We start from the raw sequence: 115,343 nt of genomic DNA, 5'->3' as shown, positions 1-115,343 counted from the left end.
TCGCCTGCAAAAAGCGATCGGTATAGGAGCCGTTGTCCTCATCCCACATATCCGTCGCACTCCAGCCCTGAGCCGTCAGGCGACTGGTGATGCTACGCAGGGTGGTAGCAGCGACCTTGACCTGTTGTGGAAATGTTTTCAGCTGATCGCGTCCCAGTTGGTGAGCTGGGGAGATGCCCAAGCCGACCTCACCATCCTCCAGCAAAGGAGACTGATGAACGGCGTAGAGCGCCACCAGAAGCGGGAGGTGAATGCCAGCCCGTGTCGCCTCCTGGATGTAGTAGTGATGCCGATGTGCAGCTGTCAAAAATCCCATAGCAGCCCCAAAAACAAACCTGAACGCAAGCCACGTCAATCAGTGGAATTGTAGAATCGCCCTCTAAAAACGGGCTAGCCTTATCTACAGTTTCGCCTTCAACGTTACCAGTCCTGCACAAAGTTCCACCATGAAATTGGATAGACTCACGTCCTGCACCTTTCTAAAAGCACAACTCAGAACTATTGTTTTTTGGTCACAAAGCGACGAAAAAACAATGGTTCTGAGTTTTGGGACAAGACCATGCTGGCATACTCCCGTAATACGGTTCTATAGGCTTAAGGAGGTTTCTGCATAAGAATTTACCCAGAATGTTGGTGCTTTGCCCGCTTCGCGGGCAAAGCACCAACATTCTGGGGGTAATTTCATTACTGGAAATCTCCTAAGCCGTATAAGGTCACTCAATAATGTTTCATATTTTCCACTGACCTGCAGCAACTTCCAGCCCAACTGGCGGTTTAATTGAGGGTGGTTGACAGCCGATCCCACACTTCGAAGCCATAGAGATCATTTCTCTTGGCTTCGAAGTTTCAGCTGATCACTGTTGGTTCATGGCGCTGCTTCAGCAGCAAAAACCAGAGGCACTGGGATTAGGCAACATCCAAAAATTTTGAGGAGTAGGGGTGTTTCATTGAAACCATTGCAGACCTGGGATCAAACACAAGCGGGGGCGATCGCCCTGATTGCCACTGATATGGATGGCACCCTCACCCATCGAAGCAAGTACACCTCAACGCTTCTGCACACCCTGGAAGAACTCGCAAAAGCGAATCTCCCCGTCCTGATTGTGACAGGCCGCTCCGGTGGCTGGGTGGAGGCCGTAGCCCATTACATGCCAGTAGTGGGGGCGATCGCTGAAAATGGGGGCTTGTTCTTCCACCAACCCGATACTCCCCCCGATCTTCTGGTACCCATCACTCACCTCAACGACCATCGGCTGCGTCTAGCGGAAATGTTTGGCCTGCTTCAGGAGCGCTTCCCCCACTTGCAGGAGGCTAGCGACAATCGCTTCCGTCTGACAGATTGGACATTTGATGTGCATGGATTGAGCGACGAAGATTTGAGCTGGATGAGCGATCGCTGCCAATCTGAAGGTTGGGGCTTCACTTACAGCACAGTGCAATGCCACATCAAACTACCGCAACAGGAAAAAGCGGCGGCCCTCCGCTGTGTTCTGGACACTCATTTCCCTCATCTCATGCCGGAACACGTCGTTACGGTTGGAGACAGCCCTAACGATGAGAGCTTGTTTAATGGTGAGTTCTTCCCCTATTCAGTGGGGGTGGCAAATGTGGGGCATTATGGCGATCGCCTCACCCATTACCCCCGCTTCATCACTCCCCATGCAGAGGTTGAGGGCTTTGCTGAACTGGCCGAGTATTTACTGAAAAGCCGTAAAAATTTTATGGAAGGGGAAGTGGGCGATCGTTCAGCGGCGGTCGCCAAACCCTAACTCCAGGATTCTTAGTTTTCGCGGTACTAAGGATCATGGGCTCAATAGCCTGTAATTCAAGAATTACAGGTTGTCTTATTTGTGTCAGGGCTTACGCAAGGCGGCTATCCATATTGTATTTGTGTTGTGGGTGGGGTGCTTCGCACCCCACCCACAACACAAATGCGTAAGTCCTGTGTGTTCCTAAGCAATTCAACAAGTTTACGAGGCTAAAGTGCCCGTAAAATCAACACATTCAGAAGCCTTGGCTAAACGTATCTGCCAAAGAGGTCAAATTTTTCCGAAATGGCAGGACAAACCGGTGAAGTTTTCTTTGTCACCTGTAAGAAACACGGACGTCACCCAAGACGCCCACGGTAAAACCAAAAGCCGACCATGGTCCGCAACAAGCACCCCCTGCATCCTGCAAAGCCATGCTCAAACCCGGCGGTTCTGTCTAACCCTACTCTTTTAGACCGAAACTTACCCCGCTGGCCCCGGTAAAAAACAAGTCTGTAGGAGAGGCGTTAAGCCCTTGTGCTCTAGCGATTGCCCCCTCCCCTACAGCAAATCTCTCCCTCTACAGGTTTTGATCACTCCAATGGAGCGTTTGAGTTAATCGACTCAGATTTCCCAAACCTCTGATGTCTCATTCCCCACCGCAACTGGCAATTCTGTTCTCTACAGAATGGACATGTCAACCGCGGGAGACGTTTTGTGCCTTTATCAACGCTGTGAAGAGTCACAATTCTGACCGTTCCTGAAAAATATTCAAGCGTTCTGGAGAATTACACCAATGGTTGCTATTAACGAGCGTAAAGATTTAATTGATGCCCTGCGTGCACCAAACCGCACTATCGCTGTCTATCGTGACACCGATCTGAGCGTTACAGTTATGAGCTTGGCCGCCGACCAACGGCTGAAATTGACCGGAATTGTTGGCGATGGACTGGCTCAAATTAAAGAGCCTACCGTAGGTTGGGTTCAATCTCTGTATTTGAAGCAGATTAGTGATGGCGGCATGACCAAGGGCAAAGCTTACCGCCTGCGGAACACCTCCGAACTGAGCCAGGGTTTGGCCGCTTACTACGAACCCGGTGCCAAAATGAACGATGGCCCTGGCGCCAACAGCATTGTCTATCTGACCAATCCGGAAGACAGCTACGTCGAAAACGGTCGGAAGCTAATTCGGGTCTTCTTTGTTGGTAAATTCGGCAGCGAACGGGCCGGCTATGTGTCCCAGGGCACTGTTGGTAGCGTACTGGGCGAAACTTCCAGCAATTTCGTTGCAGTCTAACTTCTGATCTCTACTCCTTGGATGCACAGCGTGTCCACCCCGGCGGGGTGGACACTTTTTTATATAGCAATATGCAAGTGCGTTAAGTACAGCGCTTATGCATAGGCTCTTGAGAGATGGACCTGTTCCAACCAGAGTGCCTAAGGCTACTATCCAGGACAGAAGCGCTGATATTGCTATTGGAGAACGACGGAATATTTGGGCTCCTGCCTTGAATTACCCTATTCAACCTGCGTTCGGGTTAAGGCCTTTTCGAGGGGCACGCTGCGCATGCTAAAAAGGCACTTAGGCTTATCCCAAATTGAGGTTATTTATTTTGGTTGGGGCAAGAGGGTGAGTATCGATACATTTTTGGGAAATATTGATGGGGCATATACGCAGGCGTGCATCGTTAAAGTCAATACATTTATAAAACGACCTAGAGTTTTCACTATGCACTGGGATCAGGCAGAATTTGACGTGCGATGTGAATGGGGCAAAAACGGTATTGCTCAATTAGCACCCATTAGTAATGTTGTCATCCTGGTGGATGTTCTGTCATTTTCGACCTGTGTTGAGGTGGCGACTAGCCAAGGGGCCGTGATTTATCCCTATGGATGGCAAGATAAAGCAGTTTATGAATTTGCCGAGTCCATCCCGGCCGAGCTCGCAGGTGCTCGAGGTAGCAGTGATTACTCCCTCTCGCCCAGTTCAATGCTGTCCGTGAGCCGGGGTACGCAAATCGTGCTGCCCTCTCCCAATGGCTCGGCGTTAAGTTTAGCGACAGGCAATACTCCAACCCTGACAGGGTGCTTGCGGAATAGCCGAGCGATCGCCCAGGCCGCGATGACTTACGGCCCCCGCATTGCTGTCATCCCAGCCGGAGAACAATGGCCTGATGGCACCATTCGCCCTGCCTTTGAAGATTTCATCGCAGCGGGGGCCATTATTAGTTATCTACAAGGTCGTCTCTCGCCAGAAGCCCAAGCAGCGGCTCTGGCTTATCAGGGTGCCCGCCAGAATCTAGCCTGGTCGATTGAGCACTGTGGCTCTGGCCGAGAATTAATCGAGCGTGGCTTTAAACCAGACGTTGTATTAGCGACACAATTGAATGTAAGTGATTGCGTTCCCACCCTGATTGACGGAACTTACAAGAATCTCCCACGTCATAGCTGGTAAACCATCCAATTGGTGCTATGCCCCTTAAGGCTTTGGCAACCAATGCTTCATCCGGTATTGCTGAAGGCGTTGTGAAATGGGGTGGAGAACCACAGTTTCCCACCCCATTTCACAACGCCTTCAGCAACGGGTTTAATCCAGATTGCGCCCGGTTAGTTCTACAAAGATGTCTTCCAGGTTGGAAGGACGTACCATCATGCCCGCCTTGTTGGGCTGATGGGTAAGATAGGCATCAGCATCCTGTAAGGTCGGGAAAAACTGGTATTCCCAGCGATCGCCCATCTGTTTCATCAGCAGGCCCTTGCCGTATTTCTCCCGCAATTCCTCCAGCGTCCCCAGCTCAATTAGCTTGCCGCTGTCCATCACACCAATGCGATTGGCAGGGCGATCGCCATCGAGGGGAGAGCCACACAGGTACTCAATCTCTTCCATATAATGAGTGGTCAGCAGAATCGTCATCCCCTGCTGATTCAGACCCTTGATAATTTCCCAAAGGCGACGACGGGTCTGAGGGTCGAGCCCCACCGTAGGTTCATCCAGAAAGAGAATGCGGGGTTCATGCAACAGGGCCCGGGCAATCTGCAAGCGACGCTTCATCCCGCCTGACAGGGTTTTAACCAAATCATCCCGCCGATCGGCCAGTTCTACATACTCCAACCAACGATCAATATCCTGCTGCCGCCGAGATTTGGGGATATGATGCATTCGACCGTGGAATTCCATGTTTTCCCACACGGTCAGGTCTACATCTACACTCATCTGCTGGAGCACCACGCCAATCTGCCGCTTTACCAGAAAGGGTTGGCGCACTACATCATAACCGGCGACCTGAATGCTGCCCTCACTGGGACGGGTCAGGGTCGTGATCATACGAATGGTGGTAGATTTTCCGGCACCGTTTGGCCCCAATAGCCCAAAAATTTCGCCAGGTTGGATGCTTAACGACAAACCATTCACAACAGGCGCATCACTATAAAACTTAGAAACGTTTTGAATGGCAACGGCAGCATCGGCCATAGAGCACTCCGGACAACAGAAAACGACAACTCCTTTACTTAAAGTAACATTACTCACATCTCGCACCTTTCTAAACCCAAAAGCCAGAAGGTGATTTTTTTGCTGCGTCGCGAAACCTGCCCCATCTCACCAGCCGAAATGGATGCGGTGCAGTACGAGCATCCTGGGGCTTACGCCCCATCGAAACAGAGTACAGCCAGCAATTCTCAGTATTATAGGCCTCAAAGCCAAGAGTTCACGCCCTACGGGCGTGAACTCTTGGCTTTGAGGCCCGAAAACCGCGCGCCTTTGGCGCGCGGTTTTCGGGCCTGATTTCAAAATGAGAATTGCTGGAGTACAGCACTTTTCAAGCGCTTAAAATCTGGTTGTTTTTGGGAGGGCCGCGCTCCCAAAAACAACCATGGCTAATTCAAGCGCAAAGCGCTGTAAAAGAAATAATAAATACGTACTATCCCTGAAAGCAGACAAGTGGTATAGTACCTGTGTACTAATGGGGACGAACGCCCCAGATAGTCACGAAGGAAGAACTATGACAATTGGTACCAGAACCCGCAGACCTCGGAAAGAGCCCTCAGTTGGCAATGGGACGGGCGATCGCATTCTAGCCCTTGATGCTGGCAATTACGACCTGAAATTTTACGATGGGATTGGCCACCCCAGAGCGATTCGGTCTGTTCGCTTCCAGTTGCCACAGGGGCGCGATTCGGTTAGTTTTTCCAATGCCTCTCCCCTCATTGAGCTACCCGACGGCAGCCGCTATCACTTCGGAGCCCAGGCTTATAAATATCGCCGTCAGCAGCAAACCGTCGTCGAAAACAAAGTCGAACTATCTCGGCTCCATCTCTACGCCTGCCTGGAACCCTGGAACGGCTCTACCGAGTTTGCCGTACAAGTTTTTGCCTCTACTCCCGATCCCGATCGCAACAGTGCTGCTATCCGCGAGCAACTGCTGGGGATGCACGAATTCCGCCGCAATGACCTGGATTATCGGGTGACGGTTACTCAGGTTGAGATCGAACGGGAAGGGATGGGTACGTACTACTATGCTCGTCAACTGGGTTTGGTCCCTGATAGTGGTTACACCATTGTGGTAGACATCGGTGGAGGCACGTGGCTAACCCGTCTGGTAGACGATGAAGGTGAGGTGATTGATGAAAATGTAATGGATCGTGGTGGTGCCTACGAGCTGGCTGTCTCCATCAGCTTCGATAAGCGTTTGACCAGCATTCTGGGCACCACCGCCGATCCAAGCCTTGTGATGGATGGCTTCCGCAACGGCCATAACTACGCGGATACGGGTCTCACCTGGGCACCCTGGCTGGATGAGCATCTGGAACCCTGGTTCAAAGGTATTTTCCAAACAGTACGTGCCCAGTACACGCCTTACATGCCCCGTGTGACACGATTCCTGGTGACGGGCGGCAGTACTCACCTCATTTCCGAACGATTGACTGGACGCAAACTCTTCACGGTGATGGGCGATCCTCAATTCGCCAATGTCCGTGGCTTGTACACGATGTCGAGTAATACGCAGTTATGTATAACGACCAAGTAAAAGACAACAAAGTGCGGCTGAGCCGTGATGTGCTGGATAAAGCGCAAATGATCGCTGATGAATGGGGGCTGAAAAATGCTCGCGCTGCGGTCGAGGCCGTCTTCCGGCGCTATGCAGACGAGTACATGGGGGGCACAGCAGGAACGCCTCATGGAGCGCAACGAGCGAATATGCTCTCACCGTCTCAACCCTCAGCCAACCAGTGGGTTGCGCCACCTAAGCCACAACCAACGGCGATCGCCAACAACTGTGAGGCCCTGGATGTCCTGGATGAACTGCTGGGAGCTTAGTCATTCACGACAGGGGTTTTGACAGGTTGCCGATTTTGCCGCGAAGAAGCGACGTGATGCAAGATGTCACGTCGCTTCTTAACGCTTGGCGATCGCCCTAAAACGTCACCTCTTCCATCACCGTCAGCCCTTCTAAGTAATGACGATCATCACTCAGGTGAGGAAATTTAATCTGGGACTCCAGCACACCGCGATCAATCATCCGTTGGCGAATCTGGTTAAAGCTACCGGGAGCTAAGATCCGTAGCCGAGGATCGGGAATGGGCTCTGGGCGGCGCAGGGCATAGGACGCATGAAGCTCCGCCAGGACTTCATCAAAGCGGTGGATGAATTTAGTCGGGTCTTCTAAGGTTGACCCTGGAGCCAGTTCAATGTTGACCTGATATCGGGGAGGAATTTCAGGGTCAGAGAGGGTGATGCAAAAGTTCTCCAGAGCAATGCCGAATTCTCGCTGGAGGGTTTGCATGGTTTGGATGGCGTGAAACTCAGTCGTCTTCTCTGTGGTGGAAGACAAGAGCCCACCCCGGCGGTGGCGGAACACAAAGATGGGGGCCGTGTTGTAGAAGCCCTCAACCTCCACCACATCGCCAATGTCGTAACGGTAGAACCCGTTAAGATTGCTGATCAAAATACGGTAGCGATCGCCCACCGTCACTTCATGGGGTAACAGTGTCTTCGGTTGTTCAGCTTCCCACTCCGACTCTGGTACAAATTCGTAAAAGCCGCTGTTAACCGCCAGGATGACGCCATCCGTACCAAAATCACGGTGTACCCCATAGGTTGCTTCCGCCGAAGAATAGGTGCCACCAAATACAGGGGTATCCGCAAAGTAATCCTTAAAGCGATTGATATAGAAGTTGGAAGTTCCCCCGCGAGCCGTGACGATAAAGGCCAGGTTGGGCCAGGCTCGATGAGGCACTAACCGCCCTTCCGCGTTAAGAATGTGGCGCAATTCTGCTGCTCGTCGAGGGTGGGGCCTCCACTGTCGCTCCAGCACTTCCCGCAGTTCGGGTTCCAGTTTCAACCAGGGTGCAAAGGTCCCGGTTTCCAAATCTTCGATTAGGCTTTCTGCATGGATTTCCAGGTGTTCGCAGAACGTGAGGGCATACACCGGAAAGGTTGCACTAACAATCCGTAAATTTGGATCGGTGAGTGCAAACAGAAGACAGAGGTAGTTGCGCGTCACGCTGTCGCCCGCCTTCATCACCTCAAAAGGATGAGCGAACACCTGCTGATAGATTGGCCCCATCAGATTGAGGTCGCTAACGCTGATCGGGCCATAGGGAATACCCTGGGGCGATCGCCCAAACGACCGTGCCGAGTTTGTAAACAGCATCTTGCCCAGGGGACGGCGATCGCGACGAGCCGCATGGGTACCAAACCCAACAGCCACCTGATTGGCATAGGATACAGCCCGTCGCGATCGTCGGGTAACCGGAATCAGTTTCTGCTTACCCGTTGACCCACTCGTCATGTTGAAGTAGATCGCCGGGTCTGGGGTCATGACATTCGCTTCACCCTGAAAGGCTCGCTGAATGTAGGATTCATAGTCGCTGTAACGGGAAACGGGCACCGCATCGCGAAAATCCTGCACAGACTGGAGTTTCGCAAAGCTATGGTGTTGCCCCAGTACAGTCTCTTGGTTGGCGTGGAGGAGCGATCGCAAGAATTTCACCTGCACGGCCTCAGTTTGATAGGTTTTGGCGATAAAATCTCGCCGTGCCTGAAGAGCGGCCTCCGCAATCAGACTCAGCAGAAGATTTGCCATGAATGCCTCCTACAAGCTTTCTTAAACAATACGCAACTCCCTACTCTACGGAGACGAGTACGGTGTGCAGCGCTACCGTGCACTTGAGTAGCCTCAACCGTATACATTCTGAGGATGCTCTTCTCCTTATCCTATAAATCTCAACATTTGCCAGTGCCGGTTGTGACACCTCCCATAGTGGAAGCGAGAGGGTGCCTACTTCATAGACGATCCGGTACCAGGCAAGATTATTTTTCTAACGTCAGGTCGGGTGGTGAGTAAAGCTACTGTTAAGAAGCAGAATTTTTGAAATAAAACTCTGCCATAAGGGCTTACTAATAAAGCTTACTCGGCTTAGGCGCACTAAGTCGTGTTTCAAATAGGTGGTTGGTTGTTGTGGAAGAGTTGTTTTATGTCCCTTCCACAACAACCAACCACCTATTCAGAACAGTACCGGCATATGGTCGATTGATGGCAGGGCCGCTTTGATCTGGACATTTAACTCGAATGGGTTTTATGTCTTCGGCTATTCCTGAATCTTTGGCTGTTCTTTAAAGTTTAGCTGATTCAGAACTCTCCCATTTTTCCGTCTTTTATTCAAACTCTGTAAGCAGCAACAACTCCACTCCCTTTAGACCAGCAAGGTCTATCTCCAGAAAACAGCGGAGCCCGTGTAGCTATTGATGCTTTTTCCTTGGGTGTCTTTCAGAATTTTTTAGAAGGGAAGCAAGATGCAGTTAATTGGTGATGAACAAAACAACGTTCTAACGGGTGGTCTTGAAAACGATACCCTGTTTGGACGCTTAGGGGATGATGAGTTGCTAGGCAACGAGGGCGTTGACCAGTTGTTTGGTGAAGAGGGCAACGATACCCTGCGAGGTGGTGCGGGGACTGATAGCCTCGACGGTGGCCTCAACAACGACATGCTATTTGGAGATGCCGGTAATGATACCCTCCGGGGCGGCGCAGGCGACGACACGCTAGAAGGGGGTTCTGACGTCAGTAACCCTTCCGAAGATGCAGGTAACGACCTCATGTCTGGAGACGATGGGAATGATCTGCTACTCGGCAACATTGGGAATGATACCCTCAATGGCGGCAATGGCAATGACATCCTGAAAGGTCGTTTAGGCAGCGATCAGTTGAGCGGTGATGCAGACGCCGATCTACTGGTGGGTGGTGGGGGTACTGACACCCTCAATGGTGGAACTGGCAATGATACTTTGTTTGGCGGTTTTGACCCTACGGATACGGTGGAATCCACAGGAACTGACAGCGCCAATTTCGTTGTAGGCGGGGATGGCGACGATCAGTTATTTGGAAGTACCGGTAATGACACGCTCCAGGCCGGTAACGACAACGATCGCCTGGAAGGGGCATTGGGTAACGACAGTCTCTTTGGGCAGAACGGGAACGACACACTGTTCGGTGGTGCAGGCGATGACACTCTAGAAGGCGGTTCTAACGGCAACGACGCGCTAGAAGCTAGCGGGGACGATTTGCTCTGGGGAGATGCCGGCAATGATGTTCTCTTAGGCAATGCCGGGCTTGATACCCTGCATGGCGGCGACGGCAACGACACGTTGGCATCAGCCGGTGCTAATGACCAACTCTATGGAGATGCGGGGAATGACAGCCTGTCGAGTGGAGTTGGAAACGATACGCTACTGGGAGGCCTGGACAACGATACCCTGGCAGGTGGCGATGGCAGCGATCGCCTAGAAGGCGGTGCAGGCATCGACTTTCTCTTTGGGCAGGCCGGAAATGACGTACTGCGGGGGGGTGTAGGCAACGATGTGCTAGAGGCCGGCTCTGATACCCAAAACATCCTGGAGGCAGCGGGCAATGACCTGCTGCAAGGGGAGGATGGCAATGATCAGCTTTTGGGGGATGCTGGAGCCGACACCCTGCAGGGTGGCATTGGCAACGATACATTGCTGGCTAGCCAGGGCAGCGACGCATTAGATGGCGGCGATGGCAGCGACTACCTTTATGGCGGAACCGGCAATGATGCTTTGAATGGCGGTGTTGGTAATGATTTTCTATTTGGGGAAATGGGCCCAGGGGGCAGCACAAGCGTTACGGGCAGCGACCTGTTACTGGGTGGCGATGGTAATGACCTGATCTATGGAGATGCCGGAGCCGATACCCTTCGGGGCGGCATTGGAATCGACCAAATGCACGGGGGGTTGGGCAATGACCTAATCTATGGAGATGCCGGATTCGACACCATTTTCGGCGATGGTGGTAACGATGTGGCGAGCGGAGATGTCGGGGATGACGCAATCCTCGGGGGAGACGGCTCTGATCGCTTAGATGGTGGCCTGGGCAACGATGGCCTCCAGGGAGATACCGGCAACGATACCCTCTTCGGCCGGGATGGGAATGATTTTCTTCTGGGGGGCGATGGTGCGGATAGCCTGGAGGGTGGGAATGACAGTGACCGCCTGGAGGGTGGAACTAGCTCAGATCGCCTGAATGGTGGCCTAGGCAATGACACCTTCCTGGGAGGAGCAGGCGGCGATGTGCTTGTAGGTGGTGCAGGGAAAGACCTGATCTATGGAGGACAGGGAGCCGATACCCTGACAGGTGGCTCTGGGCAGGATTGGTTTACCCTGGATGCCCCTCGGGCTGGGGTTGATCGCCTGATAGATTTTTCGGTAGCGGATGATGCGATTCAGGTCGTAGGAACATCCTTACAAGGAGGCCTACTATATAACGCTGCAATTAATCCAGACCAGTTTCGAATTGGAGCGAGGGCAGGCGATCGCAGCGATCGTTTCATCTACAACAACCGCACAGGGGCACTGTTCTTCGATGTAGATGGCACAGGAGCAACACAGCAGTTTCAGATTGCTCAGCTCGCAACAGGGTTAGCCATGACCAATCAAGACATCCTAATCGTGCTTGGGTAAGCGCTCAATATTTTGGGAGAAGCGAGCGGCAAAGCCGCTCGCTTCTCCCAAACCCTGGGTTTTAGAAGACGAACCAAGATGCGTGTATTACGCCTGCTGCAACTCGATCACATTGCCGTCAGGATCGCAGGTAAAGAGAGCCGCACGACCAGAAGCACTCATTTGAAACTCGTAGCCATAGTCTATTAGCTGGTTCTTAGCGGCATCCAGATCGGCAACTGCAAAGGCAAGATGGGCATTCCGCCCCAATTTTTCAGGGTTCTGAAGATCGTGGCTCAATCCATCGTGCTGAATCAGGTGCACCTGGCAACCACCAATCTCGTACCAGGCACCAGGAAACTTCAGAACGCGATCGACCTTGGGCAGACCCAGCACCGTCCCATAAAAATGCTCGGCTTTTTCTAAATCTGAGATCAGAATTGCGGCATGGAGGTAGCGTGCGATCTGCATGGTAGACCTGGGGTCATGAGGAGGACAAGATCGGCTGCTCAGCAGACAACCTCTTTTGTCCTATCACAAATAACGACTTACTGTGGGGCTGCACAGCCTTCTCGCAGACAAATCACCATCACAGACTTAATCGTGGCCTCTGGGCGATAATCCTGGGTTTCGTGGAAGCTACTCTCCTGCTCAGGGTAAACTCCTGCCTCGCTACCCGTGCCGGTGTAAAAGGCCAGGTTCGGAGAGGGATGGTTCTCAAAGCGCACGTACTCACGAGATTCGTTTTCGGTGTTGTAGGAGAGAGTGGCGTTGCCGTAGGCTCCCTCCGCATCCGCAATGGAGGAGCCAGGGCCAACTCCTTGATCGGTGCGGAAGCTAGAGTTATCCGTCAGAAGCCCCTGAACGGTATCGGTATCCTCAAAGGTATCCCCAGCTAGGTAGAGAATATAGAACTGAGTAGCATTGTCTTGGGAAACGGCGATCGCATCAAAGTCAACCATAAAGGGCGACTTCACCTCAAACGTAGCTCCCGGTAATGCCCGCTTCAAATCCCCCAGGGTCATCCCCAGTCGGGCCGCACCAATGGCTGTAGCGCTAATTTCTCGGGAAGTAGGGCTGGGTGTTGTGGAAGGAGAGGATGAGGGGGTCACGGTGGGTGAAGGGGTGGTCGTTGAAGCAGGAGGTGCTTCAGCAACAGGAGGCGTCGAGGTAGGGCACCCTCCCAGTAGCAGTAAGCTACCCAGGATCAAGCCACGCGAAAAAACAGGATGAAGCATTTGAAACACAGATAGAGGTGGTCTGGTACGGTGCCAATGGAGACAGGTAGAGCCAAGATCAGCCCTCACGAATTCCAAGTGTAATTCTGTCTCCCGAACTCAGACGAGAAATCCACACAAATGTGCCAGCTTGCTAGAACCCAGCGGTTGGATTAAGCCAACGCAAAATGGATGTTTGCAACCCATAAAAATCGCGGTTTACAGACTGGTTCACAAACTGGCCAAGGGCATCAAAGGGGGTAAATGCCGTGCCTGGTTGCCATTTCACATCTTGCCCCAGAGGCGTCAGGTGGTTTCCCGGCAAAATTTCTACAGCAGTCATTTCGGGGTAGCGCACCCGCAGAATATCGTGTAGGGGGCGAGTCTGATCAATGGTGTCGTTGGTAAACTTCAGCAAAAAATTACGCTGCACCTGATAGGAATCCGCAATCATTTGATTGGTCTCGTCGGGGGAGGGAGTGAACTCCACTTCGAGGTTCGGCATCAGGTCGGGGGCTAACTGCATGAACTGCGAGGCAAATTGGGAGAGCTGGGAGGTGAACTGATAGACCTGCTCCCCCATGGGCACGGCTTTACGAAATGAGTAGTTGTTGAATGAGATCAAGATATTTCCGGCTCGCTCTTGGGCAAATTGGCTGCCAATCAGGAGATGCAGCTTGCTCCCCATGCTGTGCCCCAGGCCATACACCGGTAGATAACGCTGACGGAGGTAGCGCGATCGCACCTCATTCAGCCCCCGATGGAAGGAAGCGAGCACTTGGCGGGCGATCGCCGTATGATCTAGCGTATTCACAAACGGGGTCGCGATGATCACGAAGCCCTGCCCCGCCAGGTACTCCAACAATGAGCGATACGACAGTTGGGGCGCTGTTGCGACAAACGCCCCGCCTAGAAAATGAATCACTGCCCGGGGCCGCGACGGCACCAAAACCCAATTCCCTGCAATCTCAGTCCAATCTGTCACTGCCATAAACCCCGTCTTGCCCAGGCAAGAGCTCAACCTCACACACTGTCCTAGAACCTCTTCATCCTAGATCGGGAAAGGTTAAAGTTGGGGAAACTCCCTTCAAACAATTGCTTCACCAGCATCTACCCCACGCAAGAGGCAAAAGACAGGGGAGCGAGGAAGCCGCCAAAATCTAGATCCTCCCTAAAAGACCGGTTGAGAAGTTAATTTTGCGTGCGCTACGCGCACGCAAAATTAACTTCTCAACAACGAGTAACTCGCCAGTTCACTCATCCACCTTTTTCCTGCCCATCCACCTAGCTATCCATTCACCTCCATGTCTCCTTGGCTCAACATCATTCTCGTCCTCAGCATCCTTCTAGGTTTAATGCTGAGCCTACGAGCATGGCAGCGATCGCAGTCCCCGAACCCAGAATTGGTGCGAAAGCTCGTTCACATTCCCATGGGGTTGATGACGCTAGCCTTCCCCTGGCTCTTTAATTCACCCTGGCCTGTCACCGTTCTGGGAGGGTTGGCGATCGCCTTCCTCCTCAGTCTGCGCTTTGTCCCCCTGCTGTCAAAAAACCTGGGAAGCGTTTTGGGAGGAGTCAAGCGGCGTTCTTGGGGAGAAGTTTATTTCACCTTTTCGATTGTGACGCTGTTCTGGTTGGCCGATGGCAGCCGGTTGCTGTTCACCATTCCCATGTTGATTCTGACGCTGGCTGATGCGATCGCAGCCCTGATCGGGGTTCGCTATGGCAAAACGCGCTACACCACAGCGGAGGGATTCAAGAGCGCAGAGGGTTCGCTGGCCTTTTTTATGGCGACCTTCTTTAGCGTGCATATTCCCCTGTTGCTAGTCACCCCTACCGGGCGAGCGGAGACCTTAGTGATCGCCATCATTATGGGATTGCTGGTGATGGTATTGGAGGCGATTTCCTGGCGGGGCATCGATAACCTATTTATCCCTCTGGGAAGCTTTGTTTTGCTGCGATCGCATCTCACCCTCGATTTGCCGGGGTTGTTGGCTCGGCTCGCTGCAACCGTGTTGCTGGTCATCCTGGTGATCCTGTGGCGGCGACGAACCACCCTGAATGACAGTGCCATCCTGGGGGCTGCCTTCATCGGCTACCTGGCCTGGTCTCTGGGTGGATTTCCCTGGTTACTGCCCCCCCTGATGCTATTTCTCACCTACCCCCTCTTTGTCCCGTGGATTGCTTCTCCTGAGAGCCATCAAGCTCGACGCTGGTTCTTGACGGAGTGGGGGCCGCAACCTGGCACGACCCATACGATGAGCATGGTATTGAGTGTGTGTGCCGGAGGTTTACTATGGTTGCTGCTATTTGGGCTGAGCGATCGCTCCAGCCTGCTTTATCCCTATACCCTTTCCTTTGCCGCCAATCTGGCCGTCGTCGGTGTCGCCGGGATCTTTCCACAGAACTATTGGAGCGTGCAAAATCGGCTGGCCATTATCGGCTATAGCATCAAGGCCTGGTTGCTGATTACCCTACCGATGATGCTGTTTTTTGGGTTTTCTCAAGTATCGGTCATGGGTTTTCTGGTGGCGCTCCCAGCTATTTTCTTGACGGCGATCGCCTTCTACTTTTGCCAACCCTGGCTGCGTCAGCAAAGCAGTGATAACCTTTCGAATTGTGGACGTGCCATGATTACGGTTTCTGGCTCCTGTATAGCCTGGCTTCCATTTCTTCTTAATAACCTGAGTGCGGGATAAGCGGAAACACTCTTAACCCAAACGGACTCACACAAGTTTGCTATACCCAGTGCATTTGCGTTGTGTGGTGTGCGTTGCACACCACACAACGCAAATGCAAAAGCCATGCCGAACTCAGGTTAAGCGGGTAGGCTCTATGTTGAAACGTTTTGAGATGCTGACCACTCTTTTATAGCGGCGTTTTCTTTTGTTTATTCCTCACATAAACAACTTGATTTCTTTGCTGAATCTCAAATGAATCAATTGCTTTAAATAAGCTAACTAGCTTTGCATAACCGTAGTTCTTCCATTTCAACATGCCTTTCTTTGCTATATAGCTACCAACTTCTCCTAGGTGCGACCAACCATCATTATCTATCGTATTAGACAATGCATCTCTCAGTGAATTCATTAATTTAGTATCTTGCTTCAGTTCCTGACCTGTTTTCTTCTTACTCTCAGAAACCTTCTTAACATCCTGTTTCGGTTCCTGGTTCGTTTGATGCTTTTCAGAAACCTTTGAGGAATCTTCGAAATTCACTGTTTGATTGACAGCATTTAAACGTAGAAATGTTGAACATGCCTTGATAAAGGATATAGGAGTTTTCTCTTCACCAAACCCATAGACCTTTAAACCGTTATCCAAAATCCGCATGACTAAAGGAGTGAAATCACAATCACTCGATACAATTGCAAAAGCATCTAACTGTTGTGTATAGAGAAGATCCATCGCATCGATGATCATTGCGGCATCAGTCGCATTTTTGCCCTTTGTGTAGTCAAATTGCTGAATCGGACGAATAGCATATTTCTGTAAACACTCTTCCCAAGGTTTTAAGGTAGGGTTCGTCCAGTTGCCATAGGCTCTACGAATATTAGTAACTCCATATTTAGCAAGTTCAGATAGGATCGTCCCAATTTTGGATGCAGGAGCATTATCTGCATCAATGAGCAGTGCAGTTTTTAGCTCTGACTGCGACATACTTAATTAAGAGTAGCGAGTAGTTAATTTCTAAGTTCCGATGAACGCGGCTATAAGTATGCCCAGGAGGAATAGGCAATCTAATACTTCATACAATTGCATGCTCAAAGATTCCGAAAGAAGTTGGGTACGCGCAAAACGCAACCTCTTTTGCAATTTTTAAGTAGCTCAACCCAATTCATCAAATTGACATATCACCTGCATATCTATTGGTTAGCATGGGGAATACTACCCTCAGAGGGTGAATCTGAGATCATGACCCCTATCGGGTCGCTAGCTTATTTGTACCTGCGATCGCACCGCTCACACTAGGAGTTGAACGACCCAGCGGCCATGAGTGACCTCCGCCGTTATTACGAAACTCTGGGCTTGCAGCCTGGGGCCTCCCTGACCGAGATTAAGACCGCCTATCGAGAGCTGGCGAAAATCTGGCACCCCGATCGCTTTGCGGGTGATGCCCAACGCAAGCAACAGGCTGAGGAAAAGATTAAGGCTATCAACGTTGCCTACGACTATTTAAGAGAACACCATCCTGGCGATACGAGTGGCAATGGCAAGGGTAATTCTCATGGAGATGGCAACGCTGAACATACCTCTCAGGCCGCCTCCACGCGTTCTTCCTCGTCGTCGTATGCTGCCAGTCGGCCACCGGCAAAACCTCATGTGGCCAGTCGAGGCGGCGGGGCTGAAGCAGCCTACCAGCGAGGGGCCGAGTGTGCCAACGTGGGCAATTATCCAGAGGCGATCGAGTACTTCAGTATGGCAATTCGGCTCAACCCAGATTATGCCGAAGCCTATCGCCACCGGGGATTTGTCTATTCCGTGATGGGCCTGGAGTTAGGAGCCGAGTCGGATCTGCGACGGGCCAAAGAACTGGATATGATGCAGGCATCCCAGCCTAAACGCCCTGCTCCGTCTTCCGATCCCTTTGTCACACCGACAACGCCACAGCCTGCGGCGACAAACACAGCACCGCCTCAGAATCTCGAACGGTGGGACTGCATTCAAACCCTGACGGAAACTGCAGCAGGTCTAACCTGTATCGTCCCCAGCCCCGATGGTCGAGTGCTGGCGGTCGGTGGACAAGACCAACTGATTTGGCTCTGGAATCTTAAGCAGAAGAATGTATTTGGTACCTTTGCGGGACACTCCGGCACTCCTTTGGCCCTGGCATACAGCTCCGATGGGCAACTGCTAGCCAGCGGTGGCGAAGACTGCATGGTAAAGCTCTGGCACCCGAAAACGGGAAATCTCATTCGTACGCTGGTCGGCCACGGGGGCTGGGTTACAGCCGTCGCCTTCACCCGCGATCGCCACACCCTCATCAGCGCCAGCCAGGACGGCACTCTACAGCTTTGGAACTTGAGCCAGGGCGAACGTCGCCAGACCCTACGCGATCATCGGGCTTGTATCTGGGCCATGCAACTCAGTTCGGATAGCGCCCTGCTTTATTCCGCTGGGGAAGACGCCACCGTCATGGTCCATCATGGCAAAACGGGAGAACTGCTACGGAGCTTTGGCCAACAGGAGGCGACCATTCGGGCGATCGCCCTCAGCCCTGATGGGCGCACCCTGGCTACAGGCAATACCGATGGGCTGGTTCACCTATGGAAGGTTGCCGATGGTCATCTGACTCAAACCTTTGAGAGCAATGGCCCCGTCCATCATCTCCAGTTCAGCCCTAGTGGTCGCACTATTGCCAGCATCGGCCCCAATCCTGAAATTCTGTTGTGGGATGTGCCTGGAAAGCGGCTGCGTACTCGCTTGAAAGAGCATGAGAAAGTGGTAACGGCGATCGCCTGGGCATCTGATGGCTACACGCTAATCAGTGGCAGCCTCGATAGCACATTAAAATTCTGGCAACCCATTAATTCCTGACGTCTCTGTTACTCAACCCCTTATCGCAATGATTGATTCCGATAACTCCTCAGCCAAGAAGTGGACGTGGAATATTCCATCCCTTTTACAACAAGCCCCTGTAAAACACGGACTACTCTCCGCTGGGATGTTACTCGCGGCACTTATTGCAGGTAATGTGCTCAACGTACAGGCGGAACGGGTGGCCCAGCGTTGGACTCAGGGCTTGAAGTATGCAGATGCATCGTCTTTCACCCCCAATTCTGCATCAAGCACAGACAATGACAAGCCCTCATCCACGACCAACGACAAAGCGAACTTAAACCTTTACTTAAATTCTTTTAAGAACAGCACCCCGGCTGAGCGCGATCGCATTCAAGTGCAACTGGCACAAATTGAACGTCGGGCCAGGGCTTATGCTCGTATTAGCATCTTTTTCTATACCCGATTGTTTGCAGCGATCGCCCTCGCTTCTGCCACCGGAATTGTTACGGCTGTCAGTCTCTTCTACATCAGCAAGGTTGGTTGGGATAAAGCGAATAATTACGTCATTAATATTTTTGTCATTAGCTCGTCAATCACAATTTTTGTGGGCGCGTTTCCCATCATTTTCCAACAGGAAAATAACGTCACAAATAATGCGCGTCTTTATATGAGCTACCTGGATTTAGAAAATCAAATCCTCACCGCTCTCGCCACTCAAAAGAACGACCAGGGACAACTCATCGATCTACGAACCATTATGGTCAGCACAGATCAGAAGATGGCAGAACTCAACGTCGAATCCATCGGCTTTGATCCCGATGCCATTCCTCGCAGTGCTGATATTTTTCAACAACTAGAGTCCGGCCAATGACCGTTTTAGAGCAGTCGTTTCTGCCGCCCCAAAGCTTTAAACCTGGGCAAAGCTCATGCGACTGAGAAAGGCCCGAAGGCGATCGCTCTTCGGGTTCTTCAACACTTCACGGGGAGGGCCTTCTTCTTCGACCTGGCCTTCATTAAGGAAGAACACCCGACGAGCAACCTCCTGGGCAAATTGCATTTCGTGGGTGACGACCACCATCGTCATGCCTTCATCGGCTAGCTGCTTCATCACCATCAGCACCTCACCCACCAACTCAGGATCAAGGGCACTGGTCGGCTCATCGAATAGCATGATGCGGGGTTTCATACAGAGGGAACGGGCGATCGCCACCCGTTGCTTTTGCCCACCAGAAAGCTGATCGGGATATGAATCTGCTTTTTCCGCCAAGCCCACCTTATCGAGATAGAACCGCGCTAAGCGAACACTTTCTACTTTGCTTTCGCCTAAAACCTTTTGGGGGGCCAGGGTGAGGTTTTCTAAAACAGACAGATGAGGAAACAAGTTGAACTGTTGAAATACCATCCCAACCTTTGCCCGTAGCTCCCGCAACTCACTGGGCCCCATCCGCGAATTAGACAGGTCAATGCCATTCACTATCAGGCTACCGCCATTAATGCGCTCCAGCCGGTTAAAGCAGCGTAGCAGCGTACTTTTGCCGCAGCCTGAGGAGCCAATAATAGCGACTACTTCGCCTTGTTGAATCTGCCCACTGACCCCTTTCAGAACCCGCAGATGACCAAAGCTTTTTTCTAGGTTGTCAAAGTTAATCGCAGGCGAGGCATCCATCATAACGGTTATGGACAGACAGGTTGATCGCAATATACACCCTCTGCCCTATAAATCAATGAGCCTGTAATGCTATTTTGCGCTGGCCTATAGTCAGGGGCAATCGATTCTAAAAAGATCCTTAGAATGGCTGGGTTGTTACGAATCTTGAATAGAAAACTCGCTAAAATGATGGGCCTTTGGTCAGACGTAGCCTCAAGCTCTTTTTAGCTATGGTTTTGATAGCACGTCACCGTACCAAATCTTCCCCTTTTATAATCCGTTCAGAGGAAATTCGCAACCCAGTATTTATGCTAAATCTCTTAAAACGATCGACGTTGTTACGCCGCCTCATTCCTGGGCTATTGAGCTTTGCCCTGGTTGTTACGATGGCTGCATGCAATAACAACCAGGAGGCAGCCGAGGGCGGCGCATCCTCCTCCGGTGGCGACGCTGCTGTCTTGAAAGTGGCGACCGAGCCTGCCTTCGCACCGTTTGAAGCGCAAGCATCAGATGGCACTCTAGAAGGCTTTGACATCGATTTGATGAGAGCCATTGGAGAAGCAGCCGGATTTACCGTCGAGTTTTCAAGCCTGCCTTTTGATGGCATTATTCCTGCTCTGCAGGGGGGAACAGTGGATGCCGCCATTAGCAGCATGACCATTACACCCGAACGGGCAAAAACGGTCGATTTTTCACGGCCTTACTTTAAAGCTGGATTGGCGATCGCCGTTCAAGCCAACAATAACGATGTTACCTCTCTTGAAAGCCTGGAAGGAAAGCGCATTGCCGTTCAGATTGGCACGACGGGAGCTAACACAGCTAACCAAATTCCGGGTTCTCAGGTGCGCACCTTTGATTCGGCTCCTCTCGCGTTGCAAGAACTCGCTAACGGGAATGTGGATGCAGTCATTAACGATGCTCCTGTAACGCTCTATGCCATTAAGAGCGGTAATCTGAACTCATTGAAGGTCGTAGGCCAACTGCTGACAGAGGAGTATTACGGCATTCCTATGCCTAAAAACTCCCCTAACCTGGAACGGATCAATCAGGGCTTGAATACCGTTCTGACCAATGGCAAGTACGCCGAAATCTACAAGAAATGGTTTGGGACTGAACCGCCTGAACTACCAGAAACCGCCCCGGCGTTGCAAGGGTAATACGTGTGCTGGTTCATTCAAGTGCAACGTTAGCGGCCATTAACCCAGTTTTGCCTAGTTTATAGCCACAGTGAGCACAGAGCGGTGTGAGGGACTAAAGTGCCTCACACCGTCTTGCTTCATTGCCTGTTATATCTTGTTCAACATGCTCATCATTTTGCTGAAGACCTTGATTTTGCGAGCGTGTCGCGCCTGTACAATCAGAGGCTTGAGAAAAATGGCGAAGGTATTGCTTATTGAATTGGTATTAGAAACTTGTTTGAAACAAACTAACAACAGCTTTGAAACAGCATTCACACAGCGCTATATTGAGAGCAATTTTGATAGGCGTGTCAGGTATCATCCACCACTTCATGTTTATCAAAATGCAATCAGCCCTCGTCCATTGAGCCAAATGCTGTCCTAGGCCCACAGTTTGTGTCCTGGCGATCGCACCTCTGCTCATTATCACCTTTGCATTGGCTGAGCCAACCTGTGAGGTAACTGTGCAAGACTTTTTTCAGACCATTGTTAGGGCACTGCCAAACCTGTTATTGGGGGCTGGAGTCACCCTGGTTTTAACCGCAGTAGCGATCGTTCTGGGCATGACCCTGGGAACGTTCATCGGCATTGCCCGCCTCTCTCCCATTCCAGCCATACGCTGGATTACTCGTGCCTACGTCGATTTCTTTCGAGGAACCCCACTCCTCGTCCAGATTTTCTGGATTTACTTTGGCTTCCCAGCCCTGTCAAATTCCCTGGGGATTAAGTTCACGATGAATCAGTGGACTGCGGCAATTCTGGCATTAACCCTGAACAGTGCCGCTTACCTGGCAGAAATCATTCGTGCCGGAATTCAATCCATTGAGATCGGTCAACGGGAAGCTTCAGAATCCCTGGGTTTGGGAGCAAACCAAACGATGCGCTATGTCATTTTTCCCCAGGCATTTCGGCGCATGATCCCACCCATCGGTAATGAGTTCATTACGCTACTTAAAGACACCAGCCTGGTTGCGGTTATCGGTCTAGAAGAAACGTTTCGTCGGGGACAGTTGATTGTGGCCCAAACCTATCAGGCGTTCGAAGTTTACACAGCCGTCGCCTTGATCTATCTATTGCTAACATCTCTGTCCTCCCAATTCTTCACATTTTTAGAAAAGCGAATGGATCCCGTAGAACGGGCACGCCGCAAAGCCGTGAGTCCTCCCCTCAGAGCGCAAGCCGAGTAATCATGCGTGCTATGGATGAATGGGGTGTGGAGTAAAGGGCATACCTTACTCCACACTCCATTTAAACGTCTGGGGTGCGCTTTAAAGCTCGCTGAAAGGTTGTTTTTTGCGCGTCGTGCACGGAAAAACAACTTATGGAAAAGGCCCTACTTTTACACCCTATCCAAAACGACCTGGTTGGGAATAATGACCGTGAATGTTGTTTCGCCCCAATCAGACTTCGCATCAATACGACCACCCATATGCTCGACAAGCCGTTGAACCAGTGCTAAGCCTAAACCTGTCCCCCCCTGCTTCCAGGGATCCGCGTTCGGAATTCGGTAGAACTTATCAAAGATACGTGGCAACTCATGGGCCGGAATTTCAACCCCCGAATTGCTCAGAGAAAACTGCATTTGCCCTGTATAGGATTGCACCTGAAGCGTCATTGTCTCGCCAGGAGGCGTGTATTTACAGGCATTATTGAGCAGCTCGCTGATGACCCGCTCCAAACTGGCAATATCAGCCACCAATGGGGGTAAGTCTTGTGTAGGCAAATGCAGGTTCAGGGTTTGCTGCCGAACCTGAGCGCGAGCTTGAAACGGTTTAATCAGTTGGTTTAGCCAAACTTCGGGGTGTACAGTCTGCAAATTGAGTACCCTTTCCCCTGAGACCAGGCGTTGTAAGTCGAGCAAGTCGTTGATTAAGTCAATTTCTCGCTGACACTCCCCTTGCAAAATTTGGAGATACCGCTCCACCTTCTGCCGATTCCCATTCAGCGGCTCCCCCTGGGTTAACGCAATGTCTAACATACGAATCGACAACTTCATGTTCGAAACGGGGGTGCGGAGCTCATGGGAAACAGTGCTCAAGAAGTCATCCTTGAGCCAGTTCACCTTTTCTAAAGCTTTGACCTGGGCCTGGGCTGCATCGTAAAGCCGAGCCTGGCGGAGAGCGATCGCACACTGCGTCGCCACCTGCTCCACCAAACGAATCTCCAACGTATTGAAACCGTCATCTGAGGAACGAAATAGCCACAGATCCCCCAAAACACCCCGATCATCAAAAATAGGATAGGCCAGCACTGTAGCAGAACCCCGTTGGGCACCCGAGTTAATCAAACAAACCTGTAGGGGCTGACCTGATAGCAACTGCTGGTATCCTTCCGGAAAATCTGCCATTCGCACCGTCTGATGCAAGATGGAGGGTAATGAGGTTGTGTGCTCAGCACAAATAGTAGAGGTATTTTCATTCAGGTCGTATAAACCTGTATTACAGGTAGCGACCTTTAGTCCATCGGCCAGCTCTTTGACGACTCCTGCCAAGATATGCTGCTCATCCAGGCTGTCACGGACGCGATCGGTAATACGTTTTAGTAGGGCTTCAAATGCAAGGGATTGCTGTAAGGCTTCCTGAGCTTTCTGACGAGCAACGATTTCATCCTGTAAAACACGATTGGACTCAGCTAGTTCAGCAGTGCGTTCGTTAACACGATTTTCAAGCTCATCATGAGCATTTTTGAGCTTTTGCTCTGATTTTCGCAGCTCCGCAGCAGACTGCTCAGCTTCCATTTGAGCTTCCATTTGAGCCTGCGTCACACCAAACAAAATTAGACTAATGATGGTACCGCCGATAGCAACGTAGGGAAGCAAGCTAATGCTGGATGTTGCATCAAAGGTGGGACGAGAGCTATAGGTAATTGTCCATGGGCGACCGGCAATATCAATCGTACTAGTGGCAACAAATCGAGGCCGATAGTTGGATTTATCAGGGGGATGATGGGATTGAGATTGATGCAACAACGCCTCGGGGTTGGGCTCAGTGCCATCGTAAATCTGAAGATCAATTAAGGAATCAGGCTCTGACCCAAAAATTCCTTTCATCAGGTCATCGGCCCGAAACGCGCTATAAACGAACCCTTTCAACTCATAGCGCCGCTCAGCAACAGTGTCAGGGATGGCTCCTCCCTGATAAACCGGCACATAAATTAGGAAACCGGCCTGCTTCTGTTCATCAATTTCCTGAACCAGGGTTACCCTACCGGAGGCTGTTGCAAGCCCCCTATCGCGTGCCTGTTCCATAGCCATGCGCCGTGTTGGCTCGGTAAACATATCGTAGCCAAGGGCTGCCTGATTACGGCGATCAAGAGGTTCAATGTAGATAATCGGAAAGTACTCCGAGCGTTCAAAATTGGGACGAAGGGCAAAGGGTTGCATCCCCTCAATTTGCAGGGATGCAGTAATCTGGCCACGCTCTGCTGAAGAATAGCGTTGGGTATAACCAATTCCCTGAACCCCTGAGTAATGCTTAGTTAATAGAAGCCGATCAACATAGTTTTGAAATTGCTGACGATTAACGCTGTCATTTGCAGAGAATAAACCTGCTCCTCCCCGAAGCATTACGACATAAGTTTCCAAACGACTTTCAATACTATTCTCTGCCCGCTGCATTAAATATTGAAATCGAATTTGGTCTTTATCTTTTGCAGACTCTTCCACGTAGATTGTTGCCAAAGCTGTTAGTGCCAGTGTTCCAGAAAGAACAAAATAGGGAATCCACCGACGATATGGCTGAACAATTTGGAGTAGCCAATTCTTTCTCATAAAGAGTTTTCAATAACCCTTAGAACAAGGGAAAAAACTGAGGTTTATGCCTCGGGCCTCAAGCTCCTATTATGGTTTAACAGGCTGAATAGTAGATGTATAAAAAGATGGAACTCTGGCTCCATAACTCAATAGGCGCAGGTATCTTCGTTTGCATTGGAAGAAGAATGTGCAGCACAAGCTGCACGGAGAGAGTCAACCTGTTAAGTGTTATAAGGTGCATCCCACCTCATATCACTTAACAGGTAAACTCAGTCTCTGAGTCCCAAGTCTCAGCTTTTTCTGGCGGAGAAAAAATAATTATATTTTCTCAAGTTCTTGATTTTGTGTACGCGACACACGCAAAATCAAGAACTTGGAGAAAAATAGCAAGCCCGTTGGTACAGCGCTTTGCGCTTGAATCAGCCACGGTTATTTTTGTGAGAGCCGCGCGGAGTGCGGCTCTCACAAAAATAACCAGATTTTAAGCGCTTGAAAAGCACTGTAATTTAACAATAGAACTTTTAATAGGGTTTCTCGTATTCGTAATTCCTACCAAAAACAGTTAAATAACCTCAGTTCGGGATAAGCTGCAGTGCTCATTTTGGCGTGCGCAAAGCGCACGCCAAAATGAGCGTTTTCGAGTGCCGCGCAACGCGCGGCACTCGAAAACGCCCTTAACCCGAACTCAGGTTAAATAGATACACACAAATCTTACCGTGCAGGGCTCGAAACCACCTTTAGCCCCAACTCAGGTTATTCAATAAAAAAGAATTCTGATTTTGCTATCGCTTCACGGCAGTCAAATCAGAATTCTGTGTTTTAAAGCAAGGAATGAGCACGATGAGAGCTACCCTCTCTAGTTGTTGCCAAACAGCTTGTACTAGAGAGAGAGGTATGGCAAACGCACCCCTCTCTCTAAAACCTAGCGGAAGCGATCGGGATTCAAGCGCTGGCCCCCTGAACCGGCAGGCCCATTCAAATATTCACCTGTGCCACCGTCCGCTGGTGAAAGAAAAGGACGCAGGTTAATTCCATCAGAGCTGCTAGAGCCCCGGCGAGGCGTACCCGGGAAGCCAAGCACTTCGCCGATTTGGCCTAGAATGTCATCGGCATCGTCATTGAAGGTGGTGACAGCATCCGTCCGTTGACCACTATCAGCAACAACCAGGTTTTCAAAGACGCGATCGCGCGTCGCCAACGGATCTTGCCCTGGCGGCACCGTCAACACAATGCGGCAACCAGAAGCCCGCTCAGTGGTCACACAAATAGTGTTGTACCCGTTTTCCGTACCCGTTTGCAATTCCAGCAATCCATCAGGACGGTAGGATTCCAGACGGCGACTAATTTCAGCACAGCGCAGTTCAGGGGTCCAGCCACCGCCCAATTGGGTCGGCTCCGCCCAGGGATATTGAGCGTCTGACTCGTTCTCTGGAGTGTAGACCACGACATATTGCCCATTTACCACCTGACAGCTAAACCGCACGTCGTTAAGGCTTGGCTGACTGCTCTGTTTTGTTGCAGTCCCATCCACAGAAGCCGCCAGAACGGCAACTCCCATACCAACCCAGGCTGCGACCGTTCCCGCTGTAACCACCCATGCTTTCCAACCCATGACTGCCCTTCTCCCATCAAAATTGCCGGAATCTAAGCGCTGCCCAGATCGGGAGTGCTTTTGTATTGATTTGACGCTATCAGAGCCTTAAAGTTCCCAAATATAGGATAAAACCCGTACCCAGAGGGTTTACACGACGCAATTCTTCTCACTGCAAAGTTGACGGCACAATCTAACGGCTAAACGTGGGGGTGTCGCCTGGCATACGCCGATGGGTACTTTAGAACTAAGGCAAGTTTTAAAGCTCACGTTCTGCCGAGGCAGAATCAAGCTTTGAAGCAAACCTTGATTGGCCATATAGTTCTGGCGACAGGTTTTGACCCTTTGTAGAACTTATGGGCCTGGTTTGTGAGGTTTGTCCATGTTTGGCATAGCCATCAGGAAAACACCTCACCCATCAGGTAGAGTTATAGGGCGCACGGGAAATTGAGGTAAAGTTTTATAACGATTTTTCTGTGACGCTTGATACAATGGATGGTTGAGAGAGATAACGCGATTTCCCCATGGCATTGGGGTCATGGTCGGAGGTTGTTTGACACTCACTGCCGGATTGGGAACCTGCAGTTTGGGTTTTCTCCTTCAAAGAAACGTCTGCCCTCGGAGGTGTAGCTCACGTTTGAATGCTGCACTCTTGAGAAAGCAGAGTTTAGCAACGTTGGTTCTAGAGTTTGGCAACTGGCTATTTTTAGCCAGTTTTTTTATTTGTACCTACTCTGCCATGGACTATTCGGTATTATTTAGCACATGCTTGCGGCAGAACTTTTTTGCATGATAGCGCGGTATAGCTAAATTCGCCTACGTAAGGGCCTGTGTTCTTATCCCATAACATCCCTTAACTTTGCGTGCGCGAAATATATGCAAAATCAAGGCCTCGAAAAAGATATTCAGACTAATTTTGTATTCAGTTTGCTAAAACCGGTAGTGTTCTAGGCGTGTGAATGCGATGTAGTGAAAGGGGCACTTTGTGCCCCCTTTCACCACATCGCATTCGCATCTTTGAAACATGACCAAATTTTGTCTTACCGGAAATAGCTGCAGTTACAGAGTCGGAATATAACCCTAAAAATTCATGCCAATTACCCGGCATTTGGTCAGGGTTAGGGAATATTGAAATAGTAATGCTGATCAGAGCTTTTCCGTTCTAGGGTAAGCAGAACAACCCGGCAGTCCATGACAAAAATTCTATTGATCGAAGATGATCCCGTTGTGCAGGCGCTGATCATCAAGTTACTTCAGTCAGAAGGTTTTGAGGCGATCGCCGCCATCAATGGTGAAGAAGGGCTTGAGGTCGCATACCAGGTTCTTCCGGATCTAATTTTGTGTGACGTCATGATGCCTATCTGCGATGGCTACGAAGTGTTGCGGCGGCTGAATGAAAATCCCATAACAGCTTGCATTCCATTCATTTTTCTGACAGCCAAAGCTGAGCAGGCCGAACGACGCCAGGGGATGAACCTGGGAGCGGATGATTACCTCAGCAAGCCTTTTCGTCGAGAGGAATTACTGCGGGCCATTACAGCACGTTTAACAAAGCGGCAGGCAGTCGTAGAGCCTTACCAGGCCGAAATGCAACGGGCTGTCACCACCCTGGAGCACATGATGTACCACGATACGGTAACGCAACTGCCGAATCGTCCGTGGTTTGTGCGTCAGGTTGGTGACACCCTCCAGTCAGAGCTGTCAGCCCTTCCCCTGGCGGTGCTGGTCATCCAACTTCTTTGGGGAAACACCCCTGATCAAGACCCCGTTCCTCTGGGCGGGCTGTTGCAGCAGGTTACCAGCCGCCTGCAACAGAGTTTGGGAGATGAATACCCCATAGCTTATTTGGGACACCAGTGCTTTGGGGTATTGTTGCGATCGCTCTCTCACGAACAGGAGGCCGATCAGACTGCTCGGGCACTGCTACGAATCCTGAGTGCCTCCTATCAGACATCAGGGCCGTCTGTTGAACCAAAAGTGCATGTGGGTTTGGCCTATGGCCAGGCAGACACGACTGGGCCTGAGCACTTGCTCCTTCAGGCAGAAATGGCCCTGAAGCGAATTCAGCGCAAGTCTGGCCATCATGTAGCCCCTTATGACCCAGCCCAGGATATTGTGTGGACTGACCCGGCGGCGATCGCCAGCCAACTCACCCGCGCCTGCGCCAGCCAGGAATTTGCCCTCTACTATCAGCCCCAAATCAACCTCATCACACAAAAAATTGTTGGTGCCGAAGCTTTATTGCGGTGGAAGCACCCAACTCTGGGCCTATTACGCCCCACCAGTTTCCTGTCCATTGCGGAGGAAAGCAATCTGCTTCCCTTTATGGGGGCATGGGCGATGCGTCATGCCTGTCGACAGGCGAAGCAATGGCAGGACAAATATCGTCTTTCCTTACGGGTGGGGATCAATCTTTCCCTCGCAGAACTCCAACAAGAAAACTTTTTCGAGCAAACCGCCCAGATTCTTCGGGAAGTCGACCTCAACCCCGACCTGCTGGTACTGGAGGTCAGCGAAAATCATCTCATGATGCCCAACGAGATGATGCAGGAAACGCTGCGACGCCTTCGATATGTTGGTATTCATATTTATATGGATGACGTAGGGACGGGATTTTCCTCCTTCGGCTTCCTGAAAAGATTGCCTCTGACCGCTCTCAAGATTGATAGCAGTCTGGTAGCCATGATTACTCGCGATGACGGCAGCGAAACCTTGACCAACGCGGTCATTGCGATCGCCCAAAACCTATCCTTAAAGGCGATCGCTGAAGGGGTCGAAACCAAAGCCCAGGCCGATTTCCTTCGACAAAATGGTTGCCATGCTGCCCAGGGCGAATTTCACAGCCCGCCCCTGAACGCAGAGGAGTTTGAGGCGTTGTTAATTCAGGATCGGTTGTGAACTCCTGGTTCAAAAAAGATGGGGTACGACGTTGAACGTCGTACCCCATCTTTTTTATAAGAGCTATTCTGGCTCTCGCCACAAAACTGTGCGCTCGCTTAAGGGTTGCACCGTCGCACCTGGGAAGTAAAACTCCAAAATGCGGGATGCCGGCCAGTTGAGTCGGCCCAAGTTCATCGCACCATACTGGCTGAGCCCAACTGCATGGCCCCAACCGCCGCCAACAAAGGTGTACCCCTTAAGGATACGGGTCGGAGTAGGACTGGGCGATGCGGCCGGCGCTGGCAACGCAGGTACTTCTCCCTGAGCAACTTCGGAACTCGCATTGGCTACCGGGGGGCTGGGAGCCACCGAAACAGGGCTGGGAGCAGGGCTAGGGGAGGATGGCAGCACTTCATAAACGGGATCCAGGTAAAACAGAGTGCTACGAGGGGCCGAAAGTGCTCGCAAAACCTCATCTTTTTCCAGGATCACAGAACCTCGATCGGTTACCACCTCTATTTGCTGTACCCGTCCCCCCGAGGAGCGCTCCGCTACCCGGAGTTGCTCTACGCGGCTCAGATTAGCCAGAGGGTGTTGTTTGGTGGACAGGTATTCTTTGATATCCGCTGTGATCTGGGCGACATCACTGGCTTCTCGCCAACGGAACAGGTCACGCCCGGTCTCGTTGAACCCCTCTTGAAGATTGAGGAAGGCGCGCAGGTTAGCTTCATCAGAAAGAGGTCGGGTTTGCAAATCCCAAACATTCTGCACCGCATCAATGCGGGGACGCAGATAAGGGCGATCGGGGCCGTTCCACACGTTGGAGAAAGCGGCCGTAACCCCACCCGATGTTGAAGAATAGAGGGCATCCACCAGTTCATTCTGATAGGTCAGCACTTGCCCTTGGGTGGCGGCGATCGCCCGATCGGTCGAGGTCGCAGCCCCGCTCAAGCCACGATACACCTGGCATTGGGTATCGGCACAAAGCTGGTAGTTATCAATCGTAAAGCGGCGCAGGTTTCGTAGCGCATAGGTACGCGCCAGAATGGCCTGGGCCTCAATAGCAGAATTGGGAGCCCCAGAGCCAATCTCAAAGGGAACAACCCCGCGCAGGTAGGTTTCGATATCGACCGTGTTGACCAGAGTGTAGGTGCCGTAGGCATTGGGCTGTAACCGCAGGCTCCCAGCAAACAGTTGCCGACCCTCCGAGCTGTTGATTTCGTTGACGTAGACGCGGTTGTTGCTGGGGGCGATCGCCACCTGATCCGCTACGACTCTCGTTCCATTCACCACAAACCCGGCCAGGGGAACTTCACGACGGATCTGACTGTCGAGAAATACAGTGCGTCCACCCTGAGCCTGCACATTTTGCAGCAGCAACCGTCGCAGTAGCGGCGTAGAATAAGTTTCCCGTTTAGCCCATACCTGCCACTGCCGGGGTTGGGCGATTTCCACGTCTAGCCCCTGAGCTTTCCAATAGTTGGCACTGTCTTCAGCGCTTTCAAAGCTGCGATGGGTACTCAGTACGACTCGTTCCACCTGCTCGGGTTGGGCCAGGGGTTGGGGCACCACCTCGATCTGCACGGGTTCTGTCGTCGCAACCGTCTGGTTACCACCGTTGCCCTCAAATTGAAGGGTGAGCTGGCCCCCGGCGGGTTCCAGGGTGATGCGATCGCTTCGTTCTTTCCCAAACCGCTGCACAATGCCCACCTGAATAGACGGATTATAGGCCGTTTGGGCCTGGGCACTGGAAGGGAAAAGGCCCGTCAGGGCGATCGCGATCAATCCCAGACCCGACCAGGGCCATGGCGGCAAGAATCGGGACTGAGTGAGTACGTTGGAAGGCAAATTTGCTATTTTTTTATTTTCTAAAGGTGTATTCGTTGGGGATACACGAGTCTGTTTTCTATCGCCGTTTCCAGGGGAGTGCATGGATTTTTGGCCTCAATTGACTCGAACGTTAATAAGATTCCACAGTCATGAAACCCAGGGGAATGACGTCAGGAGTTTGAGGATTGCTCCCGATGCCGTCATCATTTTAATCGCACGATGTTACAGGGTGGACAAGGATATTGCTAGCCAATTTTTCCTAAAATCGCACAACTTATCACTAGATGGCGGAAGCTGTTGTGCTGAGTGGGCTGGACGTGGTGCCATAGGGGGTCAGTAGAGCCGTCAACAATGTTAGATCCACCGGGCTATGCTGGATGGAGGTAGGGGCGGAAGGATCATCATGAGATTCTTCCACACCTACCCATCCAGAAGCGGGAAATGGTCCCTAAGATCCTTAAAATACTAAAACCCAAACCGTTGTCCGGAAGGATCTACCACGCTAATGGGAAAAATAACCGCCTTTTAGGAATCTCAATTAATATTGAGGCAATAGGAACAAGTTACCCCAATCGGTTACAAAAACAGCATTACAGCGTCTATTTCATCATCTCTTAAGAACAATCCTTTGGGTATTGTTTAACACCAGCAAGGTAAGTCTCAGTCGGTTCAGCAGAAAACGTCGATAGCAACTTTTTATTTTTATTGGGAATCGGTCCGTGAATTCGCAACAGGCTCAAATCCAGGAACTGATCCAGTCCATTGATGCAGCGCTGCGTAAAGCCAGCCCCCGTTTGCCCTGGGTGATGGCGGGGGAATCTGAACAACAGCGGCAACTTCTGGAGCGCACACGACAGTATCTGGTCAGCCTCCAGCAAGCCAATTTGAAACCTGAGTTGTCCAATCCCGTGCCGATGGCAACCTTGTCTGGAGACCCAGCTCTAGGCCCTGTCAACTCGACGGCTTCGGCACAGTCGCCTGGGGAGTCAGCTCAGCAGGTTTTGCAGGCCGTATTGCAAGAGGTGACTTACCTGCGCACCAACATCATGCAGCCCATGCGGGGTGAGGTCGAAGACCTGCGCCAGCGGAGGGATTCCCTGGTCAGCGAAATTCGGGAACTGGAAGCGCAGCGTCAACAATATGCTCTTCCGCCCCAGGTCGATACCCAACAGCAACAGCAAGCCCTGTCCGAATTTCTGCAATCTTTAATGGGGCGGTTGCAGGAAAATCTGACGGTGCAGGTCGCAGAAATGCTCACCACCCTGGAGTCACGAACACTGCCCCCGGCTAACTCAGCCCCCCCAGAGCCCGCTCCGCCAGCCGATGCTGCCCGCTTTGCCAGCTATATCCCACCCCTTACGCCCCAGGAACGGCTGGATCAACTGCAGCGAATTCAAACCCAGTCTGATCAACTGCTGCTGAAGCTTGATACAACGCTGCGGGTTATTTTTGAGTCCTTACAACGCAACATTCAGACCTACGAAGACTCCCTCAGCCAGGGGCTGGATAAGATGCACACGCTGGGGCATCAGGGAGAAGCTATTTTCACAGCCCTGGTCAATCGCTTGGCTCAGCAGTTAGGGCGGGAAGCGTCGCAATATTTGCAATCCTCCCTGGAAGGAACTGACTGGCAAGCATTACCGGGTTCCAGCGGACAACGCCTGCCAGCAAGCTCGCGAAGCGATACCAGCTCCCTCGATTCTTTAATCAGTGAGTTGGCCGGGAGTGAAGCTACTATCTTGCAACCGCCAACGGGCATGGGGGCATCCTCCGGGCTTAGCGACTTGAATCAAGCGGTGAACGACCTGGAGCTGGTATCATCCACTCCTGACTTGGGGGATTTGGACCCAGGCGAAATGACCATGTTCCAGGTGGATGAGAGCTTAGCAGCGACTCGCTTCCAGGATGATGACATGACCATCTTCCAAATCAATGAGGCGGCGATCGCTCCCCTGGAAGAAATTCCCCTCGACGATGTTTCCCTCGACAACTCCATTGGCGACATTGACTCTGCCCTGGAATTGCTGAACCAGATCAGCACAGAGTTAGAAACGGAAGACGATGCCGCGGATACTGCCCCCGTAGCATCACCCGAAGGAATTTATGATGAGTTAGATGCCCTTTACCAGAGCCTCTTTGGAGCGGATGTAGCTCCGAGTGAGGACATAGAACCGCCTGTAGATCGCCATATTGCCGATGCGGAACAAGCCACCAACAGCGAGATAGAAGCCACAAGTTTAGAAGCTGGCGAGGATCTTGGGGCTATTGGCGATTTTGAAAGTCAGTTTTTTGAGGGGCTAGCAGACCTGTCAGCAGAGCCTGCCGAGTTTTCCCCAGAAGAATTCCAGTTACCAGCATCCGGGGATTTTTCACAGGAATCCAATCAAACCATCGAACAGTTACTGTTTGACGAGGTGCCTGTAGCGGACGGTGGTGAGCAAGAAGATACTCAACTACTTAATGCAGAGCGCGCAGCTGCTAACCAACACATGCCAGCGGATGTCATTTCTTCCCTGGAAGATTTGATTGCGTTGTCAGATACGGCTGCTTCTCTGGATGCTTTGCGTTCTGAAGGAAGCCTGCCAGAAGATGCCTACATTCCAGCATCTCCGGATGAAGATCTATTAGTCAGTGAGGCCGTGGTTGAGACACCTCGGGTTGAGCTTCAGGTGGATGAGGACGTACTTCAGCAATTAGACGCTGAACTGTCAACATTGGAAGGCCGTGCCTCCGGTGAAGAGACTGAAGAGTTTTCCTTTCTGTCTGACTTATCAGCAGACGAACCGGAAGATATTTCTACCAGTTTAGAAGATGCATTCCGCGAGCTTCCGGACGAGGAACCTATTTCTCCGGAGACAAGGCTACCTGAGATGGAGGGTGACGATGCATTCCTAGAAGAGGAGCTCAGCACCCCTAGTTCAGACTCATTTCCTGTGGAGGACGAGCCCCTGCTGGAAGATCTCCTGCTAGGAGATCTTGCCTCAGACAACATTGAAGAGGAAACCCTGGAACTACTGGAAGACGAGCTTCATGACACAGCAACCGAGCCAGAGGAAGCAGCTCCGGAAGATCAATCAACCACTGAGTTACCCAGCGGGCCTTGGAGTGCGTACGTCACTACCGATGAGGATTTATTAGGGGAGCCTGCCCCAGAGGTTGAAGCACTGGAGCTAGACATATTCCTCACTCAAGAGTCTCTGATGGAAGACTTCGGTTCAGAGGAGGACAATGAGCAGACCACGGACTTCTTCCCAGAAGCAGAGACTCCTGAAGCCTTGCTCGAAAGCCTCATGGAAGATCTTCCTTTGACGGTCTTTGAGGAGGAAAACCTTCCCCCTGTAGATGATGCCCTGATCGATCGACTTATCGAGGAAACTCCACCGACACCGCTGGAAACGGAGGAAGAGGAATTAAATTTATCTACCTTCCTCACCGAGGACGTTGAATCGTTCCCTGAACCATCAAGCTCTCCCTCAGCGGATCTAGATGAGCAATGGCTTGTCTCTGTTGATGACTCTGATGAGCAGGGCAGCACCTTAGCAGAACTCACGGAACCTACCTCTGAGGATTTGGATGAGGAGTGGCTTAATCTCTCCACGGCTGATGCTGATGAGCAGAGCGATATCCTAGCCGGTTTTCCTGAATCCACCTCTGAGGATTTGGATGAGGAGTGGCTCAATCTCTCCACAGCCGGCTCTGATGAGCAAAGCGATGCCCTAGCAGAACTGCCTGACACGTCCTCCGAGGATTTAGATGAGGAGTGGCTCGATCTCCCCACGGCTGATGCTGACGAGCAGAGTGATGCCCTGGCAGAACTCACAGAACCAACCTCAGAAGAATTAGACGAAGCGTGGCTCAATCTCTCCACGGCTGATGCTGATGAGCAGAGTGATGCCCTGGCAGAACTCACGGAACCAACCTCAGAAGAATTAGACGAAGCGTGGCTCAATCTCTCCACAGCTGATGTTGAGGAGCAGAGCGATACTCTGACAGAGTTATCTGAGGCCACCGCCGAGGATTTGGATGAGGAGTGGCTCAATCTTTCCACGGCTGATGTTGAGGAGCAGAGCGATGCCCCAGCAGAACTCACGGAACCCACCGGCGAGAATTTGGATGAGGAGTGGCTCAATCTCTCGACGGCTGATGCTGATGAACAAAGCGACATCCTGGCAGAACTGCCTGACACGTCCTCTGAGAATTTAGATGAGGAGGAGTGGCTCAATCTCTCCACAGCTGATGCTGACGAGCAGAGTAATGCCCTGGCAGAACTCACGGAACCCACCGGCGAGAATTTGGATGAGGAGTGGCTCAATCTCTCTACTCCTGATGCTGATGAGCAAAGTGACATCCTGACAGAACTGCCGGATACGTCCTCTGAGAATTTAGATGAGGAGTGGCTCAATCTCTCTACTCTTGATGCTGATGAGCAGAGTGATGCCCTAGCAGAACTCACGGAGCCCACCATCGAGAATTTGGATGAGGAGTGGCTCAATCTCTCCACGGCTGATGCTGATGAGCAGAGTGATGCCTTGTCAGAATTCGCTGAGCCCACCTCCGAAGAATTGGACGAAGCATGGCTCGCTCTCTCTACAGTTGACACGGATGAACAGGGCAATACTCTGACAGAGTTACCTGAACCCACTGCCGAGGATTTAGATGAGGAGTGGCTTAATCTTTCTACTCCTGATGCTAATGAGCAGAGCGATGCCCCAGCAGAACTCGTTGAGCCCACCTTAGAAGAATTAGACGAAGCGTGGCTGGATCTCTCCACGGCTGATACTGATGAGCAGGACGATACTCTGACAGAGCTGCCTGAGGCCACCGATGAGGATTTGGATGAGGAGTGGCTGAAGCTCTCCACGGCTGGTGCTGATGAGCAGAGCGATATTCTGGCAGAACTGCCTGACACGTCCTCTGGGGATTTGGATGATGACCTGGATCAGGCTTGGTTAAATCTATCCACATCTGACTCTACAGAGCAAGATGATGTCTTACAGAATTTGGCTGAAGCTCCTACTGGCGTCACAAGCGACGAATGGCTTGATTTATCGACCGCGACAGACGAACAGGGTGAACCTCCTGAGGATCCATCCACTACTTCAGCCGATGCCTTATTAGATGTTGACCTTGATCTACCATCTCAACCTGTGGAGCTGTCCTTCGAGGAGGAGCTGAACATTTCTGGGGAAAGCCCAGAACCCACAGCAACATCCCTCGACGAGGACTTATTTGGGTTTGGCATAGACCTCCCAGAACTTACAGATAGCGCACCGCCCCCGCCGCCTCTCTTCTTAGAAGACGTGGAGCAACTTTCCCCAAGTGCTGCACCTGAAGGAACGATTGCGTTTGTACCGCTCGAGCCTTTACTGCCACCCGACCGGGAGGACCTTACCCTGGAGGATTTCCAGGATGTGATGACAACGCCTCCTGCTAGCATTGAAGATTTGCTAGCGGAATGGCCCGATGACGCAGGGATCGATCCAGAAGAAAGCCCTGCTGTTAACGAAACCCTGCCCCTGGAAAATCCTGTTCTCCCGTTGGTGCCCGTTGACACTCTTGAGGCAACTCCCGATACGACTCTGGAGTTGTCCTCCGATGCGGTCACGGAAGATACCCTGGATAGCTTCGCGGATGCATTGGATACAGCACCAACTCCAATGGAATTGGCTGCCTGGTTTGACGGGGTTGAGGAAATTCCTCCAGCCATTGAGGTAGCTCCTCCTGGAGCTCAGGACACCTCCTTAGACGATGCATCCTTGTTCCTGGAAACCTTCGGTGCCGAGGTTCCGCCGGAACCCAGTCTGGATGATAATGCCTTTACCCTGGATGGGTTGGGAGAACTGTTTGAGAGTGTACCGAACAGTATCGCAGAGGCACCAATAGGGTCTGCCTCTGAACCTGAAGACACTCCGAATACATCTCCAGCACCCCCCTTGGGAACGGATTTTGATCAAGCGGGCATTGACCTGTACGACGAAGAACTCTTAGAGCCTGGCTCAGAAGAGTCAAAAAAAAAAGACCTAGACGATCGCCCCCTCGAGGATTCGGTCGCCCCGATCGAAACGGCTCCGGGCCCAGTTGAAGTTGTCCCTGATGCGGCCGCCCCGATCGACCCCAGTCTGGATTACCCTTCTGAGCTGATTCTGCAGGCCATAGGCTTACAGGCGGATGAGACGGAAACGAATTCCGTAGCCTTACCCGATGACGTCGAGCCAGATTTGGCATTGCTGGACCTAACCGCAGATCTCGAGGATGAAGAAGACGAAGTCGACCCGGAACTGGCAGCGTTGTTTCAACGACTACAGCGATCGCCCCTCGACCTTTTCGATAGCGAAGACCCCCTGGGCGATCGCCTGGAGTTACTGCGCGACCAGGAAGATGACCTGGATTCCCTCATCTTTTCGGTGACCGATCCCCTGGAAGACGACGCAACCCTCTTCGCCCCACCATCACTAACGGGTGCCTCCAAGCGAGTGCCGCCTCGTTCAACCTGGTATTTGGGCATTGATCTGGGTACCACAGGTATTTCTGCGGTACTGCTACACCGTCCAACCGCTACGGTGTACCCAATATTCTGGTTGGAGCTGAAGTTGCCTGGCCCTATCCACGGCGGCTTACCCATCCCTGAAAGAACCTACCGCCTGCCCATGGCGGTGTATGTTACTCCCACCAGCACCGGGGACATGGAGGGGTCAGAGGTCGCGATCGCCTCTTTGACCATTACTCGGCAGGAATTCAGCCATCCCACCCGGCAGCCCTTACGCGACTTCAAGTCTGCCCTGCGGGTGGGCATCCCCTACTACACAGCCAACGCCGCACATTGGGAACCGGTTCTGCAATGGTCAGACCAGCGCACCATCCCTCTTAGCACCCTGCACCAGGCGCTGAGGGCTTTACTAACCAGTCTCAACTATACGAGCCCTGACTCCACAACGGGTTCAGATACCTCTGTACTCAGTTGTGGAGCAGTGGGACTTTCCGATGACACTCTGCAACAAGCCTTGAAAGAGCTAGCTGGGGTCATGGTCAGCTATCCAGCAGCCTGGTCGGATACCTATCGCTTTAATGTGCGCGAGGCGATCTTGGCAGCGCGGTTAGTGGATGACCCAGCCCAAATTTATCTGGTAGAAGAAAGCACAGCCACATTGCTCTCGGCTCTGGCTCCTGAGGATGCGGTGACCTTACCCAGTAACCTGACTCCCAATCCGGATCTCTTCCAGGCCCACTGGCAGGGAGGAACGCTGGTGATGAATGGCGGAGCTAGCGTGACCGAATTGGCGCTCGTCAATCTGCCCGAACACTTGCAGCGGCTATCTCCTACAGACATTACACGGCGCACTCTTCCCTACGGTGGGAATGCCCTGGATCAAGACATTATCTGTCAGTTGATCTATCCGGCCTGGGTACGACAGGCCAATCGGACTAGCCAGGATCGGGCGGCTATTCTGCCAGAGGGCGGCTCGACGTTTCAGGCAGGTGAGGATCTGGACTGGGCAGATCCGTGGGCAGCTCTGGGCTGGGAACATCTGGCTCTGCCCGTCGTGGGCGATCCCGATGCAGCCAATCGGCAAATTTTGCAACAGCGGTTGTTAGGGGCAGGGGTAGGCTCGGGGCTGCTGGAAGCGGCCCGTTACTTGAAGCTGACCCTGCAACAACAGGAAAGAGGATACGTCACCCTGGGTGGGGTATCCCTGACTATCAACCGCCAGGATTTAGGGAGCCGGGTATTGTTACCCTACATCCAGCGGCTCAACCGCGAATTGAATGGCCTGCTGACTCAAACGGGGATTCCTGTGTTGCAGGTGAACCAGGTGTTATGTACAGGTGGCTCGGCATCATTCGCGGCGATCGCCCGCTGGCTACGTCAAAAGCTACCCAACGCCACCATTGTTCAAGATACCTACACGCAACCCGAAGCTCCACAGCACAATCACCTCTCCATCTGTAGCCGAGTTGCCTACGGGCTGGCCGCAGTCCCCCTGCACCCTCAGGTGATTGATCAGGGTCACCATCGCTATAGCGACTATTTCTTGCTGATGGAATTGCTGCGGATTTTCCCAGATACCCCCACGACTTTAGAGGGGATATTGCGCATGCTGGAGCAACGTGGGATTGATACCCATACCTGTCAGGCGGCGATCGTGGCTCTTCTAGAAGGGCATCTCCCTTCGGGCCTCGTACCGACCGATGGAGAGGCTGGAATGTTGGCTCCCACATCTCAACACAATGCTGATTATCAGGCGCTTTTGGCAGCTCCTCTGTTTGTGCGAGAAGTGGATCAAACCTATCGGCCTAATCCTCATCAATGGCAAGTCTTCCGTCGTCATTTGGACACGATTTTGGCAACCAGCTATCAGAAGCTTGCTACGCCATTAAATTTCGCATTGGATACAGCCCAGAGGCTTCAGTAATCCACTGCAAGGCTTTTGACAGGTGAGATGTGACAGGCTTTGCTCACCATATCCCACTCGTCAGAATGGGTATGGTGACGTAGTAGCCCCTTTTGATGGTTGTAACAAGCAAGGTTAAATGCACACAATAAAAGTGTTGTGGCGCAATGCGCCACAACACTTTTATTGTGTGCATTTAATACGACATTATATTATTCATTCCAAACAAGCTGGAGCGTCAGGCTGTTCCTGGGCTTTTTAGGAAACTTTTCAGAATTGAGCCAAGCACCACCACCACAAGAATGACCACTGTTCCCAAACCTAACGGACTGGGAACCCAGAAAACAACCTCTAAATGGCTGGCCTCGGAGGTTTTCAGCGTCCAGGTTAGATTGCGGTTCCAGGAGGAGCGTTGGGGTAGGGCACTACCGGGCATCACGCGCGCGCCCCAGGGAGTATTCAGGCTAAAGTCGAGTTCTAGCAACGCTCCAGGACCGACAAGGACATTGCCATTGGGGGCGAGCAACCCGAGCGATCGCACATCCAGGTCATAGACCAATCGATTGCGCTGCACCAACAACCCATTCTGCTCCTCCAGGGCAAGGTGCGAGACAATCTCGGGCCACACCATGGCTTCCGTGTCCTCGTCTTCCTCGGTCGTGGCTATCGAGGGGGGCTCAAAAAAGCGGTTGAACTTATGGGTTAACTCAGCCCCATTTGTAAAGGGAATTCGAATGCTTAACTCTTCCAGGGAACGGCGACGAGCCTTACCCCCCAGTTCCTTCGTCCGTCGCTCCAGACTACGGAGCCAGTCGCGGGCGATCGCCTCGTTAAAGGTCGTGACCGATTCTCCCAACCGAATCCGTTGCACAATTTCCCCGCGCGTCTGGCTGAAGTAATTGATCCCCAGGTCGTAACGAACACAGCCAGAGAGACCCAACATGGCAACAAGAGCGAGCAGGAACGGAAGGAAACGTTTCATGGGCAGAGGGTGTAAAAACTAATTTGTGTAAGCAATGGCTCATCCATCACTCACACAAATCGGTTTCATTGTATCGGTGATTCTTAACGTCCGTACCAGAACAACCCACCCAGAATTAGCAGAATCGCCCCCAGAACAAACCAGACAAAGCCATTGTCGCCGGTGTCTACCTGGCTTAGATCAACCGGTTCTTTCGGAAAGGTGGGCTGAGATTTGGGTGGGGCTTTGGGAGCACGATTCACATAGGCGCTTTGGGCAGTGCGATCGCCCTCATCCAGATTACTTAACTCTGGAATTTGGGTCAGCCACTCAGGACGGGTTTTCAGGCGGGGAGCCTTGAGAATGTAGAGGAGTCGGCTGGCTTCCTTGCGGGTGTCGTAATGGGGATGTTTGGTAATGGCTTCGCAGAGGGCGACCGCCTCGGCCCGCTGCTCCAGCGCTTCGTAAGCTGTAACCAACCAGATCTGAGCCTGCCCACCCAAAGGTGTGTTCGGGCCAGCCTGAGCCGTAGCCTGTGTCAGTCGCTCCACGGCTTCGCGATAACGGCCTCGCTCAAAGGCATCGCGCCCAGACTGATAATTTTGGCGTGCCTGTGCCAACAACTCGGAAGAAGTCATACCCTGCTCATCGAAATAGGAACCAGAAGCCTTAGCCCCCTGACGTTATTCTAAAGGATGCTTCAAAATTCTCGGGTTGGCGGGAATAGGCCGGCTATCCTCTCAAGAAACTTCCAGGGATATGAGCGAGTGGAGGGCGATCGCTCTCCACTCGCTCATTCGCTTCTAATAAACACGCCTATTTCCTTCATATTTCACTAGTAGGCTACGGCCTAAGTCCGTAACCTATTTGTCTGTGGGGGTACGAAGCACCCCCACAGACAAATAGGTTATATATTTACGCCTCAGCGTACTAGGTGGAACCGTGGAGCGGTTTTACCAGTAAAGATCTCATGACGTGTAGGTCCTGTTTACGATAAACGTTGCTGCGAGTGCGCCACCAGGCGGGTACCGTCTAGGGTGGCATCCATTAGAGTCACATCTTTCATCTGAGCATCTTCAAAATCTACATGGGTGAGATTGGCCTCTTGAAAGCTCACCTGCCAAAGCACTGCCCCACAAAATTGAGCGCCTGTCAAATCGGCATGATCAAACCGGGCTCGATTCACATAGGCTTCGTGGAAACAGACTTTTTGCAAACACGTGCCAATTAACGTGGCATCTGTTAAATCGGCTCCCTGAAGATTTGCCTCCACTAAATTGGCTTCGTTCAGATTAGCCTCCCGTAGAAAAGCCCCGCTGAGATTAGCTCCTCGCAAATCAGCTCCACTTAAGTCGGCACCACTCAAGTCAGCCCGGCGCAGGTCTACTCCTCGCAAATCCATCCGGCGCAGATCAGCATGAAGCAGATGTGCCCCCTGAGAGAACTCCAAACCAGGAATCTTGCTCGGTTGAGCGGGTTCCGGTACTTGAGCATTCCATGAAGGCAAGCGGCTTTCGGCCACGCCTTCCTCTTGAAGGTCTACCTCCTGTAATACAGGCAGTCCAGCCAATAGGTGCCGATCCTCGCTGATATGGGGAATTTTTAATTGAGAATCAAACATTCCCCTTTCAATGTGCCGCTGCCGTACTTTCGTAAAACTGCCGGGGGCCAAAATGCGGAGGCGGGGCGGTGGCACTTGCCCCTCTCGCACCGTGCCATAGGGGTTGTTAAATTCGCGCATCCAATATTCAAAGCGCTGGATGAAAGCCATGGGCTGCTCAAGCTGCTGGCCCTCCACCAATTCAATGTTGACTAGATAACGCGCTGGGAATTCCTGGTCGGACAAGGTGACACAGAAATCATCCAGGTGCACGTGAAACTCATGCTGAAGCTGTTGCATGACCTGCGTGACGTGAAATTCTGTAGTCTTCTCTGTCGTTGAAGACAACAGCCCTCCATGCCGATGGCGGAAGACGATGAGCGGTGTTTGCTCGTAAAATCCGACGACTTCCACAACGTCGCCAATGTCGTAGCGGTAAAAGCCACTGTAAGTGGTGACGGCTATACGGTAGCGATCGCCCACCTTCACTTCCTCGGGCAATAGCGTTTTGGGATGTTCTGCCCCCCACTGATCCGCAGGAATGAATTCAAAAAAGCCGCTTTCGATCGCCAAAATACTGCCATCGGTGTCAAAGTCGGGATACACCCCAAAGGTGGCTTCGGCAGTTCCATAAACGCCACCAAAGACTGGCGTATCTGCGAAATAATCTGGAAAGCGCTCCAGGTAAAAACCAGAGGTTCCTCCCCGAGCCGTGGTGACAAAACTAAGCTGGGGCCACGCCAGTTTTGGGGTTAACCGCCCCTCAGTCCGAAAAGCAGCTTTGAGTTGGGTTGCTCGCTGGGGATGAGCATTCCAACGCCGCTCTAGCTCAGCCCGGATATCGGGTTCGATGGGAAGCCAGGGGGCGATCGTGCCATGCTCCAAATCGTGAATCAGGGCCTCAGCGTATTCTTCCAGATAGCCGCAGGTTCGTAGGATAAGCATGGGAAAGTTCGCTACCATGCCCCTCAGTTGAGGCTCTCGCAAGGCGAATAGAAGACATACATAATGTCGGGCCAAGGTGTCGCTAATTTCTAATGCCCGAAAGGGATGGGCAAAGGCTTGCTCAAAAAGGGGCTTGCCTTTGCGAATACTACCTACACTTACAGGCCCATACTCAATACCGGCAGAGGTTCTCCCCTGTACCTGCACCGAGTTGGTGATAAACAACTTGCCAAATTTGCGATGACGACGCTTTAAACCCTCCAAGGCAAAACCCATACCTGCCAGATCAGCCCGTCGCAAAGTCTTTTGGAATCGGTGAGTTACGGGGACTTGCTTTTTCTTTCCAGTAGAGCCACTGGTGAGATTGATATAGGTCACGCGATCGGGATTGAGGATATTGTTTTCTCCCTGGGCAATACGCTCTGTATAAGGCTCATATTGAAGGTAAGACCAGAGAGGAACCTGTGCTCGAAATTGATCGATCGTTTTGATATCCTTCAGACCGAATTTTTGCCCTAATTCCGTATGCTGATGAGCTGCTAGTAACTCATGTAGGAAATGTTCCTGGGTTTCCATCATGCGCCGCGTCTTCTGAACGAAGCGGTTCTTCACATAAGATGCGTAAACAGCTAGTGCGGGGAGAGTAAAAGACATACGTCATCAACCGTAAAAACAGTTCAATTAGCGACCAAAACTAATGCACTTTCAAACTACCTGAAGGGTTATTTTTTCGTGCTTTACGCAAAAAATACCTTTAAAGTAGGCATGAATCAAAGCGATCGAACATCAGAGAACGAATGGAAGCTGCTGTGGCATCCAGCTCTATAGCGCTGTGCAAATGCGTTAAGTACAGCAGCGGTGGTGCGGGGCACTTCGTGCCCCGCACCACCTTACTTAATCAACGTGCATAGGGCTATAGAATGAGTAATGTTTCCAGAAAGTTTGGCTTCATCAACAGAAATGTGAACTCTAGTTGTTGCAACAATGAGCCGTTTTGAGGGCCGCTTCAGTGATGTCATTGTTGCAATCAACACAAGCATCAATAGAGATGATGGTGAGCGATCGCAAAAACATTGTCTTAGGATAGGAGTTTGCTTGCAGTTGATAGTCCAGAACGCAAGAATACTGGCATTACATTAGAAACGTAGAGGCGAGTGGAAACTTTCCCTAACTCAACGTACTTAACTCACTTTTGGTTAGGCATTAAGTATTACCAATCGCCCTACGTCAACGAGTAATCGTCTATTGCAGATGAGACAAGTTTCTATTTATCCACAGTGCATTTCTTAAGAGTTGCACAGGTTTAAGAAGGTGATAAGAATGTCTCCCCATGCAGAGTAAATAATCATTCGTTCCTATGGCGAAAATCAATCATCAAACACGTAAATTACGGTGCCATTCGATGGAGTAATGCTCAGAGCTTCAAAGCTATTTTCATCGTCATAAACCCCAGCGACCGTAACGCGATCGCCCGCTTTTAGGCCGGCTTCACGGATAGGCCGCCGCTCTGCTTCGACCCAAATTTGCCCAGTCCCATCACTGAGAATAAAATCGTCACCCTGCACTCGTAGCACTTCTCCCGATAATGTGACGCTGTTTGTCTGTTGCAACTCGCCAATGGTACTTTGAGCCGTGGTGATCGTCGGTACAACCAGAGTTGCTAAAAATGCAAGAGTTGTTGCGAAACCCAAGTTCATAACGAATCTCCTATGGAGTGCGAAATCATTTCTATTTCCAGCTTGAAGGAGAAAGGTAACAAGAAGGTTTCAACCGACCAGAAGCCCATTTACAGCGCTCTGCGCTGAAATAGAACCAGAGTTTTTGTTGAAAGCCGCGCTTCGCGCGGCTTTCAACAAAAACTCTATACCTCACGGACTTGAAAAGTGCTGTAAAGAGTTAATGTTTGCGTACGGGTTGCACGTGAAAAATTATCCCTTCTACCCTATAAACGGCAAGCGCACCTGAAACGTTGATCCTTGTCCTACAATGCTTTCGGCTGTGATACTGCCGCCATGGGCTTCGATAATCTGGCGGGCGATCGCCAAACCCAATCCAAACCCACCGGTCTGTCGGGAACGGGCTTGATCAGCGCGGTAGAAGCGGTCAAAGATGAGAGAGAGATCATCGGAAGCAATGCCAATTCCAGTGTCCTGAATGCGGAGGGTTGCCCAGCGGGGGGAAGTACTCAGAGTGAGGTGGATAGTACCGCCGTGAGGGGTGTAGCGGTGGGCATTGCTGAGCAGATTGGCGATCGCCTGACGCAGCAAGTCAGGTTCTCCTTGTACAGACACTGTAACGGAGGGCAAATCCCAGCTTAGGGTTTGCTGTTTCTGCTGAGTTTGAAGGGTGTATTCATCCAGCAACAATCTCAATACAAAAACCAAATCGACAGACTTCAGGGCATCAGAAGGCAGTTTGCCCTCATGTCGCGCCAGAAAAAGCAATTGGCTGACCAGTAAACTCATAGACTCAGCCACATGAGCAATCGTTTTGAGACGAGTCTGTTGCTCCTGGGGATCGACGGGTTCCATCATGCCGACTTGAGCCTGACTCAAAATACCCGCCAGAGGAGCCCGTAGTTCGTGAGAAGCATCCGCTGTAAACTGCTGCAATTGCTCGTAGGATTGCCGGATAGGCTGCATTGCTCTGCCACCCAGCACCCAACCTGTGAGAGCGATCGCCCCTAACGCCAAAGGCACTCCCACTACCAAAAACCCCCGCAGTTGTCGCAATGGCTCTTCCACAGGCTTCAGATCTGCCGCAATTTGCAAATATCCAATCACGCGTTCATCTTGGTAAACCGGCAGCGTCAGTTGTCGCAGACGAAGGGGTGTTGCCGTCAAAGAGTCTTTCACGATCAATGTTTGCATCCCCAAAGGCGTGCTTAGCTTGGAAGGCGGTATCTCTCCCATAAACTGAAGCAACTGCTTCTCAGGGGTATACCAACGAGCAAAAAACAGATTGCTGCTTAAGGGCAATGTATCGCTACCCAGGACAGGCACATTCTCCAGATCGGTCCGCTCTTTACCGTTGTAGATATAATCCTCAACGCCTGCAACCATAATGCGGCTGGTGCTATAGAGCAGTTGGTCGAACGTTTGCAGGCGATCGCGCGCCTCCCGCAAATACAAAATCGCCGCAAAAACCACCAAAATACTCCCCATGGAAAGGGTAAATCCGGTGGCTAAATTACTGCGACTGCGATTGAACATTGGAGCTGAGTTGTTAACAAACCTGCCTCGATTCACCTATTCTCTAGCCAGCCACTTCGCCCTTCATTGGCCCAAAGAATATCCCATCCCATACACCGTCTGTAGCCAATGCTCCGCCCCAACCGCCTGGAGGCGTTGCCGTAGGCGGTGAATCAAAATGGTGACGGCTTTGCTTTCAGGTTCCATGTCCCATTCCCAGAGCGCTTGTTCAATCTGGTCACGGGAAACGACCTGGCGCGGATGACGCATCAGGTATTCCATCAGTTGAAATTCACGTCCAGAGAGCTGAACCTCTTGGCCTTGACGTGTGATGGTCAGCGTGGTGAGGTGCAATTCCAGATCATCAAGGGTAAGGCTGTCGCCTTGCCAGAGGGGCGATCGCCGTCCCAATGCCCGCACCCGCGCTAGCAGTTCCATCACATTAATGGGCTTCACCAGGTAGTCATCCGCTCCTACATCCAGCCCAGTGATTTTGTCTTGCAGCGCATCTTTAGCCGTCAAGAACAGGACAGGAGAACTTTTGCCTAACTGACGATAGTGCTGACAGAGCTGAATACCACTCACCTGAGGCAACATCCAGTCCAAAATCAGCAGGTCGTACTGGCGTTGTTGAATTAGCCATTGAGCGGTCTCGCCATCCTGTACAGCGTCCACCCCATGCCCCGATTTGATGAGCGCAGTCTTCAGCGGTTCGAGCTGAATCGGATCGTCTTCAACCAACAAAATTTTCATGGCAGTTTATCTGCTACAGCCGCATACTCCAGGGCAAGCCAGCAGCAACTACAATACCCAATAATCCTTAAATTGTGCTGATGGGCTATGCCGCCTCGCAAGCTTTCCAACGTACTCACCTTAACCTGGATAGGGCTTCTACTACCTTCTGTCGGCTTGGCATTTTGGTTAGTAACCGGTTGGATGATTGACCGCGTCCTCAGCCAAACGTCACCTGCAGGCACACTCCTGGAGGCTGAAGGACAGCATCAGGTCAACCTGGCGCTTTCCCTTACCATTGTGTCGATAGACGCAGAAGTGAATCGGAAAACTCAAATTACCGAGGTGAGCATTCGCACTGTTGGCTCGCCTCTAGAGGAGATGGAATTTAAGTTTCCGGTTGCTGAGTTTGCTGATATTGAACAAGCGATCGCCCAGGAACTCAATCTCCCGCTTGGCGACATCCGCAAGCTCATCCGGTACCGCATCGACGAATAACTATCGCCCTGTGATGGAAGCGTTGCTTCCATCACAGGGCAACGATTCTCTATCGCCGCCCCCCCGTATATCCCGACGCCACCAGCATGGTGCCGATCCCAGCATCGGTGAAAATTTCCAGTAGCAAGGAATGAGGTAAGCGCCCATCGATAATGTGAGCCGCTTTTACACCTTGGGCGAGCGATCGCACACAACAATTCACCTTGGGAATCATACCGCCCCCCACAACGCCCTCCTCAATCAACTGGCGAGCCTCTTGAATATCCAGTTTAGGAATCAGGGTAGAAATGTCTTTGTAATCCCGCAAAACCCCAGAAGTATCGGTCATCAGAATGAGCTTTTCAGCCCCCAGGGCAGCAGCCAGTTCCCCAGCTACGGTGTCGGCATTGATGTTATAGGCTTGCCCGGAGTCATCCGCTGCGACGCTGGAAACAATAGGGATGTAACCATTATTGACAAGGGATTCCAGAATCTTGATGTCCGTATTCTGCACTTCCCCGACAAAGCCAATATCCACCGCACCCTGCGGACGCGCTTTGATCAGGTTGGCATCCTTACCACACAAGCCGACAGCTTTCCCTCCTGCCTGATTTACCAGCGCGACCAATTCCTTATTGACCCGTCCGACCAGCACCATTTCCACCACATCCATCGTGGCGGCATCGGTCACGCGCAATCCATTTCTAAACTGCGGCTCAATCCCTAACTTTTCAAGCCAGGTGTTGATTTCAGGGCCGCCCCCATGCACCACAACAGGCCGCAACCCAACACAAGACAAAAACACAATGTCACGAATGACTTTTTCCTTCAGGCTACTGTCTTTCATGGCAGCCCCGCCGTACTTCACCACCACTGTGCGCCCGGCAAACTCCTGGATGTAGGGAAGAGCTTCACTTAATACCCGAACACGGGCAGCGTCTGCACTATCAACGTGATCGTTGGTCAACATGGTCAAATGGGAAGAGACTACTGATTTGAAGTGAGTTTAGCATCCGGGTGTGTATGGGAATGCGATCGCATTCCCATACACACTTATTTACGCTGAAACAACTGACACAATTCAATTACCTTACTCTGCATCCACATCACTTCATCAGCTCCCTGCTTCAAACCCATCTCCAAATCCAGCAGAATGGGGAGCGTTTGCCGCAGGCTTTGTAAGGAGAGAGGACGCACATCCTGTTGAAGGAAATAAATACGTTTAGGGTTAGCGATGTCAGCAGCTTTGGCAATCACCTTTTCATCCCGCTCGCCCGACTCTATCATCAGCTTGATCCAGAGCCAGGTACGGAATTGCCCAACAAGGGTGGCGACAATGCGAAGAGCGGGTTCATTGCGGCTGAAGAGGTCCGATACGAGAGCGATCGCCCTCCCCGTCTCCCCCTGGCGAATAGCGGCTGCCAGTTGCAGACTGTTCTGGGTGGTGGCCGTCACCAGAGTTGTTACAGCATCCTCGTCAATGGGCTTGCTTTTAGAGTCGGCAAACAGGCTCAGCTTTTCTAACTCGGTATAGAGTTGCCGCGTGTCATTGCCGACAGATTCTGCTAGCAGTTCCATGGCTTTAGCTGTTAGCTTCACGTCTAACTCCTGGGCGACCTGCTTCACCTTTTTCTCCAGCAAATCCGTCTTCCAGGGGGGAATAGCAGCAAACTCGCGGATATCAGCGTGTTTTTGCATCAGCTTGGTGGAGCGGATGCGGCCATCAGGCTTGTTGGTCATGGTAAGCAGCAGCACGGTGCTTTCGGGGATCATCGGCAGGGTACGCTCCATCTCTGACAGCACATCTTCAGAGCAGCGTTGGCAGACGGTGGTATCGACCAGCCACACCAGCCGTTGGCCCATCCCAAAGGGCGGCGTCATGGCCTGATTCAGGGCATTCATTACACCATCGCTCTGCTCAGGGCCAATTTTGTCGAAGTTGAAGCTGGCCCAATCGGGGTCGAGCGTGCGATCGCGCAGGTCAGCGATCGCACGCTGCATCGAATACTCGTCCTCCCCCCAAAAAAGTGCGATCGGCATACCCCGTCCTGAACTCCCCTCAATATCGTGCGTCGGATTTCACCAACCACACGCCCTAAAGACACAAGCCATACCGATGATAAGTCAAAGCCTTCCGCCCTCTTCGCCTAAAAAATCTTCAGAAATTTCTCAAATCTTCTAGCAAACCTGACACCTCCATGCTACGATATGAAATCGCAAAGCAAATTGCGCGGACGCATAGCTCAGTTGGTTAGAGCACTACCTTGACATGGTAGGGGTCACAGGTTCGAGTCCTGTTGTGTCCATTCATGTACTGTACAGTGACACATTATTTGTCATCGGTGACAGATTACTGTCGTTGATGGAAAATAATGTGTCACTGTACAACGGAGTTCGCCCCGTCTACTCGTGCCAAAATCATCAATCTGTCAGTCATCATGTTGATTAGAACGAGAGACTGAAAGGCGTAATCGTCAGCAAAATTATTGGTTCGTTAGTCCTTCTTAAATTGTGAGCTTCAGAGCTAAGAATTTGCTTTGCTTCAGCGAATAATCGGTTAGGTGACTTGCCTAAAAGGGCACACTAAGACTCACTATGCAATAGCGATAAGTATGGGTCGGCGATTTTTATCTTATGGTGTGGCGATCGCCCTAACAGCAATTGCCCTTCTCCTCAGCCTTTGGCAAGCAGCCCTTATCGCTCGCACAATGGGGGCTTTTTTCTACATTGCGATCGCCATTAGTACCTGGTATGGCGGCAGGTGGCCCGGAATTGTCACCATTGTGCTCTCTGCATTGGCACTCAACTATTACTTCATTCCGCCCATTGGTCAGATCTCCATCTCAAACGTTGACGACTTTCTCCGGTTAATTCTCGTTATTGGTGTGGGGTTGATTATTAATCTGCTGAGTGCCAGTTTACAAGAGAGTAAACGAGCTGAGGCAGATCGCACGCGGCTTTTACAACAAGAACGAGCTGCCCATAAGGAAGTGGAAAACCTTCTACAACAATTAGAGTCAGAGCGCCATCGATTAGAACAGGTGCTTCAACAGATGCCTGTGGGAGTATCGATCGCAGAAGCACCTTCTGGAAAGCTCCTGTTTCACAACGAAGAAGCGATACGTTTGTTGCACCATCCCCTGCTCCCTTCAGATACCGACCAGGAATCCATTCAATACGGCGGGGTTCATCCCAACGGGCAGCCATACCAACCGGAAGAGTACCCGATCGCCCGGGCTCTACTAGGCAACGCCGTCAAAGCGGAGGAGATGTATTACCGCCGAGAAGATGGCACGATTACCACCTTTTCTGTGAGTGCAGCTCCCATTCTGGATCAAGCGGGAAACATCGTTTCAAGCGTTAGCACGTTTGAGGATATTAGCAATCGCAAACAGGCAGAGAGTGAACGCAAACAAGCGGCGCTAGCTCTACAGGCCAGTGAAGAAAGGCTGCGACTGCTGATTAAGAATTCTCCTGTCGGCATTGCCATGTTTGATCGGGAGATGCGTTATGTCATGATGAGCCAACGCTGGGTTGATAATTATCATCCCGGGACTATCGAATCGTTTATTGGGCGATCGCATTATGACGTGCTTCCCAGCGTTCCAGATCGTTGGAGACAGGCTCATCAACGGTGTTTGGCCGGGGCGATCGAGAAACGAGATGAAGATTTTTTTATGGGAGCCGATGGCACCCCACAGTGGACACGGTGGGAAGTGCGGCCCTGGTACATAGACACTGGGGAAATCGGTGGCATCATCGTCTTTTCCGAAGAGATTACCCAACGGAAGCAAGCTGAACGTTCTCTACAAGAACTCAATCAATCACTGGAACGGAGGGTTGCCGAACGAACGGCCGAACTCCGCACCAGTGAGGCACAGATTCGCGCCATTATCGAAGCGATTCCGGATTTACTCTTGCGGGTAACACGGGATGGTACTTGCCTGGATCGCATTCGACCTCACAATCAGACCGACGAGAATTTCTCCACTCTCAACCATCTCTCAGAGCTACTTCCCCCGGAACTCCTGCAACAACAACTCATTCGAATTGAACAGGCGATCGCCACCAAAACACTTCAGATTTATGAGCATCAGGTTCAGGGTGGCACAGGTCCCGTGTATGAAGAAGTGCGGATTGTTGGGATTAACGCGAATGAGGCGTTGATAATTGTTCGGGATATTAGCGCTCGTAAACAGGCTGAACTAGCACTCCAGGAGAGTCAGCACTTTATTCAGCAAATTGCCGATGCATCACCGAACATCCTCTATGTGTTCGATCTTGAGCAACAGCGCAATCTTTATTCAAACCGAGAGGTTGCAGCTGTTATGGGCTACACGCCCGATGAGATTCAGGCCATGGGTTCAACGTTCCTGCAAACGCTCATGCACCCAGACGATTTAGCTCGTCTCCCTGAGCATCAGGCATACATCCGCAACTCTCAAAACAATGAAATCATCGAATTCGAATACCGAATGAGACAGGCCACCGGAGAGTGGTGCTGGCTCTACGGTCGCGATACCGTTTTTAAGCGGGATGCAGAGGGTCGAGTGCAACAAATAATCGGCACGGCTCAAGACATTACCCGCCTCAAACACATTCAACAGCAACTCACTGAGCGCAATGAGCAACTGGCCATTTCAAACCAGGAGTTGGCCCATGCCACTCGCCTGAAGGATGAATTTCTTGCCAACATGAGTCATGAACTGCGCACCCCCCTCAACGCCATCCTTGGCATGTCGGAAGGGTTACAGGAGCAGATTTTCGGCAGCATCAATGAGCAACAAATGAAAGCCTTACAAACTATCGAGCGCACAGGCTTTCATTTGCTATCGCTCATCAACGATATTCTAGATCTGGCAAGGGTTGAAGCTGGACAGATCGATCTGGACTATGCAACCTGCGATGTTGCAACGCTGTGCCAGGTTAGTTTGGACTTCGTCAAGCAACAAGCCCTCAAAAAACAACTCCAGCTTGAGCTAAAATTACCGTCTTCCCTCCCTGATCTCTTCGTGGATGAACGACGAATTCGGCAGGTTTTGGTCAATCTGCTTAACAACGCTGTCAAATTTACGCCTAAGGGAGGGCAGGTTTCTGTAGAGGTGACGTTACTAACCTCCCTGGAAGTAGGAGACGTAGAGAAAAACTGGCTGCGGTTTGCAGTCTCTGATACCGGCATTGGAATTGCCGCTGAGGACATCCCAACCCTATTTCAGCCATTCGTCCAAATTGACAGTGCGTTAAATCGGGAATATGAGGGAACAGGCTTAGGTTTGGCTCTGGTAAAACGGCTGGTCGAACTTCATGGTGGAAAAGTAGGGCTCACCAGTGAAGTCGGGGTCGGAAGTTGCTTTACCATCGATCTTCCCGGTGTGATGACTCAACCATGCCTATCTGAAATACAAGACCGGGATGTCGCTGCGCTCGATCCCAGGCCACAGGTCGGGGCAAAATCCCCCTTAATTCTGTTAGTGGAGAACAACGAGGACAACATTGTGACCGTTGCGGGTTATCTGGAAGTGAAAGGCAATCGCCTGCTGGTAGCCCACAATGGACAGGAGGCGATCGCCCTCACCCAATCTGAGCACCCCGATCTGATTCTGATGGATATTCAGATGCCGGGTATGGATGGGATAGAAGCGATTCGGCAAATTCGCCATCTGCCAGGTTTGGGCAACATCCCCATCATTGCTCTAACAGCTTTAGCGATGACAGGCGATCGCGATCGCTGTCTGGCAGCAGGAGCCAATGACTATCTCAGTAAGCCGGTCAAGCTCAAACAGTTGGCCACGACCATTGAACAATTTTTGACCGTATAACCTTTCTCAATACTCTGGACAGTTTTTCTGAAACCCTTGATTTTGCGTGCGCTTCGCGCACGCAAAATCAAGGGTTTCAGAAAAACTGTCCGAACTAATGCTTTCTAAAAGTCAGGATCATTGTTTTTCACTGCGAAGTAACGAAAACAATGATCCTGACTTTTAGAGAGGTACAAGCTCTGACTCTATTCTTCAGTCTCGAGAGGATGCATAAAAGCGCCCGCGTTCAGTTGGCTGGCGATCGCCGCCACTAAAGCATCCGGTTCAATGGGTTTTGGCAGATAAAGCTGATACCCTTCCGTCATTGCCTTTCTGGAGTTTTCGTCAGGAGAATAAGCGGTGAGGGCGATCGCGGGAATCTGGCGAATTTGCTCAATGGGAATAGAGCGAAGCTGGCGAATCAGGCTGTAACCATCCTGATCGGGCATTCGCACATCACTAACAAGCACATCGGGTTGTGACTGATGGATTGCTTGCAGCGCTTCATCAACGGAGCCAACGGCTTTGACGTGAGCGCCCGCGCATTCCAATACAATCTTTAGCAGTTCACGGTCATCCGTTTCATCATCTACCACAAGTACAGACACATTCTTCAAACTTGTCTGAGCATCCTCATCCGAAAAGTCTTCAGGGATCGGCCATTGCGGCTCCTCATGCTCAGAGGTAGCCCTCATCAACGGTAACCGAATCGTAAATGTTGTACCTTGCCCTTCCCCAGGACTGTAGACCTGAACCGTTCCCCCATGCAGTTCCACTAGTTGCCGCACAATAGACAAGCCGATCCCCAAACCTCCGTGGTGCCGCGTTTTTGCCTGTTCCTCCTGGCGAAAACGCTCAAATACATAGGGTAAAAAGTCGGGATGAATGCCTTGCCCAGTATCGCTAACCTCCATAACGGCAGAGGAAGCCTCTCGCTTTAATCGAACATCAATCCGCCCGGCTCTGGGGGTGAATTTGATGGCGTTCGTCAGCAGATGCCAGAGCACCTGTTGTAGGCGATCGCCATCCCCAGACACCATGGCAGACTCATCCAATTCCGATTGAATATCAATTCCCTTAGCGGTAGCTGCCAGTTTTACCGAGTCAATGACCGCCTCAACTACATCAACCAAATTGACAGGCTGAACACTAAGGGTCAATTTGCCTCGTACAATACGCGAAATGTCCAACAAGTCTTCTACCAGTTGCGCCTGAGCTCGGGCATTGCGCTCAATGGTTTCGAGGGCGCGACAGGACATCGCCTCGTCAAACCGACGCGTACGAAGCATTTGGGAAAAGCCCAGAATGGCATTGAGAGGCGATCGCAATTCATGGGAAACAATTGCCAGGAATTCATCCTTCAAGTTGTTCGCCTCGGTCAGGGCTTCTGCCTGTCGTCGCAACTCTCCTTCTAGTAGTTTGCGCTGGGCAATTTCATTTTCCAATGCCTGGTTTGTCATCTCTGCTAAGGCCGCACGCAACTCGGCCTCTTCCAACTGTTTGCGATCGCTAATGTCGCGCACCAGCCAGCGCAGAGAGACAACATTGCCCCGAGAATCAAAAACTGTTGTGACCGTTAAAGCAGCATGAAAGGGGTGTTTGTGACGCGGCTGTAAGCACACAGTCCATTCCTGCAACCGCTCAACCTGGGGCATTTGGGCTAGCTGGCTACGAAAATCCTGGCGCTCTTTTTCCGGGACATAGATAGCCAGAGGTTTCCCCACCAGATATTTCTGCGGCACATTGAGTAACGTACTAGCGGCCCGATTTGCTTCCTGAATTTTACCTTCAGTATCGGTTATTAAATAACCATCGGGGGCAAACTCAAACAATTCCTGATAACGCCGTTGTTCCGCTGCCAACGCTTCATAAGCTGCAGCCAATTCTTCATTTTGTTGATGCAAAAACTCCTGGGATACTTGCAACTCTTCCATCGAGTTTCCCAGCTCTTCTAAGATGCCCGGAAAGAACGATACTTGCTGCGGTTCAGGCTGTTGCAACAGACTCGAATAAGCCTGATGCAACAGCCGTCTAACCCGCTCGCTTAGGGTTCCTACCTGCTGACTGAGCTGATCGCGGTCCACACGTACCTCGGCACAAAAATTCTAGTAACACTACTCCTTAGAATAAAGAACCTAGTATATATTTCATCGCCCTTTGGAAACGTGTAGTAACTCACTAAATAGGTAGCTTTAATCAACCCATTTGTTTAGAGCAATTTTTCTCCTTATTCCTAATGAAGCAGAGCTAATTCTTGATGAGTTCAGATCTTGCATATACTCTAGTAGCTCTATTTTTCGTGCGCTCCATGCACAAAAAATAGGGCCACTAGAGTTTGGTTTTAGAAATGTGCAAGATGCGAGTAGGCATAACGCACAGAAAATCAACTCCGCAAAGACCTTCTAGGCATCAATTGCCCCACCACAAGAACTACCAGCCCCAGCGGTACAGCCGAAGCAATGACGATTTATTACAATGTTTCGTTGCGTAAGCCATTGAGCATTGAAATCCCGAATGTGAGGGCGCTGTTGATGCGGTGAATGGATCTCTAACTCCAGCATCTGGTTGAAGTCACAATCATACAATCGCCCATCCCATGAGATAGACAGCGTATTGCGGCACATCAAACCAGAAATGGTTGTTGGGTTGAATGAGTTGACCAGCAATTCCATATACCGTTGGAGATTGCCAGATTGCTCCAGCCATTCCAAATAGCGTGAAATGGGCATATTGTTGAGTGTAATCAGGCGATCGAAACTGACCCCTTGATGCTGCATTAATCCCGTTTTCCATTCCTGCTCCATCTTGGCCTGACTGCTCGCCAAAAAGGCACCGACCGGATTGGACATGAGCGTCAGCCTCCGCTTCGGATCTCCCTTGCCATACCCCACTTCATTTAAACGACGCAAGGCTCCGATAGATTTCTCGAAGGTGCCTGACCCTCGTTGGTTATCGGTGTTTAGTCTTCGGTAGTGCGGCAAGGAACAAACAACCTCAACACCCTGATCAGCCAGCCATTGCGGTAAATCTTGCATGCGCGGTAGCAACAGCACCGTGAGGTTACAGCGATCGATCACATGCTTGCCTCGATTAACACACTCCTCAACTAGATAGCGAAAGTGCGGATTTAATTCTGGGGCTCCTCCTGTAATGTCTACGGTATGGGCTTCGGTTTGATCGAGAGCCCGTAAGCAGGCGTCGATTGTCTCGCGATCCATGTTCTCCTGGGTGCGGTCAGGGCCAGCATCTACATGGCAGTGGCGGCAGGTCATGTTGCAGAGCTTGCCTACATTAATTTGAAAAATCTCGAGTTTGGCAGGGGATAGAGCTGTCCAACCGGCTTGGGCGATCGCCTGCCCAAAATTCCCTCCATGGGGTGTATGAGACAAATCCAGGGCTGCCAGGGTTTGAAGCTGATGATGGGGGTCAGCCAATGGCGCTTGCCTGCGATGGAGCGATGTCGTCGGCTTTGGCCCTGCGGCTTCTGTGGTGAGGTCTACTTCTACATGGGCCGAGAACGAGGCGGGTTGCGTGAGCTCAGGCATTACAAAAATTTTCCACCTTAGTATCAATTCAGTTCAATAACCGGAATATGAGCGGTGCGGCATTTGCGCTGCACCAACCCTCATACTACGGTTGCGCAACTGCGTCTAGAAATGCCTAAGCCTGCTTCAAAGGCGTTTTTCCGTGCGCTTCACGCATAAAAAGCCCTTTCAGCAGGATTTAGAACGCGCTCTAATTACATAGCTAACTGTTTCACATGGTCTAGCATTTGCATTCCATGAACGAGGGAAGCCCCCCCTCTAATGGCGGTTGCTACATGTAATGCCTCTGTCATCTGTTCAAGATCAGCGCCCTGCTGAAGACATTCTTTGCTGTAAGCATCAATGCAATAGGGGCATTGCACTGTGTGGGAAACGGCCAGCGCAATCAATGCTTTTTCACGTACTGATAAGGCTCCTTCAGCGAATACAGCACCATAGTAATCAAAGAACTTTTTAGCCAGCTCTGGATTTCCTTCGCCCACCTGAGCGAACTGAGCAAGATGCTCCGGCTTATAGTACTGATCCATGTTTGAAGCCTCCAATAATAGGGCGGTTCAGCCAATTTACAACCCCGACCTTAGATCTGGGAAGGAGCTAAGTTAATTCCGTTTTTAAATAGCGTGATGAAATGGTGTGAGGACCAATGGCCCCATATTATTTCATACCGCTATTTAGAAATACTCTTTAATCTGAAGCTTTTCTTCAGATTGATAGGTTTCCTCATTTGTCAGTGCAACGTTATGCTTGATGGGTTTCCTACTGCAATGTCAATCCAAAGATTCTATTGATCACCTGGGGAACATGATAAGCATTTCTAAAGGTACGAAAACTGTACCGCTTTAAATTGACAGAATAGTAAAATGTCTGCCTTTCACATTCTTCTACTTGAAGTTAATTTAGCTGATGCAGAAGTGGTAAAAGCCACGTTAACAGCAAGCGAATTGAACTATAAGCTGTTGTGGGTAAACACTCATACTGAGTTTATTAATGCGTTAAAAACAGATGAGTTCGACTTAATTTTAGCAAATCATGAATTACCCGATTTAGAGGGTGGTTCTACATTAGAAATTGCCCGTCATAGTTGCCCTGAAACTCCACTGATCTTTGTCACAGATCGGGTCAGCGAATCAACAGCCATCGACGCACTGGAAGCCGGCGCTGCAGGGTTTATCCTGAAGCATCGTTTAGAACGGTTAGTTCCGTGTGTGCAGCGAGTATTGCGGGCAAAGCAAGCACAGCATGAACAACAGCAGGCAGAGGCACTCTTGCGCGAACGGGAGGAAGACTTTCGGGCCATCTTCAATGTTAATAGTGTCGGCAAGGCTCAAGCAGATGCCATAACCCGTCGCTTCCTGCGGGTGGATGCCGCCCTATGCGCGATCACAGGTTACAGCGAGGCTGAATTGCTAGCGCTTACTGTGGATGACTTGAACCACCCTGAAGATCGCGATCGCGATCACCAACGTTACAAAAACTTACTGGAAGGCAAGGCTAGTGATTACCAGGCGGAGAAACGCTACGTTCGTAAAGATGGCCGTATCGTGTGGGTGCTGGTAACGGGTACGATTATTCGCAATGCGGCCGGGCAACCCCTTCGCACCGCCGCCCTGATTCAAGACATTACCGAGTTCAAGCGCGTCGAACTGAATGCTGAATTTCTTGCCCAGGTAAGTCAGAGCCTGGTTGAGACCACCCAGGTTAAGGATGTTATTCAAGCCGTGGGGGAACAGCTCCATCGCTATCTCACTATTTCATTTTGTGCCTTCGTTGACATGAATACTGAAGCCAACAAAGCAGTGGTTTATGACGAATGGCACCAAGATGACGTCCCTGGTTTAGCGGGTATTTATTCCCTACCAGAGTTGGTTACGGACGAATTTCACCAGACTGCGAAAGCCAGACAAACGATTGTCGTGCATGATGTCACAACAGACTCGCGCATTGCAGCCGCAGAACGCTTTGCAGATTTGAACATTGGTTCATTCATTAACGTTCCAATTTTCCACGAAAATGAGTGGAAATTTACGCTTGGCGTCTATCATCGGGAGCCGCACAACTGGCGCTGTGACGAAATTGAATTGATGCGCGAGTTAGCTGCACGAATTTGGAATCAGATTGAATGCCTTCGAGCTGAAGCTGCTCTCCGGGAATCGGAAGCAAAGTACCGGATGCTATTCAATTCCATCGACGAGGGCTATTTCCTGGCAGATGTCGTGTTTGACGAGAGCGATCGCCCAGTTGATGTGCTTTATGTAGAGGCAAATCCTGTAGCACGGCGGCTCGTCGGATTCAATTTTGTTGGGAAACGATTGCGTGATCTTGATCCAAGCTACGAAGCCCATTGGTGGGAGACTCTGGGTAGGGTCGTTCAGACGGGGGTTAGCGAACGCCGAGAGTTATATGCAGAACCCCTGAAGGCTTGGTTCGATGTCTATGTCTTCAAGGTTGGTGATGGCGACAGTCACCGGGCTGCTGCGGTCTTCCAGGATGTTAGCGATCGCAAACGAGCTGAACAGGAGCGTGAACAACTCCTCCATCGGGAAAAGGTTGCACGGGAGGCTGCTGAAGCGGCTAGCCGCCTTAAAGATGAGTTTCTAGCCATTCTTTCCCATGAGCTGCGATCGCCTCTGAGCCCAATTCTAGGCTGGACGAAGCTACTACAAAGCGGCAAACTCGACCCAGAGCGGCAAATTGAGGCATTAAAAACGATCGAGCGCAGCGCCAAACTACAATCACAACTGGTCGAAGACCTGCTTGACACTTCCCGCATCATGCGGGGTCGGTTGTCGTTAAGGGCAGCTTCCGTGAGCTTACCCTTTATCATTTCGGCTGCAATCGAAAGCGTACGATTAGCTGCGGAAGCGAAGACTATACAAATCAGGTTTGATGCTGATTCAGCGATCGCCCCCGTTTTTGGCGATGCAGCCCGTTTACAACAGGTTCTATGGAACCTGCTGATGAATGCGGTCAAGTTCACCCCTAATGGCGGAAAAGTCACCATTGAACTCAAGCAAATTAAAGATTGTGCGCAAATTCGGGTGATTGATACCGGAAAGGGGATTCATGCTCAATTCCTGCCATACGCATTTGAGTATTTTCGGCAGGAAGACGGCTCGATGACTCGCCAATATGGTGGATTAGGGTTAGGGTTGGCGATCGTGCGGCAAATTGTGGAATTACATGGGGGAACCGTTAAAGCAGAGAGTTTGGGAGAGAATCAAGGTGCCATCCTGACGGTAAAATTGCCCGTTATGCGGCAATCTACCCTGCATGAAACTGAGTAAACAGAAGCAGGAGTGCTCGCAAAGCCACCACTCCTGCTTCTGGCTGTAGCTATATAAAAGAAGCTTTGAATTTCTTGAGAGTTTGCCAAAAATGGATCAAACAACGGATGAGTGGAAGGGTTGTGAACTGTGTCGACGACGCAGAAATAGCCCTCCGATTAAAGCCGCAACAAAGATAGCCGTGAAATAAATCAACGTAATAAAACGGATATAGAGAGGTGGCGCAACCCCATGAACGTCTACTTCATGGGCAACTTGAATCGGTTGGAAAGAGCGAGAGAAGTTGCCTGGTAAGACAGTTGCGATCACCTGGTGAGGCGCGCCATCAAAAAATTGTGGTTGCCACGTCAACTGACCCGTTGCATCCGGAAAACCTTCAAATGTGAAAACCCGCTCATTGTGCTCCAGAGAATTAATTTGGATTTTTACGGCAACATCAGTAAGCGGGATTTTTGTTGTTGCATCGGTAACTTGCACGGTCTGGGGAGCGAGTTGCCCGACCATAGCCAGGGTATCGCCCGACAATTCCACTTGAATTCCTTCAGATGTTTGGGTGGCAGGGATGGAAGCTGAAGCCGTGCTGGCATGGTCATGGTGCTCTGTCAGCTCCGCACTGATGTTGATCACCAGCAGAATGGCGATCGCCACCACGCATCCCCCACTCAACAACATACGCACAGGCCTAGGGGCCATCTCGCCATCTTGCAGAGACTGATCACCGCCTAGCACCCAACCGCTTCCCAAACCTGCTACCAGTAAAATAGCCGCCAAAATAGCGACGTTGCGGTACTTTACAGGATTTTCAGGTACTGAGAATGACAGGGTCTGCTCGACGGGTTCAAAATCCCCAGCGCGTTGGGGTGTGACCTTTGCCTCCAGATAATAAGTACCCCGAATGGGTAGAGTTTGTTCAAACTGGAGGGTGCCCGATGGGGCGATCGCCTCCATATCCAACAATGTCGTCCCTTCCACAATGGGGAAATCAGATGATAGCCAGGGCGTTTTCGCCGGGGCTAACAAGCGGAGCTGTATCTTAGCATCCGTCAGCGGTTGTTGCTGGGCGTTCATAGCCTGCAACGTCAATTGCACGGGCTCCGTTGCCGGAATGACCTGATTTAGGGGCGGCGTTGTCTGTAACTGTAGGGTAGATTGGGATACAGCGATTGACGAGCTCCATAGCCAACACAATAGACTGGCAGCATTGGCTACCAGGAACAATCCAAAATATTTAGCAAATCTCATAGAACTACGCCAGAAAGCTTGATAACTGAATCGTTAGGCTATCGTTCAGCCGACCCATGTGCTGCACCAGAATTTATGTTGCGAGCGTCGCCTGCCCAAAGGCGATCGAACCTTAAAAGTCGCAGTTCTTAGAGAACTGCGACTTCCTAAATTCAACCCATGAGCCTAGACGTAAAGTTAGCTAGAAAGGCTATTCTTTCGTGCCCTTCGCACACGAGAAAACAACTTTTCAGCCAAACCCTAGTGGCACGCTACGCCCAACGTATCGTGGCGGGTCTGGTGGACGGCATTGTGGGCAGGAGGATAGGTCGAGAAGTAGAACGTCCACAGGGTTAACATACACAACCCGGTAAGCAGACTTGCTTGCACAGGAAGAGACAGCGTAATTTGTTGTGTACGTTTCCAGACTGAAGCTGTATTGACCATGCTCTGTACCTCGCAGATTGGTTGACAGGACGCTGACAGGCATAAAAGGTTCGGCGGGCATCCTGGCTTAGAGCGTCAAAAGCCCATCACAGTTGCGGGACAGCATCGGATTCGCACCGAATTTTCCCCATTGCTTCTAGTGGCTGAGCCCCACTAGAACCGAATTCACTCGTTAAGCAATCTTTAGATTACCACCTCTACTCCCCACCGTCGTTAAGATTCATAAGCCGCCCCACTCAATTAGGACTTACGCATGGTTGTGTGGTGAACCTCGCACACCACACAACCATGCGTAAGTCTAAGACCGTACCCGTGCTTCGTCACGATGATAAAGGATCTGGGTGGTTAAAGCTTGACTCTCCAGTGAACTGTAGCGTTTAGAGTCATGTCATCGGTGCCAGAGCGATCGCCTGAAACCTTCTAAAACAACAATTTCCCAATTGCTACAACCCATGCAGGCTTGATGTCGAGCCTGACAAAGACATGATTTCCACAATCCAAGCCGTTACTGGTAGGAGGTACGTATGAATCGTTTTTTGACCGCGATCGCTACAGTCGCAACTCTCACCCTGATTCAAAGCTGCTCGTCATTAAACACGCAGCAAACAGCAACTACACCATCCACAGAACAACACTCAGATGCTCATGGAACAAGCTCCAATGCTCACAGTAGCCATGCAGTGGAGGAAGATGTTGCTCAAGCAAAATTGATTATGACGGATACGCCTGTTCCCAATCAGGCTATCAATTTAGGCATTCATATTCAGGATGGAAAAGGGGAGGCGATCGCCCAATTCGACACGTTTCAGGAAAAAATAATGCACCTGATTGTCGTCAGCAACGATCTGCAATTTTTCAATCATTTACATCCTCAGTATCAGGGTAATGGGCTCTTTGAAGTGCAGGCACGGTTTCCCAAAGCTGGAGGCTACACTCTATTCAGTGATTACAAACCTAGCGGACACCCAGAGCAGGTTTCGGTGTTAACCACTGAGATTACAGGAGACGTTCAACCACCACCTGATATCCATTTCGATCGCACCCAGACAATTGCCAATACCCACGTTCATCTAGAGCTTTCAGAGGACACAGTGGCAGCAGGCCAAGATATGACACTGACCTTCCACCTGAGCGATCTGGATCGTCAGCCAGTGACAGACTTGCAACCCTACCTGGGTGAAGGTGGGCATTTGGTCATCATACGGCAATCTACTCCCTTAACTAGAGCCAATTACATCCACGCCCATGCAGTTGATGAAACGACTGGCCAGGTGCAGTTTCACACCCAATTTCCTGAACCAGGACGGTACAAATTATGGGGACAGTTCAACCGAAACGGTGAGATTATCACAGCAGAGTTCTGGGTGAACGTCTCCTAAAGCGATGTATCCCGTCTTTAATTGCGTGTGCATGATGGACACACACAATTAAGACATTTTTTGAATGGGTGAAGTGAAACGGGAAACTGTAGTTTCCTGTTTCACTTCACCCATTTACAGCGTTTGAAAAGCGCTGTAAATCTGGTTGTTTTTGTGGGAGCCGCGCGAAGCACGGCTCCCACAAAAACAACTATGGCTGATTCAAGCGCAAAGCGCTGTAATACCGTTTTTATATGAAGCTGCACAGAATGAGAGTGGCGGCGCGTACGCGCCGTCACTCTCATTCTGTGCAGCTTCATGTTGATTTGGTATAACAATACAAGATTAAAGACTTCAGAATCCTATCCGAAGTTTTGGTGAATAGCCCAGGCCAATGCTGAAATTACGTTTCTTGATCATCAAATGATTTCAGAAATTGTCGCAGCAATTGCACCAAGGTTTGTTCTTCCATTGTGCTAAACTGCTCCATCATTTGCTTCTCTTTAGCAAATAGGACAGGCATCACCCGATCCGTTAAATCAATACCCTTCTGTGTGAGTTGAACGCTGACACTGCGGCGATCGCCCGGATCTCGAAGACGCACCACCACACCATCCTGCTCCAGGCGATCAATGCGATTTGTCATGGCTCCCGAGGAGAGCATGAGTAAACCATACAGCTCTGTGGGTTTGAGCTGATAGGGTGGCCCCTGCCGTCGCAAAGTTGCCAACATATCAAAGGACCAGACGTTTAAACCATAGTCTGCCAAAACCTGTTCTCGGCGCTTTTCAAGTAATCGGGCAATGCGAAGAACACGCCCGATCACGGCCAAAGAGGAGACATCAAGCTGGGGAGACTCCTGATGCCACTGCTCCAGGATGTCATCAATGCGATCGCGTTCCTTTTCCATGGGACCATTATATCTTCACGTCGAGATTCTTAACCATTACTTTCACATCAATTATTTTAATACCAAGATAATTAAGCTTAAGACAACTGCGTTAACCCTCGCCCTAGAAGCCTTCAAGACATTCAATCAGAAGGCTCGATCAGGCCATATCCGTCCCAATAACCGGTAGCGCCATGTGGTGAAACGGGCGCGTCGTGCCCGTTTCACCACACTTCATCCACACGTCTGAGATATGACCGAGTAACCAGATCAAAATAGTTGCAAAAGAAGTAGTTGCAATTTCAATTATGTGGTGTTAGTCTGTATTTAGTTGCAAATGCAATCATCACAAACGCAAGCAACTTCCAAATTGTTTCTTATTCGCTTCAACTATCATTCACCTTCATTTCCTAAGGATGTGACCCATGAAACGCATTGCTTCTTCCCTGTCTGTTCTAGCCCTTTCGGTTGCGGTGTTCGCTCCAGTTGCCAACGCTGAAACCTCCGGCGATCGCGAACTCACTTCATTTAATGTGGCGAACTTGGCTTATCAAGGGCGGTTAACGGAGAACGGAATTCCCAGCTACGCTTCTCTAGAAGCCAGTGTTAGCTCTGGCACTATTACGGCTGAGGATGTAATTCAAGCCGCAATTGACTCAGGCCGTTTATCTGAAACCACCCTGCAAAACGACGCTTTTGTAACGGCCGTTGAACGCCAGTTACAAAACCTGGTGGAACAAAACTAGGCGATCGCCATTAAGCCAAGCCGTGGAGTGGGCTCTGTTACCGAATAGAACAGATAAAATACCCATTCCACACGGCACCTGGTTTATCTGCTTCGCGTTGGAGCGATCGCCAGAGTTTGAAATTGTCATTCGCACTTCATTTACCTGTAATCTCTAAGGAACATTCTGATCATGAAACGTATTGCTTCTTCTTTGATGGTTTTGGCGCTTTCTGTGGCAGCATTTGCTCCTGCGGCTCAAGCTGAAAGTAAGCTTTCCTCTTTCAATGTGGCAACCCTGGCCTATCAGGGGCGGTTGACCGACAATGGTATCCCTGGCTATGGTTCTCTGGAAGCGGGTGTGAACTCTGGCACAATTACCGCTGAAGACGTCGTACAAGCAGCGATTGATTCGGGCCGTTTGACCGAAACCACTCTACAAGACACTGAATTTGTCACGGCAGTTGAACGCCACTTGCAAAACCTAGTGGAACATAACTAACGCTCACTGAACACTCCTTATTCGTGTACGTGATACACGAATAAGGAAACCCTCATTCACCTGTAATACCAAGGAACTTTTGATGATGAAACGTCTTATATCTGCCTCTCTCATGGTATTGGCTCTCTCTATGACAGCTTTTACCCCTGTTAAAGCTGAAACGAAACTATCTTCGTTTAATGTGGCAACCCTCGCTTATCAAGGCCAGTTGACGGAACAAGGTATCCCTGGATACGCTTCTTTAGAAGCAGGTGTAAATTCTGGCCGCATCACGGCAGAAGATGTAGTTCAAGCTGCAATTGATGCAGATCGTTTATCTGAAAATACCCTGAAAGATCAGGCTTTTGTCACCGCAGTAGAACGCCATCTGCAAAACCTGGTAGACACCCAATAGGTTAGGGGCGCAGGCCACAAAATTGGATGGTCATGGGATGTGGAATACGCCCTTCAGCGATTCCACATCTTTGTCTTGCAATTTCCGTTGACAAGCAGAAGCAAATTGCCCTTGACCTTCCAGTTCACTGGAACCTTTAGAATGAATCTGTTAGAGTTTCCGTTCAGTTTCACCATTGCGGAACTGAACATAGCGATCTAAATTGACGAGGTTACCATCATGCTCGTTCAGGAAGAACTCAAGCGCATCGGCGCTGTCGCAAAAGAGAGCGGCTTGCCCATCAAAACCATTCGTTATTACGACGAATTGGGTCTGCTCAAAACCTACGGCAGAACTGAAGGTAATTATCGCCTATTCAACTCTGATGTCTTTGGTCGTCTGCGTTTCATCAAACGGGCTCAAAACCTCGGGTTAACGCTTCTGGAAATCAAAGAATTTTTAGAGGTACACGATCAGGGTGATTTGCCCTGTGATCATATCAAAGTGAAGTTGACCGATAAATTAGATGAAATTGAGCAGCAACTTCAACAACTCCAAATTCTAAAGCAGGAGTTGAAGGGTTTGTTATCTGGCTGGGAAGGCGTTCCTAATCACATAGATGAAACCATTTGCCCAATTCTTGAGCGTGTTTAGGAGATTTCTGAGAAACAATATCCCCATTATTTGGAAAAGGCGCGGCTTCGCCGCGCCTTTTCCAAATAATGGGGAAGTTCTTATCTGGAAATCTCCTTAGTACTCATTCAACTAAAGTATATCTAATGTTCTACGTTTTACTTACAGCGCTTTGCGATTGAATCAGTCACGGTTGTTTTTGTGAGAGCCGTGCGAAGCAAGGCTCTCACAAAAACAAGCAGATTTTAAGCGTTTGAAAAGCGCTGTAAGCTAGATGTGGAACATTAAACACATCTCATATTGAAAAGATGTAGGAATGCTTTTTACACTAAGGATTACGAATTAAATAAAGTTCAACATCCACTGTAAAAGCATGGCAGAGGCGGGTTTCCAGGCTGGATTTTGGGTTTTGATTTGTACGAGCTCTTGAACGAAGACCCCCCTTTGGCGATCGCCAAAGGGGGGTCTCATTTCTGTAAACGCTCAGCCAAAGTATCGTGACGAGGACAACTTGCTAGGGCAATCCAGCCTGGGTTTCATCAGAGCCAACGATGCCCACCTTGTGCCGCCACATCAGCTCACCACCATACCAACCACTTGCCACTAGCAGCCCACTAACCACCAGAGAGATGATGAGGCCAAAAGGTAGTACAAAACCAGCTGGATCACCCAAACGCAGGAACCAGTTGATAATAGATAACACGAGAGCAGCGACGTTCAATGCCACGTGAACCCAACCAGCACGGCGTTTGCGAGCGCGGGGAATGCGGATAAAGTCGAACATTCCGGTGACAGCTGCTGCAATGGCCGCTAGGACTCCGGCCCCAAGCAACCAGATAGCAGCTCTGGCCCAGAAGGGATCCTGGGTGAACCAATAGCCAACATCAAACCCAGCAGCAGCGCTCAGAAATCCAATCGGGAAAATCACAATCACAGGGTGAATGGGGTGACCGAGGATAGCGAGAGTGCTGGTAATGCCGCTGCCCCGATATTCCGTCTCGCGGCTGTCGATTAACGGCGGCACACTGGGGTAAGGCACGTTATTAGAAGAATTGGTTTGACGGGCTTCGCGAGTTTCCATTGGGTCTAACTCCGGGTAATGGTATGGCAGGATAAACCGAGAAATTTAAGCAGGCATGACAACGTTTTGGGAACGTTCAACCCGTGCTTAGTGGGAATGGGGGATTTTGGCGATCGCCTCAAACCGTGTCTTGAGCCAATTACCTGCCTCCTTCAGGTTTTGGGTAATAGGCTGCTGGGTATTCAGGAACACACGAGCACAGTTACGGCCTGGTAATCCTGAAATCGAGCCCCCAGGGTGAGTGCCCGCCCCTGTGAGGTAGAGACCTTCGATAGGGGTCTTGTAGTTGGCAATCTCTGGCAACGGGCGGAAGAACACCATCTGATCCAGCGTCATGTCGATATGGTAGTGGTTACCCTTATAGACCCCAAGGCGATCGCTCAACTCGGGCGGGCTCTCGACTCGTCGTGCAATCACCGCATCTTTGACGTTGGGAGCATATTGGGCCAACTTGTCCATGACGCGATCGGCTACTTGGTTCTTCAGCTCATCTGTCCAGCCGGTGCCCTGGTGCCCCGTACCTTCCGCGTCACGGATTTGGTAGGGGGCGAAGAACTCAATCCACAAGGTGTGCTTGCCTTCAGGGGCCATGCTGGGATCGCGCATGGTGGGCACTACAACGTACATGGAAGGGTCGGCATCGGGGATGCGTCCCATCTCAGGCAGGCTATGGGCGTCCTCCACCTGCATGAGAGAATCAGCAATAACGACGGAACCAATCAAGAATTCATCTCGATGGCCGTAAGCTTCAAAGCGAGGAGCTTCTGATAGGGCACAGTCAATTTTGAGGATAGCGTCGTTGTTGTTGACGATGCGCCGTTCCAACCGTTCATAAAGTTTGGGAGCGATCGCCCGAGCATCCTCAGGATCAAGCAATTCCAAAAATAAACGTTGGGCATCAATATTCGAAATCACCGCCTTGGAAGCGCGGTACTCCTGGCCTCCGGCAACGCGAACTCCATCTACATGCCCCTGGTTGTTGATCAACAACCGCTCCACATGCTGATCGCACAAAATAGTGCCGCCATGATCTTGCACCATATTTACCAGAGCTCGGGTCAAAGCACCGGTGCCACCTCGTGGTCGAGCCATGCCGGGGTTATGGCGCAACCCCATCATCATGCCACCGATAGCAATGGTCTTCTGGGAAGGGGGCGCCCCTAGCTCAGAGGCAAGACGGGCCAGGGGTGCTTTCACCAGTTCCGTATCAAACCACTCGTTGAGCGAGTCTTTGGGGCTGGTGAGCATCGTGCGAATCAAATCCAGTGCCTTATCAACACCTCCCACTAATCCCAACAGGTCCTGCATATTGTGCAATCCATAGTTTCCCAGGATGTCAATCACAGACTTGGGCGGGGCATTGAAAACGGGAGTAATGGCCTGGACTAACTGATCCCAAAAGGCCATGTATTCACCGTATTTTTCAGCATCGCGCTGATTATAACGGGCAATTTCAGCACAGGTTTTTTCAATGGATCGATGACCCAGAAAATATTTACCATCGGGTTGAGGGCAAAATAAAACCGGATCACAGAATAGATATTCCAGCCCATATTTTTCGAGTTCTAACTCGTTAACGACTGGGCCCAGATGGATAAATTCATGATCGATCGCACAGAGATTGAAATAAAAACCAGGAGCTTCATCTGGCAAGGACTCTTCCGTCGTCGCCGCGCCACCCGGAATTGATCGCTTTTCTAATAGAAGAACACGATACCCTGCCTTAAGCAGGTATCCGGCACAGACAAGACCGTTATGCCCTGCACCGATGATAATGACATCGTAGTCCTGCATGAATCACATAGTTTATAGTCTGTACTGAATGGTAGAGATATTCATCAAAACTCTGCTCTACCAGGGGTCTGATTCTGCTTTAGAAAAGAGAAATCTAAGGGTTAGAATTACGGGCGATCGCCTACCCCTTTAGAAGGACTCTCACTAAAAAATTCATTGTTTTTAGCAACCTCTACCCGCCAAAATTCCTGCGAATTAGGTCGCTAGGAGGAAGATATTTTTTCTGGGCCGAACTATTCTAAATACAGATCAACAAGAGTTCTAAACTCCCTTAATTAAGTAACTATAAGTATGAGTTCTATGGCTTCTTTAAGCCGTCATAGATCTATCAAAAAAAACTCTTGTGATTTTGTTTTCGACTTTATTGTCGACAATGTTGCTAATAAAGCAAATTGCATTCATTCTCTTAAAAATTTTCGTTAAGTAACATCAAACAAACTGTGATCGCCATGTTGATTTTTCCCAGTCCTACCCCATCTCCTGGCACGGGTGTACCCTCTCCGGAACCCAGCCCCATCCCATTCCCCGATCCCACTCGCGTACCGGAGCCCAGTCCCATCCCCAGCCCAGATCCCGTACCAGAACCCACAACACCCCAACCGGGAGAACCCCTGCCCGTGCCTCCACCTACGCCGCCAGATTTTTAAGGCACAGCGTAGCAAACAGAAGGCAAACACTAAACGCAGCTCTCCCAACTCTTCAAATAGGCTATGGTTTTGAGCGGAAGCCTCAGGTTCCCGCTCAAAACCATCGTTGCTGTTATGCCACCATCGCGACGTCTCATTGGGTTAATTCCTGCGGCAGGGCAGGGGACGCGAATAGGGCCATTGCCTATGAGCAAAGAGCTATTTCCCCTGGGGTTTTGGCCTGCTGATGCAGAGGGAAGGCGATCGCCCCGCGTCGTCGCACACTATCTTCTCGAAAAGATGCAGCGGGCTGGAGCCGAACTGGCCTTAATGATTCTACGTCCCGACAAGTGGGATATTCCAGCATTTCTAGGGGATGGAAGTGCGTTGGGAATACGGTTGGCCTACCTCACAGTGCATGTGCCCTTTGGGGTGCCCTTTAGTCTGAACCAGGCCTATCCCTTCGTGCAGGATGCGACGGTACTGGTTGGCTTTCCCGACGTTTTATTTGCCCCTGACGACGCCTATGGACAGTTGCTGGTCCGGGCACAGGAAACGGGAGCCGATGTAGTGCTGGGCCTTTTCCCAACGGATCAACCTCAAAATGTGGGAGTTGTCGAGTTTGATGAAACAGGTCGAGTTCTTGGAATTTATGAGAAGTCGTCGTTTACGCATCTGCGGTATATGTGGGCGATCGCCCTCTGGCAAGCTTCCTTTACTGAGTTCCTGAACACCTTCGTTGAGGCACGCTTGTATGACCTTGTCGGCAACACCCCCATCCAAACTCTAACCACCCTCCCCAATTACATCGAAATTCCCATTGGGGATGTCATTCAAGCGAGCATCCAAGCAGGGCTACAGGTTGAAGCCGTCGTGTTTGAATCAGGCTGGTTTTTAGACATTGGTACCCCTGCCAACTTGGCAAAGGCTATTCAAATGTTTGGAACAGCATCTCCATAGCAACGCTTCTCGCGTCATTTAAAAATACTCTGGACAGTTTTTCTGAAACCTTTGATTTTGCGCGCGCGAAGCGCGCGCAAAATCAAAGGTTTCAGAAAAACTGTCCGCACTAATGATTTAACAGTATGTTTTTATTGAAATTAGGGCTTACACAAGTCCAGCATTTTTAACAGAGATGCGGCAGTTCTGTAAATATAAAAAGTTGCAGTTCTTCAGGGAACTGCAACTTCTAATTTTTTAGATTCTGAAGCGTTACATAAGCCGAAGTAGCCGTTTAACTTATGCGACTACATTCCCCCAGGACCACCTCCAGGAGGCATCATGCCATTACCGCCTCCAGGAGGCATCATCCCTCCCCCTTGCGAACCACCACTCTGTGGGCCACCCCGCCCAGGGCCGTGCTCCTGAAGTTGAGCTCGTTGCTCATCCGTCAACACATTGCGTCGCTGCTCCATGCTGTTTTGCATGATGGTGCGCAGTTGTTCATGTTGCTCATCGCTCAGCCCCAGGGATTGAATCACCATAGGGAAGGGTTCCCCTGACTCCACGCCTTCCTGGAAATTCTGCCGTTGCTCTGCGGTAAAGACATTGGCAATTTGCTCACGGGTTTCCCGGCGAATCTGTTGCATCTGCTCTTTCTGGGCATCCGTTAGTTCAAACGGTGGCTGCATCATCCCTCCCCTGCCGGGGCCGTTACCTCTAGAACCGGGTTGAGCCTGGCCCTGGGCAGGCGGAGTCTGGTTTTGAGCCGTCCGGGTTTGAGCATCAGCCATTAAGGGAGCGATCGCCAAAGCCAGAGCTGACACACCACCCATCACTGCCGTCATCATCCATTTGCGATTCATACCAATCTCCTGTGAGGAATTCGTTTGATAGTTTTATCGTAGGAAGATAGGGCAGGTGCTTACCTGAAGCAAACGTCACGAGTATACCCGTGACTTTAGTCATGATCGCGCTCCTCAGAGACTACGGTACTGTAGGGATATCGCGTGGTTCATAACCTGTGGAGCGTCCCATTACCCCCCGTAATCATCCCTTCCCATTTCTGCTACATCTGGAATGGGGGTTATTGGCGATCGCCCTCCTCAACGACACATTTCTGCCAGTACCTCCGCCACCACCGCACCATTTTGGGCCGCCGCCACCTTCCTTCCCCGTTATGCAATACATCAGCATCCTGGGGTTTGGTGCTATGGGTCTACGGTTGCCCATACGACTTCCAGTCGCCATTCTCTATACATTGCTGCAGTTTGGCTGGCTGGCTCTGGCTACCATCAGCAGCGGCCAACGGTTACAAGTATTTCCAGTGCTCTACATCGTGCTGGTGATTCGCAGTTGCCTGATGTATCGCTTGCCTGGGCGCATCACCGTAACATTTCTCGCCTTCTGGATGTTTGCTACTCTGACGGCCTTACGGCTGCGGCTGCGAGATTGGGCTCCCTCACCAGAGTTGGGCGATCGCCTGCGTCCCGTTGTCAGCGCCTTTGCCGTGAACTCTCTGCTCACTTTTGGGCTCGCACTGGTCTTCGTGTTATTTCTCGTCAATGCTTTAATGGCCGAGCGGGCCAGTCGCCAGCGATTAGCGGATGCCAATCGCCAGCTGCGTGACTATGCCCTCCGCGTCGAAAACCTTGCGATGTCTCAGGAACGGAACCGCATTGCGCGTGAGATTCACGACTCCCTGGGCCACTCCCTCACGGCCCTCAATCTACAACTGGAAACGGCTCTCAAACTATGGCCTCGCCAACCCGAAAAGGCTCAGCAATTCCTTAAAGAAGCGAAGCAACTCGGCTCAACTGCATTACAGGATGTGCGTCAATCGGTTGCAGCCATGCGTACAGATCCGTTGCAACGGCAGTCGTTGGAAGAGGCGATCGCCACCCTCGCCCGAGACTTTGAAAAAAACACAGGGATTGCTCCCACCTATTCCATCCACCTTTCTCAAAACCTGCCCTCTGATCTCCGCACCAGTCTTTACCGCATTATTCAAGAAGCCCTTACCAACATCGTCAAACACGCTCATGCCAGCGAAGTTACGATTCAACTGCACAACCTACCCACAGGGCTGACCCTCCGCATCATCGACGATGGCCGTGGCTTCGATCCTCAACAAAACTCCACAGGCTTTGGTCTGCAAGGAATGCGCGAACGTGCTTCGACCCTGGGAGGCCAATTCCGAGTACATAGTGCTCCCTATCAGGGCACTACTATCGAGATTGAAATTCCCCCTGAGCTATCCTGATCCAGCTACAGGCATGGAGAAGGCGATCGGTTTCACGTTCCTAAAACACATCCCCTGAAGCAATGCCATGATTCGACTGTTGATTGTGGATGACCAGCACCTGATTCGCCAGGGCCTACGCACACTGCTGGAGATGGAAGCCGACATTGAGGTAGTAGGGGAGGCAGATACGGGCGAGAAGGCAGTACAGCAGGCTGTAGCCCTCCATCCAGATGTCGTTCTGATGGACATCCGCATGCCAGAGATGGACGGCGTTGCCGCGACCGAGATTATCTGCCGTCAGACTCCAGCTTCCAAAGTGCTCGTTCTCACGACCTTCGACGACGATGACTATGTTACGGCCGCCCTCCGCCAAGGGGCTGTTGGCTACCTGCTGAAAGACACCCCCTCCGAAACCCTCGCTGACGCTATCCGCGCCGCTCACCAGGGGTACACCCAACTCAGTCCCGGCATCCTGACAAAACTCACGGTCTACCTCAATACTCCCTCTACCCCACCCCCGCCCCCCGAGCTTCAGCACCTAACCCCCCGCGAACGGGAAGTTCTGAAACTCATTGCCACCGGAGCTAGCAATCGCGAGATTGCAGAGGCACTTTACCTTTCGGAAGGAACCGTGAAGAACCACGTGACAAATCTGCTGGCGCGGTTAAATTTGCGCGATCGCACTCAGGCTGCCCTTTTCGCCCAAACTCACCGCGATGCTCTTTGACCCTTCCTACTTTTGTGTGAAACTTCAGCAATGCTGAGGTTTCACACAAAAGTAGAATTTTTTTTACGCTTTCCCCTGACAAATGCCTAAAAGCAATGTTATATTGTTTTACGCCAGTTGCTGGTGTAGCTCAGCTGGTAGAGCAGCTGATTTGTAATCAGCCGGTCGCAGGTTCAAATCCTGTCACCAGCTTCAAGAAAAGCCAATTTCCACAAGCGTTTTGAGAGAGCTCAAGACGCTTTTGTTTTAGGCGATCGCCCTTTCAACATCCTTTCTGCAACAACGATGTTGCTAAGGGTCTTGTATTGAACGACAGGTTATTTTGTTGGCGATGCTAAGAATGGCATTGCAAGCCGCGTTTTACGTCCATTTTCAGCCTTCATCCCGTGATGCATTTAACGCGATATGCTGCTCTAGCCTTTGTAACGCTTCTTCCAGATGGTTGTATCTCACCTCCAGAAATAAGAATCCCTGCCTTATAGTGAAACGGCCCGTGTCTATAAAGCACGAGCCGTTTCCAGAAGATTGAGGCTAACTTAGCTAGGCGTTCGCTGTTGCTGGGTAACAAACACTCGTTCCACCTAGACCGCAGTAACCCCCTGGATTCTTAGCCAGGTACTGCTGGTGATAGTCTTCTGCATAATAGAACTCCGGAGCATCCAGAATTTCTGTTGTAACCGCAGGATAGCCAGACTCTTTCAACACCTCTTGATAGCGCTGAAGTGAGTCCTCGGCTAGCTTGCGTTGCTCAGGAGAATAAACGTAAATGCCAGAACGGTACTGGGTTCCTACATCATTACCCTGGCGCATTCCCTGGGTTGGGTCGTGACTTTCCCAAAAGACCTTTAGTAAATCCGCATAGCTGAGTTTCTGGGGGTCAAAGACGACCAGCACCACTTCGTTATGCCCGGTCATCCCAGAGCACACTTCCCGATAGGTTGGGTTGGGCGTAGAGCCAGCTGCATAACCGACAGCAGTAGAATAAACACCGGGTTGCTGCCAGAAGCGGCGTTCAGCTCCCCAAAAACATCCCAATCCAAACACCGCTGTCTCCATACCCGCCGGAAACGGAGGCTGAATGGGATTCCCATTCACAAAATGACGATTGGTTACAGGCATTACTTCTGCCCGTCCAGGTAGAGCTTCAGACGGGGACGGTAGATTTAATTTTTTACCGAATCCAAATAAGACCATAGGTTTGTGGGGACGTTTGGCTAATTCCCCTTTATGGTAGAGCATTCTTACAAAGAGCAAAGGGGGGCATTTCCGAACCAATGCCCCCCACAGCTCTACACGTTAATCTTGTGCGTTAAACGCACCGAAATTAACCTGGCGTGAGCTGTACAATTAGCGCACGTTTATCCAGGGATTGCAGCTTACCAGCTTGGCCGATATCCGCGACAATCTTGTCGAGGAGATCGACCGCGCGATCGCGGTTCTGGTTTTCCCGACCCCGAAGTCGAATCTGGAACTTTACAGAATCGCCCTTGCTCAGCCACTCAATTGCTCGCTCAATCCGCAGGTGGTAGTCAGACTCACCCACATTGGGCCGTAGCCGTACTTCTTTGACGGTAGGCCGAGCACTCTGCTTCTGCCGTTTCTTTTGCTGATATTGCAGCTTGCCGTAATCCAAAATTTTCGCGACTGGCACTTCTTTGCCTTCGCCCACCACGACTAGATCCAGACCCGCCTCCCCTGCCATCCGCAAGGCTTCGCGGGTATCTGTCAAACCGTGGTTTGTATTTTCATGGTCAATCAACAGAACTTGAGGAGCTCTAATTTGACGGTTGATCAGTTGTTTTGTAACGATAATGGTGCCCTCCCGCTTTAGGGGATAGTTGTTAGTACACACTACCAGGATAGCGCAGGGAAACTTGCTAAGGCTTTGTTAAACGTCATATCTAACCGTGGATAACCGGCCTCAACAGCGTGGATTTATTCACGATTTATGATCTCGAACCCTGTTCTTTTCAGAAAACCGTGGGCACTCTAAAGGGCGATCGCCTCCCTAAATCCCTAATTCCAGCGTTAGACTGGAGGGAAATAACCTCAAATTCCCCTAGGCTCTTCTGTGTGGTCTCAATTTGTTGGGCTATTATCAGCCAGGTCCAGGGGGTCACTGAAATGTTAGTTTTCGTAGGCTTTGCACACGAAAGTTAATTGCTTTCAGAGCTTTTCGAGCCTCCTTGAAGGGGAAGGAAGAGGGCGATCGCAGGCTGGATGGGCGGGAATCCACCCAATTTTTTGGGGGATTTTGCCGGTCGATAGAGGGCAGCCTGATCGACGTTTGGCATCAAAAAGATTTACAATTATTCAAAGATTGGTACTGTCGCCACAGGCATCCAGAGGTTTTCTCATGCTCCGAGTGGTTTAGCCCCAGCCCGCGCTGGCTATGAAGGACAGCGCCGATTCCCTCTGAGTAAACCTTGAAGGTGATCACCACGCGGTTAGCAGCACCTAACTAGAGAGCAACTATGAAAGACATCACGCGCTATCGAAACATTGGTATCTTCGCGCACGTAGACGCCGGTAAGACCACCACTACCGAACGGATTCTGAAGCTCACCGGGAAAATCCACAAAATCGGTGAAGTTCACGAAGGTGCGGCCACCACTGACTTCATGGTGCAGGAACAAGAGCGGGGGATCACGATTCAATCGGCGGCGACCTCCTGCTTCTGGAAAGATCACCAGTTCAATATTATTGACACCCCCGGTCACGTTGACTTCACCATTGAGGTGTACCGCTCTCTGAAGGTACTGGATGGTGGGGTTGGTGTGTTCTGTGGTTCGGGCGGTGTAGAGCCTCAGTCCGAAACCAACTGGCGCTATGCCAACGATTCCAAAGTCGCCCGCATCATTTATGTCAACAAGCTTGACCGGATGGGCGCTGACTTCTACCGCGTGGTGAAGCAGGTGGAAGACATCCTGGGAGCGAAGCCCCTGGTGATGACCCTGCCCATCGGGGTGGAAAGCACTTTCACCGGTGTAGTTGATGTACTGACTGAGAAAGCTTGGATTTGGGATGACTCTGGCGACCCAGAGAAGTACACCATCGAAGCAGTTCCCGCCGATATGGTCGATCAAGTCGCGAAGTATCGCGAGATGATGATCGAAACGGCTGTGGAGCAGGACGATGAATTGATGGAGAAGTACCTGGAAGGGGAAGAACTCTCTATCGACGAAATCAAGAGCTGTATCCGTAAGGGCACCATCAACCTGTCCTTCTTCCCCACCTACTGCGGTTCCTCCTTCAAGAACAAGGGTGTGCAGCTCGTTCTCGACGGTGTGGTTGATTACCTGCCCAACCCCACGGAAGTGCATCCTCAACCTGAAGTGGATTTGGAAGGAAACGAAACCGGCAAATTTGCCGAAGTTGATCCAGCCAAACCCATGCGAGCTCTGGCATTCAAGATTATGGATGACCGCTTCGGTGCGTTGACCTTCACCCGGATCTACTCCGGTACCCTGAAGAAGGGTGACAACGTGCTCAATACCGCTACTGGTAAGACCGAGCGGATTGGCCGTCTGGTGGAAATGCACGCCGATGACCGGATCGAAATCGATGAAGCCCAGGCGGGTGACATTGTTGCCATCGTAGGTATGAAGAACGTTCAGACGGGTCATACCCTCTGCGATCCCAAGCAACCTGCGACCCTGGAACCGATGGTGTTCCCCGAGCCCGTTATCTCCGTTGCCGTTGCTCCTAAGAAGAAGGGCGAGAACGAGAAGATGGGTATGGCTCTCAGCAAGATGGTGCAGGAAGATCCTTCCTTCCACGTCGAAACTGATCAGGAAAGTGGCGAGTGCATCATCAAAGGGATGGGTGAACTGCACCTGGATATTAAGGTGGACATCCTCAAGCGTACCCACGGCATCGAAGTGGAAGTGGGTAAGCCTCAAGTGGCCTACCGTGAATCCGTCACCAAGACCCTCTCTGATACCTATGTTCACAAGAAGCAGTCAGGTGGATCGGGTCAATACGCCAAGATTGACTACGTCATCGAACCGGGCGAAGCCGGAACAGGCTTCCAGTTTGAGTCTAAGGTTACTGGGGGTAACGTACCTCGGGAATACTGGCCTGCGGTTCAGAAAGGCTTCCAGGCCAGCATCGTCAAGGGTGTACTGGCAGGTTATCCTTGCGTAGACCTGAAGGTCACTCTGACCGATGGTGGCTTCCACCCTGTGGACTCTTCGGCGATCGCCTTCGAAATCGCTGCCCGTGCTGCCTATCGTCAAACCCTACCGAAGGCGGGTCCTCAGTTGCTGGAACCGATCATGAAGATCGACGTGTTCACGCCTGAAGATTACATGGGTGATGTCATCGGTGACCTCAACCGTCGCCGGGGCATGATCCGCTCCCAGGACAAGACCCCCATGGGTGTTCGAGTCAAAGCGGAAGCACCTTTGAGCGAAATGTTCGGTTACATCGGTGACCTGCGGACGATGACGTCCGGTCGTGGTCAGTTCTCCATGGAGTTCTCCCACTACGCGCCCTGCCCCAACAACGTGGCAGAGGTGGTTATCAAGGAAGCCAAAGAGCGTCAGGCAGCGGCGGTATAAAACCCACAACGCGGTATCTAGCGTTAGTGCCTAATTAGGAAAATCCCGAGTAACATCCGTTACTCGGGATTTTTTTTCCTATATCGCATGAGGCCCTAAAGCTTTATCTGGACTTACGCATTTGTGTTGTGGGTGGTGTACTTCGCACACCACCCACAACACAAATGCTCTATACGTGGTGGACTTGCGTAAGTCCTGTTTATTTTTCTTAGGCTAAAAGCGCAAGAAAAATAAAGCTTTAGGGCCTTTGTTTCGAGCTTTAAACTGCACATCACGTCAGGGTAAAACTTGATACCTGATCAAAAGGAACAACGATACTCCTTATGGAAGAGCTTGCTAGCGTACAGGGGGACTAGAATAGCGCTTGCCTGGTTATCGTAGGCACAAATTTTTAAGAAACCGTCTTTATGGGGTAGCAGTTCCGTCAGGCAGGCGTCGTGCTGTTTGAAAGAACTGACCAATCCACGCCTATTCAGACTATTTGGGGTGCGATCGCTTGTCTTCCAAGACTATCTAAACTTTTATCCCCTGGAGAAGTCATGTCACTTGAGAACCTTGGTTTAACCCAGCCAGGAACCTTTTCTGGCGTCATTGCAACCTCGTCTCTGCTGTCTCCAACTCCCTTTTCTGAGCCGTATCCTCAATCCGCTCAAGTTTCCTCCAGTCTTTCAGTCGATCCCGCAGCCCAAGCCTTAATTCATACCCATAGCTCTCGTAGCCTACGCACTATTCGCGGAACCGCCCGCAACGATGTCATCAATACTCAAAACCTGTCCGGTAATATTCGTATTTTGGCCGGAGGAGGGAGCGATCGCCTGATCATCGGCCAGAGCACCATTGCCTATGGGCAAGCTGGCAACGACACTATCGACGCGCGTATAGGCCGTGGGGGCAATACTTTATATGGAGATGATGGAGGCGATCGTCTCTACGCTAGGCAGAACGACATTCTGGTTGGTGGGTTGGGACGGGACAATTTGTGGGGTGGTCTGGGACGCAATCGTTTAAGAGGGGGGGCAGGGGCTGACCGCTTCTGGTTAGCGAACGGCCGCCTACCCAACCAGGCCAATACAGTCCTGGACTTTAAACGGGGCCAGGATCTGTTGATGATTAATCGAGTGCCGGAAGTAACCTCCTTTGCAGATCTAACCCTGGTCCGTCAAGGAGCAAACACCCAGATACGAGCTAAAGGACAGGCGATCGCCACCCTGGTGAACGTGCTTCCCGGTCAACTTGACTACACCAGCTTTTCCTTTTTCCAGGGCACTCCGATTCGGATTAACTTCCAACCCAGTACAGCCCCTGCTCCTCAAGGCTACCGCGTCGATTCTGGGCAAAAATTTACAACTACCCGGCGCTATGGCTGGGTAATTCAAGGGACTCATACCCCACTGGATATGCGCAATCGTATATTCGATCGCAATACCTCTGGCGTTGAGCAACGGTTAGATAGTGGAATTCGGATGCAACCCGGAGGGGAAGCTCGGCCTGGAGCCTGGGAATATGCTCTGGCGAACGGTCGTTATAGTGTGACCGTTAGTGTGGGCGATCGCGCACTCACTTCCACCCACCGAATTCAAGCGGAGGGGGTAACCCTGGTTCCCGGTTTCCGACCCAGTACCCTCGAAAATTACAAACTGGCGACCGCAACCGTTACCGTAGCCGATGGCAAACTCACCTTAAATGCTCAAGGCGGGATTGATACCCGCCTTAATTTTGTCGAAATTATTCCCATCGCACCAGGGCCCCATCCCCGCGTCGTCAGTTCTCCTCTGGCAAACGCCAGCAACGTTAATCGAGGAGCCGCCATCACCATCAGCGACCTGAGTCTTGTGGGGGTTGGTATTGGGGTCGATGGGCGGACTTTGGCTCCCGGTAAAATTCAGCTCTACCGCACTCGGGACAACGCACCTGTGACGAGTGTGGCCAACACCAGCGGCGGAAATGACACGATTGTGATTCAACCTACCGTGCTGCTGGATGCTAATACTCAGTACACGCTGCGCATTACCGATGGCGTCAAGGATGTGGTAGGTCGCTCATTTCTACCCTATAGCCTGACCTTCACCACAGGCACAGCAGTCCCCGATACTTTGGGTGTGAACTTCGATCGCACAGAGGTATTCACCGGAGCACCGATCACCAGTCTGGTCATGAGCCCGAACAACCAATTCCTCTATGCAACCGCCCTGGATGGCCAGGTACGCCGCTGGACAGTAAATGCCCAGGGAGGACTGGCCAATCTCAAGACCTTTACAGTTGCCGGTGGCAGTAGCCCCTTCCCCAATCGGGATGTGATTGGCATTGCCGTTGACCCCACCAACCCGAACGTATTGTGGATATCGCATAATGCTCCCACTGGAACATCATTAACCGAAGATTTCACCGGGAAAATTACCCGGATTACCATCCAGGACAGCACCAATTTCACAGGCATCGCTCAGGACTACGTTGTGGGTTTACCCCGCTCCAGCAAAGAGCATTTCAGCAATAGCCTGCGGTTTGGCCCTGATGGGCTGCTTTACCTGGCCCAGGGAAGTAATACTTCAACGGGATCTCCTGATCCTACCTGGTCGCTACGACCTGAGCGATTATTATCCGCGGCGGTGTTGCAAATTAACCCACGTCTCACCCCTCCCGCAGGCGGTTTCAATGTACAAACCAATAACTACACAACCGATGGTGGGGTGACAACGACAGGGAATTACAACCCCTACGCCGCGAATGCTCCGGTAAAAATCTATGCCACAGGTATCCGTAATGGCTATGATTTTGTCTTCCATAGCAACGGCTCACTCTATGTACCCGGCAATGGGCCAGGGGCGGGCGGCTCAACCCCCGATGACCCAAATACCCCTGCCAATGAAGCTCTCTCTAACGTAGGCAGTCGTCCCGACTATTTGTTCCGTGTTGTGCAGGGAGGCTACTATGGACATCCCAACAGTGCCCGTGGAGAGTACATCCTCAATGGGGGCAATCCTACCAGTGGTGAAGATCCAGGAGAGGTAGTTTCCAGTGGATCGTTTACGGGCTATCCGATTGGCACAGCTCCAGACCCCAACTATCGAGGATCCATCTATACGTTTGGCTTTAGCCGCTCTACCGATGGCATTATTGAATACCAGAGCAATACGTTTGGTGGCGTGCTACGAAATCGTTTGCTAATTACAGAGTACAGCGCAGGGGATGACATTATTGCTCTGACGCTGGACGCTTCTGGTAATGTGGCCGCGAAGAATGTGCTTGCTTCTGGGTTTGCAAATCCCCTAGACCTGATTGAAAACACCGCCACCGGGGACATTTATGTAAACGAGTTATACCCGGGGAACGGCACCATTGGCCGTATCATCCTATTGCGACCAGCGTCGTAATGACGCCGTTGAAAAGAGTTTCTCACAGCACTGGGCGGCTATAGGGGTGTAGCACTGTATATCTGGAGGGGCGATCGCCCCTCACTAAATTTTCACGAAAGAGCGCAGATTTAAGCCCTTCAGTCCGATTAGGTGCTCTCAAGAAACACGCTATGTTTCCTGCATTTTCCGCTAAGGGGAACCGCTTCGCGGTTCCCCTTAGTAGGGAGCTCACACAATTAATGTCACTGAATTGAATGGATGAAATGGGGTGTGGAATTATGCTTCCACACCCCATTTCATCCATTCAATTCAGCGACGGGTAAAACCGAACTCGATAAAATTAAGGGACAAATATTCATCAATTTGTTTGGTTTGGTGCAAGAAGCGCTGCACTAAAAATGTAGCGAGCGATCGCCTCCCCAACGCTATGAAAATCCTGCTGGTAGAAGACGACACCCGCATCGCCCGAGCCCTTGCCGAAGCCCTTACAGATCAGCAATACGCCGTTGATATTGCGACTGATGGCGAAGAAGGCTGGGATATGGCCGAAGCCTACCAATACAGCTTAATCCTGCTAGATTGGATGCTCCCCAAACTAGACGGCATTCAACTCTGCCAACGCTTACGCCAACGTGGCATCCAGACCCCCGTCCTCATCCTCACCGCTAGAGATACCAATACCGATACCGTCATTGGCCTGGATGCAGGTGCCGACGACTACGTTGTCAAGCCCTTCGATCTCAAAGCGTTGATGGCTCGAATTCGGGCCCTACTCCGCCGAAGCAGCTCTACCCTTCCCCCCATTCTGGAGTGGGGTGGTTTACACCTTGATCCGGGTAGCCTGGAGGTGTGGTATGGCGATCGCCCCCTCACCCTCACCCCCAAAGAGTACCAACTACTTGAATTGTTTTTGCGTCAAAGCCACCGAACCCTCAGCCGAAGCAGTATTCTCGAGCAACTCTGGGCTTCGGAAACCACACCCGGAGAGGAAACCGTAAAAGTGCATATCCGGTCTCTGCGGCAAAAGTTAGCTGCCGCGGGCGCACCAGACTTCATTGAAACCGTCTATGGTTTGGGGTACCGTCTCAAACCAGCCGGTCAAGATTCAGGAAGTTAAAAACATTGATCCTCGTCCACACTGAGAAACAATAACCGTGTGGCTCAAATCATGGGCTTTGAAGAAGCTTAGCAACTGTTATGATTCCAGATTCTGTTCGCATTAGCCCCCAGTTCAAAGCACTACGATGGCGCTTGCTGTTGTCATCACTGGGAGTTATTGGCGGCACTCTGGCCGCTTTTGGGGCCGTGGTACACCATGTCGTTGCCCTCAATCTAGAGCAACAATCGGACCACGACTTGTCGCTGTTAGCCGATGCCGCAGCTCATAGCCTGCCCGACATCCTGGCAAGTCGCCACACGTCCATTCCAGCTAGCATTCTCGATAATGATGGCGATTTGGATATTTCCTGGCAGAAACTCCAACAAGAACACCAAGCCGTCGAATGGTTTGATACCCAGGGACAGCTAGTGGGACAATCAGGAAATCCTTTGTTGACAATACCGTTTAAGCCTCTACAGCAACAGTCTACAAATACCCGGAAGAACGAAAACGAGGACGATGCAGCAGCAGGTCAAGATATTGATGGTGACGGCACGCTAGACGGATTAATTCATCAATTAACTGTGCCAGTTTACTCAGAAGCTCGTACTAAAACAAAACCAGTGCTGCAAGGGTATGTACGCGTTAGCGCATTGGATGGGGAGATCGCCGCTGAGTTAAAAAGACTCCGTTCAGGCCTGCAATGGGGTAGTTTGCTGGCTTTAGGGTTATCGGCAGTTGGGGGATGGTGGTTAGTGCGACAATCACTTCAACCCATCGAAGCCAGTATGCAACAACTCAAGCAGTTCACAGCAGACGCCTCCCATGAACTGCGTACACCACTGACTGTCATTAAAACCTCCGTAGATGTAATCCAAAGTCATCCTGAGCGGGTAGATGTAGCAGATTTGCCAAAATTGGAGGCGATCGCCAGTGCTACTCGTCAAATGAGCCAACTGGTGGACGATTTACTATGGTTAACCCGATCTGATCAAATCACCGACAACCAATCTACTGCGTTGACCTTTCCCATCGACGAGTTACTGGAGGAGGTAGTTGATCAGTATGCACCTGAGGCTGAGCAACGCTGCATCACTTTCAAGGCAGTGCTACAGGCCGACACAATGGTATACGGCGATCCCTACTCTTTAAAGCGTCTGATGACTAACCTCGTGACCAATGCCCTGTATTACACGCCGAAGGGCGGGACCGTCACCTTGTCATCCCAGGAAGAACATAATTGGGTCGTCATTAACGTACAGGATACTGGCATTGGTATCGCGGCCGAGAGCCTACCGTTTGTATTTGATCGCTTTTGGCGTGCAGATCAAGCTCGAGCCCAACGTGAAGAAGGCTCAGGGTTAGGGTTAGCGATCGCTCAGGCGATCGCTAATTGTCACAGCGGAGAAATCACCGTGACCAGTGAACAGGGTAAAGGTAGCTGCTTTCAGGTCACTCTGCCAACAGCTTAATCAGCTTGTTAAGAGACTTGCCTCAGTACAGAAAAAATTAAGTGCAGTGTACGCACAACAAACCAATGTGTAAGAGAACATGTTGAGAGCGCCCCTCTCCAAAAGCCAACCTACCTTTAGGGTGATCTTCTATTTCTTCCCGAGTTCTTTACTAGCACTTTTCTATTGTTGAGAAAGTTCACGCAAACCGTCTTAAACAGGAGCAAGTTATGAGATTCAAGCATGTACTTTTGCTGTGTGCAATCGGCGTTTTCTCATTGACTGGATGTGGTAAAACGGAAACAGCAAGCACCACACCTGCCCCTGCATCCAACACAACAACGCAGGCTCAACCTGAAGAAACTGGAACGACACAATCAGCTCAAGCTCAAAGTGAGTATTCTCAACTACTTAGGGTTGTCAGACAAACAAGAGCAGACATTAAAGCCAAAAAGCTTCAAAAAGCTCGGCAAGAGTTTGAGAAATTTGAAGACGTTTGGAGCCCTGTTGAAGATAGCGTCAAAGCAAAATCTTCAGAAAGTTATGATGCCATTGAAGCCGATATAGATCGCGTTACAGCTGCACTAGAAGCATCTCGGCCAGGACAAGCTCTAACGGCTCTTCAATCTCTTAGAACTCATATTCAGGGAATTCCAAGCTCTTAATTCCAGGAGCTAATTGGAAAATATTTACATACTGTTTTTGTGCAAAACAGGCCTGTAAGAAATTAGATGCACCTGAGGAAGTAGATATTAGGGCGAATCGTAATTCGCCCTCCCCATCACTCTGAGATGGAATTATAGATCCCTTTTTACCTCTGTAAAACTTGACCCGCAGAACCAAGAAAACGCCTATTTCTCCCTAGTCTTTAGAAATGGAGACCTTTTATGCAGCGTACCTTCCGCAAGTATCATCGGGCGATCGCACTCATTATTTCACTCCCTATTCTGCTGACAGTTCTGACGGGAATACTGGCTACCTTCGTGCGGGAATGGGGCTTGAGCCTGGGTGTATCGTCAGGCTGGTTACTGAAGATTCATACAGGGGAGATCTTCAATTTGGAAGGCATTTATCCCATTCTCGATGGAGTGGGTTTGTTGGGATTAGTGGTTACTGGATTAAGTATGTCAGGGATATTTAAACGCAAAAAGCAAAAACCTGCTAGATAGTCATATTTCATCCAGTATTCCTACAGAATTTGTGGCGGCAGATTTGAGAAGTGAGGTGAGCATATATCGAGTCACAAGAATTTTCGAGCGTTGCACGATGCACGGCACTTAAAAACGTTCTTAACTCAACCTCAGATCACTCAGGAAATGTCTAAAAATCACAAATTAAGCAACCTGTTATTCCTCTTGTAGAAGTGGTAGCTTTGCTATTACTTCTACAAGAGGAATAACAGGTTATTCAGTACAAATCTTGATCATTCAGGACTTACGCAATTTTGCTATATCTAATACATTTTTATTGGGTGTAGTGTGCTTCATCCACTGCACCTGATGAAAATGTCTAAATTCTGAACCTAGGATGTGTAGCTATGCAGAAACTGCATGCTACTCCTCAAGATAGAGAGTTAGTCCTCCCTAAGTCAGAAGCCTCTTCAAAAGAAAGCTCTTAGATTTACGCCTCTAGCAGGGCGACAAAAGTCCTGGCTTCAAGTTCATCAAAGCTTTATTAATACCTCCTGGGTCTTCATCATTTCTATACAGAAAATGCCAATTTCTGCATTAATCTGACGAAGAGATTCAGTGTTTTTGCTGAAAAAATTGAGCGTTACACGGTTGTACGGCGAAACGATTTGATTGCTTGCACCTTGAAGGATGAATCAGGCTTGAATAGAACCCTGAAATTCCATAAGACTCCGTTCGAGCGACTGGCATAGATTCTTGAACTGATACGCAGTACTCCAAAAACAAAATTTGTCATCCTCTGAATACTTGGCACAGCCCTAACCTTTCAGCCGTTGGTTGCGAGTTAGGTCAATAGCCATGTTCGGCCGTGCCTACGTCACTTCTATTGAATTAGAGCCATGGTAGAAACTCCTACAAAGCCCTCCTCCCTCATTCCGCCTATCGCGGCATCTCATTCGATTGCATATCCATTTCCTGAAGAAGAGCGATCGCCTGCCCTCTGGCAACGTCTAGCGATCGCAGCGGCTTGTTTAGGGCTTGGGTTCGCTGCCGTCAGTACAGGTTCCGCGTCCATTTTGTACCGTCTAACTCACACCACGGTTCGAGAAGGTTTGGTTACAGGGCGATTGGTACGATTGCAAACCCCCATGGAGGGCGAAATTAAAGACTTCTTCGCGAGTTCTGGGGTTGATGTGCAATCGGGACAGGTGCTGGCACGGGTCGTTCCTGGGCAGCAACAGCAGCAGACCCTTTTGCAACTACAAGGGGATGTTGCTGAAAAAACAACTCAACTGGCAGCCGCCCGTCAATTATTGGATTTGCTCACAAACCAACTGCAAAGCCTGGAGCAGCAGGAAAAGGCATTGCAAGAGGTGAATACGGCGATCGCTTCCGATGACGTAACTCAACATCAAGCAATGGTGTCTGCTGCCCTGGCACGAGCAACCGCTGCTCAAGCCGATTTTGAGCGCTATCAACAACTTTTGGCAGCGGGTGTAGTTTCTCAGCAACAGGTCGATCATCTACGAGCCGAGTGGGAAGCCGCTCAAGCGGCCGTTGAACAGACCCAAGCCGGGGCCAGCAGTGCTGTAACCAAACGTGATGCAACCCAACAGGGCATTGGCATCAGAACCGGTGAAAACCAACAAGAGCAACGGATGGCTTTGATGCAGAGCATCCAAACTCAAGCGGCTATCGTCCGAACTCTTTCCGCCCAACTGGAGACCAGCCAGAAGCAACTAAAACAGACCCAGGCCGCCTATGGCAGCCGCGAAGCCCTTGAAGTCAAGGCTCCTTTTTCAGGAGTCATTTACAGCACTGAGCGGGAAACGGGTGAACAAGTGAGCCGTCCAGATGTGCTGCTGACCCTGCTGGATTGCAATACCCTTTGGGTCGAAGTGCTGGTCAGCGCCCAGCAAGCTCATCAGATTGATCCCCAAAGACCCGTGCGGGTGCAATTGGCAAATACCGCAGAAACCGTTATGGGAGATGTGGAATTGATAGAAGCCATTAGCCGCGCTGATCTGGTTAAGGACCAGACGCAAGCATTAACCCCCGCTATTCCAGAGCATTTAGTCGGGCAACCGTTAACTCGCATTCGGGTCTCCCTGCCGCCTAACGCTGAGCAATCTCAGGCCCAGCAGTTGTGTGGGGTAGGTCAGGCAGCTCAATTAACTTTTGGCTTGAAAGGGTTGATTCGCCGATAAGTCTCCTCTTCCGTGCCCGTTAGACATTGCCTATCTAGCTACGTCTTACCTCCTCCCATCAGGGTTGCAGTTCTTGCCGCTCATTTACGATCTTGAACCTCTATGGTTATCTCTTCTGCAAAACCGCAAAACTCCCTGAGTGCCCAACTCAACTTCCTGGCTTTTTTGTCCTTTTCACTGTGTGGATTGATTGGCTTATCCCTGCTGCGATCGAGCCAAACACCTATCTGGGACGTGTTTGGCATGGTGGGATTAGGCACCATTGGAATCTTTCGCTGGAGTTTGTTCTTGTGGAGAGTGTTGCGATCGCGCTTCTACCTCCACTGGGTCTTTCCGCGTTGGCGACGAAAGGCGGAGCAAATTCCGGTGGAATATCTACCGCCTATGTGTTTTCTGGTGCCCACCTACCGGGAGCAGCATTGGATCACTGAGCGTGTGTTTCGGGCGATCGTACAGGAGGCCAAAACCCTGGCTCAACCTGTAACCCTGCTCGTTAACAGCAGTGGTGATGAAGAAAATGCGGCCATTCGAGCCATTCTTGAAACTGAAGATCCGGGTTTGCAGCACATCCGCCTGATCCAAATGACCCAGAAGGATGGCAAACGCAAGGCTATGGCTGATGCCTTACGCGTCCTCGCGACCCTTAACCTTCCGCCAGATACGGTTGTCGCTCTCATGGACGGGGATTCGGAATTAGCTCCCGGTACCCTCCGACTCTGTCTGCCATTTTTCCGGATGTTTCCCAAAGTAGGTGCTTTGACAACAGATGAATTGCCGGTTGTCAAAGGCTCACCCATATTTTCCGAATGGTTTCATCTGCGCTTTGCTCAACGGCATTACCAGATGTGCTCCGACTCCCTGGATCGCAAAGTGATGTGTCTAACCGGGCGATTCTCGCTGTTTCGAGCCGAAGCTGCCTTTGCCCCCAGCTTTGCCGATCGCCTCGAAAACGACACATTGGATGACTGGCTCTGGGGCCGCTTCAAGTTCTTATCAGGAGATGACAAGAGTACCTGGTTCTGGCTTTTGCAACGTCGGTATGACATGCTCTACATTCCCGATGCACTTGTATATTCCATCGAAACGATTTCGGGTTCTGTGGTGGATCGGGCCTACCAGAATATGCGGCGCTGGTACGGCAATATGTTGCGGAGTAACGGGCGGGCGCTCGCTCTCGGCCCCAATGTCACTGGCTGGTACATCTGGTACAACCTGCTCGATCAGCGCATTAGCATTTGGACTTGCTTGCTCACCCCTGGCTTCTTGGTCGGTTCCTTACTAACTGCTAACTGGCAGGCGGCAGGCGTCATCATCGCTTGGATTTTATTTAGCCGACCGCTGATGCTAGCAATTGTCTTTTGGGGCCGGGTATCTCACCTCAAACCTATCCATCTACCCATTCTATTAGCCAGCCAGTGGGGCTCCTCCCTGGTTAAGATTTGGACCCAAATGAATCTAGCCACCCAGAGCTGGACGAATCGGGGAAACCAGAGCATTTCAGCCGAGGGAGCTGGGATGACGCGCCGAGTCAAGCTGGGCACCTCACGTTTTTTGGTTTACAGCCAGGTGTTTAGCTTTGCGATTCTGGTTGGTTGGCTCACAGGTATCGTCAATCCCACATGGGATCTAGCAGGGCTATGGCTGCTCCATGACACTCACCACCAGCCCACAACCCTGGTAGTGGATGTCGGCCAGGCCCAGAAGGACGGCAAAACCAAACACACCATTATCCCCAACGACGGCAAAGATGATGCCGCTGCCCTACAAACCCTCATCGCAGCTTTGCCAGCCGACCAACCGGTGCAACTCAATCTTCCCATCGGTGAAATTGATCTCGCTCGCCCCCTGGAAGTCAACCGCAGTAATCTGACCTTGAAGGGCCACGGGGTCGGGCGTACGATTCTCGTAACCCACACCGACACGACTGCCGAGGCAGCCCTCATCGTACGTCCCGCTCAAGCCCTCGAAGTGAGCACGAACCAGAACGGCATGGCCCCACCCCCAACAACACTTCAAAATGTGCAACTGAGCGGCTTTACCTTACGCCCGCCGGAACGCTTAGCTAACCTCTCAGAAGCGCCCACAATTGTGCTTCAGAGTGTTGACGACTCTTCCGTGAAAAACCTGCGAGTGGAAGGAGGAAAAACTCACAAAGGGGATGAGGAAGCGCGATCGCCCGTCATCCTACGCCACACTCAAAATATCGCGATCGAATACGTAAGCGCTGAGTAATCGAAAATGATTAAGTACGGTGGTGTGGGGCACTTCGTGCCCCACACCACCGTTGCTGTACTTAACGCATTTGCACGCTATAGAGCCTGGAGGACAGCACCTCGGCTTACGGGCCGGCTACTGTGTATACATATAGCTGAAAGGATTTTCTTTTCGTGCGCTTCGCGCACGGAAAGACAACTTTAAGGCGTTTTGGGTCGAGATGCACCTAACATCAAGACATCAGCCCTTTTGCTTTACTGAGCCTGATTTCCAGCGGACACCGAGAAATCTGCAAAGTCAATATAAACATCCTGCGGCGTTGCCCAGGATGAATCATTGCCGCCAAAAAAAGTTGAGAAAAACAATCCGTTGATTTGCAACCGATCTACCGTCCGAAATCTCAACCCACCTTGATTCAACACCAACGCCCCATCAAACCAAACCCTGATCTGTCCATTGGCAGCATTCGGCTGGTTCAACGTCACCTCCTGCTCAATGCGATGCCACACGCCCGGTCTAAAGCGCCAACTCCCACGGCCAATGGACGTCCCATAGTCTCTACTGGTCGGTAGGTAAGCATATACCTCCCCCTCCCCTTGCCTGCGCCACATCAATCGCGTCGAAAACCCATCTGTCCCATCCGGGTTGTCTCCTCCGCTAGCTCCCTCGCCGCCAAACAATCCTGGCAGTTTTCCCCCCTTCACAAAATCAAAGTTCTCAGAAAACCGCACGTAATAGCTCAGTCGCAAACGGTTCTGAGGGGCAATGCCCAGGTTGGCGTAAAATTGTGCGCCTCCAGAAGGAGCACCATCCTGCCGGGTCGCGGCCGGGCTGGCTGAGCCCGCCGGGTAATGCACTCGTATCACCTGACCAAACCGTCCATCTGGATCAGCCATCACTTCCAGGTTCTCTAGACCCCAACTGCCCTGTGGTTGCAAGCCCCAAGCTTCTAACGAATTGGGATTGACCAGGTCGCCCCGCCAGAGAGTTGTGGTGCGATCGCGCCCCCCTGCCACATCTGTCGATTCCTCAGCCAGGGTCAAAGGAACTTTAAAGAACGTACAACCGCTGAGCGGTAAAACAATCAGGGTCATCCCTATTAAGCAACGGGAAATACGGCCTACTTTCTTGGATAAAAAGAGCTTCTGAACCCGTAGCTGCTCTAAATGAGGGAGCCGAGAGGCGTTTTCCAGAACCCCAGCAAACCCATCGTTCACACTAGTTTCTGGCATAGGATCTCGCCTGAAGTAAGAGTTGATGTAAGACAGGGTTGTTACATTCTAAAGCTCTAGAGGAAATTGCCCTGTCTTCACCCGTAGGCTGTCATCCTGCCAACAGCGAATATAAGAGTCTAAAGGTAGAGATTGGTTTACGAGCCCTGCCCTTACGCCCCGTGATACCGTGTCATCAGCACGGGCAAATGATCAAATCCATCTACCCCAATGACCGGCACCAGGTTGGAGCGGCAGGAATTTAGCAGCGTTGCGAAATTCTCTGCTCCAAGCTGGCCTCTCAAAATCGTTAAAAGCGCCGCAGGTTTTTCCCAAAGGACATTACCCCGCTGCTCCAGCAGGTACATGCCCAGGCAAGCATGGCACACGGCCAGTTCCGTCTGTTGCAACTGGTAGCAAGCTTCCGCTAAATAGGCATGGCTAAGCCCCTGCAGATCGCGATCGCCCACCCGCGACGCCATCACGACCCCTTGTTCTAGAGCCTGCTTTGCCTGAGGAAACTGCTCAGTCAGCGTATAAGCAATCCCTAACCCCACTGCACACAGGGCTAAGTTCTGCACATCATCCTTGTCGGCCAGTTTTTGTGCCCGTTCCAGGCCCTGAATGGGAAGTTCTAGATCATCCGGGGTCACAGCCTCGTCCTGTTGTCGCAGGGCCATGACCTGGCTGTAGCCAAGGCTAGCAAGGGCATTGGCTTCGCCCTGGCGATCGCCCACTTGCCGTGCCAAAATCAGCGCATACTGGGCATGATTCGTCGCTTCCTCATAATCTTTGCGGTAGAGGCTCAAACGGCTGAAATGATTGAGGTTGGCAATTTCACAACGCTGGTCCTTTGCCTGCCGGGCCAGTTCTAGAGCTTCCCGATGTAGCAGCAATGCCCGCTCATGTTGTCCCAACAACCGTTGCGAATACCCCAATACAGTGAGAATGCGAGCCTTCTCCTGAACGTTCTCCACCACCTGAAGCGGCTGGTCCAGGTAAGCAATGGTTTCACGGAACCCTTCCCCTGAAAAGGATGCAAACACACCACCGTAAAGCGGGAAATTGTCGCGGCGGGCAAAGGTACGAAGGATTTGTAGCGCGCTCTGGAAGGAAGCCTGAGAAAACGCTCGCCGATGATGCTCTGGCAAAGCCGATGCCTGCTGAAAGCCAGCACTCAGCTCACACCAAATAACCGAAAACACGAGGAAGGTTACCCCAGCTAAGTGCTGCCCTCCCTGGATGCTGTAGGGTTGCTTATCTAACCAGGCAACCAGACCATTTTGCAACCCTCGCAACACCACCATCAGTTCTACCCAACCGCTGCTATCCAAATCGGTACAGTTGCCAGCAAAGAGGATGGCAGGCTGGTTCTGCAACTGCCCCTCGAATAGGGCTTGAAGGGTCGGGCGACCTACCTGAGTAGCCCAGGTCTTCCAGGGGCCGTACACCACCTGAGACGATTCAAACCCTACCGCTTGTTGAGATTCATACATCCAACTGACGATATGAGGCTCTAAGCGCTGGTAGGACTCCAAGCCTCGTTTTAGCCCAGTGGCTAATTGTTGTAGTTCAAAGGCTTCCGCCGGATCTGCTGTCTGCTCGGCAGCTTGCTGTAAGGCTTTGGCCAGTTGCTGAATTTGAGATTGGTTGAAGCCGTGGCCCTGGTTCGGATCAAGTGCCTGATTCAGCACAGTCAGCCGCTCAGCCGGGTCAGCGGTACGAATTTGTTGAACGGCTGAGGCGCTAGCATCCTGTGCCTGCCGCTGCTTCTGCCACTTCTCCCAGGCAGCGTGGAGCTTTTTCAAAGCTCGCAGCTTACGCGTTGCTTTGGCCTGCTTGAGTTCGTCGGTTTCAGCGTTAACGGTCTGCTGAAGGCTTTGTAATTGTTCGTCTAAAATCCGCTCAAAAATTTCTCCGGTACCGGCTTCAATCTGCTCGGTTAGCAGGCGCTCTAGCTGAGCCTCTGACTGGATACGACCCGCCAGAGTTTCGGTGATAACATGCTCAAGGAAAGTGTTGTAGCGATCGCGCACCATCAATTCCTCATGGGAAGCTATTGTCTCCAGACTAACAGAGACAACCCAACAAGGGTCGGTTGGCCAAGCTAGCCGCCTGCCAAAATTTTGTGTAGAGGCAAAAATACGAACCAGGCACTAAAGCAGGAAAAATTGCATGAGCAGCCCAGCGACGGAACCCAGGAAGCTCATAAAACGACCATTGCGGCGATCGCGCTCCTCCTGAGCAATGGCTTCTGATTGGGCCTCCTGAAGATCTTGAATACCTGATACGAACTGAGCCGCAGTTTGCTGCCCACGATTACTGCCTAGCGTCACATAGAGACGTTCTGCCCGATTGCCATCCTCAATGGCCCCTTCCCAGTCATTGGTCCGGAAGCGCATAATACCTCGTGCCAGGTAAGCTCCCGCCAGTTCAGGCTCCAACTCAATGGCATGGTTCAAGTATTGAATAGCCCCCTGGTAATTACCCCGTTGCCCCTCGACCAATGCCCAGCGATAGTACCCCTCGGCTGGCAAAATACGCTGAGGTAAACCAAAGGCTCCATGCAGTTGAGTTCCCTCCAGCCGGGCACCAACCAAATTGGCATCACTCAGGTAAGCCTCGCGAAGATCAGCACCTTGCAGGTTGGCTCCACTCAGGTCAGCTCCGGTCAGGTCAGCACTGGTCAACACGGCTCCCCGTAGGTTGGCCCCCCGTAGGTTGGCATTACGTAGATTAGCCCGCGACAGGTTAGCCTCACTGAGATCAGCGTTGCTGAGATCAGCCCCTTCTAGGTCACCATAGACCAGGCCAGACCGCCGTAAGTCGCATTGCTGACAGGCACGAGTGCTCATCAATTGCCGCAGATGGGTCAGGTTCTCGGCCTGAGCCGGAGCGGCTAGACCCAAGGGCACAACGACCGCTAGGGCTGCCAGGAAGGAAAGGGATTTATGCATGAAGAGGCTCCGAGCACAGTAGGACATCCGTCACTGAGTAAAATACAGCACGGTCTGACTGAATTTGCATTCAGGATAACCTCCACACCGGAGATTTTGACAAGATCATTTTCAAGCTATTAGGAGGGAAACCTGCGGTTTCCCTCCTAATAGCTTTGATCGCGTTAGTTATGACATCAGGAGTAAGTGGGAGCATTGTTCCCACTCACTCCTGATGTCATAACTAACGCGACACTAGCAATAATACACATCACAATTTAGCCAGAGCCATATCCAAAATGATATTGGCAGTGCGATCGCACACTCCCGGCTCTCCCATAGCCTGACGCACCCGTTCGTAGTCGGCTAACATCTTTTGACGGCGAGCGCCGGCTAACAGAGGCAACGCTTCCTGAACAATCGCGTCTGGGGTTGCCAGTTCCTGTAATAGCTCTGGCACAATTCCTTCCATCAGCACCAAATTGGGCGGTGACATAAAAGGAATTTTGAAATTCAATAGCTTACGCGCAACCCAGGCTGTGAGCGGATTGACTCGATACAGCACTACCTGGGGCACATTCATCAACGCAATTTCTAAATTGACCGTACCGGATTTCGTAATGGCCAGGTCGGCAGCTGCAATCACTGTTTGGGAGGGATGCTCTACCACCGCCGCCCGCAAACCATACTGCTGAACTGCTGACTCTAGTTTTGGACGGAACCCCTCTTGACTAACGGGAATCCAGAACCGCGCCTGTGGCACCTGGGCCTGTAACCGTTGAGCCGCTTCGGCAATAACCGGCAATAGATACGTGAGTTCTTGGCGGCGCGAAGCGGGGAGTAAGGCGATCGCCAACTCATCCGGTGCAATCCCTAATGCTTTCCGAGCCTGCTCACGACTGGGAAACTGAGCCATCTGATCAATCAGGGGATGCCCCACGTGGGTAACATTCCCACCCCACTTTTGATAGTGAGTTGCTTCCTGGGGAAATACTGCAAGAATGCGATCGCTCAGGTTCACGACCCCTAAAGTATTCGCGTTGCCTACAGCCCAAACCCATTCCTGAGGGGCAATGTAGTAAACCGTGGGCACCTCAGGCAGATGCTTACGCGTAAACTTGCCAATCGAGAGATTAGGGCTGAGGTAATCGACCATAACCACAGCGTCTGGGGGATTCTGCTTCAAGTAGTTCTTAGCCCTACCCTGCACCTGCAAGGTGGGCAGCACATAGGGAAGGGCTTCAAAAATACCGATCGCTCCAATGGCCAGGGTGTTGCCGACCAGAGTGGCCCCTGCGGCCGCCATGCGATCGCCCCCCAAAGCCAAAATCTCCAGCTCAACGCCTCGCTTCTCTGCTTGCCGCCGCAATGCAGATACCAACAATGCGCCCTGAAGATCTCCTGAGACTTCTCCTGTACTGATAAAAAGCTTAACCATCAGTCGTCATGGTGTAGCCGTGACGAACGGCGGCCCGGAATCACGCCTCGACGGCCTTGTTGTTGCGATCGCCAGAGGAATTGATGCAGATGGTGAATATGTTCGTTATCCGCCAGCAACTCTAACTCCTGCAATGCCTGGCTAAAGGGCAAGCCTGACCGATACAGCAGACGGTAAGCCTTTTTCAGCAGTGGGATTTCTGGAGCCATCCCCGCTCGCTTTAGCCCAACCAGATTGAGCGATCGCACCTGGGATGGGTTGCCCTCCACCAGCATGTAGGGTGGCACATCCCGCTCAATACGGCTCATGCCTCCCACCATGGAGTAGCGGCCAATGTGAACAAACTGATGCACACCCAGCACTCCACTCAGACGCGCTCGGGATTCGATATGCACATGACCCGAAAGGGAAACGGCATTAGAGATAATCACGTGATCGCCAATAATGCAGTTATGGCCTACATGCACGTAGGCCATCAGCATATTGCCATCGCCGATGATAGTCGCTTCCCCGGCATGGGTAGCCCGATGGATTGTGACATACTCTCGGATGACGTTGTGATCACCAATTTGTACCAGGGCGGTCGAGCCGTCATACTTCAAATCCTGGGGCTCAGAGCCGATGACAGCTCCGGCAAAGATTTGATTATGTGCCCCAATTTCTGTCCAGCCATCCAGAACGACATGAGGGCCGATGACTGTATCAGGCCCGACCTTGACCTGGCTGCCAATCACTGCATAGGCACCGACCTGAACCGTCGGGTGCAGCTCAGCTTTGGGATGAATAACAGCGGTAGGGTGGATGAGGGTAGCCAAGTAGGTTACGAGGGGTTGCTAAAGATTTTCGGACTGCAAAAACGTGTGAGGGTTATTCAACAATAAACCAGCTCCAGAGGCCAGTCTGTTACTCATCCACCAGGGAGAACATTAATTTACCCTGGGCTGCTAGTTGCCCATCCACCTCGGCACGGCCTTCCATCCAGCCAAACTTGCGATGCTTAATCCGCAACAGCTCAACTGTCATAACGAGCTGATCACCAGGAACCACCGGACGACGGAACCGAACATCATCGATACCGGCGAACATGAATAGACCGACCGGAATATCAGGCAGTTGCGTCAGCACGACACCCCCGACTTGAGCCATAGCCTCAATAATCAGAACCCCTGGCATAATCGGGCGACCCGGAAAATGCCCTTGGAAATGAGGCTCATTAAACGTCACATTCTTAATGCCAACCGCCCGCTTTTCGGGAACAAACTCAATAATGCGATCGACCAGAGAAAAGGGATAGCGATGGGGCAGCAACCGCTGAATATCTTCAACAGAAAATATGCAGGGATAAGGCTCACGATTGGATGCTGGGGCTTCTTTTTCGCCCACATGGGGAGGATTGTCGGCCTGGATATCGGTATGCAAATCAGTCAGGATGGACATGGGTGAATCGCTCAAAAAGACAGGGAAAACGGCTGGATTGCTTACAAAACGGGCATCAAGGTAATCAGTTGCTGAGCCAGACGGGTATGCAACTGATGACTGGCCTTGTAGGCCAGATAGTGGGCCTGGGGAAATATCCCAACCAAACTTAAATCCCCTACTAAGTCTAAAAGTTTATGACGCACTGGCTCATTTGAAAATCGCAGGGGAGGGTTGAGCCAGCCATCCGGACCACAGACCAGAGCATTATCAAGGCTTCCTCCCTTAATTAAACCCACAGCTTGCAGATGCTCAATCTGGTGAGCCAGGCCAAAGGTACGGGCCGGGGCGATCGCCTGCTCAAACGACTCCTGCTGGGGTGACCAGCTCACCCACTGGTTGCCGATAGCAGGCAGGTCAAAATCAATGCCGTAGGTAAAGCGCAATTCAGGAGCCGGCAGGGCAGCAACAAAGGCATCCTCGTGGCGCACCCATAGAGGTTCCGTGAGGATAACGGGCTGAGGTAGCGGTTGAGGGGTGCGTCCCGCCTGGGCGATCGCCTCAACCCAGGGCAGCGCAGAGCCATCTAACAGGGGCACCTCTGGGCCATCAATCTCTATCATCGCATCTGCGATGCCCATCCCGCTTAGAGCCGCCAGCAGGTGCTCTACAGTCCGAACGGTAGCATCACCTACCGCCAACTCTGTAGACAATGTTGTTTGTCGGACCTGGGAGATATGGGCTGGAATCGCAGGGGCATTGGGCAAATCAACCCGCACAAACACCCGACCGGCACTTGTCGGAGCGGGCTTTACCGTCACATGAGCGATCTCACCCGAGTGCAGCCCAATACCCGCTTGTTCAAAAGCGTGTGCTAGAGCGTAGGACGGCATCATCCCTACTGCTGGCAACGAAGTTTCACCAGCCGAATGCGCTATAGCCGTAGTTGCCGATTCCATGCGATGCTCTCCCTGCGCGTGAATCCAGCGTTAGAACCGCTCCCCAATCCCAAAGTGGATCTGGTTATCCCCTTCATCATTGATGGCATAGTCGATACGAATGGCTCCCAGGGGAGACTGCACGCGTATCCCAATGCCATAGCCAAATCCAGAGCCAGGTTTGCCCCGAATTTCTGCAGGCTCGCCGGGAACCTCATCTCCGGTTCCCAGATCGGTACCGAAGTCGGCAAAGAGCGCGCCTCCAAAAATGGAGATGATGGGGAATCGATATTCGACAGTCGCCAGTGCAAAGGCGCGACCACTTCCGACATCTCCCGGATCATACCCCCGTACCGAGTCGGTTCCTCCTAGAGAGAAGGCTTCGTAGGGAGGTAAATCACCCAAAACAACCCCACCCTGAACGTTGAAGGCTAAGGTTTCTGGCCCCTCAGAAAAGTTAGTGATATTGACAGGAATAAAGTAGCTATAGCTAGCACGCAAACGGTTCAGGAAAATATTGCCCTGGCCGATGGGAATCGACTGGTCACTACTCAACCGCAATACTGAACCACTGGTTGGAGTAACCGGGTTGTTACGAAGGTCTTGAGAAACACTAAATTGCAGAAGGAACAAATCATCTGTTCCATCGCCGCTAAAGCTCAGGTCGTTACCAAATTCGTCTTCGGGAGCCAAGTCTCCATCGGAGTCTTGCAATCGAATGTTCTGGTACTGCAAACCCAAAGATGCTTGCCAGTTATTTTCGAGAGGGCGACCAAAACGAACGCCACCCCCTAAACGACGGACGCGGGGGCGATCGCCGTTCTCCAGGAACACCTCATCCTCCCCTCCCTGAAATACCAGTGGAATGGAGCGTCGGCTGAACGCGTTCACAGTGTAAGAGGTACGGTTTGGGTCACCGGCAATCCAGGGGTCAGTAAAGCTCAAGTCGAACAGCAGATCCCGTTCACCTGCCTGAACTTCTGCCGAAAGCCGCTGGTTATTGCCTCCCAGGTTACGCTCCTGGTAACTCACTGTTCCAAATAAACCGCTGGCAGAGCTAACCCCTATCCCAGCCGCGATGGAGCCTGTCTGCCCTTCAATGGCATTAACGATCACATCCACCTGTTGCGGGTTATCTCCTGGGTTGAGCGCAATCCGCAGGTCTTCAAAAATGCCTAGAGCAAAAGCGCTAGCCAGGTCCCGCTCAATTTGCTGTTGGTTAAAGACATCCCCAGGCTGGGTTTCAAATTCTCGCGTGATGATGAAATCACGGGTTTTGCCTTCGACGGGTTCGCCATCTTCGTCAAAGGCCTCTCCGTCTTCATTCAAAAACTGAACCTGAATGTCTTCGATCACCCCTTCCGCAACGGCCAGGGTCACGGTTCCATCAGTTCCGACTCGGGGAGCATCTACAACCTGGGCCAGCACATAGCCATTTTCCTGATACCACCGCAAAAGAGTATCAATGCCGTCCTGAATCTCGTTCAGATTAATAACTTCTCCATACTGCTCGCCAAAGGCTTCGTTGATGACCTCCTGGGGCAGCACTTGAGCATCGGGAATTTCTACAGACTGCAGAACCGGGTTGGGCACAACCTGGAATGTGATCCGCACCCCTAGCGGCGTATCTTGGGGTACTGCTTCTGCACGGGAAAAGTATCCGGTTGCGAAGATAGCGTTGACATCGGCTTGCAGTTGAGAACGACTGGTGGTTTGCCCTGGCGTCGTCTGAACAGCGTTATAAACGATATCTTCTAGTTCTCCGGTTGCTCCGCTCACGGCCACTTCAGCTACCAGTACGCGTGGGTCAGCCGGTGCCGTTTCGGTTGTAGGAGGCAACTCATCAATCGAGGGCAGGGGCTGAGCTGGAGTGGAAGGTGTGGCAGGAGCCTGAGCCACTTCAATGGATGCTGTATCCATCCGCAATAGCTCGGCGGGAGAACGTTCGGGCGGCGCGATCGCCTCAGATGGCGCTTCCCCAAGCAACGTCCGAATTTTATCCTGGGAAACCTCTTGAGAGCTTACATTCGGCAGGGGGCTTGCAGCCGCTAGCCTTTGAGGCTCAGCAATCTGAGGCTCATCTACAGTCTGAGGTTCAGCGGCAGCCTGAGGCTCAGCAATCTGAGGTTCAGCAGCAGTCTGAGGCTCATCTACAGACTGTACAGGTTCAGTCAGTTTGAAGGCAGGAGCCTCCACCGCAACGGCATCCTCTGCGGAAGAAGTGACATCTGCACGGGCAGGTTGGGAACTTGCCAGTGCGGAGGTCACCGTTACCAGAGCCAGTAAAAGCGGAGAAAACCAAAGCTGTTTCACGTTATTTCTTGTTCCCTTTCACACCATTTCCTTTTCACACCAAGGCCTGCCCTGGAGCAATCAGGATGACTTTACGGTTGCCCACTCAAACCAGCAGACCCCAACCGAGAAAACCCTCGCAATTGTACAGCATGGATTGGTACGTCTTAGAGGGGCTGTGCCAGAACACGATCCAGCACGCGCTGGTAAGCATTTTCTACATCCCCCAGATCATGTCGGAATCGATCCTTATCCATCACACGACGACTGGGGTCGGGTTCTGCTTGGTCCCATAAGCGACAGGTATCCGGGCTGATCTCATCCGCCAACAAAATTTGGTTCTGGGAATCCAGGCCAAATTCCAGCTTGAAGTCAACCAGCGTAATTCCACACTCTCCAAAAAACTCAGTGAGCAGGTTATTGATCTGCTGAGCCATTGTTCTCAGTTGATGCACCTGTTCGTCGGTCGCTACCTTCATCGCTCGAATCCGATCTTCGGTTAAGAGGGGATCACCGAGCGCATCATCTTTGTAGTAGAACTCCACCAATGGGGGCTGGAGTACGGTTCCCGTTGCCAATCCAGTCTGTTGACAGAGACTCCCCGCTGCAATGTTCCTGACAACGACCTCTAACGGCACAATCTTTACAGCCTTAACCAACATTTCTCCTGGAGCAGGACTGTCAATGTAATGAGTAGGGACGCCCTGAGACTCCAGCAACTTAAACAGATGACTGGAAATCTGGCAATTAATTACCCCTTTACCCTGAATGGTGCCACGCTTCTTCGCATTGAAGGCCGTAGCATCATCTTTAAAGATGGTCAGCAGGATATCAGGATTGTCTGTGGGGAAAAGAATTTTAGCTTTGCCTTCGTAGAGCTTTTGCGGAGAGGACATGGTGCCGAGTCGTGAGCCTGCAAGGGTAACGCTCCTTATTCTAGAGGGCGACGGGATCTCGCGATCGCCCCTGCCAAAGCGATCGCCCTTAGATTAAGGCCAGGTTAAATTCAGCCGATCCTCAACTTTTCTATCCAAAGGTGGAAGTTAACCAAGAGTGAACTCCTACAAATACGAGCTTGCAGGCTATTGGGGCGATTGTGTTGACTTTCCCGTAACTGTACGGAACGCATTTTGTTCAGTTTTTAGTTAAGCTTAGGTTAAAGAAACAAATGCTCTTAAGGAGTTGTCTTGATGGCCAATCGCTCAGAATACCTTTACCCTCAAAGTTCCTACCATGGTGATGCACGGCCTGAAACAATTCAGTTCAACGCAGACCTGCAAACCTTTTCCCAACGCGTAAGCTTTATCTGTGCTTTGGGCAACAACGGCAAACTCACCCCTCGTGAGGCCTATGACCAGATTCAAGAACTCTGGGCGCATCTGGAACCTTCGGGTAAACAGTTATTTAACTCCTAGCATGGCTCCTTTATGTTGTTGATTGAAAAAGAATAGGGCGGCGCAATGCGCCGCCCTATTCTTTTTCAATCTGCACTGAGCGGAAAATACCTTCGCCATTCTTCTCAAGGGCTTTAAAGGTACAGATATTTTTAAAGGCTAAAAGCATTGGGAATATGCTGCTGAATAACGAGCTGTTCACCTCGTCGCTCTGCGGCATTACCTGTAACTCGAACCAACACGACATCAAAGCGGCAGGGGAAAGTCGCCCAATGGGGATCGTCTGCCAGGAACAATTCGGCAGCTCGCCAGAGCTTAGCCTGCTTTTGAGGGGTAATCGCTAGCAAGCCATCAGCATCCCAATTGCCCTGGCGGCGGGCTTTGACTTCGATAAAGACTAATTCTTGAGAAAGGGGCTGATGCTGTGTTCGTCCTGGGTGTACCGCATCCCTTTCTTTATGGTTGGAAGCATTGACTGGCTTAGGGGTTAGGGCAACCCAGTCCAATTCGCCCCAGCGACAACGCCAGCGGTGATGTAACAGCTCCCATCCTGCTTCGGCCAACCATTTCCCAACGTGCTCCTCAGCCCGATAACCAAGGGTAGAGGTAGACGACGAAGCTGAACGCCCTGAAGAAGCCATTTCCAGTAAAATCGGGGAAACCCCATCTATAAGTTTTACTACCTTAACCCACGCCTCTATGTCTTTTCGGCTTTCCCCTATTGTTCGGTTTGTTGCCGGCGTTTGCCTGGTCGGCCTCTGTCTGTTTGGGTTGAACTTGTTGCCAGGAACCTCAGCTCTGGCGCTGGAATACAACAAAGAAACGCTGATTGAGGCAAACTTTTCGGGGCAAAACCTCACCGATGCCAGTTTTACGAAGGCAAACTTGCGCCGTACCGACTTTAGCAATGCGAACCTGCAAGGGGTCAGCTTCTTCGGCGCTAACCTGGAGGATGCGAACCTATCAGGAGCCAATCTCTCCAGTGCAACCCTCGACAGTGCCCGCCTGGTTGACGCCAACCTCACCAATGCGGTTCTAGAGGGAGCGTTCGCCTTTAATGCCAAATTTGACCGGGCTCGTATTACCGGTGCAGATTTTACTGGGGTACTACTCCGCAGTGATGTGCAGGATGCCTTGTGTGCGATCGCTGACGGCACCAACCCGATCACCGGACGACAAACCCGCGACACTTTAGAGTGTTACTAGTACAGTACACTCAGGCGTAAATGTATCACCTATTTTTTGTGTAGGGTGCGAAGCACCCTACACAAAAAATAGGTGACGAACTTAAGCCGTAGCCTCATCGATTCTGACAGGTGAGATGTAGCAAGCTTCACCCGCCACATCTCACCTGTCAGAATCGGTGTGGTGAAGGACTAATCTCGACGGATTGTAAAGCATTACAAAATTCCTGATGCTTCGTAAAGCCGCCGAACCATTGCCATGATCCTATCGCCATAGTCAGCTTCTGCTGACCAGCGGCCACTCAGTTGGCTCACCAGGGGCGCAATACCCCTGGCGACAAAGGCAAAGCGAGGGTCTTCCACAGCCTGCACCAGAGGAATTGTGCTGGCATAAGCTTTGAGGTGTTGAATATGTGCGCGTACTCCAATCCGAGCACTGGGAAAGCTAGCACCATCTGGCTTGCCTGCGACATCTCCCAAGCCACCAAAATTGTTTTGCTCAGGCCGTAGACCGCCTCCAAAGCGTAAATAGTTTGTTTCCACACACATCTGACAGAAGGCGATATCGTAGTTCACACTCTCAATGGCGGCTTCTTCCCGGTAGAGTTTGGGCAAATCGGGATAGGTAATAACAGCATCCTCATTGTTACTTTTGAGGAACATGAGCAATTGCACTTCTGAGGTAGCTCCGTTACCCATAATGCGATCAATTTGCCCCGGGCAAATCAGGTTATTGCGGAGAATGACCGTGCGACTGACCGCATCCCACGTGACAGCAACACCGTAGGTTCGTAGGTCTACCGCTTTGATATAAACGACGTTGCGGTAGGTCATCCGAACAATCGTGGTGTTCTGAGAAATATCCACCCCCAGCCGATCGACCAGATCAACGGGGATGTAGGCATTTCCGTTCACGATGATGCCCTGTTCAGCATAAATCCCACCGTTGATACTGATAGCAATGGGGGAATAGGTTACCCCTCCATTATTTCCAGCCACCGCCCGACTCCAGGAGGCTAAACCGTCAGAAATCCCCAGTGCGACATCCCGCCGTTGGGTTTGAATAATGCGGCGATCGTCAGGGCTGGTTAGAAAGCCCACGTTCATTTGCAACGAGGGGCATACCAATTGGCGGCAGAAGGCGATCATACCAGTACCCGCATCCGTATCTGGGCGAGACCCCCGGCTGGGCAACTGAGGCACGCGCCGTAACAACGCCAGCAGCATCAGTTCTGCATGGGACTTACGCTGCTCATTATTGCTGATGTAGAAGACCGTGGCTCCGCGTACCGTGGGATTGCTGGAGCCATCGGCGTGAATCTCTAGTGACACATCAAGGTTGATAGCACGGGCGTTAATCCAGGCAATGGTTTGCGCCGCACTCAGATCATCGGGAACGGAGAATACCTCAAAGCCCCGCGATCGCAGCTCCGTTACCACCAGATCTCGCGTCAGGATCATTTCCCGGGCTTCCGTGGTATCCCCCGCGATGATACCCGGATCAATCCCGGCTCCCTCGCGCCCCCCGTGGCCAGCGGAAATAAAAATACGTCCTGTCGCCATATCACTTTATCCTCATCATTCGGGTTTAATTGGTTCACGGGGTCTTCGATTAGCGCACCACGTGTCCATACGGGGAATGGATCTAAACACGCTACATTAGCGAAAATTTAGGGCGTTGATCCAATTTTCTCGGCTTTGTTCCCCAAATTCCTGGGAACGTTGACGTCGGAAGGCGATCGCCCTCGCGTACTCGCTTCAGAACGAAAATCGCTGAAGCTTGCGGAGGAGATTTTGGAGAAGCCTTGCGATTTTCCAAAATACACTGGTTTCATCGCCTCAGAATGACTTCGGGAATCTTTCACATCGGTTCAATCCGCGCCAAAATAGATCTACCTTGTATCATCCGGTTTAAGGTGCCGCCCTTTCTCTTTATTTCCCCTTGTTAAATTTACTTCTCCCATGAGTGTTCCCCGCCTGCATGCAGACACGATCGAACAGGTCAAACAACGGGCTGATATCGTCGATGTGGTGTCGGAACACGTCGTTTTGCGAAAGCAGGGCAAAGATTTTGTCGGATTATGCCCCTTCCACGATGACAAGTCCCCAAGTTTTAGCGTAAGTCCCACAAAGCAGTTCTATTACTGCTTTTCCTGCGGAGCAGGGGGGAATGTGATTAAGTTTTTGATGGAGTTGGGCAAACAATCCTTTGCTGATGTGGTTTTGGAGTTAGCCCGCCGCTATCAGGTACCTGTCAAAACTTTAGAGCCAGAACAACGGCAAGAGCTTCAGCGGAAGCTATCCCTGCGAGAGCAGCTCTACGAGATCCTGGCGGTTACAGCAACCTTCTACGAACACGCGCTCTTTCAGGCTGAGGGCAGCGATGCACTGGCCTACCTCACAGAGCAGCGTATGCTTCAGCTCGAAACGATTCGGCAATTTCAACTGGGCTATGCTCCGGCAGGTTGGCAAACGCTCTACGGCTACCTGATTGACCAGCGGCGTTACCCTGTCGAGTTGGTGGAGAAGGCCGGGTTGATTGTGCCGCGCCAAGGGGGAGGCGGCTATTATGATCGATTTCGTAATCGCTTGATGATCCCTATCCATGACCTGCAAAGTCGGGTCATTGGCTTCGGTGGGCGTACCCTTACCGATGAGCAGCCCAAATACCTCAATTCCCCCGAAACAGAACTGTTTGACAAAAGCAAGACGCTATTTGCTCTAGATAAGGCTCGGGGGGCGATCGCCAAAGACGACCGAGCTGTCATTGTCGAGGGCTACTTCGACGTGATTGCTTTACACGCAGCGGGTATCACCAATGTCGTTGCCTCCCTGGGCACCGCCCTAAACGTGGCTCAGATCAAGCAACTCCTGCGCTACAGCGAATCGAAGCAGGTCGTGTTTAACTTTGATGCGGATACCGCAGGTCAGAAGGCTGCCGATCGCGCCATTGGAGAGCTCGCAGACCTGGCATACAAAGGCGAAGTTCAACTGCGCATCCTTACCATTCCTCAGGGGAAAGACCCCGATGAATTCCTCCGTACCCACACCACCATTGACTATCAAAACCTGCTGAACGACGCTCCCCTGTGGTTAGATTGGCAAATTCAGCGGGTTTTAGCTGACAAGGACCTCAATCAACCCGATCAATTTCAAGAGGGGATTCAGGCGATCGCCCAACTGTTGGGCGACCTGCCTAATGCGTCTCTGCGCACGCACTATATCCATCGTTGTGCCGGCTGGTTAAGCCAGGGCAACGCACGATTGGCTGTCCAATTGGAAAGCGATTTGCGGACCCAGGTACGGGGCCAGCGCTGGCATGGTAAGTCGCAGAAGTGGCAAACTCCAAGCGATCGCACCCTACTTGAAGAGTCTGAATCGCAATTGCTCCGGCTGTACTTGCATTGGCCAGGAGCCCGCCCTCAAATCCGGGAAGCTTTGGATACGGCCGATGTGGAGTTCAGCATTGGACATCACCGCTTCCTGTGGCAACAAGTCAATGACATTGAGACCAACGCTGCCCCTGACAGCAGCCCCGACTTGATCGATCTTTTGCAAGATCGTTGTCTGGAACACCCCGAGCGTCTGGGGCAAATTCTGCCGCTGTTTCAATTGGATGAGAAAAGCGAACGAGACTTACTTCGGGCACCGCTGGTCATCCGAACAGTGATCGCCTGTATGGAGCGAGTCATGTGCGAGAAGCGCCGCCGCCATTTTCTAGATCTCTGGCAACAAACAGACTGTACTGCGGATCCCGACCTAAGCCGCACCTACCAACAACAGATTTACCGAGAGAACCAACGCATTGATGAGCTGGATCGGCAACAACGCTCAATTTCCTTCGAGGATCTGGTTCAAATTCCCTGGGTAGGAGAGTTTTATCAAGGATTACAGTCGTAATATTGCAATGTGCAAATGCGTTAAGTACGGTGGTGTGGGGCACGAAGTGCCCCACACCACCGTACTTAATCAACGTGTACAGCGCTATAAACTTGAGTTCGGGTTAAGGGCGTTTTCGAGTGCCACGCGCTGCCCTGCACTTGAAAACGCCTCAAATAAAATGGCGCTTCGCTTGGCGAAGCGCCATTCTATTTGGATAGGTTGAATATACTCTACAAAGCTGGGCACTCATTGCCCTCTAAAGTTCGTATTGTGCCAAGTAGATTTTGAATTTCGACGCAGCGGCGAGAATTGCCAACAGCAACGGTAATAATCGTAGGGGAAAGTGGGAGAGAATCCAGGGCACCAGTCGCATTGTACCGAAGAGTCAATGTATCGCCGTTCGATGTTACTGTATCGCCTGTGTCATTAGTTGTGACATTGGGTCTCACCCTTAAAATATTTCTTGGAATCCCGTCTCCTCCAAGACTTTCAGCAGCTTGACCTTGAACCTGAATCGTAGGGGGGTCAGTGTTGGTCTTCAGGGTTACTGTACGGACTTGGCGATCGCGCTCTGCTTGCTCCTGAGCCTGCCGAATCACTTGAATCACTTCATCCCGAACTGAACTGGCCCGTCGGTTATTGACCAGAGAGACCCAACTTGGGCTCGCAATTAGCGCAAGAATACCTGCCATCACAACCACAATCAACACTTCTGGGAGAGTAAAGCCAGCTGTTGTTGTGGATTGGTTTCGTTGGAATTTCAGCATTGGGCAAACCCTCCAGATCACCTTCAACACCAGGACGTTCAGGAAAATTGAAATGGTCTTTGACCACGCGGTTACTTCAAATCAATTGCCATTTAGCACACCCCGAGTCGCAACCCGCGTTTGCAGCGTTGTTAATTGACCATCACGGGGTGAGGGACCACGCATCCGTCCAGCAATATTACCCTGGAGAAAAATGAGTACATCCTGGCTCCGACCCGCGCCTGCGGGGGAAACACAGGCATAAAAACTGCGTAGGTTGTTGTTTACGTTACCAGCATTCGCAAGGGCCTCAGGCCGGGGGGACATGCTATATCCACCAGGACAAGTTCCTCCCACGCCATTCGCGGCTGGTACTCCATTTACAAAGTCTACTAAGACGGCTGGCACGCCTCCAGCCCGAGCAGATGCTGTTGCATAAGGCCAGTCGCGGAAATTAATGCTATCGTCATTCCCCTGAGGAGGAATGTATCCCGGAGTTCGAGCCGTTGCAGAAGAAAACTCCTGCAGCTCATAACGTTTAATTCGAGCCCCACCACGCCAGGTATTATTGGGGTTGTCTGTACTCAGGGAGTAAACGACAAGGGCGTAGGAACTCGCTGTCGAACAAGGAACAGGTGCTCCGCCGATTGACGGTGGAGTTCCAGTTCCCCCCGTACACAGAGCCCGAACCTCCGGAGGAAGTGGCTTTTGTTTCCAGAACACAAGAACAGGCACGTCAGTACTACTGGCAATCGTATTAGGGAAAATAGCGCCCCCTGGATTACCAATGGCTTGAGTTCCTGTACAAGCAAGGCTTGTGTCAGAAGTATTACCCTGAGCCATCAGGCAATGGCCAGTATAGACATAAACCGCTTCCTTGAGTTCATTAGACATGTAGTCAAGGGCCATCTGCATTTCACGGTTCGTTTCCAACCGCACATTTTCCTGGCGATCTGTGGTCATCAGTTGCACGACCAGGGTTAACAGCCCGGAAATAATCATGCTACCAACAATCGCAACAATCAGAAGCTCTGTCAGGGTAAACCCTCGAATGCTTGGCCGAGAAATCTTCAGCAGTGTTCGCAACCCAGATTGGAAGAAGCGTTTCATAGATCGAGGAAAGGGTAAGTGAGGATTGATGCAAAGCTAACCAGCAGAATCAGGTACCCAGGAATAGGTTACGGAATTTGGGCAACATCTCCTCTGCAACGGTTAGTAACTTCGGTTGGCAATGTCAGACCATTTTCGCTAGCCACGTGATATTGCAAACTACAGGAAGCGAATTGGGAACTACTCCAGGTAATCAAAGAGCTCATCACTGCCAGGGGGCGTTCCCGCTGGTTACCCTCGCCTCTAGTGAATTGTAAGGATGCTGGGAGCACCGGTGTTGTCATACTGCCCCAACTATTCGTACGGTTGGGAACATTTGAGTAGACACGCACCACAACCCGAAAAACCGTAGGCCGAGCGGTCGAAGGAGGAGCGGCTACAGGAGATGCCCCCATCTCGAGATCTGAATAAGTACCAAAATCCCGGAATTCCTGCATAAAGAAGTCGGGTTGACAGTCCCCATCTACATCAATAGCCAAAACCTGGTTTACAGGCACTATGTCAACTGCAGTGTTTACCGCGTTAGGCGAAGGATTGAAGGGAACATAGTTATTGCTGCAGGAAGCGGTGGTAGAGCGTATTTTTGAGCGCCACCATCCTCCTCTCGGTGGCGGTACATTTTGGATCGAAGCGGACTGTTGGTTATTGCGAAAATACCCAGTTGTCGCAGCAGCCGGCAAACGGCTCACCTGGTGTTGCTCGTTAGTAACCATGCTTTGCAGGCGGTTAATTTCTTCTTGCGCCAGTTGAAATGCCTGTTCAGCTCGGCGGTTCTGAACCCGAGTACCAGCCGACAAAAACAGCGGAGGTAAAATCAACGAGGCAGTAATACCGATCACAGCGATCGCAATCAAACACTCCAATAGGGTTAAACCAGCCTCCGTTGAAGGTTTCGCAGCTGAAGCATTCAGCTTTGTCATCCTCCCCGGTAATGTCTTCCACTGCTTTAGCGTTCCTAACATCTGACCATCCTCCATCTTGGTCGGGTAAGCCCCGATCGCCTATCTCTAGAGTTGTATGCTTCATCAAACGGTGAATGCTCAGGAACATGGTTCACCAAGCATCCACCGTTCCAGGTGTCTTTACGACTGACAGCGGGCCGGTCGTGGGCTGGGGTTAGATGCACAAACCCCACTTAGCAAGGTGGTCATGTAAGCGTCGTCAGCAGGAGGTTCTGAGTAGAACTCGTTCCGCGTCGGAGACAGGGAGGTAAAACGGCGAGCAACAGGGCCAGCAGGGGCATATTGCAGACCCACGTCATAACCCCAAATACGATTGGGAGCGTCGTAGTAGGCAATACCTTCCCGAGGCAAGCTTCCTCCGGGGGTAGGTGTAGAACCAACTTCCCAAGCATCCTGGTCATAGGGACCTGTTGCATAGGTACTAAAGTTCAACTGAATTAGAGAACCTGAGATAAACAGGTTACAGTTCGTCCAGTCTTCTAAAAACCGCGGGAAGTTGTGCAACCCACCGTAGGAGTTACCGGCTCGCGAGGGAACCAAACCACTCACGATAATGGCATTGACCCGCTGACCACAGAATGGACCTGGCCTCGTGGGGTTTTTATCCTCCGTGAAGTTGACGTAGGCCCCGTTATAGATGGGCTCTTGTGCCTGAGCATTGATGGGCAGGGCTCTCCAGGGGTTGCCATTGGGAGAGATGTAAAATGGCGAATCCCCTTCTCGATAATTTGTATCAGAGGCATTGGCTGCGTAGCCTAAACCATCTGCGACATAAGCATGGGTCCATCTCAAACCCGGTGTTACAGGACTCGCGCCATTAGGAATAGACTGAGGTATGTTCTGGTTCTGGTACGAGGACGTCGTTCCATTGCAGTTATAGCGGGTGCGATTGTAGGTGTCGGTGAGACCGTCATACACACTGCCGTCACAAAATGCATTGGACAAAATCGTGATGCCATCTGCTACCACCTCGCTGGGCCGCCAGGAATCTCCGTCAATGGACGCAAAAGCCCCATTGAAGGTTGACCGGCCATAGAAGTTGGCAAAGTTATCACCTGCAGGCTGTTCAAACTCTTCTGCCGGGTTGGTCGCGCTGTTATGCAAGTTGAAGCTGCCCTGAATATAGACCGGGTTATCGGAGATAAAGGATAGGCCACGGCCATCATCACCGGTACGGCGGAGATCTTCACCCTGGCGGAGCCGGAAGCCATTAGGACGGCGGTCAGGATCAGCATAGTAATCAACAGGCTTGGCCGAAATCAGGTTCTCAGCAAGCGGTGGGTCAACAGACGCAAAGGCGCTGGTGCTGACAAACATCCGGCAGTTTGTATTTGTTCGCAGATTGACTTCCGTATTACAGTCTTCCCAATCTACGTTTGCGCTCTTGCGGCGAACAATGTTGTTTTCAGAAACAGCATCTTCACGGAAGGCATAGACAATCCCACTCTTAGGCAACCAGGTATCACCTGTTAGCGATCGAGTTTCCTGCCGTATGAAATTGAGGTTGACATCCAGTGCCCGGACATTCATCATCTCCCGGCCGTTGAAGAAGGCTGAATCCTTAAAGGGCACCCGCAAGTATTGTTCACCCGTCACCGTTTGGTTGCCTGGTCCCGATGTAGACGAAGTGGGAGCACCGAAACCACTACTCCGGGCTAAACAGACTTGATTCTCAACGGTCGCATTGTTAAAGCAGACCTTAATCAGGGTGTCAGTGGGAGAGAGCGGCGTACCACCACCTGGGTTCGCGGCTGTCCCAATGGGGAGCCTCCAGGATGCCGGGTTAGGCCGAGGATTAGAGATCAAAGAAGCCATTTGGGCCTGGGTAATGACCTGATACCGCCTTCCAGCATTCACTGTTGCGATGTAGGTTTGTGACTCGCCAGCACTATCACTATCTACTGCATCTCGGGTGAACTGTGCACCTCCGTTTGCAAAAGGCTGATCTACGTCGCCATGGGAAGCTCGGAAGGGACTATTTGCAAAACCTTCAGCGGGAAACAGGCTAAAGAGGATTGGATAGCGGGGTCTCCAGGAACAGAGAAAGCGTATAGAGTCCCCAACTCCACCATTTCCAGTCGACCCACGCATCCCGTAACAACCCTCGACAGGGTTGGTGAGAGGACCATAGGTTCCAGAAATGCCTTGACCAGTAATGCTGGCATGGTCTCTGCTTAGAGTCTCAGCAGCGGTAGCAGGATCGGTTGCTTTATAAAAGCCCCAACTGCGATCGCGTGCAACTTGCTCTTTGGTCGCAATTAATTGAGCCAGAGCAATGTACTGATTTAACTGAGCTCGGGTTGGAGCGACTCCAGACGTACCGATCGCTGGACCCGCACCTGTAGCTGGAGTTGCATCGCGCCAGCGTTCTAGCAAGCGAATGTAAGTATCCGGCTGGTTGACCTTACTACCGCCAATGGCATCATCGACACCCGCCCCAATAAATCGGGTGCTAGTAGAACCATTCGGGTCAACAACATCGGTAAGGATAGCGTCATTAATACCCTCAACAGCTCCCAAAGGAGAAGTACCGACAACCAAAGCTCGGAGGGCACCGCGCAGTCCACTATAGTACTGTGCAGGGTTGGCATCCCTGGCTGCGTTCTCAGCGGCACGGTTAGCATAAGCCGTACCCATAATGGGCTGAAGCGCAGGAGCAGATGGGTTGAACTTCGCTAGATAGTCCAGGTTGTAAGCCAGCATCCCCAACATACAGGTAGCCGTATGGAGAGTGGTTTTATCAGCAGGACTGAGGCTGGCGTAGCTACGTCCCTCCCCATTCAATGAGGTTGGCTCAATTAAGTTCAGGGCTCGACGCAGGGTTGAAAAGTCACCCCACATCGCCATGGATGGGAATGGGTGAACCCCAAGCCGATCTTGAACTGGAGTAAAGGAAGGGGCACCCCCTAAAGGATCACCGGCATATTGTGCCAGGTTGCGCAGGGCAATTCGTAAAGCCGAGTTGGGGTTGTTATAGTCCGCGAGGTAGGTGTCTTTGAACTCAAACTCCCAACCATTGGTACCCCGTCCCTGGAAGAAGTTACTAATGATCGGGGTATTGGCTTCCAGGTATTCGTTACCGGTACCAAAAGCAGAAGCTGGCAAACCCAACGCCAGGTTCTCGAAGGTAGAACTGCGCTCTAAAGTACCTGCTGTTCCCGGATGCACGGTAGATGCCATACAGGCGACGGGACGATCCAGGTCACCCGAACTGGCATGGTAAACGGCCATGGCCTGAACCGCTGCCAGGTTATCCCAGAGCGCGCGGCGTTGGCGAGCTTCACTACAACGGTTGCCGTTGGGAGCGTTAGCTACATCAGAACAGGTCTGGAAAGGACGAAGAGCTTCCCGATCCAGATCACTAGGGTCTCCAGCCTTCAGAATGGGGCCGCCCCATCCAGCGGGATCACCGAGTTCTAGACGTTGACCCACAATCAAACGTAAACCTTCAACTCGAGCACGCCGTTCCCAGTACCCATCGAGACCCACTGCCTCAGCACTTTCGCCGGACCCTGGGCTATCACTAATCAGCTTTAAGTCTGTGCTGGGGATTTCGGTTCCATACGAACCGGGCGGGAGATCTAGATCACCGTATTTTGGTTTGGGACCATAGCGATTATCAGCCCGGAAGGTATCATCCACCAGAGGAACTTGGGTAGCATTATCGGGGGTGATCAGGCGCAAAAGAGCTTTTTGACCATTTTCCCAACTAGCAGGACGAGGCGTATTGACAACCGTCGGAGTTCGGTGCTGAGATATCCCCTTCGTCTGCATAACAACGGGATCAAGGGCATAGTCTGTGGGGCCAGCACCTGGTGCAGGAGCAACCGATTGATCACCAGGCGTTAAGCGGGCTACCGCAGGAGGCGGATTAGCATTTGCTCCGATCGGGTTACGCCGTACCCCATCCCATAAGTGGAAATATCCTGTACCATCAAATCGGCTAGTCCCGCTTCCCGTATCGTCCCGCATACTGCCAGCGATAAACTCACCCCGGAAAGGCCCATAGGTACCATCTGCGGGATATTTCGCAACTGTGATTTCCGATGCATCTTCGGTGTAGAGACAGGAATCCGGGTCGCTGATCATGTAGGCGGTAAAGTTTGTATTTGCCACCATTAGACTACCTTCCGTATGCATGGCCCCGTTCCAGTTGAACGGAGCACCGGGGTAAATCTCCAGGTCATTGCGGAACCAGGCTCCCCACTTGTTCCCCCGGTCGATCTGACGATCCATCTGCATCTCTAAAGTGGCAATCGATTGTCCCTGGCGATCGGGCAATACGTAGGCGTCCACCTGGAAGGTTTTAAACAGCTTCGATGTATTGTTTTCTCCAGGAATCCAACCCTGTTGGGGCAGAACCGCACCCGTATTTGTTGCACAGAGAGGGTTTCCCTGAGTTGCTGCGCTTAGGGGAGTATTACGCACGAGCAGACTCGAGGCTCGTGCACTAATACGCTGGTTTGTAGCGTTGGAGAGTTGGTTAGCCGCATCAAGCCGCATAGCGATGGAGTAAACCACGGTGGCATCAGGCGTACCATCTCCGTCGGTATCAGCCCGATAACGCCAGGCATTATCCGGCCCCGCGTCACCGGGATAGGAGGTCCCTATATTGATACGCTGTTCGTCCCTGAAGGTGTAAGGGTCAGGGCCACCTGGGAAAGCCGGAATCGTCGTGCTACCAATGGTGGCCCCGTTGAGCATCAGACCTAGCAACACGTTTTCACTAGGAACACCACCGGGATAACGAACTTCCCGTTCTTTATCGAAAAGAAATTCTAGCTTGGCTCTTGCCCGGTCTACGGCAGGAGTAGCCGCGTTATAAATAACACGCTGCTGACGTTCACTAATGGTTTCGGTAGTGCGATTGTAGGTACGGAAGACAATTGAACCGACCGTCAGCAAAACCACCATAATTAACAAAACGGTGGTGGGCAGGACAAAACCAGATCGACCGTAGGCTGGTTGTCGGCCCAAACTTAGCAACCCTCGCAGCAGGCCCTGCATAAGCGATCGCGTTAAATTTGCAACCACTCTCGAGAACTGTGACGAAGTTGCCTGAATGGCTCGGATGAACTTGCGGGTTGACATATTGCCTTCCTACAACGGGAATTTCAGGTAGTCTACAACCAGGGTTGAAACATAAGAACCCTGTGAATCGATGGGGATCAGGCTTGTGAAACTGGCATCTATGCAGTTAAAAGCCATGTAACACAAAGGCCAAACGCCAGAACCAGGCAATAAACCTGGACAGACGAGAAACCACGATAATCAACAGGAACCAGGGAAAACAATTGTATAAGACGCTTTAATTCTGCATCTACCCAAAGGGTAATCGAGATGCTCGAGAAGGCGCTACAGAGAGAAACGAATTAGTAATAGGAAATTCCAGTCACGGCACCCAATTCATATAAATCGGGTTAAGAAAACTGGTAAAACCCTTCACAGAGACGCATTGCATGCAAACCGAGGGAATCTACGACGGAAGAGCTTGCGCCCTCCCAATTTTTACTTTCTGTCGAGAAAGATAACAAAATGTAGCCCAATGGATGCAAACTATGTTACCCGGCAGACACCGGGAAGCGATCAGGGATCCTCAAAAAAATGATGTTTTTTTCGCTGAGAATTCACAAAATAATCCGGATCAGCTGTATTGACTATGAAATCTAATGTTTCTTGAGGATGGCCTCCGGGTTCCCCCGGATCTTTAGCATTCATCTTGGCGGGCATCGCAGTGACACAGCTTCCGCCAAGGTGTTTAAACCCTTCAGCGCCAAATTTACATTAGAAAGACTGCCAAGCTAGAAGGCTTCCTCATAGAGGACACGCCTTAACCTGGCAGGCAACAGTCATTTAAGAATCCCTTTAAAAAGATTGATTTCCTATACCCTTTGGGCATAGGAAATCAATCTTTTTAAAGCAGCAATTCTCATTTTGAAATCAGGCCCGAAAACCGCGCGCCTTTGGCGCGCGGTTTTCGGGCATCAAAGCCAAGAGTTCACGCCCTACGGGCGTGAACTCTTGGCTTTGATG

General features: G+C 51.3%; 81 protein-coding genes, 2 tRNA genes, 2 pseudogenes and 1 riboswitch (1 of these 86 running past the window's edge). Of the genes and pseudogenes, 38 read left to right on the top strand and 47 right to left on the bottom strand.

Translation table 11 applies throughout. The features are described from left to right. Positions 1-316, bottom strand: partial view of a peptidase M15A gene (locus H6F91_RS12505; protein ID WP_190773467.1) — the 5' end (the start) only. 1,331 nt of this gene lie to the left of the window's left edge; the window shows 316 of its 1,647 coding nt (coding positions 1-316); the start codon lies at positions 314-316; its stop codon lies beyond the left edge, outside the window. A 631-nt stretch (positions 317-947) separates the two neighbouring features. Between H6F91_RS12505 and H6F91_RS12500 the strand changes: the two genes are divergently transcribed. The 3 genes from H6F91_RS12500 (at position 948) to H6F91_RS12490 (ending at position 4,203) form a co-directional block, all read left to right on the top strand. Next, positions 948-1,769, top strand: a complete 822-nt coding sequence (locus tag H6F91_RS12500) for an HAD family hydrolase (RefSeq protein ID WP_242035753.1) — start codon at positions 948-950, stop codon at positions 1,767-1,769. Positions 1,770-2,544: 775 nt separating this feature from the next. Then, a complete protein-coding gene (locus H6F91_RS12495) occupies positions 2,545-3,045 on the top strand; it encodes a hypothetical protein (RefSeq protein ID WP_190773468.1) in 501 nt (166 codons plus the stop codon). A gap of 432 nt (positions 3,046-3,477) precedes the next feature. Beyond that, positions 3,478-4,203, top strand: a complete 726-nt coding sequence (locus tag H6F91_RS12490; RefSeq protein ID WP_190773469.1) for a 2-phosphosulfolactate phosphatase — start codon at positions 3,478-3,480, stop codon at positions 4,201-4,203. Between the two features lie 132 nt (positions 4,204-4,335). Here the strand turns inward: H6F91_RS12490 and H6F91_RS12485 are convergent, their stop codons facing one another. After that, positions 4,336-5,220 (bottom strand): ABC transporter ATP-binding protein, encoded by an 885-nt coding sequence (locus tag H6F91_RS12485; protein ID WP_190773470.1) that lies wholly within the window; start codon positions 5,218-5,220, stop codon positions 4,336-4,338. Between the two features lie 529 nt (positions 5,221-5,749). On the opposite strand from H6F91_RS12485, the gene H6F91_RS12480 reads away from it, so the two are divergent. Both H6F91_RS12480 and H6F91_RS12475 read left to right on the top strand, forming a co-directional pair. Then, a complete protein-coding gene (locus H6F91_RS12480; RefSeq protein ID WP_190773471.1) occupies positions 5,750-6,775 on the top strand; it encodes a ParM/StbA family protein in 1,026 nt (341 codons plus the stop codon). Beyond that, positions 6,757-7,065: a hypothetical protein gene (locus H6F91_RS12475; RefSeq protein ID WP_190773472.1), complete on the top strand. Its 309-nt coding sequence runs from the start codon at positions 6,757-6,759 to the stop codon at positions 7,063-7,065. The genes H6F91_RS12480 and H6F91_RS12475 overlap by 19 nt, the downstream gene beginning before the upstream one ends. A 97-nt stretch (positions 7,066-7,162) precedes the next feature. Here H6F91_RS12475 and H6F91_RS12470 read toward each other — a convergent pair whose 3' ends face one another. Continuing rightward, positions 7,163-8,833, bottom strand: coding sequence for a GH3 auxin-responsive promoter family protein (locus H6F91_RS12470; RefSeq protein ID WP_190773473.1), 1,671 nt, complete (start codon positions 8,831-8,833; stop codon positions 7,163-7,165). A 710-nt stretch (positions 8,834-9,543) separates the two neighbouring features. Between H6F91_RS12470 and H6F91_RS12465 the strand changes: the two genes are divergently transcribed. After that, on the top strand, positions 9,544-11,727 hold the full coding sequence (locus H6F91_RS12465; RefSeq protein WP_190773474.1) for a calcium-binding protein: 2,184 nt from the start codon (positions 9,544-9,546) through the stop codon (positions 11,725-11,727). An 87-nt stretch (positions 11,728-11,814) separates the two neighbouring features. Here H6F91_RS12465 and H6F91_RS12460 read toward each other — a convergent pair whose 3' ends face one another. From H6F91_RS12460 to H6F91_RS12450, 3 genes are all read right to left on the bottom strand, one after another. Next, positions 11,815-12,177 (bottom strand): VOC family protein, encoded by a 363-nt coding sequence (locus H6F91_RS12460; protein ID WP_190773475.1) that lies wholly within the window; start codon positions 12,175-12,177, stop codon positions 11,815-11,817. A gap of 77 nt (positions 12,178-12,254) precedes the next feature. Beyond that, positions 12,255-12,944 carry a hypothetical protein gene (locus H6F91_RS12455; RefSeq protein WP_199307784.1) on the bottom strand — a complete coding sequence of 230 codons (690 nt, stop codon included), beginning with the start codon at positions 12,942-12,944 and terminating at the stop codon, positions 12,255-12,257. 133 nt (positions 12,945-13,077) lie between these two features. Next, positions 13,078-13,914: a DUF1350 family protein gene (locus H6F91_RS12450; RefSeq protein ID WP_190773476.1), complete on the bottom strand. Its 837-nt coding sequence runs from the start codon at positions 13,912-13,914 to the stop codon at positions 13,078-13,080. Positions 13,915-14,227: 313 nt separating this feature from the next. Between H6F91_RS12450 and H6F91_RS12445 the strand changes: the two genes are divergently transcribed. Beyond that, a complete protein-coding gene (locus H6F91_RS12445) occupies positions 14,228-15,622 on the top strand; it encodes a hypothetical protein (RefSeq protein WP_190773477.1) in 1,395 nt (464 codons plus the stop codon). Positions 15,623-15,791: 169 nt separating this feature from the next. Here the strand turns inward: H6F91_RS12445 and H6F91_RS12440 are convergent, their stop codons facing one another. Beyond that, entirely contained in the window at positions 15,792-16,583 is a 792-nt protein-coding gene (locus tag H6F91_RS12440) for an NYN domain-containing protein (RefSeq protein ID WP_190773478.1), read from the bottom strand. Between the two features lie 333 nt (positions 16,584-16,916). Between H6F91_RS12440 and H6F91_RS12435 the strand changes: the two genes are divergently transcribed. Further along, complete coding sequence (locus H6F91_RS12435) at positions 16,917-18,461, top strand: DnaJ domain-containing protein (RefSeq protein ID WP_190773479.1); 1,545 nt, start codon at positions 16,917-16,919, stop codon at positions 18,459-18,461. 28 nt (positions 18,462-18,489) lie between these two features. Further along, positions 18,490-19,296, top strand: a complete 807-nt coding sequence (locus H6F91_RS12430; protein ID WP_190773480.1) for a hypothetical protein — start codon at positions 18,490-18,492, stop codon at positions 19,294-19,296. 36 nt (positions 19,297-19,332) lie between these two features. Here H6F91_RS12430 and H6F91_RS12425 read toward each other — a convergent pair whose 3' ends face one another. Continuing rightward, positions 19,333-20,094: an amino acid ABC transporter ATP-binding protein gene (locus H6F91_RS12425; protein ID WP_277874383.1), complete on the bottom strand. Its 762-nt coding sequence runs from the start codon at positions 20,092-20,094 to the stop codon at positions 19,333-19,335. Between the two features lie 287 nt (positions 20,095-20,381). Between H6F91_RS12425 and H6F91_RS12420 the strand changes: the two are divergent. Both H6F91_RS12420 and H6F91_RS12415 read left to right on the top strand, forming a co-directional pair. After that, positions 20,382-21,206, top strand: a pseudogene (locus H6F91_RS12420) (basic amino acid ABC transporter substrate-binding protein); the annotation flags it as partial. Positions 21,207-21,736: 530 nt separating this feature from the next. Then, positions 21,737-22,438 (top strand): annotated as a pseudogene (locus tag H6F91_RS12415) (amino acid ABC transporter permease); the annotation flags it as partial. 152 nt (positions 22,439-22,590) lie between these two features. Here the strand turns inward: H6F91_RS12415 and H6F91_RS12410 are convergent. Both H6F91_RS12410 and H6F91_RS12405 read right to left on the bottom strand, forming a co-directional pair. Beyond that, a complete protein-coding gene (locus H6F91_RS12410) occupies positions 22,591-25,020 on the bottom strand; it encodes a CHASE domain-containing protein (RefSeq protein WP_199307783.1) in 2,430 nt (809 codons plus the stop codon). 904 nt (positions 25,021-25,924) lie between these two features. Beyond that, entirely contained in the window at positions 25,925-26,614 is a 690-nt protein-coding gene (locus tag H6F91_RS12405; protein ID WP_190773482.1) for a COP23 domain-containing protein, read from the bottom strand. Positions 26,615-27,784: 1,170 nt separating this feature from the next. Between H6F91_RS12405 and H6F91_RS12400 the strand changes: the two genes are divergently transcribed. Continuing rightward, positions 27,785-29,491 carry an EAL domain-containing protein gene (locus H6F91_RS12400; protein ID WP_190773483.1) on the top strand — a complete coding sequence of 569 codons (1,707 nt, stop codon included), beginning with the start codon at positions 27,785-27,787 and terminating at the stop codon, positions 29,489-29,491. 63 nt (positions 29,492-29,554) lie between these two features. Here H6F91_RS12400 and H6F91_RS12395 read toward each other — a convergent pair whose 3' ends face one another. Further along, positions 29,555-31,321 (bottom strand): SpoIID/LytB domain-containing protein, encoded by a 1,767-nt coding sequence (locus H6F91_RS12395; RefSeq protein ID WP_190773484.1) that lies wholly within the window; start codon positions 31,319-31,321, stop codon positions 29,555-29,557. Between the two features lie 262 nt (positions 31,322-31,583). Beyond that, on the bottom strand, positions 31,584-31,721 hold the full coding sequence (locus H6F91_RS12390; protein WP_190773485.1) for a hypothetical protein: 138 nt from the start codon (positions 31,719-31,721) through the stop codon (positions 31,584-31,586). Positions 31,722-32,022: 301 nt separating this feature from the next. Here H6F91_RS12390 and H6F91_RS12385 point away from each other — a divergent pair, with 301 nt between their 5' ends. Next, a complete protein-coding gene (locus H6F91_RS12385; protein WP_190773486.1) occupies positions 32,023-39,714 on the top strand; it encodes a hypothetical protein in 7,692 nt (2,563 codons plus the stop codon). Between the two features lie 217 nt (positions 39,715-39,931). Here H6F91_RS12385 and H6F91_RS12380 read toward each other — a convergent pair whose 3' ends face one another. The 6 genes from H6F91_RS12380 to H6F91_RS12355 all read right to left on the bottom strand — a co-directional run bounded on the left by H6F91_RS12380 (position 39,932) and on the right by H6F91_RS12355 (position 47,143). Then, complete coding sequence (locus H6F91_RS12380; protein WP_190773487.1) at positions 39,932-40,675, bottom strand: DUF3153 domain-containing protein; 744 nt, start codon at positions 40,673-40,675, stop codon at positions 39,932-39,934. An 83-nt stretch (positions 40,676-40,758) separates the two neighbouring features. Further along, complete coding sequence (locus H6F91_RS12375) at positions 40,759-41,292, bottom strand: tetratricopeptide repeat protein (protein ID WP_190773488.1); 534 nt, start codon at positions 41,290-41,292, stop codon at positions 40,759-40,761. A 350-nt stretch (positions 41,293-41,642) separates the two neighbouring features. Beyond that, on the bottom strand, positions 41,643-43,853 hold the full coding sequence (locus H6F91_RS12370; RefSeq protein WP_190773489.1) for a GH3 auxin-responsive promoter family protein: 2,211 nt from the start codon (positions 43,851-43,853) through the stop codon (positions 41,643-41,645). Between the two features lie 713 nt (positions 43,854-44,566). Next, positions 44,567-44,896 (bottom strand): NirD/YgiW/YdeI family stress tolerance protein, encoded by a 330-nt coding sequence (locus tag H6F91_RS12365; RefSeq protein WP_190773490.1) that lies wholly within the window; start codon positions 44,894-44,896, stop codon positions 44,567-44,569. 240 nt (positions 44,897-45,136) lie between these two features. Beyond that, positions 45,137-46,411: a HAMP domain-containing sensor histidine kinase gene (locus H6F91_RS12360; RefSeq protein WP_190773491.1), complete on the bottom strand. Its 1,275-nt coding sequence runs from the start codon at positions 46,409-46,411 to the stop codon at positions 45,137-45,139. A 63-nt stretch (positions 46,412-46,474) separates the two neighbouring features. Then, positions 46,475-47,143, bottom strand: a complete 669-nt coding sequence (locus H6F91_RS12355; RefSeq protein WP_190773492.1) for a response regulator transcription factor — start codon at positions 47,141-47,143, stop codon at positions 46,475-46,477. Between the two features lie 87 nt (positions 47,144-47,230). Between H6F91_RS12355 and H6F91_RS12350 the strand changes: the two genes are divergently transcribed. After that, positions 47,231-47,620 carry a hypothetical protein gene (locus tag H6F91_RS12350; protein ID WP_190773493.1) on the top strand — a complete coding sequence of 130 codons (390 nt, stop codon included), beginning with the start codon at positions 47,231-47,233 and terminating at the stop codon, positions 47,618-47,620. A gap of 49 nt (positions 47,621-47,669) precedes the next feature. On the opposite strand, the gene argB is transcribed toward H6F91_RS12350, so the two are convergent. Both argB and holA read right to left on the bottom strand, forming a co-directional pair. Further along, positions 47,670-48,569: an acetylglutamate kinase gene (gene argB / locus H6F91_RS12345; RefSeq protein WP_190773494.1), complete on the bottom strand. Its 900-nt coding sequence runs from the start codon at positions 48,567-48,569 to the stop codon at positions 47,670-47,672. Positions 48,570-48,652: 83 nt separating this feature from the next. After that, positions 48,653-49,639: a DNA polymerase III subunit delta gene (gene holA, locus H6F91_RS12340; protein ID WP_190773495.1), complete on the bottom strand. Its 987-nt coding sequence runs from the start codon at positions 49,637-49,639 to the stop codon at positions 48,653-48,655. Positions 49,640-49,831: 192 nt separating this feature from the next. Between holA and H6F91_RS12335 the strand changes: the two genes are divergently transcribed. Together H6F91_RS12335 and H6F91_RS12330 are read left to right on the top strand one after the other, a co-directional pair. Then, positions 49,832-49,905: transfer RNA gene (locus H6F91_RS12335), tRNA-Val, on the top strand. A 306-nt stretch (positions 49,906-50,211) separates the two neighbouring features. After that, positions 50,212-53,418 (top strand): PAS domain S-box protein, encoded by a 3,207-nt coding sequence (locus H6F91_RS12330; protein ID WP_190773496.1) that lies wholly within the window; start codon positions 50,212-50,214, stop codon positions 53,416-53,418. Between the two features lie 185 nt (positions 53,419-53,603). On the opposite strand, the gene H6F91_RS12325 is transcribed toward H6F91_RS12330, so the two are convergent. From H6F91_RS12325 to H6F91_RS12315, 3 genes are all read right to left on the bottom strand, one after another. Further along, entirely contained in the window at positions 53,604-55,481 is a 1,878-nt protein-coding gene (locus H6F91_RS12325; RefSeq protein WP_190773497.1) for an ATP-binding protein, read from the bottom strand. A gap of 318 nt (positions 55,482-55,799) precedes the next feature. Continuing rightward, complete coding sequence (arsS, locus tag H6F91_RS12320) at positions 55,800-56,942, bottom strand: arsenosugar biosynthesis radical SAM (seleno)protein ArsS (RefSeq protein ID WP_190773498.1); 1,143 nt, start codon at positions 56,940-56,942, stop codon at positions 55,800-55,802. Between the two features lie 194 nt (positions 56,943-57,136). Next, positions 57,137-57,469 carry an arsenosugar biosynthesis-associated peroxidase-like protein gene (locus H6F91_RS12315; RefSeq protein WP_190773499.1) on the bottom strand — a complete coding sequence of 111 codons (333 nt, stop codon included), beginning with the start codon at positions 57,467-57,469 and terminating at the stop codon, positions 57,137-57,139. Positions 57,470-57,802: 333 nt separating this feature from the next. Here H6F91_RS12315 and H6F91_RS12310 point away from each other — a divergent pair, with 333 nt between their 5' ends. Next, positions 57,803-60,226 (top strand): PAS domain S-box protein, encoded by a 2,424-nt coding sequence (locus H6F91_RS12310; RefSeq protein ID WP_190773500.1) that lies wholly within the window; start codon positions 57,803-57,805, stop codon positions 60,224-60,226. A 96-nt stretch (positions 60,227-60,322) separates the two neighbouring features. Here the strand turns inward: H6F91_RS12310 and H6F91_RS12305 are convergent, their stop codons facing one another. Both H6F91_RS12305 and H6F91_RS12300 read right to left on the bottom strand, forming a co-directional pair. Further along, positions 60,323-61,468, bottom strand: coding sequence for a hypothetical protein (locus H6F91_RS12305; RefSeq protein WP_190773501.1), 1,146 nt, complete (start codon positions 61,466-61,468; stop codon positions 60,323-60,325). 240 nt (positions 61,469-61,708) lie between these two features. Then, positions 61,709-61,894, bottom strand: a complete 186-nt coding sequence (locus H6F91_RS12300; RefSeq protein WP_190773502.1) for a CbtB-domain containing protein — start codon at positions 61,892-61,894, stop codon at positions 61,709-61,711. Positions 61,895-61,928: 34 nt separating this feature from the next. Continuing rightward, a riboswitch (cobalamin riboswitch) is annotated at positions 61,929-62,073 on the bottom strand. Between the two features lie 345 nt (positions 62,074-62,418). Between H6F91_RS12300 and H6F91_RS12295 the strand changes: the two genes are divergently transcribed. Beyond that, positions 62,419-63,273: a hypothetical protein gene (locus tag H6F91_RS12295; protein ID WP_190773503.1), complete on the top strand. Its 855-nt coding sequence runs from the start codon at positions 62,419-62,421 to the stop codon at positions 63,271-63,273. Between the two features lie 382 nt (positions 63,274-63,655). On the opposite strand, the gene H6F91_RS12290 is transcribed toward H6F91_RS12295, so the two are convergent. After that, on the bottom strand, positions 63,656-64,162 hold the full coding sequence (locus tag H6F91_RS12290; protein WP_190773504.1) for a MarR family transcriptional regulator: 507 nt from the start codon (positions 64,160-64,162) through the stop codon (positions 63,656-63,658). Positions 64,163-64,566: 404 nt separating this feature from the next. On the opposite strand from H6F91_RS12290, the gene H6F91_RS12285 reads away from it, so the two are divergent. The 4 genes from H6F91_RS12285 to H6F91_RS12270 all read left to right on the top strand — a co-directional run bounded on the left by H6F91_RS12285 (position 64,567) and on the right by H6F91_RS12270 (position 66,394). Beyond that, positions 64,567-64,887 carry a hypothetical protein gene (locus H6F91_RS12285; protein WP_190773505.1) on the top strand — a complete coding sequence of 107 codons (321 nt, stop codon included), beginning with the start codon at positions 64,567-64,569 and terminating at the stop codon, positions 64,885-64,887. 171 nt (positions 64,888-65,058) lie between these two features. Further along, a complete protein-coding gene (locus H6F91_RS12280) occupies positions 65,059-65,367 on the top strand; it encodes a hypothetical protein (RefSeq protein ID WP_190773506.1) in 309 nt (102 codons plus the stop codon). A 130-nt stretch (positions 65,368-65,497) separates the two neighbouring features. Further along, a complete protein-coding gene (locus tag H6F91_RS12275; RefSeq protein ID WP_206754932.1) occupies positions 65,498-65,761 on the top strand; it encodes a hypothetical protein in 264 nt (87 codons plus the stop codon). 219 nt (positions 65,762-65,980) lie between these two features. After that, positions 65,981-66,394 carry a MerR family DNA-binding protein gene (locus H6F91_RS12270; RefSeq protein WP_190773508.1) on the top strand — a complete coding sequence of 138 codons (414 nt, stop codon included), beginning with the start codon at positions 65,981-65,983 and terminating at the stop codon, positions 66,392-66,394. A 493-nt stretch (positions 66,395-66,887) separates the two neighbouring features. Here the strand turns inward: H6F91_RS12270 and H6F91_RS12265 are convergent, their stop codons facing one another. Both H6F91_RS12265 and crtO read right to left on the bottom strand, forming a co-directional pair. Further along, complete coding sequence (locus H6F91_RS12265; protein ID WP_190773509.1) at positions 66,888-67,454, bottom strand: DUF2231 domain-containing protein; 567 nt, start codon at positions 67,452-67,454, stop codon at positions 66,888-66,890. A gap of 87 nt (positions 67,455-67,541) precedes the next feature. Beyond that, positions 67,542-69,248: a beta-carotene ketolase CrtO gene (gene crtO, locus H6F91_RS12260; protein ID WP_190773510.1), complete on the bottom strand. Its 1,707-nt coding sequence runs from the start codon at positions 69,246-69,248 to the stop codon at positions 67,542-67,544. 449 nt (positions 69,249-69,697) lie between these two features. Here crtO and H6F91_RS12255 point away from each other — a divergent pair, with 449 nt between their 5' ends. Then, a complete protein-coding gene (locus H6F91_RS12255) occupies positions 69,698-69,895 on the top strand; it encodes a hypothetical protein (RefSeq protein WP_190773511.1) in 198 nt (65 codons plus the stop codon). Positions 69,896-70,009: 114 nt separating this feature from the next. Continuing rightward, complete coding sequence (locus H6F91_RS12250) at positions 70,010-70,834, top strand: sugar phosphate nucleotidyltransferase (RefSeq protein ID WP_190773512.1); 825 nt, start codon at positions 70,010-70,012, stop codon at positions 70,832-70,834. Positions 70,835-71,121: 287 nt separating this feature from the next. Here H6F91_RS12250 and H6F91_RS12245 read toward each other — a convergent pair whose 3' ends face one another. Then, complete coding sequence (locus H6F91_RS12245; protein WP_190773513.1) at positions 71,122-71,679, bottom strand: hypothetical protein; 558 nt, start codon at positions 71,677-71,679, stop codon at positions 71,122-71,124. Positions 71,680-71,837: 158 nt separating this feature from the next. On the opposite strand from H6F91_RS12245, the gene H6F91_RS12240 reads away from it, so the two are divergent. The 3 genes from H6F91_RS12240 to H6F91_RS12230 all read left to right on the top strand — a co-directional run bounded on the left by H6F91_RS12240 (position 71,838) and on the right by H6F91_RS12230 (position 73,977). After that, complete coding sequence (locus tag H6F91_RS12240) at positions 71,838-73,076, top strand: sensor histidine kinase (protein WP_190773514.1); 1,239 nt, start codon at positions 71,838-71,840, stop codon at positions 73,074-73,076. Between the two features lie 67 nt (positions 73,077-73,143). Next, positions 73,144-73,785 carry a response regulator transcription factor gene (locus tag H6F91_RS12235; RefSeq protein WP_190773515.1) on the top strand — a complete coding sequence of 214 codons (642 nt, stop codon included), beginning with the start codon at positions 73,144-73,146 and terminating at the stop codon, positions 73,783-73,785. 119 nt (positions 73,786-73,904) lie between these two features. Then, positions 73,905-73,977 (top strand) — tRNA-Thr (locus tag H6F91_RS12230). 348 nt (positions 73,978-74,325) lie between these two features. Here H6F91_RS12230 and msrA read toward each other — a convergent pair. From msrA to H6F91_RS12215, 3 genes are all read right to left on the bottom strand, one after another. Continuing rightward, entirely contained in the window at positions 74,326-74,979 is a 654-nt protein-coding gene (gene msrA, locus H6F91_RS12225; protein ID WP_190773516.1) for a peptide-methionine (S)-S-oxide reductase MsrA, read from the bottom strand. A gap of 130 nt (positions 74,980-75,109) precedes the next feature. Continuing rightward, positions 75,110-75,637: a translation initiation factor IF-3 gene (gene infC, locus H6F91_RS12220; protein ID WP_190773517.1), complete on the bottom strand. Its 528-nt coding sequence runs from the start codon at positions 75,635-75,637 to the stop codon at positions 75,110-75,112. Between the two features lie 304 nt (positions 75,638-75,941). Further along, positions 75,942-76,079 carry a hypothetical protein gene (locus H6F91_RS12215; RefSeq protein WP_190773518.1) on the bottom strand — a complete coding sequence of 46 codons (138 nt, stop codon included), beginning with the start codon at positions 76,077-76,079 and terminating at the stop codon, positions 75,942-75,944. Between the two features lie 180 nt (positions 76,080-76,259). Between H6F91_RS12215 and fusA the strand changes: the two genes are divergently transcribed. From fusA to H6F91_RS12175, 8 genes are all read left to right on the top strand, one after another. Next, entirely contained in the window at positions 76,260-78,347 is a 2,088-nt protein-coding gene (gene fusA, locus H6F91_RS12210) for an elongation factor G (protein WP_190773519.1), read from the top strand. A 539-nt stretch (positions 78,348-78,886) separates the two neighbouring features. Then, positions 78,887-81,718, top strand: a complete 2,832-nt coding sequence (locus tag H6F91_RS12205; protein WP_190773520.1) for an Ig-like domain-containing protein — start codon at positions 78,887-78,889, stop codon at positions 81,716-81,718. A gap of 409 nt (positions 81,719-82,127) precedes the next feature. Then, positions 82,128-82,817: a response regulator transcription factor gene (locus H6F91_RS12200; RefSeq protein WP_190773521.1), complete on the top strand. Its 690-nt coding sequence runs from the start codon at positions 82,128-82,130 to the stop codon at positions 82,815-82,817. 80 nt (positions 82,818-82,897) lie between these two features. Continuing rightward, positions 82,898-84,271 carry an ATP-binding protein gene (locus tag H6F91_RS12195; RefSeq protein WP_190773522.1) on the top strand — a complete coding sequence of 458 codons (1,374 nt, stop codon included), beginning with the start codon at positions 82,898-82,900 and terminating at the stop codon, positions 84,269-84,271. A 209-nt stretch (positions 84,272-84,480) separates the two neighbouring features. Continuing rightward, a complete protein-coding gene (locus H6F91_RS12190; RefSeq protein WP_190773523.1) occupies positions 84,481-84,915 on the top strand; it encodes a DUF4363 domain-containing protein in 435 nt (144 codons plus the stop codon). A gap of 222 nt (positions 84,916-85,137) precedes the next feature. Next, a complete protein-coding gene (locus H6F91_RS12185) occupies positions 85,138-85,419 on the top strand; it encodes a peptidase (protein ID WP_190773524.1) in 282 nt (93 codons plus the stop codon). An 860-nt stretch (positions 85,420-86,279) separates the two neighbouring features. Next, positions 86,280-87,587, top strand: a complete 1,308-nt coding sequence (locus tag H6F91_RS12180; protein ID WP_190773525.1) for an HlyD family efflux transporter periplasmic adaptor subunit — start codon at positions 86,280-86,282, stop codon at positions 87,585-87,587. Positions 87,588-87,689: 102 nt separating this feature from the next. Continuing rightward, a complete protein-coding gene (locus H6F91_RS12175) occupies positions 87,690-89,819 on the top strand; it encodes a glycosyltransferase (RefSeq protein ID WP_190773526.1) in 2,130 nt (709 codons plus the stop codon). Positions 89,820-90,055: 236 nt separating this feature from the next. Here the strand turns inward: H6F91_RS12175 and H6F91_RS12170 are convergent, their stop codons facing one another. From H6F91_RS12170 to purC, 9 genes are all read right to left on the bottom strand, one after another. Beyond that, on the bottom strand, positions 90,056-91,033 hold the full coding sequence (locus H6F91_RS12170; RefSeq protein WP_190773527.1) for a polysaccharide lyase: 978 nt from the start codon (positions 91,031-91,033) through the stop codon (positions 90,056-90,058). A gap of 152 nt (positions 91,034-91,185) precedes the next feature. Beyond that, the gene (locus H6F91_RS12165; RefSeq protein ID WP_190773528.1) at positions 91,186-93,051 is read right to left on the bottom strand and encodes a tetratricopeptide repeat protein; all 1,866 of its coding nucleotides are present in this window, start codon (positions 93,049-93,051) and stop codon (positions 91,186-91,188) included. 117 nt (positions 93,052-93,168) lie between these two features. After that, positions 93,169-93,969, bottom strand: coding sequence for a pentapeptide repeat-containing protein (locus H6F91_RS12160; RefSeq protein ID WP_190773529.1), 801 nt, complete (start codon positions 93,967-93,969; stop codon positions 93,169-93,171). A gap of 250 nt (positions 93,970-94,219) precedes the next feature. Then, entirely contained in the window at positions 94,220-95,386 is a 1,167-nt protein-coding gene (gene lpxB / locus H6F91_RS12155) for a lipid-A-disaccharide synthase (protein WP_190773530.1), read from the bottom strand. Further along, positions 95,386-96,201 carry an acyl-ACP--UDP-N-acetylglucosamine O-acyltransferase gene (gene lpxA / locus H6F91_RS12150; protein WP_190773531.1) on the bottom strand — a complete coding sequence of 272 codons (816 nt, stop codon included), beginning with the start codon at positions 96,199-96,201 and terminating at the stop codon, positions 95,386-95,388. Before lpxA ends, lpxB begins: the two co-directional genes overlap by 1 nt. A gap of 88 nt (positions 96,202-96,289) precedes the next feature. Continuing rightward, complete coding sequence (fabZ, locus tag H6F91_RS12145; RefSeq protein ID WP_190773532.1) at positions 96,290-96,823, bottom strand: 3-hydroxyacyl-ACP dehydratase FabZ; 534 nt, start codon at positions 96,821-96,823, stop codon at positions 96,290-96,292. 41 nt (positions 96,824-96,864) lie between these two features. Continuing rightward, positions 96,865-97,695, bottom strand: a complete 831-nt coding sequence (lpxC, locus tag H6F91_RS12140; RefSeq protein ID WP_190773549.1) for a UDP-3-O-acyl-N-acetylglucosamine deacetylase — start codon at positions 97,693-97,695, stop codon at positions 96,865-96,867. Positions 97,696-97,791: 96 nt separating this feature from the next. Next, the gene (locus H6F91_RS12135) at positions 97,792-100,053 is read right to left on the bottom strand and encodes a BamA/TamA family outer membrane protein (protein WP_347280033.1); all 2,262 of its coding nucleotides are present in this window, start codon (positions 100,051-100,053) and stop codon (positions 97,792-97,794) included. 146 nt (positions 100,054-100,199) lie between these two features. Next, positions 100,200-100,928 (bottom strand): phosphoribosylaminoimidazolesuccinocarboxamide synthase, encoded by a 729-nt coding sequence (gene purC / locus H6F91_RS12130; protein ID WP_190773533.1) that lies wholly within the window; start codon positions 100,926-100,928, stop codon positions 100,200-100,202. Positions 100,929-101,222: 294 nt separating this feature from the next. Here purC and H6F91_RS12125 point away from each other — a divergent pair, with 294 nt between their 5' ends. Beyond that, complete coding sequence (locus H6F91_RS12125; protein ID WP_190773534.1) at positions 101,223-101,447, top strand: hypothetical protein; 225 nt, start codon at positions 101,223-101,225, stop codon at positions 101,445-101,447. 131 nt (positions 101,448-101,578) lie between these two features. Here H6F91_RS12125 and H6F91_RS12120 read toward each other — a convergent pair whose 3' ends face one another. Continuing rightward, positions 101,579-102,067 (bottom strand): YraN family protein, encoded by a 489-nt coding sequence (locus H6F91_RS12120; RefSeq protein ID WP_190773535.1) that lies wholly within the window; start codon positions 102,065-102,067, stop codon positions 101,579-101,581. A gap of 58 nt (positions 102,068-102,125) precedes the next feature. Between H6F91_RS12120 and H6F91_RS12115 the strand changes: the two genes are divergently transcribed. Then, positions 102,126-102,632: a pentapeptide repeat-containing protein gene (locus tag H6F91_RS12115; protein WP_190773536.1), complete on the top strand. Its 507-nt coding sequence runs from the start codon at positions 102,126-102,128 to the stop codon at positions 102,630-102,632. Positions 102,633-102,826: 194 nt separating this feature from the next. On the opposite strand, the gene H6F91_RS12110 is transcribed toward H6F91_RS12115, so the two are convergent. Next, complete coding sequence (locus H6F91_RS12110) at positions 102,827-104,173, bottom strand: N-acetylmuramoyl-L-alanine amidase (protein ID WP_190773537.1); 1,347 nt, start codon at positions 104,171-104,173, stop codon at positions 102,827-102,829. A gap of 399 nt (positions 104,174-104,572) precedes the next feature. On the opposite strand from H6F91_RS12110, the gene dnaG reads away from it, so the two are divergent. Then, complete coding sequence (gene dnaG / locus H6F91_RS12105) at positions 104,573-106,510, top strand: DNA primase (protein ID WP_190773538.1); 1,938 nt, start codon at positions 104,573-104,575, stop codon at positions 106,508-106,510. Between the two features lie 212 nt (positions 106,511-106,722). Here dnaG and H6F91_RS12100 read toward each other — a convergent pair whose 3' ends face one another. The 4 genes from H6F91_RS12100 to hpsA form a co-directional block, all read right to left on the bottom strand. After that, complete coding sequence (locus H6F91_RS12100; RefSeq protein WP_190773539.1) at positions 106,723-107,259, bottom strand: prepilin-type N-terminal cleavage/methylation domain-containing protein; 537 nt, start codon at positions 107,257-107,259, stop codon at positions 106,723-106,725. A gap of 81 nt (positions 107,260-107,340) precedes the next feature. Further along, positions 107,341-108,348: a prepilin-type N-terminal cleavage/methylation domain-containing protein gene (locus H6F91_RS12095; protein ID WP_190773540.1), complete on the bottom strand. Its 1,008-nt coding sequence runs from the start codon at positions 108,346-108,348 to the stop codon at positions 107,341-107,343. A 68-nt stretch (positions 108,349-108,416) separates the two neighbouring features. Then, positions 108,417-109,310 carry a type II secretion system protein gene (locus H6F91_RS12090; RefSeq protein ID WP_190773541.1) on the bottom strand — a complete coding sequence of 298 codons (894 nt, stop codon included), beginning with the start codon at positions 109,308-109,310 and terminating at the stop codon, positions 108,417-108,419. 120 nt (positions 109,311-109,430) lie between these two features. After that, positions 109,431-114,401: a hormogonium polysaccharide biosynthesis protein HpsA gene (hpsA, locus tag H6F91_RS12085; RefSeq protein WP_190773542.1), complete on the bottom strand. Its 4,971-nt coding sequence runs from the start codon at positions 114,399-114,401 to the stop codon at positions 109,431-109,433. Positions 114,402-115,343: the final 942 nt, after the last annotated feature.

This window comes from Leptolyngbya sp. FACHB-8 (assembly GCF_014695575.1).
Lineage (GTDB): Bacteria > Cyanobacteriota > Cyanobacteriia > Elainellales > Elainellaceae > Vacuolonema.
This window is presented reverse-complemented; position numbering and strand designations above follow the sequence as displayed.

What these genes read in the sequence shown, in the direction of transcription:
- H6F91_RS12495 (WP_190773468.1), top strand. Translation starts at nt 2,545, where the DNA reads ATGGTTGCTATTAACGAGCGTAAAGATTTAATTGATGCCCTGCGTGCA.
- H6F91_RS12490 (WP_190773469.1), top strand. Translation starts at nt 3,478, where the DNA reads ATGCACTGGGATCAGGCAGAATTTGACGTGCGATGTGAATGGGGCAAA.
- H6F91_RS12485 (WP_190773470.1), bottom strand. Translation starts at nt 5,220, where the DNA reads ATGGCCGATGCTGCCGTTGCCATTCAAAACGTTTCTAAGTTTTATAGT.
- H6F91_RS12480 (WP_190773471.1), top strand. Translation starts at nt 5,750, where the DNA reads ATGACAATTGGTACCAGAACCCGCAGACCTCGGAAAGAGCCCTCAGTT.
- H6F91_RS12475 (WP_190773472.1), top strand. Translation starts at nt 6,757, where the DNA reads ATGTATAACGACCAAGTAAAAGACAACAAAGTGCGGCTGAGCCGTGAT.
- H6F91_RS12470 (WP_190773473.1), bottom strand. Translation starts at nt 8,833, where the DNA reads ATGGCAAATCTTCTGCTGAGTCTGATTGCGGAGGCCGCTCTTCAGGCA.
- H6F91_RS12465 (WP_190773474.1), top strand. Translation starts at nt 9,544, where the DNA reads ATGCAGTTAATTGGTGATGAACAAAACAACGTTCTAACGGGTGGTCTT.
- H6F91_RS12460 (WP_190773475.1), bottom strand. Translation starts at nt 12,177, where the DNA reads ATGCAGATCGCACGCTACCTCCATGCCGCAATTCTGATCTCAGATTTA.
- H6F91_RS12455 (WP_199307784.1), bottom strand. Translation starts at nt 12,944, where the DNA reads ATGCTTCATCCTGTTTTTTCGCGTGGCTTGATCCTGGGTAGCTTACTG.
- H6F91_RS12450 (WP_190773476.1), bottom strand. Translation starts at nt 13,914, where the DNA reads ATGGCAGTGACAGATTGGACTGAGATTGCAGGGAATTGGGTTTTGGTG.
- H6F91_RS12445 (WP_190773477.1), top strand. Translation starts at nt 14,228, where the DNA reads ATGTCTCCTTGGCTCAACATCATTCTCGTCCTCAGCATCCTTCTAGGT.
- H6F91_RS12440 (WP_190773478.1), bottom strand. Translation starts at nt 16,583, where the DNA reads ATGTCGCAGTCAGAGCTAAAAACTGCACTGCTCATTGATGCAGATAAT.
- H6F91_RS12435 (WP_190773479.1), top strand. Translation starts at nt 16,917, where the DNA reads ATGAGTGACCTCCGCCGTTATTACGAAACTCTGGGCTTGCAGCCTGGG.
- H6F91_RS12430 (WP_190773480.1), top strand. Translation starts at nt 18,490, where the DNA reads ATGATTGATTCCGATAACTCCTCAGCCAAGAAGTGGACGTGGAATATT.
- H6F91_RS12425 (WP_277874383.1), bottom strand. Translation starts at nt 20,094, where the DNA reads ATGATGGATGCCTCGCCTGCGATTAACTTTGACAACCTAGAAAAAAGC.
- H6F91_RS12410 (WP_199307783.1), bottom strand. Translation starts at nt 25,020, where the DNA reads ATGAGAAAGAATTGGCTACTCCAAATTGTTCAGCCATATCGTCGGTGG.
- H6F91_RS12405 (WP_190773482.1), bottom strand. Translation starts at nt 26,614, where the DNA reads ATGGGTTGGAAAGCATGGGTGGTTACAGCGGGAACGGTCGCAGCCTGG.
- H6F91_RS12400 (WP_190773483.1), top strand. Translation starts at nt 27,785, where the DNA reads ATGACAAAAATTCTATTGATCGAAGATGATCCCGTTGTGCAGGCGCTG.
- H6F91_RS12380 (WP_190773487.1), bottom strand. Translation starts at nt 40,675, where the DNA reads ATGAAACGTTTCCTTCCGTTCCTGCTCGCTCTTGTTGCCATGTTGGGT.
- H6F91_RS12375 (WP_190773488.1), bottom strand. Translation starts at nt 41,292, where the DNA reads ATGACTTCTTCCGAGTTGTTGGCACAGGCACGCCAAAATTATCAGTCT.
- H6F91_RS12370 (WP_190773489.1), bottom strand. Translation starts at nt 43,853, where the DNA reads ATGTCTTTTACTCTCCCCGCACTAGCTGTTTACGCATCTTATGTGAAG.
- H6F91_RS12365 (WP_190773490.1), bottom strand. Translation starts at nt 44,896, where the DNA reads ATGAACTTGGGTTTCGCAACAACTCTTGCATTTTTAGCAACTCTGGTT.
- H6F91_RS12360 (WP_190773491.1), bottom strand. Translation starts at nt 46,411, where the DNA reads ATGTTCAATCGCAGTCGCAGTAATTTAGCCACCGGATTTACCCTTTCC.
- H6F91_RS12355 (WP_190773492.1), bottom strand. Translation starts at nt 47,143, where the DNA reads ATGAAAATTTTGTTGGTTGAAGACGATCCGATTCAGCTCGAACCGCTG.
- H6F91_RS12350 (WP_190773493.1), top strand. Translation starts at nt 47,231, where the DNA reads ATGCCGCCTCGCAAGCTTTCCAACGTACTCACCTTAACCTGGATAGGG.
- argB (WP_190773494.1), bottom strand. Translation starts at nt 48,569, where the DNA reads ATGTTGACCAACGATCACGTTGATAGTGCAGACGCTGCCCGTGTTCGG.
- holA (WP_190773495.1), bottom strand. Translation starts at nt 49,639, where the DNA reads ATGCCGATCGCACTTTTTTGGGGGGAGGACGAGTATTCGATGCAGCGT.
- H6F91_RS12330 (WP_190773496.1), top strand. Translation starts at nt 50,212, where the DNA reads ATGGGTCGGCGATTTTTATCTTATGGTGTGGCGATCGCCCTAACAGCA.
- arsS (WP_190773498.1), bottom strand. Translation starts at nt 56,942, where the DNA reads ATGCCTGAGCTCACGCAACCCGCCTCGTTCTCGGCCCATGTAGAAGTA.
- H6F91_RS12315 (WP_190773499.1), bottom strand. Translation starts at nt 57,469, where the DNA reads ATGGATCAGTACTATAAGCCGGAGCATCTTGCTCAGTTCGCTCAGGTG.
- H6F91_RS12310 (WP_190773500.1), top strand. Translation starts at nt 57,803, where the DNA reads ATGTCTGCCTTTCACATTCTTCTACTTGAAGTTAATTTAGCTGATGCA.
- H6F91_RS12305 (WP_190773501.1), bottom strand. Translation starts at nt 61,468, where the DNA reads ATGAGATTTGCTAAATATTTTGGATTGTTCCTGGTAGCCAATGCTGCC.
- H6F91_RS12300 (WP_190773502.1), bottom strand. Translation starts at nt 61,894, where the DNA reads ATGGTCAATACAGCTTCAGTCTGGAAACGTACACAACAAATTACGCTG.
- H6F91_RS12295 (WP_190773503.1), top strand. Translation starts at nt 62,419, where the DNA reads ATGAATCGTTTTTTGACCGCGATCGCTACAGTCGCAACTCTCACCCTG.
- H6F91_RS12290 (WP_190773504.1), bottom strand. Translation starts at nt 64,162, where the DNA reads ATGGAAAAGGAACGCGATCGCATTGATGACATCCTGGAGCAGTGGCAT.
- H6F91_RS12285 (WP_190773505.1), top strand. Translation starts at nt 64,567, where the DNA reads ATGAAACGCATTGCTTCTTCCCTGTCTGTTCTAGCCCTTTCGGTTGCG.
- H6F91_RS12280 (WP_190773506.1), top strand. Translation starts at nt 65,059, where the DNA reads ATGAAACGTATTGCTTCTTCTTTGATGGTTTTGGCGCTTTCTGTGGCA.
- H6F91_RS12275 (WP_206754932.1), top strand. Translation starts at nt 65,498, where the DNA reads ATGACAGCTTTTACCCCTGTTAAAGCTGAAACGAAACTATCTTCGTTT.
- H6F91_RS12270 (WP_190773508.1), top strand. Translation starts at nt 65,981, where the DNA reads ATGCTCGTTCAGGAAGAACTCAAGCGCATCGGCGCTGTCGCAAAAGAG.
- H6F91_RS12265 (WP_190773509.1), bottom strand. Translation starts at nt 67,454, where the DNA reads ATGGAAACTCGCGAAGCCCGTCAAACCAATTCTTCTAATAACGTGCCT.
- crtO (WP_190773510.1), bottom strand. Translation starts at nt 69,248, where the DNA reads ATGCAGGACTACGATGTCATTATCATCGGTGCAGGGCATAACGGTCTT.
- H6F91_RS12255 (WP_190773511.1), top strand. Translation starts at nt 69,698, where the DNA reads ATGTTGATTTTTCCCAGTCCTACCCCATCTCCTGGCACGGGTGTACCC.
- H6F91_RS12250 (WP_190773512.1), top strand. Translation starts at nt 70,010, where the DNA reads ATGCCACCATCGCGACGTCTCATTGGGTTAATTCCTGCGGCAGGGCAG.
- H6F91_RS12245 (WP_190773513.1), bottom strand. Translation starts at nt 71,679, where the DNA reads ATGAATCGCAAATGGATGATGACGGCAGTGATGGGTGGTGTGTCAGCT.
- H6F91_RS12235 (WP_190773515.1), top strand. Translation starts at nt 73,144, where the DNA reads ATGATTCGACTGTTGATTGTGGATGACCAGCACCTGATTCGCCAGGGC.
- msrA (WP_190773516.1), bottom strand. Translation starts at nt 74,979, where the DNA reads ATGGTCTTATTTGGATTCGGTAAAAAATTAAATCTACCGTCCCCGTCT.
- H6F91_RS12215 (WP_190773518.1), bottom strand. Translation starts at nt 76,079, where the DNA reads ATGCCAAACGTCGATCAGGCTGCCCTCTATCGACCGGCAAAATCCCCC.
- fusA (WP_190773519.1), top strand. Translation starts at nt 76,260, where the DNA reads ATGAAAGACATCACGCGCTATCGAAACATTGGTATCTTCGCGCACGTA.
- H6F91_RS12205 (WP_190773520.1), top strand. Translation starts at nt 78,887, where the DNA reads ATGTCACTTGAGAACCTTGGTTTAACCCAGCCAGGAACCTTTTCTGGC.
- H6F91_RS12200 (WP_190773521.1), top strand. Translation starts at nt 82,128, where the DNA reads ATGAAAATCCTGCTGGTAGAAGACGACACCCGCATCGCCCGAGCCCTT.
- H6F91_RS12195 (WP_190773522.1), top strand. Translation starts at nt 82,898, where the DNA reads ATGATTCCAGATTCTGTTCGCATTAGCCCCCAGTTCAAAGCACTACGA.
- H6F91_RS12190 (WP_190773523.1), top strand. Translation starts at nt 84,481, where the DNA reads ATGAGATTCAAGCATGTACTTTTGCTGTGTGCAATCGGCGTTTTCTCA.
- H6F91_RS12185 (WP_190773524.1), top strand. Translation starts at nt 85,138, where the DNA reads ATGCAGCGTACCTTCCGCAAGTATCATCGGGCGATCGCACTCATTATT.
- H6F91_RS12180 (WP_190773525.1), top strand. Translation starts at nt 86,280, where the DNA reads ATGGTAGAAACTCCTACAAAGCCCTCCTCCCTCATTCCGCCTATCGCG.
- H6F91_RS12175 (WP_190773526.1), top strand. Translation starts at nt 87,690, where the DNA reads ATGGTTATCTCTTCTGCAAAACCGCAAAACTCCCTGAGTGCCCAACTC.
- H6F91_RS12170 (WP_190773527.1), bottom strand. Translation starts at nt 91,033, where the DNA reads ATGCCAGAAACTAGTGTGAACGATGGGTTTGCTGGGGTTCTGGAAAAC.
- H6F91_RS12165 (WP_190773528.1), bottom strand. Translation starts at nt 93,051, where the DNA reads ATGGTGCGCGATCGCTACAACACTTTCCTTGAGCATGTTATCACCGAA.
- H6F91_RS12160 (WP_190773529.1), bottom strand. Translation starts at nt 93,969, where the DNA reads ATGCATAAATCCCTTTCCTTCCTGGCAGCCCTAGCGGTCGTTGTGCCC.
- lpxB (WP_190773530.1), bottom strand. Translation starts at nt 95,386, where the DNA reads ATGGTTAAGCTTTTTATCAGTACAGGAGAAGTCTCAGGAGATCTTCAG.
- fabZ (WP_190773532.1), bottom strand. Translation starts at nt 96,823, where the DNA reads ATGTCCATCCTGACTGATTTGCATACCGATATCCAGGCCGACAATCCT.
- lpxC (WP_190773549.1), bottom strand. Translation starts at nt 97,695, where the DNA reads ATGCCGTCCTACGCTCTAGCACACGCTTTTGAACAAGCGGGTATTGGG.
- purC (WP_190773533.1), bottom strand. Translation starts at nt 100,928, where the DNA reads ATGTCCTCTCCGCAAAAGCTCTACGAAGGCAAAGCTAAAATTCTTTTC.
- H6F91_RS12125 (WP_190773534.1), top strand. Translation starts at nt 101,223, where the DNA reads ATGGCCAATCGCTCAGAATACCTTTACCCTCAAAGTTCCTACCATGGT.
- H6F91_RS12120 (WP_190773535.1), bottom strand. Translation starts at nt 102,067, where the DNA reads ATGGCTTCTTCAGGGCGTTCAGCTTCGTCGTCTACCTCTACCCTTGGT.
- H6F91_RS12115 (WP_190773536.1), top strand. Translation starts at nt 102,126, where the DNA reads ATGTCTTTTCGGCTTTCCCCTATTGTTCGGTTTGTTGCCGGCGTTTGC.
- H6F91_RS12110 (WP_190773537.1), bottom strand. Translation starts at nt 104,173, where the DNA reads ATGGCGACAGGACGTATTTTTATTTCCGCTGGCCACGGGGGGCGCGAG.
- dnaG (WP_190773538.1), top strand. Translation starts at nt 104,573, where the DNA reads ATGAGTGTTCCCCGCCTGCATGCAGACACGATCGAACAGGTCAAACAA.
- H6F91_RS12100 (WP_190773539.1), bottom strand. Translation starts at nt 107,259, where the DNA reads ATGCTGAAATTCCAACGAAACCAATCCACAACAACAGCTGGCTTTACT.
- H6F91_RS12095 (WP_190773540.1), bottom strand. Translation starts at nt 108,348, where the DNA reads ATGAAACGCTTCTTCCAATCTGGGTTGCGAACACTGCTGAAGATTTCT.
- H6F91_RS12090 (WP_190773541.1), bottom strand. Translation starts at nt 109,310, where the DNA reads ATGTTAGGAACGCTAAAGCAGTGGAAGACATTACCGGGGAGGATGACA.
- hpsA (WP_190773542.1), bottom strand. Translation starts at nt 114,401, where the DNA reads ATGTCAACCCGCAAGTTCATCCGAGCCATTCAGGCAACTTCGTCACAG.